Annotated in this window: 105 protein-coding genes, 1 other RNA gene and 1 pseudogene; 60 read left to right on the forward strand and 47 right to left on the reverse strand. The window is 65.0% G+C overall.

Features of this window, described 5'->3' with window-relative positions; translation table 11 throughout:
- Positions 1-415 precede the first annotated feature (415 nt).
- From alaS to LQV39_RS17830, 7 genes are all read left to right on the forward strand, one after another.
- Positions 416-3,025 (forward strand): alanine--tRNA ligase, encoded by a 2,610-nt coding sequence (alaS, locus tag LQV39_RS17800; protein ID WP_230027480.1) that lies wholly within the window; start codon positions 416-418, stop codon positions 3,023-3,025.
- 192 nt (positions 3,026-3,217) lie between these two features.
- Complete coding sequence (locus tag LQV39_RS17805; protein ID WP_230027481.1) at positions 3,218-3,709, forward strand: hypothetical protein; 492 nt, start codon at positions 3,218-3,220, stop codon at positions 3,707-3,709.
- A 172-nt stretch (positions 3,710-3,881) separates the two neighbouring features.
- Positions 3,882-4,109, forward strand: coding sequence for a sulfurtransferase TusA family protein (locus LQV39_RS17810; RefSeq protein ID WP_230027656.1), 228 nt, complete (start codon positions 3,882-3,884; stop codon positions 4,107-4,109).
- 199 nt (positions 4,110-4,308) lie between these two features.
- On the forward strand, positions 4,309-5,058 hold the full coding sequence (locus LQV39_RS17815) for an electron transfer flavoprotein subunit beta/FixA family protein (protein ID WP_230027482.1): 750 nt from the start codon (positions 4,309-4,311) through the stop codon (positions 5,056-5,058).
- 25 nt (positions 5,059-5,083) lie between these two features.
- The gene (locus LQV39_RS17820; protein ID WP_230027483.1) at positions 5,084-6,016 is read left to right on the forward strand and encodes an electron transfer flavoprotein subunit alpha/FixB family protein; all 933 of its coding nucleotides are present in this window, start codon (positions 5,084-5,086) and stop codon (positions 6,014-6,016) included.
- A gap of 152 nt (positions 6,017-6,168) precedes the next feature.
- On the forward strand, positions 6,169-7,959 hold the full coding sequence (locus tag LQV39_RS17825) for an acyl-CoA dehydrogenase (RefSeq protein ID WP_230027484.1): 1,791 nt from the start codon (positions 6,169-6,171) through the stop codon (positions 7,957-7,959).
- A gap of 163 nt (positions 7,960-8,122) precedes the next feature.
- A complete protein-coding gene (locus LQV39_RS17830) occupies positions 8,123-8,818 on the forward strand; it encodes a hypothetical protein (RefSeq protein WP_230027485.1) in 696 nt (231 codons plus the stop codon).
- 1 nt (position 8,819) lies between these two features.
- Here the strand turns inward: LQV39_RS17830 and LQV39_RS17835 are convergent, their stop codons facing one another.
- On the reverse strand, positions 8,820-9,233 hold the full coding sequence (locus LQV39_RS17835; RefSeq protein WP_230027486.1) for an NINE protein: 414 nt from the start codon (positions 9,231-9,233) through the stop codon (positions 8,820-8,822).
- A 273-nt stretch (positions 9,234-9,506) separates the two neighbouring features.
- On the opposite strand from LQV39_RS17835, the gene rpsP reads away from it, so the two are divergent.
- From rpsP to LQV39_RS17885, 10 genes are all read left to right on the forward strand, one after another.
- Entirely contained in the window at positions 9,507-9,755 is a 249-nt protein-coding gene (gene rpsP / locus LQV39_RS17840; RefSeq protein ID WP_230027487.1) for a 30S ribosomal protein S16, read from the forward strand.
- Positions 9,756-9,778: 23 nt separating this feature from the next.
- Positions 9,779-10,324 carry a ribosome maturation factor RimM gene (gene rimM / locus LQV39_RS17845; protein ID WP_230027488.1) on the forward strand — a complete coding sequence of 182 codons (546 nt, stop codon included), beginning with the start codon at positions 9,779-9,781 and terminating at the stop codon, positions 10,322-10,324.
- Positions 10,325-10,328: 4 nt separating this feature from the next.
- Entirely contained in the window at positions 10,329-11,090 is a 762-nt protein-coding gene (gene trmD / locus LQV39_RS17850; protein WP_230027489.1) for a tRNA (guanosine(37)-N1)-methyltransferase TrmD, read from the forward strand.
- Between the two features lie 124 nt (positions 11,091-11,214).
- On the forward strand, positions 11,215-11,595 hold the full coding sequence (gene rplS / locus LQV39_RS17855) for a 50S ribosomal protein L19 (protein ID WP_230027490.1): 381 nt from the start codon (positions 11,215-11,217) through the stop codon (positions 11,593-11,595).
- Positions 11,596-11,655: 60 nt separating this feature from the next.
- The gene (locus LQV39_RS17860; protein WP_230027491.1) at positions 11,656-12,321 is read left to right on the forward strand and encodes a CoA pyrophosphatase; all 666 of its coding nucleotides are present in this window, start codon (positions 11,656-11,658) and stop codon (positions 12,319-12,321) included.
- Between the two features lie 69 nt (positions 12,322-12,390).
- A complete protein-coding gene (locus LQV39_RS17865) occupies positions 12,391-13,350 on the forward strand; it encodes a CobD/CbiB family protein (protein ID WP_230027492.1) in 960 nt (319 codons plus the stop codon).
- Positions 13,351-13,559: 209 nt separating this feature from the next.
- Complete coding sequence (locus LQV39_RS17870) at positions 13,560-13,910, forward strand: DUF3579 domain-containing protein (RefSeq protein WP_230027493.1); 351 nt, start codon at positions 13,560-13,562, stop codon at positions 13,908-13,910.
- 81 nt (positions 13,911-13,991) lie between these two features.
- A complete protein-coding gene (locus LQV39_RS17875) occupies positions 13,992-14,441 on the forward strand; it encodes a CBS domain-containing protein (protein ID WP_230027494.1) in 450 nt (149 codons plus the stop codon).
- Positions 14,442-14,600: 159 nt separating this feature from the next.
- Positions 14,601-17,360 carry a pitrilysin family protein gene (locus LQV39_RS17880; protein WP_230027495.1) on the forward strand — a complete coding sequence of 920 codons (2,760 nt, stop codon included), beginning with the start codon at positions 14,601-14,603 and terminating at the stop codon, positions 17,358-17,360.
- A gap of 162 nt (positions 17,361-17,522) precedes the next feature.
- A complete protein-coding gene (locus LQV39_RS17885) occupies positions 17,523-18,305 on the forward strand; it encodes an SDR family oxidoreductase (RefSeq protein WP_230027496.1) in 783 nt (260 codons plus the stop codon).
- A 35-nt stretch (positions 18,306-18,340) separates the two neighbouring features.
- Here the strand turns inward: LQV39_RS17885 and LQV39_RS17890 are convergent, their stop codons facing one another.
- The 7 genes from LQV39_RS17890 to LQV39_RS17920 all read right to left on the reverse strand — a co-directional run bounded on the left by LQV39_RS17890 (position 18,341) and on the right by LQV39_RS17920 (position 26,394).
- Positions 18,341-19,081, reverse strand: coding sequence for a GntR family transcriptional regulator (locus tag LQV39_RS17890; RefSeq protein WP_230027497.1), 741 nt, complete (start codon positions 19,079-19,081; stop codon positions 18,341-18,343).
- Positions 19,082-19,240: 159 nt separating this feature from the next.
- Positions 19,241-20,308, reverse strand: a complete 1,068-nt coding sequence (locus LQV39_RS17895; protein WP_230027498.1) for a flavodoxin family protein — start codon at positions 20,306-20,308, stop codon at positions 19,241-19,243.
- Between the two features lie 142 nt (positions 20,309-20,450).
- Positions 20,451-21,758 (reverse strand): tetratricopeptide repeat protein, encoded by a 1,308-nt coding sequence (locus LQV39_RS17900; protein WP_230027499.1) that lies wholly within the window; start codon positions 21,756-21,758, stop codon positions 20,451-20,453.
- 140 nt (positions 21,759-21,898) lie between these two features.
- Positions 21,899-23,380, reverse strand: a complete 1,482-nt coding sequence (locus LQV39_RS17905) for a glycoside hydrolase family 3 protein (RefSeq protein ID WP_230027500.1) — start codon at positions 23,378-23,380, stop codon at positions 21,899-21,901.
- Positions 23,381-23,385: 5 nt separating this feature from the next.
- Complete coding sequence (locus LQV39_RS17910; RefSeq protein WP_230027657.1) at positions 23,386-24,396, reverse strand: SIS domain-containing protein; 1,011 nt, start codon at positions 24,394-24,396, stop codon at positions 23,386-23,388.
- Between the two features lie 13 nt (positions 24,397-24,409).
- Positions 24,410-25,513 carry an N-acetylglucosamine-6-phosphate deacetylase gene (gene nagA, locus LQV39_RS17915; RefSeq protein WP_230027501.1) on the reverse strand — a complete coding sequence of 368 codons (1,104 nt, stop codon included), beginning with the start codon at positions 25,511-25,513 and terminating at the stop codon, positions 24,410-24,412.
- Positions 25,510-26,394: a BadF/BadG/BcrA/BcrD ATPase family protein gene (locus LQV39_RS17920; protein WP_230027502.1), complete on the reverse strand. Its 885-nt coding sequence runs from the start codon at positions 26,392-26,394 to the stop codon at positions 25,510-25,512. The genes nagA and LQV39_RS17920 overlap by 4 nt, the downstream gene beginning before the upstream one ends.
- A 646-nt stretch (positions 26,395-27,040) precedes the next feature.
- Here LQV39_RS17920 and LQV39_RS17925 point away from each other — a divergent pair.
- Positions 27,041-28,303: a hypothetical protein gene (locus LQV39_RS17925; protein ID WP_230027503.1), complete on the forward strand. Its 1,263-nt coding sequence runs from the start codon at positions 27,041-27,043 to the stop codon at positions 28,301-28,303.
- A gap of 28 nt (positions 28,304-28,331) precedes the next feature.
- A complete protein-coding gene (locus LQV39_RS17930) occupies positions 28,332-29,177 on the forward strand; it encodes a GIY-YIG nuclease family protein (RefSeq protein ID WP_230027504.1) in 846 nt (281 codons plus the stop codon).
- 171 nt (positions 29,178-29,348) lie between these two features.
- Here LQV39_RS17930 and LQV39_RS17935 read toward each other — a convergent pair whose 3' ends face one another.
- Together LQV39_RS17935 and htpX are read right to left on the reverse strand one after the other, a co-directional pair.
- Positions 29,349-30,431, reverse strand: coding sequence for an AI-2E family transporter (locus LQV39_RS17935; RefSeq protein WP_230027505.1), 1,083 nt, complete (start codon positions 30,429-30,431; stop codon positions 29,349-29,351).
- A gap of 30 nt (positions 30,432-30,461) precedes the next feature.
- On the reverse strand, positions 30,462-31,331 hold the full coding sequence (gene htpX / locus LQV39_RS17940) for a protease HtpX (RefSeq protein WP_230027506.1): 870 nt from the start codon (positions 31,329-31,331) through the stop codon (positions 30,462-30,464).
- 165 nt (positions 31,332-31,496) lie between these two features.
- Between htpX and LQV39_RS17945 the strand changes: the two genes are divergently transcribed.
- The gene (locus LQV39_RS17945; protein WP_230027507.1) at positions 31,497-31,913 is read left to right on the forward strand and encodes a hypothetical protein; all 417 of its coding nucleotides are present in this window, start codon (positions 31,497-31,499) and stop codon (positions 31,911-31,913) included.
- Here LQV39_RS17945 and LQV39_RS17950 read toward each other — a convergent pair whose 3' ends face one another.
- Together LQV39_RS17950 and LQV39_RS17955 are read right to left on the reverse strand one after the other, a co-directional pair.
- Positions 31,914-32,405 (reverse strand): phage regulatory CII family protein, encoded by a 492-nt coding sequence (locus LQV39_RS17950; protein WP_230027508.1) that lies wholly within the window; start codon positions 32,403-32,405, stop codon positions 31,914-31,916. It lies immediately after the preceding gene.
- 57 nt (positions 32,406-32,462) lie between these two features.
- Entirely contained in the window at positions 32,463-32,825 is a 363-nt protein-coding gene (locus LQV39_RS17955; protein WP_230027509.1) for a hypothetical protein, read from the reverse strand.
- On the opposite strand from LQV39_RS17955, the gene LQV39_RS17960 reads away from it, so the two are divergent.
- The 3 genes from LQV39_RS17960 to LQV39_RS17970 are packed head-to-tail and all read left to right on the forward strand — an operon-like array spanning position 32,824 to position 34,947.
- Positions 32,824-33,369, forward strand: coding sequence for a hypothetical protein (locus LQV39_RS17960; protein ID WP_230027510.1), 546 nt, complete (start codon positions 32,824-32,826; stop codon positions 33,367-33,369). The genes LQV39_RS17955 and LQV39_RS17960 overlap by 2 nt on opposite strands.
- Positions 33,370-33,373: 4 nt before the next feature.
- On the forward strand, positions 33,374-34,156 hold the full coding sequence (locus LQV39_RS17965) for a DUF2491 family protein (RefSeq protein WP_230027511.1): 783 nt from the start codon (positions 33,374-33,376) through the stop codon (positions 34,154-34,156).
- A gap of 26 nt (positions 34,157-34,182) precedes the next feature.
- Positions 34,183-34,947: a hypothetical protein gene (locus LQV39_RS17970; RefSeq protein ID WP_230027512.1), complete on the forward strand. Its 765-nt coding sequence runs from the start codon at positions 34,183-34,185 to the stop codon at positions 34,945-34,947.
- A gap of 3 nt (positions 34,948-34,950) precedes the next feature.
- Here LQV39_RS17970 and LQV39_RS17975 read toward each other — a convergent pair whose 3' ends face one another.
- Both LQV39_RS17975 and LQV39_RS17980 read right to left on the reverse strand, forming a co-directional pair.
- A complete protein-coding gene (locus tag LQV39_RS17975) occupies positions 34,951-35,265 on the reverse strand; it encodes a hypothetical protein (RefSeq protein ID WP_230027513.1) in 315 nt (104 codons plus the stop codon).
- Between the two features lie 89 nt (positions 35,266-35,354).
- The gene (locus tag LQV39_RS17980) at positions 35,355-35,675 is read right to left on the reverse strand and encodes a Dabb family protein (protein WP_230027514.1); all 321 of its coding nucleotides are present in this window, start codon (positions 35,673-35,675) and stop codon (positions 35,355-35,357) included.
- A 41-nt stretch (positions 35,676-35,716) separates the two neighbouring features.
- On the opposite strand from LQV39_RS17980, the gene LQV39_RS17985 reads away from it, so the two are divergent.
- Positions 35,717-36,553, forward strand: a complete 837-nt coding sequence (locus LQV39_RS17985) for a sugar phosphate isomerase/epimerase (protein WP_230027515.1) — start codon at positions 35,717-35,719, stop codon at positions 36,551-36,553.
- A 98-nt stretch (positions 36,554-36,651) separates the two neighbouring features.
- A complete protein-coding gene (locus LQV39_RS17990; RefSeq protein WP_230027516.1) occupies positions 36,652-38,679 on the forward strand; it encodes an acyltransferase family protein in 2,028 nt (675 codons plus the stop codon).
- Here the strand turns inward: LQV39_RS17990 and LQV39_RS17995 are convergent, their stop codons facing one another.
- The 3 genes from LQV39_RS17995 to LQV39_RS18005 form a co-directional block, all read right to left on the reverse strand.
- Complete coding sequence (locus LQV39_RS17995; RefSeq protein WP_230027517.1) at positions 38,680-40,620, reverse strand: CocE/NonD family hydrolase; 1,941 nt, start codon at positions 40,618-40,620, stop codon at positions 38,680-38,682.
- A gap of 71 nt (positions 40,621-40,691) precedes the next feature.
- Positions 40,692-41,090, reverse strand: coding sequence for a hypothetical protein (locus LQV39_RS18000; protein ID WP_230027518.1), 399 nt, complete (start codon positions 41,088-41,090; stop codon positions 40,692-40,694).
- Between the two features lie 2 nt (positions 41,091-41,092).
- Complete coding sequence (locus tag LQV39_RS18005; RefSeq protein ID WP_230027519.1) at positions 41,093-42,460, reverse strand: GIN domain-containing protein; 1,368 nt, start codon at positions 42,458-42,460, stop codon at positions 41,093-41,095.
- Between the two features lie 150 nt (positions 42,461-42,610).
- Here LQV39_RS18005 and LQV39_RS18010 point away from each other — a divergent pair, with 150 nt between their 5' ends.
- The 9 genes from LQV39_RS18010 to LQV39_RS18050 all read left to right on the forward strand — a co-directional run bounded on the left by LQV39_RS18010 (position 42,611) and on the right by LQV39_RS18050 (position 49,564).
- Positions 42,611-43,435: a metal-dependent hydrolase gene (locus tag LQV39_RS18010; RefSeq protein ID WP_230027520.1), complete on the forward strand. Its 825-nt coding sequence runs from the start codon at positions 42,611-42,613 to the stop codon at positions 43,433-43,435.
- Between the two features lie 76 nt (positions 43,436-43,511).
- Positions 43,512-43,697, forward strand: coding sequence for a hypothetical protein (locus LQV39_RS18015; protein WP_230027521.1), 186 nt, complete (start codon positions 43,512-43,514; stop codon positions 43,695-43,697).
- Positions 43,679-44,176, forward strand: coding sequence for a hypothetical protein (locus LQV39_RS18020; RefSeq protein ID WP_230027522.1), 498 nt, complete (start codon positions 43,679-43,681; stop codon positions 44,174-44,176). Before LQV39_RS18015 ends, LQV39_RS18020 begins: the two co-directional genes overlap by 19 nt.
- A gap of 13 nt (positions 44,177-44,189) precedes the next feature.
- A complete protein-coding gene (locus tag LQV39_RS18025; protein ID WP_230027523.1) occupies positions 44,190-45,821 on the forward strand; it encodes an ExeA family protein in 1,632 nt (543 codons plus the stop codon).
- Position 45,822: 1 nt separating this feature from the next.
- The gene (locus LQV39_RS18030; protein ID WP_230027524.1) at positions 45,823-46,596 is read left to right on the forward strand and encodes a general secretion pathway protein GspB; all 774 of its coding nucleotides are present in this window, start codon (positions 45,823-45,825) and stop codon (positions 46,594-46,596) included.
- Positions 46,583-47,125 (forward strand): molybdopterin-guanine dinucleotide biosynthesis protein B, encoded by a 543-nt coding sequence (gene mobB, locus LQV39_RS18035; RefSeq protein ID WP_230027525.1) that lies wholly within the window; start codon positions 46,583-46,585, stop codon positions 47,123-47,125. Before LQV39_RS18030 ends, mobB begins: the two co-directional genes overlap by 14 nt.
- 75 nt (positions 47,126-47,200) lie before the next feature.
- Positions 47,201-47,401 carry a YjfB family protein gene (locus tag LQV39_RS18040; protein WP_230027526.1) on the forward strand — a complete coding sequence of 67 codons (201 nt, stop codon included), beginning with the start codon at positions 47,201-47,203 and terminating at the stop codon, positions 47,399-47,401.
- Between the two features lie 185 nt (positions 47,402-47,586).
- Positions 47,587-47,874 carry a DUF2282 domain-containing protein gene (locus tag LQV39_RS18045; RefSeq protein ID WP_230027527.1) on the forward strand — a complete coding sequence of 96 codons (288 nt, stop codon included), beginning with the start codon at positions 47,587-47,589 and terminating at the stop codon, positions 47,872-47,874.
- A 7-nt stretch (positions 47,875-47,881) separates the two neighbouring features.
- Positions 47,882-49,564 carry a DUF692 family multinuclear iron-containing protein gene (locus tag LQV39_RS18050; protein ID WP_230027528.1) on the forward strand — a complete coding sequence of 561 codons (1,683 nt, stop codon included), beginning with the start codon at positions 47,882-47,884 and terminating at the stop codon, positions 49,562-49,564.
- 42 nt (positions 49,565-49,606) lie between these two features.
- On the opposite strand, the gene LQV39_RS18055 is transcribed toward LQV39_RS18050, so the two are convergent.
- The 3 genes from LQV39_RS18055 to fumC all read right to left on the reverse strand — a co-directional run bounded on the left by LQV39_RS18055 (position 49,607) and on the right by fumC (position 51,851).
- Positions 49,607-49,897 carry a DUF883 domain-containing protein gene (locus LQV39_RS18055; RefSeq protein ID WP_230027529.1) on the reverse strand — a complete coding sequence of 97 codons (291 nt, stop codon included), beginning with the start codon at positions 49,895-49,897 and terminating at the stop codon, positions 49,607-49,609.
- Positions 49,898-50,063: 166 nt separating this feature from the next.
- Complete coding sequence (locus LQV39_RS18060) at positions 50,064-50,276, reverse strand: RNA-binding S4 domain-containing protein (RefSeq protein WP_230027530.1); 213 nt, start codon at positions 50,274-50,276, stop codon at positions 50,064-50,066.
- A 180-nt stretch (positions 50,277-50,456) separates the two neighbouring features.
- A complete protein-coding gene (gene fumC / locus LQV39_RS18065; protein WP_230027531.1) occupies positions 50,457-51,851 on the reverse strand; it encodes a class II fumarate hydratase in 1,395 nt (464 codons plus the stop codon).
- 79 nt (positions 51,852-51,930) lie between these two features.
- Between fumC and LQV39_RS18070 the strand changes: the two are divergent.
- From LQV39_RS18070 to LQV39_RS18085, 4 genes and pseudogenes are all read left to right on the forward strand, one after another.
- Positions 51,931-52,553 (forward strand): annotated as a pseudogene (locus tag LQV39_RS18070) (IS607 family transposase).
- Positions 52,547-53,746: a transposase gene (locus tag LQV39_RS18075; RefSeq protein ID WP_230027532.1), complete on the forward strand. Its 1,200-nt coding sequence runs from the start codon at positions 52,547-52,549 to the stop codon at positions 53,744-53,746. Before LQV39_RS18070 ends, LQV39_RS18075 begins: the two are co-directional and overlap by 7 nt.
- A 91-nt stretch (positions 53,747-53,837) precedes the next feature.
- Positions 53,838-55,052, forward strand: coding sequence for a FimV family protein (locus LQV39_RS18080; RefSeq protein WP_230027533.1), 1,215 nt, complete (start codon positions 53,838-53,840; stop codon positions 55,050-55,052).
- Positions 55,053-55,425: 373 nt separating this feature from the next.
- The gene (locus LQV39_RS18085) at positions 55,426-55,818 is read left to right on the forward strand and encodes a helix-turn-helix domain-containing protein (RefSeq protein ID WP_230027534.1); all 393 of its coding nucleotides are present in this window, start codon (positions 55,426-55,428) and stop codon (positions 55,816-55,818) included.
- On the opposite strand, the gene LQV39_RS18090 is transcribed toward LQV39_RS18085, so the two are convergent.
- Genes LQV39_RS18090 through LQV39_RS18100 form a run of 3 tightly spaced genes read right to left on the reverse strand, consistent with a single transcriptional unit; the run spans position 55,813 to position 59,329 of the window.
- Positions 55,813-56,442 carry a FadR/GntR family transcriptional regulator gene (locus tag LQV39_RS18090; protein ID WP_230027535.1) on the reverse strand — a complete coding sequence of 210 codons (630 nt, stop codon included), beginning with the start codon at positions 56,440-56,442 and terminating at the stop codon, positions 55,813-55,815. The genes LQV39_RS18085 and LQV39_RS18090 overlap by 6 nt on opposite strands.
- Positions 56,443-56,449: 7 nt before the next feature.
- On the reverse strand, positions 56,450-57,421 hold the full coding sequence (locus LQV39_RS18095; protein ID WP_230027536.1) for an alginate lyase family protein: 972 nt from the start codon (positions 57,419-57,421) through the stop codon (positions 56,450-56,452).
- 12 nt (positions 57,422-57,433) lie between these two features.
- The gene (locus LQV39_RS18100; protein ID WP_230027537.1) at positions 57,434-59,329 is read right to left on the reverse strand and encodes a hypothetical protein; all 1,896 of its coding nucleotides are present in this window, start codon (positions 59,327-59,329) and stop codon (positions 57,434-57,436) included.
- A gap of 139 nt (positions 59,330-59,468) precedes the next feature.
- Between LQV39_RS18100 and LQV39_RS18105 the strand changes: the two genes are divergently transcribed.
- Positions 59,469-61,712: a glycoside hydrolase family 3 N-terminal domain-containing protein gene (locus tag LQV39_RS18105; protein WP_230027538.1), complete on the forward strand. Its 2,244-nt coding sequence runs from the start codon at positions 59,469-59,471 to the stop codon at positions 61,710-61,712.
- A 119-nt stretch (positions 61,713-61,831) separates the two neighbouring features.
- Here LQV39_RS18105 and LQV39_RS18110 read toward each other — a convergent pair whose 3' ends face one another.
- From LQV39_RS18110 to LQV39_RS18130, 5 genes are all read right to left on the reverse strand, one after another.
- Positions 61,832-62,644 carry an NAD(P)-dependent oxidoreductase gene (locus LQV39_RS18110; protein WP_230027539.1) on the reverse strand — a complete coding sequence of 271 codons (813 nt, stop codon included), beginning with the start codon at positions 62,642-62,644 and terminating at the stop codon, positions 61,832-61,834.
- A gap of 27 nt (positions 62,645-62,671) precedes the next feature.
- Positions 62,672-63,574 (reverse strand): SMP-30/gluconolactonase/LRE family protein, encoded by a 903-nt coding sequence (locus tag LQV39_RS18115; RefSeq protein WP_230027540.1) that lies wholly within the window; start codon positions 63,572-63,574, stop codon positions 62,672-62,674.
- Complete coding sequence (locus tag LQV39_RS18120; protein WP_230027541.1) at positions 63,567-64,964, reverse strand: MFS transporter; 1,398 nt, start codon at positions 64,962-64,964, stop codon at positions 63,567-63,569. Before LQV39_RS18120 ends, LQV39_RS18115 begins: the two co-directional genes overlap by 8 nt.
- A 52-nt stretch (positions 64,965-65,016) precedes the next feature.
- On the reverse strand, positions 65,017-67,161 hold the full coding sequence (locus LQV39_RS18125; RefSeq protein ID WP_230027542.1) for a glycoside hydrolase family 88 protein: 2,145 nt from the start codon (positions 67,159-67,161) through the stop codon (positions 65,017-65,019).
- Between the two features lie 136 nt (positions 67,162-67,297).
- Complete coding sequence (locus LQV39_RS18130; RefSeq protein WP_230027543.1) at positions 67,298-68,290, reverse strand: LacI family DNA-binding transcriptional regulator; 993 nt, start codon at positions 68,288-68,290, stop codon at positions 67,298-67,300.
- Positions 68,291-68,409: 119 nt separating this feature from the next.
- Here LQV39_RS18130 and LQV39_RS18135 point away from each other — a divergent pair, with 119 nt between their 5' ends.
- The gene (locus LQV39_RS18135; protein WP_230027544.1) at positions 68,410-69,234 is read left to right on the forward strand and encodes an NAD(P)-dependent oxidoreductase; all 825 of its coding nucleotides are present in this window, start codon (positions 68,410-68,412) and stop codon (positions 69,232-69,234) included.
- On the opposite strand, the gene LQV39_RS18140 is transcribed toward LQV39_RS18135, so the two are convergent.
- Genes LQV39_RS18140 through LQV39_RS18155 form a run of 4 tightly spaced genes read right to left on the reverse strand, consistent with a single transcriptional unit; the run spans position 69,235 to position 72,541 of the window.
- Entirely contained in the window at positions 69,235-69,882 is a 648-nt protein-coding gene (locus tag LQV39_RS18140) for a dihydrofolate reductase family protein (protein ID WP_230027545.1), read from the reverse strand. It abuts the gene before it with no gap.
- Positions 69,879-70,514, reverse strand: coding sequence for a hypothetical protein (locus LQV39_RS18145; RefSeq protein WP_230027546.1), 636 nt, complete (start codon positions 70,512-70,514; stop codon positions 69,879-69,881). Before LQV39_RS18145 ends, LQV39_RS18140 begins: the two co-directional genes overlap by 4 nt.
- Positions 70,511-71,905, reverse strand: coding sequence for an amino acid permease (locus tag LQV39_RS18150; protein WP_230027547.1), 1,395 nt, complete (start codon positions 71,903-71,905; stop codon positions 70,511-70,513). The genes LQV39_RS18145 and LQV39_RS18150 overlap by 4 nt, the downstream gene beginning before the upstream one ends.
- A gap of 21 nt (positions 71,906-71,926) precedes the next feature.
- The gene (locus tag LQV39_RS18155) at positions 71,927-72,541 is read right to left on the reverse strand and encodes a tetratricopeptide repeat protein (RefSeq protein WP_230027548.1); all 615 of its coding nucleotides are present in this window, start codon (positions 72,539-72,541) and stop codon (positions 71,927-71,929) included.
- Between the two features lie 138 nt (positions 72,542-72,679).
- Between LQV39_RS18155 and LQV39_RS18160 the strand changes: the two genes are divergently transcribed.
- Positions 72,680-74,140 (forward strand): PLP-dependent aminotransferase family protein, encoded by a 1,461-nt coding sequence (locus tag LQV39_RS18160; protein WP_230027549.1) that lies wholly within the window; start codon positions 72,680-72,682, stop codon positions 74,138-74,140.
- Here LQV39_RS18160 and LQV39_RS18165 read toward each other — a convergent pair.
- The 4 genes from LQV39_RS18165 to LQV39_RS18180 all read right to left on the reverse strand — a co-directional run bounded on the left by LQV39_RS18165 (position 74,128) and on the right by LQV39_RS18180 (position 80,415).
- Entirely contained in the window at positions 74,128-75,999 is a 1,872-nt protein-coding gene (locus LQV39_RS18165; RefSeq protein ID WP_230027550.1) for a glycoside hydrolase family 2 protein, read from the reverse strand. The genes LQV39_RS18160 and LQV39_RS18165 overlap by 13 nt on opposite strands.
- 89 nt (positions 76,000-76,088) lie before the next feature.
- The gene (locus tag LQV39_RS18170; protein WP_230027551.1) at positions 76,089-78,614 is read right to left on the reverse strand and encodes a TonB-dependent receptor; all 2,526 of its coding nucleotides are present in this window, start codon (positions 78,612-78,614) and stop codon (positions 76,089-76,091) included.
- A gap of 20 nt (positions 78,615-78,634) precedes the next feature.
- Positions 78,635-79,855 (reverse strand): glycoside hydrolase family 88 protein, encoded by a 1,221-nt coding sequence (locus LQV39_RS18175; RefSeq protein WP_230027552.1) that lies wholly within the window; start codon positions 79,853-79,855, stop codon positions 78,635-78,637.
- A gap of 278 nt (positions 79,856-80,133) precedes the next feature.
- Entirely contained in the window at positions 80,134-80,415 is a 282-nt protein-coding gene (locus LQV39_RS18180; RefSeq protein ID WP_230027553.1) for a flagellar protein FliT, read from the reverse strand.
- Positions 80,416-80,854: 439 nt separating this feature from the next.
- On the opposite strand from LQV39_RS18180, the gene LQV39_RS18185 reads away from it, so the two are divergent.
- The 5 genes from LQV39_RS18185 (at position 80,855) to LQV39_RS18205 (ending at position 87,333) form a co-directional block, all read left to right on the forward strand.
- Entirely contained in the window at positions 80,855-83,470 is a 2,616-nt protein-coding gene (locus LQV39_RS18185; protein WP_230027554.1) for a M1 family metallopeptidase, read from the forward strand.
- Between the two features lie 47 nt (positions 83,471-83,517).
- Complete coding sequence (locus tag LQV39_RS18190) at positions 83,518-85,578, forward strand: M13 family metallopeptidase (RefSeq protein ID WP_230027555.1); 2,061 nt, start codon at positions 83,518-83,520, stop codon at positions 85,576-85,578.
- A 138-nt stretch (positions 85,579-85,716) separates the two neighbouring features.
- On the forward strand, positions 85,717-86,343 hold the full coding sequence (locus LQV39_RS18195) for a bifunctional 2-polyprenyl-6-hydroxyphenol methylase/3-demethylubiquinol 3-O-methyltransferase UbiG (protein ID WP_230027658.1): 627 nt from the start codon (positions 85,717-85,719) through the stop codon (positions 86,341-86,343).
- Between the two features lie 199 nt (positions 86,344-86,542).
- The gene (locus LQV39_RS18200) at positions 86,543-86,722 is read left to right on the forward strand and encodes a CsbD family protein (RefSeq protein ID WP_047825672.1); all 180 of its coding nucleotides are present in this window, start codon (positions 86,543-86,545) and stop codon (positions 86,720-86,722) included.
- Between the two features lie 71 nt (positions 86,723-86,793).
- Positions 86,794-87,333 carry a DUF2939 domain-containing protein gene (locus tag LQV39_RS18205; protein ID WP_230027556.1) on the forward strand — a complete coding sequence of 180 codons (540 nt, stop codon included), beginning with the start codon at positions 86,794-86,796 and terminating at the stop codon, positions 87,331-87,333.
- Here LQV39_RS18205 and LQV39_RS18210 read toward each other — a convergent pair.
- Together LQV39_RS18210 and LQV39_RS18215 are read right to left on the reverse strand one after the other, a co-directional pair.
- On the reverse strand, positions 87,330-87,800 hold the full coding sequence (locus LQV39_RS18210) for a hypothetical protein (RefSeq protein ID WP_230027557.1): 471 nt from the start codon (positions 87,798-87,800) through the stop codon (positions 87,330-87,332). The genes LQV39_RS18205 and LQV39_RS18210 overlap by 4 nt on opposite strands.
- Positions 87,801-87,845: 45 nt before the next feature.
- A complete protein-coding gene (locus LQV39_RS18215; RefSeq protein ID WP_230027558.1) occupies positions 87,846-88,925 on the reverse strand; it encodes an AI-2E family transporter in 1,080 nt (359 codons plus the stop codon).
- 121 nt (positions 88,926-89,046) lie between these two features.
- Here LQV39_RS18215 and LQV39_RS18220 point away from each other — a divergent pair, with 121 nt between their 5' ends.
- The gene (locus LQV39_RS18220) at positions 89,047-89,226 is read left to right on the forward strand and encodes a CsbD family protein (protein WP_230027559.1); all 180 of its coding nucleotides are present in this window, start codon (positions 89,047-89,049) and stop codon (positions 89,224-89,226) included.
- A gap of 142 nt (positions 89,227-89,368) precedes the next feature.
- Here LQV39_RS18220 and LQV39_RS18225 read toward each other — a convergent pair whose 3' ends face one another.
- The 4 genes from LQV39_RS18225 to LQV39_RS18240 form a co-directional block, all read right to left on the reverse strand.
- Positions 89,369-91,579, reverse strand: a complete 2,211-nt coding sequence (locus LQV39_RS18225; RefSeq protein WP_230027560.1) for a S9 family peptidase — start codon at positions 91,577-91,579, stop codon at positions 89,369-89,371.
- A gap of 104 nt (positions 91,580-91,683) precedes the next feature.
- Positions 91,684-91,935, reverse strand: coding sequence for a hypothetical protein (locus tag LQV39_RS18230; protein ID WP_230027561.1), 252 nt, complete (start codon positions 91,933-91,935; stop codon positions 91,684-91,686).
- Between the two features lie 79 nt (positions 91,936-92,014).
- Entirely contained in the window at positions 92,015-93,421 is a 1,407-nt protein-coding gene (locus LQV39_RS18235; RefSeq protein ID WP_230027562.1) for an MATE family efflux transporter, read from the reverse strand.
- A 40-nt stretch (positions 93,422-93,461) separates the two neighbouring features.
- A complete protein-coding gene (locus tag LQV39_RS18240) occupies positions 93,462-94,361 on the reverse strand; it encodes a c-type cytochrome (RefSeq protein ID WP_230027563.1) in 900 nt (299 codons plus the stop codon).
- Between the two features lie 225 nt (positions 94,362-94,586).
- On the opposite strand from LQV39_RS18240, the gene LQV39_RS18245 reads away from it, so the two are divergent.
- The 4 genes from LQV39_RS18245 (at position 94,587) to LQV39_RS18260 (ending at position 97,065) form a co-directional block, all read left to right on the forward strand.
- Positions 94,587-95,513: a DnaJ C-terminal domain-containing protein gene (locus LQV39_RS18245; protein WP_230027564.1), complete on the forward strand. Its 927-nt coding sequence runs from the start codon at positions 94,587-94,589 to the stop codon at positions 95,511-95,513.
- Between the two features lie 3 nt (positions 95,514-95,516).
- Positions 95,517-95,828, forward strand: a complete 312-nt coding sequence (locus LQV39_RS18250; protein ID WP_230027565.1) for a chaperone modulator CbpM — start codon at positions 95,517-95,519, stop codon at positions 95,826-95,828.
- Between the two features lie 74 nt (positions 95,829-95,902).
- The gene (locus tag LQV39_RS18255; protein WP_230027566.1) at positions 95,903-96,478 is read left to right on the forward strand and encodes a type 1 glutamine amidotransferase domain-containing protein; all 576 of its coding nucleotides are present in this window, start codon (positions 95,903-95,905) and stop codon (positions 96,476-96,478) included.
- Entirely contained in the window at positions 96,475-97,065 is a 591-nt protein-coding gene (locus LQV39_RS18260) for a type 1 glutamine amidotransferase domain-containing protein (RefSeq protein WP_230027567.1), read from the forward strand. Before LQV39_RS18255 ends, LQV39_RS18260 begins: the two co-directional genes overlap by 4 nt.
- A gap of 232 nt (positions 97,066-97,297) precedes the next feature.
- Here the strand turns inward: LQV39_RS18260 and ssrA are convergent.
- Positions 97,298-97,656, reverse strand: a transfer-messenger RNA (tmRNA) gene (gene ssrA, locus LQV39_RS18265).
- A gap of 249 nt (positions 97,657-97,905) precedes the next feature.
- Between ssrA and LQV39_RS18270 the strand changes: the two genes are divergently transcribed.
- Positions 97,906-98,667: a class I SAM-dependent methyltransferase gene (locus LQV39_RS18270; RefSeq protein WP_230027568.1), complete on the forward strand. Its 762-nt coding sequence runs from the start codon at positions 97,906-97,908 to the stop codon at positions 98,665-98,667.
- A 50-nt stretch (positions 98,668-98,717) separates the two neighbouring features.
- On the opposite strand, the gene LQV39_RS18275 is transcribed toward LQV39_RS18270, so the two are convergent.
- From LQV39_RS18275 to ompA, 4 genes are all read right to left on the reverse strand, one after another.
- Positions 98,718-99,341: a glycine zipper 2TM domain-containing protein gene (locus LQV39_RS18275; protein ID WP_230027569.1), complete on the reverse strand. Its 624-nt coding sequence runs from the start codon at positions 99,339-99,341 to the stop codon at positions 98,718-98,720.
- A gap of 100 nt (positions 99,342-99,441) precedes the next feature.
- On the reverse strand, positions 99,442-100,137 hold the full coding sequence (locus LQV39_RS18280; RefSeq protein ID WP_230027570.1) for an HAD family hydrolase: 696 nt from the start codon (positions 100,135-100,137) through the stop codon (positions 99,442-99,444).
- Positions 100,138-100,161: 24 nt separating this feature from the next.
- Positions 100,162-100,881, reverse strand: coding sequence for a bifunctional 2-polyprenyl-6-hydroxyphenol methylase/3-demethylubiquinol 3-O-methyltransferase UbiG (gene ubiG, locus LQV39_RS18285; RefSeq protein WP_374199442.1), 720 nt, complete (start codon positions 100,879-100,881; stop codon positions 100,162-100,164).
- A gap of 97 nt (positions 100,882-100,978) precedes the next feature.
- A complete protein-coding gene (ompA, locus tag LQV39_RS18290) occupies positions 100,979-101,695 on the reverse strand; it encodes an outer membrane protein OmpA (RefSeq protein WP_290368604.1) in 717 nt (238 codons plus the stop codon).
- A 407-nt stretch (positions 101,696-102,102) separates the two neighbouring features.
- Between ompA and gyrA the strand changes: the two genes are divergently transcribed.
- From gyrA to cmk, 8 genes are all read left to right on the forward strand, one after another.
- Entirely contained in the window at positions 102,103-104,718 is a 2,616-nt protein-coding gene (gene gyrA / locus LQV39_RS18295) for a DNA gyrase subunit A (protein ID WP_230027571.1), read from the forward strand.
- A gap of 152 nt (positions 104,719-104,870) precedes the next feature.
- A complete protein-coding gene (locus tag LQV39_RS18300) occupies positions 104,871-105,419 on the forward strand; it encodes a DUF2059 domain-containing protein (protein WP_230027572.1) in 549 nt (182 codons plus the stop codon).
- Between the two features lie 10 nt (positions 105,420-105,429).
- Positions 105,430-106,518, forward strand: coding sequence for a 3-phosphoserine/phosphohydroxythreonine transaminase (gene serC / locus LQV39_RS18305; RefSeq protein WP_230027573.1), 1,089 nt, complete (start codon positions 105,430-105,432; stop codon positions 106,516-106,518).
- A 126-nt stretch (positions 106,519-106,644) separates the two neighbouring features.
- Complete coding sequence (gene pheA / locus LQV39_RS18310) at positions 106,645-107,715, forward strand: prephenate dehydratase (RefSeq protein ID WP_230027574.1); 1,071 nt, start codon at positions 106,645-106,647, stop codon at positions 107,713-107,715.
- Between the two features lie 32 nt (positions 107,716-107,747).
- Entirely contained in the window at positions 107,748-108,851 is a 1,104-nt protein-coding gene (hisC, locus tag LQV39_RS18315) for a histidinol-phosphate transaminase (protein WP_230027575.1), read from the forward strand.
- Complete coding sequence (locus LQV39_RS18320; RefSeq protein WP_230027576.1) at positions 108,852-109,757, forward strand: prephenate dehydrogenase/arogenate dehydrogenase family protein; 906 nt, start codon at positions 108,852-108,854, stop codon at positions 109,755-109,757. It abuts the gene before it with no gap.
- A complete protein-coding gene (aroA, locus tag LQV39_RS18325) occupies positions 109,754-111,085 on the forward strand; it encodes a 3-phosphoshikimate 1-carboxyvinyltransferase (RefSeq protein ID WP_230027577.1) in 1,332 nt (443 codons plus the stop codon). Before LQV39_RS18320 ends, aroA begins: the two co-directional genes overlap by 4 nt.
- Before the next feature lie 4 nt (positions 111,086-111,089).
- Positions 111,090-111,752: a (d)CMP kinase gene (cmk, locus tag LQV39_RS18330; protein WP_230027578.1), complete on the forward strand. Its 663-nt coding sequence runs from the start codon at positions 111,090-111,092 to the stop codon at positions 111,750-111,752.
- Positions 111,753-111,803: the final 51 nt, after the last annotated feature.

The raw sequence follows: 111,803 nt of genomic DNA on the forward strand, positions 1-111,803 counted from the left end.
AAGCGCTTGCACCCCTTGTCCGCGTTGTGTCGCTCGACACAACGATTGAACACAGCGCGTGGAAGACCCTTTAAAAGCGCCTGGAAAGTGGTTATCGTAGACATGGTTGCAGGTTTAGGTTGTGAGCATGAGAACTCAGGGTTTTAGTACCCTTAACCTTTACCTGCAACTCCTTTCCGATGGTCTACTACCAGCTCAACTGTCAATTATCTTGGACAGCAGTGCGCGCAGGCGGGAACCCAAGTTTGGTGGAGCTAAGGTAACGCACGCAGAACTTGGATTCCCGCCTGCGCGGGAATGACGAGGTATGTTGCATTTAGTGCAACGGCTCCAATCACCGCCTGCAATTCCCCCCAACAGCTACGCTATAATCATTTTCTTTATATAGCATGCTGCCCTCACACGCCCCTACGACATGAAATCCACCGAAATACGCGAAAAGTTCCTCAAATTCTTCGAGTCCAAAGGTCATACCATTGTCCGCTCGAGCCCGCTCGTGCCGGGCAACGACCCGACGATGTTGTTGACCAACAGCGGCATGGTGCAGTTCAAGGACGTGTTCTTGGGCCTGGATTCGCGTCCGTACAAGCGCGCCACCACCGTGCAGCGCTGCGTGCGCGCCGGCGGCAAGCACAACGACCTGGAAAACGTCGGCTACACCGCGCGCCACCACACCTTCTTCGAAATGCTGGGTAACTTCAGCTTCGGCGACTACTTCAAGCGCGACGCCATCAACTTCGCCTGGGAGCTGCTGACCAAGGTCTACGCGCTGCCGGCCGAGAAGCTGACCATCACCGTCTACTTCGAAGACGACGAAGCCTACGACATCTGGGCCAACGAAATCGGGGTGCCGAAAGAGCGCATCATCCGCATCGGCGACAACAAGGGCGCGCGCTACGCCTCCGACAACTTCTGGCAGATGGCCGACACCGGCCCCTGCGGTCCGTGCACCGAGATCTTCTACGACCACGGCGCCGACATCTGGGGCGGCCCTCCGGGCTCGCCGGAAGAAGACGGCGACCGCTTCATCGAGATCTGGAACTTAGTGTTCATGCAGTTCAACCGCGATGAATCCGGCGTCCTGACCCCGCTGCCGAAGCCTTCGATCGACACCGGCATGGGCCTCGAGCGCCTGGCCGCGGTGCTGCAGCACGTCCACTCGAACTACGAGATCGACCTGTTCCAGGCCCTGATCCGCGCTGCCGCCCGCGAAACCGGCACGACCGACCTCGAGTCGAAGTCGCTGCGCGTGATCGCGGACCACATCCGCGCCGCGTCCTTCCTGATCGTCGACGGCATCATCCCGAGCAGCGAAGGCCACGGCTACGTCCTGCGCCGCATCATCCGCCGCGCGCTGCGCCACGGCCACAAGCTGGGCCAGACGAAACCCTTCTTCTTCAAGCTGGTCGAAGACCTCGACATCGAAATGGGCGGCGCCTATCCGGAACTGCGCGAAGCGAAGGCCCGCGTGATGCAGGTGCTGAAGGCCGAGGAAGAGCGCTTTGGCGAGACCCTGGAAAACGGCATGAAGATCCTGGAAGCGCAACTCGCCAGGGATCCGCAGAACCTAGACGGCGCCACCGCCTTCACCCTGTACGACACCTATGGCTTCCCGCTGGACCTGACCGCCGACATCTGCCGCGAGCGCAACGTCACGCTGGACGAGGCAGGCTTTGCCGCCGCCATGGAGCAGCAGAAGAAGACCGCGCGCGCCGCCGGCAAGTTCAAGATGGCCGCCAACGTCGAGTACGCGGGCGAGAAGAACAAGTTCGTCGGCTATGACTCGCTGGTGCACAACAGCCACGTCGTCGCGCTGTACGCCGACGGCGTGAAGGTGGAGGAGCTGAAGGCCGGCCAGGACGGCATCGTGGTGCTGGACACCACCCCGTTCTACGCCGAATCCGGCGGCCAGGTCGGCGACAAGGGCCTGATCAAGGCCGGTAACGGTACCTTCGAAGTCGAAGACACCCTGAAGATCCAGGCTGACGTCTTCGGCCACCACGGCGTGCTGCAGTCGGGCTCCCTGAAAGTGGGCGACACGGTCGATGCGCAGGTCGATGAAGCCAAGCGCGCGCGCACCATCCGCAACCACTCGGCCACCCACCTGATGCACAAGGCGCTGCGCGAAGTGCTCGGCTCCCACGTCCAGCAGAAAGGCTCGCTGGTCGATCCGGACAAGACCCGCTTCGACTTCGCCCACAACGCCCCGCTGACCGCTGAAGAGATCGCGAAGGTCGAGCAGATCGTCAACGCCGAGATCCTGCAGAACCACCCGACCCAGTCGCACCACATGTCGATGGACGACGCCATCAAGCACGGCGCGATGGCCCTGTTCGGCGAGAAGTACGGCGACACCGTGCGCGTGCTGGACATCGGCTCCTCGAAAGAGCTGTGCGGCGGCGTGCACGTCACCCGCACCGGCGACATCGGCCTCTTCAAGATCGTCTCGGAAGGCGGCGTCGCCGCCGGCATCCGCCGCGTCGAGGCGGTGACGGGCGAGGGCGCACTGGCATGGGTGCAGGCGACCAGCCGCAAGCTCCAGGAAGCCGCGGCCAGCCTGAAGACCGGCCCGGACGAACTGCCGTCGCGCATCAACCAGGTGCAGGACCAGGTCAAGGCGCTGGAGAAGGAAGTCAACGCGCTGAAGTCGAAGCTGGCAGCGGGCCAGGGCGACGAGCTGGCCGGCCAGGCCGTCGAGATCAACGGCGTCAAGGTGCTGGCCGCGACCATGGAAGGCGCGGACGTCAACGCCCTGCGCGAGACCATGGACAAGCTGAAGGACAAACTGAAGACCGCCGCCATCGTGCTGGCCTCGGTGGCCGACGGAAAGGTCAGCCTGATCGCCGGCGTCACCAAGGACGCCACCGGCAAGGTCAAGGCCGGCGAGCTGGTCAACTTTGTCGCCCAGCAGGTGGGCGGCAAGGGCGGCGGCCGCCCGGACATGGCCCAGGCCGGCGGCACCGACGCTGCTGCGCTGCCGCAGGCGCTGGCCGGGGTGGCTGGCTGGGTGGGTGAGCGGGTTTAAATAGTTCGACCTACGTCGTCCCCGCGCAGGCGGGGACCCAAGTTTGCTTGCGCTAACGTAACGCAAACAGAACTTGGGTCCCCGCCTCCGCGGGGACGACGTTTATTGGGAACTTTCAGGCCAGTTCAAAGGAATACAGGAGAGCGTCGCGCGCACTCCCCCAATCCTTGAACCCTCACCTGGGAGACCCCCATGAAACGCCTGTCCCTTCTCGGCGCGGCGCTGCTCGCCTGCGCCCCCATCCACGCCGCCGACTTCAGCGGCAACTGGTCCCTCGACCGCACCCGCAGCACCAATCTCCCGCCTTACTACAGCCAGGTCACCACGCACCGCCTCAGCACGGCGCAGGACGGCAAACAACTCACGGTCGAGGTCGCCATCGAAGGCGCCAGGCCGGAGCCGGAGCAGGGCCGCTTCGTCTACCGCTTCGACGGCACGCCGACCACCGCCGTGACGCTGGTGCGCACGCCCGAAGGCCGCCAGGAGGCGCCGACCACCATGAAGGCCAGCATGGACGGCGCGGGACGGCTGCATGTCGATATCGTGCGCGAGTTCGGCCTGACCGGCGGCATTGTGCGGGGCCGCAGCAGCGAGGACTGGAGCCTGAGCCCGGACGGCCGGACGCTCACGGTTCGCCAGGCGCGGCCGAACATGGTGTCAAACCTGGTCTTCGTGAGGATGTAAAGTTCCTGTTCCTCGGATGTTCCATGAACTATAATAGTCGTTGTTAAAATGCAACGACAGGATGCGTCTTTTGGTGCGGTGCGTCATAATCCCGCAATTGGAGTACTATGCGGGAATCTGCCCCACTTACGCAGGCATATCGATGAGCGAAACCATACTTGATACCGGCACCATCGAGGTCCAGAAAGACCTCGATGCGCGTGGCTTGAACTGCCCGCTGCCTATCCTGAAGGCCAAGAAGGCCCTCGCCGAACTGACGAGCGGCGAAGTCCTGCGCATCGTCGCGACCGACACCGGTTCCGTGCGCGACTTCCAGGCCTTTGCCAAGCAGACCGGCAACGCGCTGCTGGCCCACACCCACATCAACGGCGAATTCACCTTCTGGCTGCGCCGCAAGTAAGCGCGCCTTACCGGACGGGGCAGGGCGGCAGCGGCCCCGTATGACATCAGATTGAACAGACAAGCTTCCCGTAAAATTAGGGGATTTCTTCTACCTGAAAAACGCACGATCGTGCTTTAATTCTGTGTTGAAGCAGTTTTGCTCTTATAATTCGGATCATTTTTAGTCAGTCACTCATTCCATTTTTCAAAGGCCCACTATGAAAGTCCTGGTACCCGTCAAACGCGTGGTCGACTACAACGTCAAGGTCCGCGTCAAGTCCGACGGCAGCGGCGTCGATATCGCCAACGTCAAAATGTCGATGAACCCGTTCGACGAGATCGCGCTGGAAGAGGCGACTCGCCTGAAGGAAGCCGGCAAGGTCACCGAGATCGTGGCCGTGACCTGCGGCGTGACCCAGGCCCAGGAAACCCTGCGTACCGGCATGGCCATCGGCGCCGACCGTGGCATCCTGGTCGAGACCGGCGCCGAGATCGAGCCACTGGGCGTGGCCAAGGTGCTGAAGGCCCTGGCCGACAAGGAACAGCCGCAGCTGATCATCCTGGGCAAGCAGGCAATCGACGACGACTCGAACCAGACCGGCCAGATGCTGGCGGCGCTGCTGGGCTGGCCGCAAGCGACTTTCGCCTCGAAAGTCGTGCTGGAAGACGGCAAAGTGACCGTGACCCGCGAAGTGGACGGCGGCCTGGAAACCGTGGCACTGACCCTGCCGGCCATCGTCACCACCGACCTGCGCCTGAACGAGCCGCGCTACGTGACGCTGCCGAACATCATGAAGGCCAAGAAGAAGCCGCTCGAGACCATCAAGCCGGAAGACCTGGGCGTCGACGTGACCCCGCGCCTGAAGACGCTGAAAGTGTCGGAGCCGGCCAAGCGCTCGGCCGGCATCAAGGTCCCGGACGTGGCGACCCTGGTGGCCAAGCTGCGTACCGAAGCCAAAGTCATCTAATACAGAATCGAGAATAGGGAACATCATGGTCGCACTCGTTATTGCTGAACACGACAACGCCTCGCTGAAGGGCGCCACCCTGAACACCGTGACCGCTGCCGCCCAGTGCGGCGGCGAGGTGCACGTGCTGGTCGCCGGCGCCGGCTGCTCGCTTGTGGCCGAGCAGGCCGCGAAGATCGCAGGCGTTAGCAAAGTGCTGGTCGCCGATGCGCCGCACTTCGCCGACGGCCTGGCCGAAAACGTCGCCGAGCAGATCCTGGCGGTTGCAGGTTCGTACTCGCACATCCTGGCCCCGGCCACCGCCTACGGCAAGAACATCCTGCCGCGCGTCGCCGCCAAGCTGGACGTGGCCCAGATCTCGGAAATCACCAAGGTCGATTCGCCCGACACCTTCGAGCGTCCGATCTATGCCGGTAACGCCATCGCCATCGTGCAGTCGGGCGACAAGGTCAAGGTCATCACCGTGCGCAGCACCGGCTTCGACGCCGCCGCAAGCGAAGGCGGTTCCGCTGCCGTGGAAGCCGTGTCGGCCGTCGCCGATTCGGGCAAGTCGTCCTTCGTGGGCCGCGAACTGGCCAAGTCGGACCGTCCGGAACTGACCGGCGCCAAGATCGTCGTCTCCGGCGGCCGCGGCATGGGCTCGGGCGACAACTTCAAGCTGCTCGAACCGCTGGCCGACAAGCTGGGCGCCGCCATGGGCGCCTCGCGCGCCGCCGTCGACGCCGGCTACGTGCCGAACGACTGGCAGGTCGGCCAGACCGGCAAGATCGTCGCCCCGACCCTGTACATCGCAGTCGGCATCTCGGGCGCCATCCAGCACCTGGCCGGCATGAAGGACTCGAAGACCATCGTCGCCATCAACAAGGACCCGGAAGCGCCGATCTTCTCGGTGGCCGACTACGGCATCGTGGGCGATTTGTTCGAGGTCGTGCCGGCGCTGGTCAAGGAACTGGGCTGATAGTTATACCGTCGTTCCCGCGAAGGCGGGAACCCAAGTTTGCCAGCATACTGACAGCTTCAATCGCTAGTAGTAAGCGCCGGACCTGGGTTCCCGCCTTTTTTGCAAGCGACGATTGACGTATACGTAAACGAAAGAACTAGGAGACCACGGTGAGCTACAACGCCCCCCTGAAAGACATGCTGTTCGTCGTGAACGAACTGGCCAACCTGGCCGAGATCAACCAGCTCCCCGGCTGCGAAGACGCGACCCCGGACACCGTCGAAGCGGTGCTGGAAGAGAGCGCGAAATTCTGCGGCGGCGTGGTCGCCCCGCTGAACCATGCCGGTGACAAGGAGCCGAGCTTCTGGCACGACGGCCAGGTCACCACCACCAAGGGCTTCAAGGAAGCCTTCCGCGGCTTCGCCGAAGCCGGCTGGCAGGGTGTGCAGCACCCGGCCGAATTCGGCGGCCAGGGCCTGCCGAAGCTGGTCGCGACCCCGTGCGTCGAGATGCTGCACGGCGCCAACCTGGCGTTCGCGCTCGTGGCCCTCCTGACCGACGGCGCCATCGAAGCGCTGCTGACCGCCGGCACCGAAGAACAGAAAGCCCGCTTCATCGAGCCGCTCATCTCCGGCAAGTGGACCGGCACCATGAACCTGACCGAGCCGCAGGCGGGCTCCGACCTGGCCGCCGTGCGCACCCGCGCCGTGCCGCAGGGCGACGGCACCTACAAGATCTTCGGCACCAAGATCTTCATCACCTACGGCGAGCATGACATGGCCGAGAACATCATTCACCTGGTCCTGGCGCGCACGCCGGACGCGCCCCCGGGCGTGAAGGGGATCTCGCTGTTCATCGTGCCGAAGTTCATGGTCAACGAAGACGGCTCGCTGGGCGAGCGCAACGACGCCCACTGCGTCTCGATCGAACACAAGCTGGGCATCAAGGCCAGCCCGACCGCGGTCCTGCAGTTCGGCGACAACGGCGGCGCCATCGGCACCCTGGTCGGCGAAGAGAACCGCGGCCTCGAGTACATGTTCATCATGATGAACGCGGCCCGCTTCGGCGTCGGCATGCAGGGCGTCGGCCTGGCGGAACACGCCTACCAGCAGGCGGTGGCTTTCGCCAAGGAGCGCGTGCAGTCGCGCGCCGTCGAAGGTTCGAGCGGCCCGGTCGCCATCATCAACCACCCGGACGTGCGCCGCATGCTGATGTCGATGCGTTCGCAGACGGAAGCTGCGCGCGCGCTGGCCTACGTGGGCGCGGCCTACAGCGACCTGGCCCACAGCCACCCGGATGAAGCGACCCGCAAGGCCAACCTGGCGATCTACGAATACCTGGTCCCGGTCATCAAGGGCTGGTCGACCGAGATGTCCGAGAACGTCGCGCGCGACGGCGTGCAGGTGCACGGCGGCATGGGCTTCATCGAAGAGACCGGCGCGGCCCAGCACTACCGCGACGCCAAGATCCTGACCATCTACGAAGGCACCACCGCGATCCAGGCCAACGACCTGGTCGGCCGCAAGACGGCGCGCGACGGCGGTGCGGTGGCGAAATCGGTCATTGCTCAAGTGCGCGCTACGGAAGCTCAATTGAGCGAGCAGCAGGGCGCGGATTTTGCCGCGATCCGCGAGCAGCTGGCGGCCGGCAGCGCCGCACTCGAGCAGGTGGTCGACTTCGTGGTGGCCAACACCAAATTGGACCCGCGCGCCGTGTTCGCCGGCAGCGTGCTCTACCTGAAGCTGGCCGGCATCGTGCTGGGCGGCTGGCAGATGGCGCGCGCGGCGCTGGTGGCGCAGCAGAAGCTGGAAGCGGGCGAGGGCGATGCCGCCTTCTACCGCGCCAAGATCGGTACTGCGCGCTTCTTCGCCGACCACGTGCTGTCCGGCGCGGCCGGCCTGCGCCATGCGATCGTCGACGGCAGCGCCGGTGTGCTGGCGCTGGAGGTCGAGCAGTTCTGATTGAGCTGGCAGCGTAGGCGCTGCATTCTCGATACAAGGGCAGCCTGCGGGCTGCCTTTTTTCATTGCGTCGCCGCGCACTTGAGCTTTCTTAAACTTGAGCTCAACCCGTGCCGCATAGAATCAGCTCATCCGCATTCACCTGAGGAGCGAGCATGATTTCCATGAAGCCGAGACGTGTGTTGCAGATGACGATGACCCTGGCGGTGCTGTCCGCGCTTGCCGCCTGCGGCGGTGGCGGCGATGATTCCTCCTATACGCCTGTCCCCGATCCGCAGACCCCGACCTCGCCGACGGGGCCGACGGGGCCGACCACCCCGACCAATCCGCCGACCGACCCGGCGCCGCCCGACGAGATCGTCGTGAGCCTCGCCGATGCCTGGTCGGACATCGGGCTCACCATCAGCACCAGCGTGCGGACCTGGCCCGACTGGGTCGGCACCGGCCAGCCCGTCGACGGCGTCGGCTGCGCAAAGAACGAGAACTACCACATCCACACGCTGCTCACGATCTACCGCGACCGCGCCCGCCTGGCGATGCCGGACATGGTAGGCCGCAGCGGCTGCACCTACGAGCTGCACACCCACGATGCCTCGGGCGTCATCCACATCGAGACCGACGTGCCGAAGAAGTTCATGCTGAGCCAGTACTTCTCGCTATGGCGCCAGCCCTATACCGGCAGCAATATCGCCGGGCTGAGCGGACCTTTCCGCTTCTATCTGATCGAGGGCGGCAAGCTCACGCGCTACGTCGGCGACCCGATGGCGATCGAGCTGAAGGCCTACCGCGAAATCGTGATCCTGAGCGGAAAGAATCCGCCACCGGTGCTGCCGAAATATCGGTGGACACCAGGATTATGAATCAGCCGTAAGCGCCGCCTGTCCACAATAAGTCGAACAGGCGCGACAGCATCGCAATGACGCTGGTCGCGCCCACCAGCATGGTCAGCACCAGCAGCACCGCCAGGATCCAGTGCGAGTGCGATTTGCGGCTGGATGCCGGGTTGAATTTTGCATCCCATTTCTCGTCCGGCGTCAGGCCGATGACCAGCGCCTCGATGAAGCCGACGATGCAGGAGATGAAGATCGGCAGCAGGGTCCAGAAGGGATTCGGCGCGTGGCCGATGCCGTAGATCATGCCGGCCACCGGCAGGCTGCAGATGTGCAGCAGGCCGAGGCGGTCGACGCAGCCCCTGAGGTAGAAGCGGTGGACGCCGAGGCCGCCGACGGCGAAGGCGAGGGCGGTGGCGAGGGTCTTGTTCTTGTGGTTCGACATCGACTGCTGAGCTCGGCTGGCTGTTGTGAAAAGGAAAGATCGCAGTATGGTCGAAATCGGCCGGCGGGGCAGCATTTTTCGTGGTTTTCGGCGGCATTCCCGGGGCGGGGAAGCGCCTTCACTGTGGCGTTGTTGGGAAAAATAGGCGATAATGCTGGATTCGGCCGGTCTGCGCGCCGGGTTTTTGGTTTTTTGACAAATGCTTGCTGAGGCACGGCGCGGCGCGCTATAATCGTCGGCTTTCTCCGTCCAGCACAATTTTTTGGAAATATTATGGTCGTTATTCGTTTAGCTCGTGGTGGTGCCAAGAAGCGCCCGTTCTACAACATCGTTGCAACCGATTCGCGCAACCGTCGCGATGGCCGTTTCATCGAGCGCATCGGCTTCTACAACCCGATGGCATCGGGCAAGGAAGTTGGCCTGAACATCACCGCTGACCGTCTGGCCTACTGGCAAGGCGTTGGCGCACAACTGTCGCCGACCGTTGCTCGCCTGGTCGCTGGTCAGAAAGCCGCTGCTTAATAAGCACAAAAGGTTTTACTGGTTTGACCGATTCAGCAGCAATTCCTGACGACCTGGTACAGGTCGGACACATCACCGGCGCCTACGGGCTCCGGGGCGGCATCCGCGTCACGCCCTACTCGGCCGACGCCGATGCGCTGCTGAACGTGAAAACCTGGTGGCTCGACAAGCCGGCGCTGCATCCCGTCAAGGTACGCAGCGCGAAGTACCATAGTGGCGATGTTACTGCCACCCTGGTCGATGTCACCGACCGCAACGTGGCCGAGGCGCTCAAGGGCGCAACGGTGCAGGTGTCGCGGGCGGAATTTCCGGCGCTGCCGGAAGATGAATACTACTGGTCCGACCTGATCGGACTGGATGCCGTGAACCTGCAGGGCGAAGCCCTCGGCAAGGTCGCCGACATGATGAGCAACGGTCCGCAATCGATCCTGCGCATCGTGCCTGTTCCCGAGGCCGATGCACCCGAGGCGAAGCTTGAAGAGCGCCTGGTGCCGTTCGTGGACCAGTTCGTCAAGACCGTCGACCTCAAGGCAAAGCTGATCACCCTGGACTGGGGCCTGGATTTTTAACGCGATGCAGTTCGACGTCGTGAGCTTGTTTCCGGAGATGTTCGCCGCACTGACGCAGTCGGGCGTGACCCGCCGCGCGCACGAACAGGGCCTGTGGAAGCTGTCGATCTGGAATCCGCGCGATTTCACCCAGGACCGCCACCGCACCGTGGACGATCGCCCGTATGGCGGCGGCCCCGGCATGGTGATGCTGGCCAAGCCGCTGGAAGCGACGATTGCCGCGGCCAGGCAGCGCCAGGTCGACATGGGTTTGCCGCCGCCGCGCGTCGTGTTCATGTCGCCGCAAGGCAAGCCGCTGACGCATGAGCGCGTGATGGCGCTGAAGGACGAGCCCGGCCTGGTCCTGCTGTGCGGACGCTACGAAGCGGTCGACCAGCGCCTGCTGGACCGCTGCGTCGACGAGGAGATTTCCCTCGGCGACTTCGTGCTGTCCGGCGGCGAACTGCCGGCGATGGCGCTGATGGACGCCGTGGTGCGGAACCTGCCTGGCGCGCTGGGCGACGAAGCCTCCGCAGTCGAGGACAGCTTCGTCAACGGACTGCTGGATTCGCCGCATTACACGCGTCCGGAAGTCTACGAAGACGTGGCCGTGCCCTCCGTGCTGATGGGTGGCAACCACGCAGAGATCATGAAGTGGCGCCGCCGGCAGCAGCTGGAAGCGACCGCGAAGAAACGGCCCGATCTGCTGGACAAGGCGCGCAGCGCCGGTCAGCTGAGCAAGGCCGACGAGAAGTTTCTGGCAGAGCTGGACAAGCCTGTCGAATAGAATTCGCACCGTGTTGGTGTGAAAACGGGCGTAAAACCCCGTATGTTTTAATCCCATCCTCTACTGGGCAACGCATCAAAAGCTATATTTGCAGCGCCAGCAAGATGGTCATTGGAGTCACAAAATGAATCTGATTCAGCAACTCGAGCAAGAAGAGATTGCGCGCCTCGGCCGCAACATCCCTGATTTCGCACCGGGCGACACCGTTGTCGTCAGCGTCAACGTCGTCGAAGGCAACCGCAAGCGCGCCCAGGCATACGAAGGCGTGGTCATCTCGCGTCGTAACCGCGGCCTGAACTCGAACTTCATCGTTCGTAAGATCTCGTCGGGCGAAGGCGTCGAGCGTACCTTCCAGCTGTACTCGCCGCTGATCGCTTCGATCGAAGTGAAGCGTCGTGGTGATGTGCGCCGTGCGAAGCTGTACTACCTGCGTGAGCGTTCGGGCAAATCGGCACGTATCAAAGAGAAACTGCCGACCCGCAAGACCGCCGCTGCCGCTCAGTAATTGCGCCAGTAGCATGGAAAAGGCATCCGAACGGATGCCTTTTTCTTTTTGGAGCCCTTTTTGGCAAAACTGCATCTCGATCCCCAGCGTCTCCCCATCGACGCGATCGCCGGCGAAGCCGCGCTGCCGCCCGAGCGCCTGCAGGCGGCCTGGCTGCGCGAGCGCCTGGCGCGCCCCAGTGCGTGGGAACCCGAGCTGCCGGAAGACATGCGCGAGCGCTTTCCCAAGCTGCGCCGCGCCGCCGTGCTGGTGCCCATCGTCCAGCGCCCTGAGGGCCTGACGGTCCTGCTGACCCAGCGCACCGCCCACCTGAACAATCACGCCGGCCAGATCAGCTTCCCCGGCGGCAGCGCCGAAGAACTGGATTCCTCGTCCATCGAGACCGCGCTGCGTGAAACCGAGGAAGAGATCGGCCTGGCGCGCCGCCACGTCGAAATCATCGGCGTGCTGCCCGAACACCTGACCGCTTCCGCCTACCTGGTGACGCCGGTGGTCGGCCTGGTCACGCCGCCCTTCGAGCTCATCGCGGAATCGAACGAGGTGGCCGAGATCTTCGAAGTGCCGCTGGCCTTCCTGATGAACGGCATGAACCACCAGCGCATGTCCTTCGAACTGCCGGAAGGGGCAGGGCGCCGCAGCTTCTACGCCATGCCCTACGAGCGCTTCTTCATCTGGGGCGCGACGGCGGGCATGCTGCGCAACCTGTTCCACCTCCTGCGAGCCTGACGTTGCTTCAAACGGTCCTCTGCGCTATCGTAGCGGGCAAATGAAGTAAAGCAACAACAAAGGAACGCAATGACCTTCTTTTCCATCCTGTGCGCGCTGCTCATCGAGCAGCTGAAGCCCCTGCGCGCAGATAACCAGATCTACGCCGAGATCAAGCGCTTCGCCATGCGCATCGAAGCCTGGTTCAACGCGGGCCAGGTGAGCCACGGCCGCCTTGGCTGGTTCCTGATGATGGGCTGCCTGATGGTCCCGACCGCCGTCATCTACTGGGTGCTGATGTACTACGGCTGGGTGTTCGCGGCCTTCGCCTGGAACATCCTGATCGTCTACCTGACCCTGGGCTTCCGCCATTACAGCCACTACTTCACCTCGATCCAGTTCGCGCTGAACGCCGGCGACGAGGCCACCGCGCGCACGCTACTGGCCGAGTGGACCCGGATCGACACGGTCGGCATGGACGGCACCGAGATCGCCCGCCTGGCCGTCGAAAAGTCCCTGATCACCACGCACCGCAATGTGTTCGGCGTGTTCTTCTGGTTCCTGATGCCGCTGGGCCCGGCCTGCGCGGTGATGTACCGCGTCTCCGAATACCTGGCGCGCGCCTGGAACGAACCCGACCACATGCGCAACGAAGCCTTCGGCCAGTTCGCCGCCCGCGCCTTTTACTGGATCGACTGGATCCCGGTGCGCCTGACGGCGATCGCCTTTGCCGTGGTCGGCAATTTCGAGGACGCCATCTACGCCTGGCGCAATTTCGCCGGCCGCTGGGCCGACGAGTCCAGGGGCATCATCCTCGCAGCCGGCGGCGGCGCCATGGGCGTGCGGCTGGGCTCGCCGATCGAGACCGCGCCGCGCATCGTGCCGATGGACGCGGCCACGGTCGACCTCTCCGATAGCGAAGCCGATGTGCTGCCGGGCGAGGAACCGAACGTGCGCGCACTCCAGAGCACCGTCGGCCTGGTCTGGCGCGCGCTGTTATTATGGATGCTGCTCCTGCTCCTGCTTTCCGGCGCGGTTTTGCTTGGTTGAGCTTCCCCCGGATAAGGACGGTTTTAAGCGCGTTCGACAAACGTTCAGGGCAAGGCGCACGGTCGAAGACAGTACGCAAGTACGGCGAGACCGTGCAACGCCGCCATGGACGTTTGTCGAGCGCGCTGTAAAGCTTCGTCCCAGGTCTTCTATAAGATATAATACTGGGGTTGTTCTCATCCACGCCTCATGTTTCAGTAAGCAGCACTATGGCCGATTTACCGCAAACCGGGAAAGAACACGCCGACGAATTCTTCATTCTCGGCGTTACAAGCAAGGGTCGGCAGTTCCGTCCGAGTGACTGGGCCGAGCGCCTGTGCGGTGTCATGTCGTGCTTCCGTCCGGAGGGCAGCGGCGGCCGCAATGCCCACCTGCAGTTTTCGCCTTACGTGCACCCGACCGTCGTCAACGGCGTCAAGTCTGTCGTGGTCAACAATGCCCTCAAGCGCGTCGAACCCCTGGCTTACCACTTCGTGGTGAATTTCGCCAAGGACAACGACTTGCAGGTGGTGGATGCCTGCTACGTTCCCCCTCCAGGCGAAACGAAGCCGTCCGCCTGATCGCTCCCACGGCTTTGATTCATGTCAAAGCCGTTTTGCCTTCCAGCGTTAGCGTAACTCCTTGACCACGGGGAGGCGGCCATGGAAGTCGGCAAGCTCAGCACCACAGATACCATCTGCTGCTCGCGCGACGAAAGCGTGCAGGGCGCAGCCTTCCTCATGCGCAAGCACCATGTCGGCGACCTCGTCGTGGTCGAGGAGCCGGACGGCGAGCGCATTCCTATCGGCATCGTCACCGACCGTGACATTGTCGTGTCCGTCATCGCCCTCGGCCTCGATCCGCTCGGCCTGCAGGTGGGCGACATCATGACCGACGACCTGCTGACGGCCGGCGAGAACGACGACGTCTACGCCACCATCGAACGCATGCGCCTGCGCGGCATCCGGCGCGTGCCGGTCGTGACCGACAGCGGGGCGCTGGCCGGCATCGTCAGCGCCGACGACCTGCTGACCTTCCTGGCCGAGGAGATGGAAGAGCTGTCGCGCATCAGTCCCTACCAGCAGCAGCACGAGAAGCGGGCGCGGCAGTAGTCGCGGATTGCATCGTGCCGGCCTCATAGAATTGCAACTAACCGACAAGGAAGGCGACGGAAAGCAGAAACCCGGTAAGCCAGCCCTAAGCCGGCCTCTGTTACCATGCTGTGCCGCCACGCAACGCCTGCGTGGCATCACACAGACACACGGGGTGACATGAGCACGAGCTTCCTGCAGCGCGGCGCGGCCGCATACGTAATCGCCGGCGGCCTGGCCCTGGTGGCCAGCGGCCCGGCCTGGTCCCAGAAAGCGCCGGCGCAGACCGCTGCCGCCTTGCCCTCAGGGGTAGTGCAGGGCCCGTCGGCCGAAGGCATCACCGAATACCGCTTGCCGAACGGCCTGAAAGTGCTGCTGTTCCCGGACTCCTCGCGCCCGACGGTGACCGTCAACGTGACTTACCTGGTCGGCTCGCGTCACGAGAACTACGGCGAGACCGGCATGGCGCACCTGCTCGAACACCTGATGTTCAAGGGCGCGGCGAAACACCGCGACATCGTGACCCAGTTTTCAAGCCGCGGCATGCAGTATAACGGCACCACCTCGCTGGACCGCACCAATTACTACGAGGTGTTCCAGGCTTCGCCGGAGAATCTGCAGTGGGCGCTGGAGATGGAAGCCGACCGCATGACCCATTCCTTCATCGCCAAAAAGGACCTGGATTCCGAGATGACGGTCGTGCGCAACGAGTACGAGAACGGCGAGAACTCGCCCGGTTCCGTGCTGATGAAACGCATGCAGAGTGTCGCCTACGACTGGCACGCCTATGGCCGCTCGACCATCGGCAACAAGAGCGACATCGAGAACGTCCGGATCAAGAACCTGCAGGACTTTTATCACACCTATTACCAGCCGGATAACGCCGTGCTGCTGGTGGCCGGCAAGTTCGACCCGAACCAGACCCTGCGCTCGATCAGCAAGCTGTTCGGCGCGATTCCCAAGCCCAAGCGCACGCTGCCGGAGTTCTGGACCGTCGAGCCGACCCAGGATGGCGAGCGCAGCTTCACGGTGCGGCGCCAGGGCGACGTCCAGATCGTGGCGGTGGCCTATCACGTGCCGTCCGGCCTGCACGACGACAGCGACGTGCTGAGCTTCTCCTCGAGCATCCTCGGCGACGTGCCGACCGGCCGCCTGCACAAGCTACTGGTCGACACCGGCAAGGCCAGCCAGGTGTTCGCCTTCGGCCAGACCGGCTACGCGCCCGGCCTGCAATTCTTCGGCGCCGTGGTCAAGAAGGGCGAGCCGCTCGAACCCGTGCGCGCCGCGCTGACCGAGGCGGTCGAAAGCTTCGCCCAGCACCCGCCCAGCGCGGAAGAGATGGAGCGGACCAAGCGCAGCTACCTGAACAGCTTCGAGCGCAGCCTGAACGATCCGCAGCAGGTGGGCGTGGCGCTGTCGGAGACGATTGCGCTGGGCGACTGGCGCCTGTTCTTCGTCGGCCGCGACAAGGTCGAGAAGATCACGGCGCAGCAGGTCGCAGAAGCCTCAGGCCGCTACTTCAGGCGCGACAACCGCATTACCGGCAGCTTCCTGCCCGAGGACAATCCGCAGCGCGCCGTGGTGCCGCCGGCGCCGAGCGTGGAAAGCCTGTTGAAGGACTTCAAGCCGCAAGCCTCGAACCTGAGCGCCGAGGACTTCGAGCCCAGCCAGGCCAACATCATGAAGCGCACCACGCTCACCACGGCCGGCGGGGTCAAGCTGGCCCTGCTGCCAAAGAAGAACCGCGGCCAGACCGTCACGGTGGACCTGCGCCAGCACTTTGGCGACGAACAGAACCTGTTCGGCAAGGGCGCGGTGCCGGGCCTGAGCTCGGCCATGCTGATGCGCGGCACCACCAGGTACGACCGCGTGCAGTTGGCCGACGCCTTCGAGAAGCTGAAGGTGGCGGGCGGCCTGACCCACTTCCAAACCACGCGCGAGAACCTGCCCGCGGCGCTGAAGCTGGTGGCCCATGTGCTGAAGGAACCGAGCTTCCCGGCGGCCGAATTCGAGCAGCTGCGCCAGCAGTCGCTGGTGGCCCTGGAAGCCAGCCGCGCCGAGCCGTCCAGCCTCGCCTCGCGCGCGCTGAACGAACACTTCGACATCTATCCGAAGGGCGATATCCGTCACGAAACCACGCTGGACGAGGACATCGCCGACCTGAAGGGCGCAACCCTGGACCAGGTCAAGGCCTTCCACCGCGACTTCTACGGCACCAATCCGGCCGAGCTGGCCATCGTCGGCGACTTCGACGCCAGGGAGATCGTCCCCCTGGTCGACCAGCTGTTCGGGCAGTGGAAGGCGCCCATGCACGTGGCGCCTGTGCTACGCAAGAACGGCGACATCAAGCCCATACATCAAACGTTGAACACGCCGGATAAAGAGAACGGGTTCTACGCGGCGCGTATGAATCTCGACCTGAACGTCGACGATCCCGACTATCCGGCGCTGATGCTGGCCGACTATATTTTCGGCGGTGGCGGCGGCTTGAAATCGCGCCTGATGGACCGCATCCGGCAGAAGGAGGGCCTGTCCTATGGCGGCGGCACCCAGCTGTCGGCGGGTGAGATGGACCGTGCCGGCATGTTCGGCATCAGCGCCATCGCCGCGCCGCAGAACCTGGCCAAGGTCGATGTCGTCGTACGCGAGGAACTGGCGCGCGCGCTCAAGGAAGGCTTCACGGCGGCGGAACTCGCCGGCGCCAAATCCGGTCTCATGCAGCAGAGGGTGCAGAACCGCGCCGATGACGGCACGCTGGCGGCCGGCTGGACCTCCTACATGTACCGCGACAAGACCTACGAATGGTCGGCCGATTTCGAGAAACGCATGATGGCGGTCACGCTGCCGCAGCTGAACGCTGCCTTCCGCAAGGCCATCGACCCGGCCAAACTGTCGGTCGTGATGGCAGGCGACCAGGCGAAAGCGAAGCCGGCGCGCTGAAAAACGCACGAATGCAACACTCAGCCGTTCAATATTTCAAGAAAACGGCTGAGAAAATTGGACGATGCCCGGCGCGGGCGCTATGATGTTGCCTGCTGGAAGTGTTTCTGGCAGGCAGCAAACATTGCGTCGAGATATTGCAAAGGAAGCATCATGAAGGGCATGACCAAACAACCGCCGAGCGGGATTTCATATGCCGGCAAGGTTGTGCTGGTGACGGGCGCCGCAAGCGGCATCGGACGCGCGGTGGCGCTGGCATTCGGGCGCGCGGGCGCCTGCGTCGTCGTTGCCGACAATTCGGTTGACGGCGGCCACATGACGGCAGCGTTGATCGTCGAAGCCGGCGGCAAGGCGCTGTTTGTTAAAACAAATGTAACTGCCGTCGCCGAGGTCGAAGCACTGGTCGACAAGGCGGTGTCGCATTACGGCCGCATCGACGTCGCCGTCAACGGCGCCGGCACCGAGGAAGAATCGCTGCCGCTGGCCGAAGGCGAGGACGAACAGTTCGACCGCATCATGAACGTCAACGTCAAGGGTGTCTGGCTGTGCATGAAGAGCCAACTGCGCCAGATGCTGAAGCAGGAAGGCGGCGGCGTGATTTGCAACGTGGCCGATGCCGGCGGCCTGGTGGCGGCGCCGAACCGCGCCATCTATTCCGCTTCCAAGCATGCCGTGGTGGGCCTGACCAAGACGGCGGCGGTCGAATACGCCAAGTCGGGCATCCGCGTGAACAGCCTGTGCCCCGGCGCCGTGAAGACGCCGATGCTGGCGCGCATGCTCGAACGCGAGCCGGGCCGCGACAAGAAACTGAAGGCGGCGCACCCGATGGGCCGCATTGCCGAGCCGGCGGAAGTGGCCAGCGCGGCGCTGTGGCTGTGCTCGGAGCAGGCGTCCTTCGTGACCGGCCACCAGCTGGCCATCGATGGCGGTTTGACCGCGATGTAATTGCAGCCGGGACGCGGGCGCCCCGTGCCCGCGCACTACACGGCGCTCAACTCCGCCACGAAATCGTACATGTCGCCGCGGAAGTAAGACCGGCAAAACTCCACCGCCTGCCCATCCGGCAAAAAGCCCAGCCGCTCCACGCATAGCCCGGCATCGCCTTCCTTCGACTGCAGCAGCTTCGCCTGCTCGGCATTCAGCAGCAGCGCCGACAGCCGCTGCAGCGCGCGTACCGGGCGCTTGCCGGCCGCTTCCAGCGCTTCGTACATCGAGGTGCCGACGGCGTCCAGCGAGGGCAGGGCGGAGGCGGCGATGGTCGCGTATTCCAGGCACATCGGCATGTCGTCGGCGTAGCGGATGCGGTTGAAGCGGTAGACGGCGGCGCCCGGCGACAGGTTCAGGCGCATGGCCTCGTCCGGCGTCACCAGTCCCTCCGAGCGCTTGAGCCAGACGCTGCGCGGCGTGCGTCCGCGCGAGCGCATGTCCTCCGAGAAGGAGGTCAGCTTGGCGAAGTTCTTTTCGATGCGCGTGTTGATGAAGTTGCCCGAGCCCGGGCGGCGTACCAGCAGGCCTTCTTCCACCAGCCCGTCGATCGCTTTGCGCACCGTGATGCGCGAAATGTCCAGCTCGGACGCCAGCTGGCGCTCGGCCGGCAGGGCTTCGGCCGGGCCGTAGACGCCGCGGTCGATCGCTTCGCGCAGGGCGCGCTGCAGCTGCTGGTACAGCGGCAGGTTGCTGGTGGCGGAGAGGTGGTGCATCAACTGCGACAAAGAGGACATGCGGCGGAGCGCCTAACAAAGCCGCCATGGCGGCGTTGCACCGTCTCGCCGTACTAGCGTACTGTCTTCGACGGTGCGCCTTGCCCTGGAGGCTTTGTTAGACGCTCTAAAGTTTAATGAGACGCTGATAATACCAAAAACGGACCGCCTCAGACCCCGCTATTTCGGCCGCGGATTCTCCAGTCCCCGGTTTGGCTGGATCAGCTTGCCCGAGCGGATATCGCGCACGGCCGCGCCCACCGCGCGCGCCACGTTGCGCACTTCTTCCTGGAAGGCGGTGTCCTTGTCCAGGGTTTCGTGGCTGTCGGCATAGGATTCGTAATAGCCGACGAAGCGGTCGAGCTGGGAGGTCGGGCTGCTCGAAATCAGTCCCATCCAGTCCAGCCAGTCCGAGAGCGAACGGCGCGTGCCCTCGATGCCGGCGACGTCGCCGTGCACCACCAGGCCATAGGCGCGGCCGGCCAGGTGCTTCGGATAGTCCCAGGTCTTTTCGAGTTCCTTGGCTTCTTCCGCTTCCTTGCCGTGGGTCGAGCTGGGATCCGGGTTGCCGCCGTCGGCGCAGACCAGGCGGTCGATCATCAGCTTGAGCACGGACGGCGACTGGTACCAGTAGACCGGGGTCAGGATGATGACGCCGTGCGCCGCGACCCATTTCTCGTAGATCTCGTTCATCCAGTCGTTGTTCTGGTGCAGCGAGTGGTTCGGGTAGCAGCTGCAGGGCCAGTGGCACAGCGGCATCGCGGTCGAGACGCATGCCTTGCAGGGGTGGATGTGGCGGTCGAAGTCGGAGATGATGCGCGACAGGTCGAGCAGGTCGGTATCGAAGCCCTCGGCCAGCAGCAGCTCTTCGCACATCTTCGCCAGGCGCCAGGTCTTCGAGATCTCGCTGGGGCAGCTGCCGTCGTTGCGCGCCGCGCCATTGATCAGGAGGATGCGGCTGAGCGTGCCGGGGGCCTTCTGCTTCGCTTCGGCGGCGAGCAGGCGGTCGTGCGCTTCCTTCCACTCGACCGAGAGGTCGTAGTCGGGGTCGGCATAACCCGGTCCCGCCTTGACCGTCACCGGCGCCTTGTGCGAGCCGATATAGGCTTGCCAGGCAATTTCCTCGACGGCTGCGAGTTCGTGGCCGACGTTTTCGTAGAGGGGATCGAAGAAGTTGCGCGAGAAGCGCAGGCGGAATTCGTCACGGTTGAGCTTGGCGGGCGCCTGGCCCTTGCGTACGGTGGTCATGACTGGCCTTATGGATGATGTGCCGTCCGATTATGGAACGGCGGCATCACACAAGCCGGTACGCCAGTTAACATAGACATGAAAAAGGCGGTGCAGCCCCGGGGACCGCACCGCCTCGCGCCGATTGAATCCGGCGTATCGCTTACTTGTTGTTGCCGCCCGGGTTAGGGTGGTTTGCCAGGATGATGCCGTACTTGGCGATGTCGGACAGGCCGCCGCCCGCTTTCACGGACTGGAAGGTCGAAATTGCCTTGTCCTTCTGGCCGGCGCGCAGGTAGGCCATGCCCAGGCGCACCTTGGCTTCGTCAGGCGCCTTCAGGCTGCCCTTGGCGATACCCTGCTCGATGAAGCCGATGCCTTTGTCGAACTCGTCCATGGTCACATAGGCCCAGCCCAGGTTGACCAGGCCGGCGCCGGTCTTGGCCTTGGCGGCCGAGGCTTCGCCGGCGGCGATGTTCTTGGCGTCGTTGGCGGCTTCCTTGGTGGCGCGGTCGCGCAGCTTGCGGTGCTGGGCGGCCGAACCGCCGGTGCCCAGGACGCCGGCCGCGAAGCCCGCATCCATGACCTTCTTGGCTTCGGTCGGGAAGCCGTCCTTCAGGGCCAGCTCGGCCAGCTCGGTGTACATCTCCGGGGTCAGGACCTTGACGGCGGCAAATTCAAGGCGCAGGACGTCCGGATAGTTGGTTTCCGAGAAGCCCGGCTTGCGCACGACGCCGCGGTAGATCGAATCCATCCAGACGTCGTCGTTCGGATAGTAGGTGATCATCTGCTCGAGGCCGTACAGGTAGGCGGCATCGTCCTTGACCTTGTTGGCGGCCGACGCGTACAGGCGCAGGTCTTCCGAGGACGGGGTCTTGCCGGCCTTTTCGGCGGCTTCCAGTTGCGGACGCAGCAGTTTCATCGCGTTCGCGTAGTCGTTGCTCAGGTAGTAGGCGCGGACCAGCGGTGCGTTCGCCGCATCCGAGTTCGGGTTTTCAGCCTGGAAGCGCTTGAACCACTCGATTGCCTTCGAATAATTCTTGGCGTTGTAGTACATGCCGGCCAGGGCTTGCGTGAACTGCGGCTTGTCGGTTGCCGGCAGCTTGCCCGAGGCAAGGATGGCTTCCAGCGCGGCGATCGAGGCCTGGTCGTTGCTGGTGGCGGAGGCGTGCGACAGCTTGATGCGGTTCAGCACATATTCTTCGTATGGCGTCTTGTTCGGAAAAGCTTCGGCCTGGGCGATGCGGTTCTGGACTTCGGTGTAGTTCTTCGCGTCCATCAGCGGCTTGATCTGTGCCGAGTCGAGGAGCTTGAACAATTCCGGGCGGACCGTGTCCGGCTTCGGTTGCGCCGCGGCATCGGCCGGAGCGGTCTTGTCTTGCGCGGAGGCGCTGTGCATGAGAGCCGGTGCAGCGTTCAGGCCGATAGCGGCCAGCATCAGGGCAAGGCGGGCAAAACGGAATTGGGACATGAATAATCCTTCTCTTTGATTAACTCGGACAAAGCGTGCATTGTCCCACAAACGGCTTTGCGGGGCCGGACAATTGTGCCGCAGTCCAGGCCGCGGCAAACGCGTCGTTACAATGGGTTACGCTACCTGCATAAAGGAAATTATTCGAAGCCCGGCACAGGGCACACACCCTCGGCTTCGATTTCGCCGGCGAGCCAGGCATTGACCGCTTCCAGCGCCGGCGGCGCGAAGCCGTAGGTCATCAGGGCAGGGGCGCCGAAGTCCAGCGCCTGATACGGATTCCACAGGGCGATATGCAGGTCGGGCCGCCAGCTGTCGCGGGCGTGCGGGCCGTAGCGGCGGCGCGAGGTGGAGGCCAGCATGGTAAAACGACCGTCCTGCGGCAGGGCGTTCCAGTCGAAGGCTTCGGGATCGGCAAAGGTCACCAGTTCCACGTCGTAGAGCTTGCCCAGCGAGGCCGCGATGCTCGCTGCCGGCACGCCGGCTTCCGAGACGCCGTCGCTGACCACGTCCTGGCGCGCCACCAGGCGGACCTTGCTGCCCGGTGCGGGACGCTGCGGCTTGCCGCGCGCGGTGAGGGCGCGGCGCCAGGCGCGCGCCATCAGGGCGCGGTCCTCGAACTCGCTTTCGTAGGGGACGCTGCCGGCCGGATGGGCCTGCGCCAGTTTGTCCAGGCGGGCCAGGCGACGCTGCACCGACGCCATCGGCAAGGTGCCGTCTTCGATCGCGGCGGCAATCGCATCCAGCGTCGCCTCCTGGGTCTCGCGGCTGCCGATCGCCATCACCATGTCGGCGCCCGCCACCAGCGCGTTGACGGCGGCCTCGCCGGCGCCGTAGCGGTGCGCGATCGCATGCATGTCCATGCCGTCGGTGATGATCACACCTTCATAGCCCATCTTCACGCGCAGCAGATCGGTCAGGATGGCGCGCGACATGGTCGCCGGATTGTGCGGATCGAGGGCCGGATAGACAATGTGGGCGGTCATCACGGCCGGCGCGTGCGGGGCGGCGGCGCGGAAGGGCGCGAACTCGAAGCGTTCCAGCTCGGCGAGTTCCTTGTCCACCTGCGGCAGGTCGCGGTGCGAGTCGACGTGGGTGTCGCCATGGCCGGGGAAGTGCTTGACGCAGCAGGCCACGCCCTCGGCATCGCTGCCGTTCATCCAGGCCATCGCCAGTTCGGCCGCGCGCACCGGGTCGGCGCCGAAGGAGCGCTCGGCGATCACGGGATTCAGCGGATTGTTGTTCAGGTCCAGCACCGGCGCGAAGTTCCAGTTGAAGCCCATCGACTTCACGGCGCGCGCGACGGCGGCGCCGACTTCCTTCGCGAGTATCGTGTCGTTGGCGGCCCCCAGCGCCATCGCCGACGGCGGCGGCGGCACCCATAGCGAGCGCACCACGGCGCCGCCTTCCTGGTCGAGCGCGATCAGGGCGTTCTCACCCATGGCGTCAGCCAGGTCGCCGTTGAAGCGGGTCAGCTGGGCCGCGTCAAGCATGTTCTGGCGGAACAGGCAGGCGCCGCGGATCTTGTTTGCGCGGATGAAGGCGGCGGTCTCTGGATCGAGTTCGGTGCCGAACAGCCGGATCATGATCAGCCGGCCAGCGAGTGTCCTGGATTCGTTCATACGATTTAGTTTGTTTTGGTGACTTTGCTGAGGTGGCGCGGCTGGTCGGGGTTCATGCCGCGTGCCTTGGACAGATGCGCCGCCATCACATAGAAGGCCTGGATTGCGACGATCGGGTCGAGGTCCGGCGTACTTGCCACCGGCAGGTCGAGGTCGCGGCCGGCCACGTCCTGCGGCGCCGCCAGCAGCACGCGCGCGCCGCGGCCGCGCATCTCTTCGGCCAGCGCCACCAGGCCGGCCTGGGCCGGGCCGCGGGTCGCGAAGATCAGCAGCGGATAGCCTTCCTCGATCAGCGCCATCGGGCCGTGCTTGATCTCGGCGCCGGAGAAGGCTTCCGCCTGCAGGGCCGAGGTCTCCTTGAATTTCAGGGCCGATTCCAGCGCCACCGGGAAGCTGATGCCGCGGCCGACCACCATGATGTTCTGCGCCGGGGCCAGCACCTCGATCGCTTGCGACCAGTCGGCGTCAAGAGCGCGCTGGAGATCGTCGGGCAGGGCGCGCAGGCCGTCTTTCAGTTCGCTGTCGCCCTGCCATTCTGCGACCAGGCGTGCGCCGGCCGTGAGGCTGGTGATGAAGCTCTTGGTGGCGGCCACGCTCTTCTCCTTGCCGGCGTGCAGCGGCATCGCCCATTCCGCGGCCTTGGCAAGCGGCGAATCGATGTCGTTGACCAGCGCGACCGTGGTGGCGCCGCCGTCGCGGAAGTAGCGGATCGGCTCGACCACGTCCGGGCTCTGGCCGGACTGCGAGATCGACACCGCCAGCGTGCCCTGGGTCTGCAGCGGCGATTTGTACAGGGTCACCAGCGACATCGGCAGCGACGTCACCAGGCGGCCCAGGCGCGCCATGGTCAGGTAGGCGAAGTAGCTGGAGGCGTGGTCCGAGCTGCCGCGCGCCACCGTCACCACGTTGTTGAAGCTGGCCGCGCGCAGTTGGCGGCCGAGGTCCGCGTAGCGCTCGACGTCGTTCGACAGTTGCAGGGCGACGCAATGGGCGGCGGACTTGGCTTCTTCCAGCATCAGCGAGGTGGCTTCAAGGCTCACAGACTTCTCCTTCGATATAGACGGCTTTGAGATTCAGGTTGCGGTCGAGGACGACCAGGTCGGCAAAGCAGCCCGGCGCGAGGCGTCCGCGGCGGCTTTCGCCCAGGTAGTCAGCGGCATTCGTGGACACGCGGCGCGAGGCGTCTTCGATGGACAGGCCGATCGAGACGAGATTGCGCAACGCCTGGTCCATGGTCAGCGTGCTGCCGGCCAGGGTGCCGTCGGCCAGGCGCACGCCGCCCATGCACTTATGTACTACCTGACGCCCCAGCATGTACTCGCCGTCCGGCATGCCGGCGGCGGCGGTCGAATCGGTCACGCAGTACAGCTTCGGGATGGCGCGCAGCGCGGCCTTGATTGCGCCCGGATGCACGTGCAGCAGGTCGGGGATGATCTCGGCGTACTGCGCATGCGCCAGCGCGGCGCCGGCCATGCCGGGCTCGCGGTGGTGCAGGCCGGGCATCGCATTGAACAGGTGGGTAAAACTGGTGGCGCCGTGTTCCAGGGCCTGGACGCCGTCTTCGTAGGAGCCGGTGGTATGGCCGATTTGCACGCGCATGCCGGCATCGGCCATCTGCCGCAGCAGGGCCAAATGACCAGCAATCTCCGGCGCCACGGTAATCGCCCGCATCGGCGCCTGGGCGTTGAAGCGGTTCACCTCGTCCATCGACGCTTCGCGCGCGAACGGCGGCTGGGCGCCCAGCTTGCCCGAGTTGATGTAGGGGCCTTCCAGGTGCACGCCGAGGATGCGGGCTTCGTTCCTGCCGCGTTCCTTGCAGGCGCCGCCAATGGCGTCCAGCGCGCGCTCGATGTCGTCCACCGGCGCGGTCATGGTGGTGGCCAGCAAACTGGTGGTGCCGTGCTTCGCGTGCAGGCGCGCGATCACGTGCGGGGCGTCGCCGCCTTCCATCATGTCGCGGCCGGCGCCGCCGTGCACGTGCAGGTCGATGAAGCCGGGGAGGATGTAGTCGTCGGTATTGTCCGCGGGGTCGCAGGCCTGGCCGTCGATGGCGGCGATGGTGTTCGGTTCGCCGCCGGCCAGGCGGATCTCGCCGCGGATCCAGCCGTCGGGGGTGAGGATGTTGCCTCTCATTTGCTGTCCTTGAGTTGAAGCGCAATCATTTGCAGGGCGCCGGCCGCGGAGTCGCCTCGCGGCGGCGTGGTGCGCGCCAGCAGGCCGGCCGGCAGGAAGTCGCGCAGGGCGGCGCCCAGGCCGCCGCACAGGGCCAGCGGCAGTTTGCCGTCCGGGTCGAGGGCATGGGCGATGGTCGCCACTTCCTGGCCGGCGTCCAGCAGGATGGCGCGTGCTACCGGGTGGTCCGCGTGGCGCAGCACTAGCGGGGCCAGGCTGGCGTAGGCGGTCTGGGTGGCCTTGCCGAGCCAGACCTGGATCGCGTCGCGCCTATTGCTGCCGATCGCGCCGCAGGCCTCGATGACCGCATCGGCGAAGGCGCTGTGTTCGCGGCGGCCATCCAGCACCTGTTCGATGTGGCCGATGGCGCGCAGGCCGATCCAGCCGCCGCTGGCTTCGTCGCCGGCCGGGAAGCCCCAGCCGCCGACTTCGTGACGCGAGCCGTCTTCGCGCAGCACTTCGCCGACACTGCCGGTGCCGATCGCGACGATGGCGCCGGCCGCGCCGCCGTGGGCGCCCATCAGGGTGGTGAAGGCGTCGGTTTCGAGGCGGATGGCCGCGTAGCCGGGATTGGCGGCCACGAATTCGGCCGCCCACTGCTTGTTGTGCACGCCGGCCAGGCCGAGGCCGATGGCGATGTGTTCGAGCGAGGGCTGTTCGACGCCGGCTGCGGCGAAGGCCTGGCTTGCCGCCTGCTGGACCGAGGACCAGGCGCGGGCGATGCCCAGGCCGAGGCCGGAAGGGCCGCTGGCGCCTTGGGCGATTTCAGTGCCGTCGGCGCGCGCGAGCCGCACGCGGGTGCCGGTGCCGCCGCCGTCGACGCCGAGGAGAAAGTCGATCATCTTGTGCTTTGTGCCGGGAAAGTCAGGGCACTATAGGAGCGGCTGATAAGCTTGTCAACAGGTATTTAATTGGTATTGTAAAATAACGGCATGAAGTAGACCAGAAACGGAATAGTTTGTGTTAAGGGGCTGATCTGTAAGGGAATTAATGTATTGCTACTGGTATTGTTTTCTTAACGCTTCGCAGCTTCTGGTGACGTCCTTGTGAAGGTTGGAAGTCTAGTAAAACACTGTCTTGTCTGTAGGAATTCAGTCCATTTTGTGACTACCAGTTGTGAACAAGGTCCTTTCCAAATTGAATCTAGGTTGCTACTATCTCAACAACTAATTTTTAACTCGGGGGACCCTTGAAAGCAGCTGATATCTATGCGTACTTAGCGAAAGAATTTTGCGACGAGTTGATTGTAGAAGACATCACAAAAGGGAAGGCCTTTTACTGGAGGGAGCTAAAACGAGCTCCATCGTCAACTCGTGTTCTTCGAATCCATGAGGACTTATTAGGAACGGTAGTCGAAATTAAGCTCCCTGTTACTTCTCTCAGTGGCGCCTCACAAACCATCTTGCGCCTCCCAGTATCATTCGATGACGTTGGGAGAGCCGTGCGACATGAAGTTGGTCTCTTATCAAAAAGGCCAGCGACGCTACCATGAATATGGTTCTTCTCATATTTCTTAGTGTTATATTACTTGTCTTGCTGTTGGTATTTCTGTTGCGCCGGCCAATAAAGGAGCAGCCTCCATCAGAGATCGTTCTTACGGGAGACAATGGGCCGCTCCTTCAACTTTCACTTGACGACGATCAAACAGAGGAAATCGAGCCCCTGCAGCTATCCCCGGGGTTGAGTTCCAAACTCGGCATGATTGTTGCCCCAGGCGTTGGTGTTCTTTCGAGTCTTTATACTGGGGTTACCGCATTCAAGGTTGTGTTTAAACCTGAGGTCGCAGAAGGGCTGGCCAACGGCAGTTTAACCCTGATGCAGGGCGACAAAGGGAGCTATCTCACTGCCGTCCAACGATTACCTGACGGTACTCGTCCAGTAGGCCAGATTGCCGGCAACGGGCAAGTTGTCGCTGACACTGCGGCACGGGCTGCGGCGCTTGCTGCGGCGGCTTTTCAGGTGGCGTCAATAATTACTGCCCAAAAGTTCCTTGCCGATATCGATAAGAAATTAGGTTCGATCGCAGCCACCGTTGACGAAATCCAACGCTGGAATGAAGCTGCGGTATTTAATGCACTAAGGGCTAACTACCGTTATTTAAGTGAGATTGCAGATTCCTTGCACGAAGGTAAACTTGGAACAGCAGAGCAATCGGCTTATATAAACCAAATCGATTTCATTGAGCGAGAGTCTGTTACGACGGCGGGCATTTGTCGGGACAAACTTTCTGATTATGTCATGCCACCTTTGTCCACCTCTTGGACAGAGTCTGGCATCGATGAAGATATTTCGGAGTTGAAAAAGGTCGAGAATGCTATAACGCGCTTCGTCCGGGGATATTTCGCCGCACAGCAAGTTCGGATGCTAGCGGCGCAGCTCCGCGGAGCACTACCAATCGATCGCGCCATTTCGCTAAAGCGCCTCTCATCAATCGAAAACGACCTGCTTGACGCGCAATCGGTGTGGGAAGATATGGTGGGGCGGCTCAAGCGGCATGCTGAGAGCGTTAAGTACTCATACTTAGCTGGTCTTGTAAAAACAGAGAAAGACAAGACAGAACGCGAAAAATTTAATACAAACGTTGATCGAGCTAGTTGTGATTTGCTCAAGGCGAGGGATGAAATCATTAGCGGGTGTTGTCAGCTCAAGACACTAGTGATGGCAATGGATGTTGAAAAACGGGCCGGCATCAAACTGCGTGTGACCCTCGATGAGACGGGGAAAGTCGTAACAGCTGCTAGATGTCTTTAAACCTACTTTCACTTAGGTGAATTCGACCATGCCAAGCGCAACAATAAAAATTTACCTGCCACATGGAGACCCCAAGCGTTTGCGGACAGGGGAGATTTCAAATTGGTCTGGAAAGGCTGTAGCTGGGCCGCGTACGGAGCTTGATCAACTTCTGCAGCGTGAGGAGGCGGCGAATGTCGGTATATATCTTCTTACTGGGATTGATCCCCTATCTGGCAGTCCAGCTGTGTATATTGGTGAAGCTGAATCTATTCAAATTCGGCTTAAACAACATGTCGAAAAGGACTTTTGGAATCAAGCCGTTTTCTTCACCAGCAAAGATGAAAATCTGACGAAATCTCACATTCGCTATCTTGAAGGGCGGGTGATTGAGCTTGCAAAGCTAGCTGGGCGGGCAAATTTAACGAATTCTCAAGCTACTACCTCCAAGCTGCCTGAATCTGATCGAGCATATATGGAGATATTTTTGGAAAAGATCGAGCAACTGCTGCCCGCCTTAGGGGTAGAAGTATTAGTCCCTATTGCCACGCCGCCAAAATCTGAGGAAGAAGCCCGACTTCTTTTCTGCGAAATTAATGGTCTGAAAGCGACTGGCCACCTTACGCCAAATGGGATTGTCGTCCTTGCTAAGTCGCAGGCAGCCTTAAAGCTGCGTCCGTCTGCCAACGACTACCCATGGGTAGTTAACGCACGTGAACAGCTTATCAAGGACGAAGCACTCGTCAAAGCAGATGGATGTTTAGTGTTTGTAAAAGATCACGAATTTTCAAGTCCAAGTGCTGCAGCTGCTGTCATTCATGGCGGCACTGCAAATGGTAGGACCGCCTGGAAGGACGCCAGTGGGAAAACGCTGAAGCACCTTGAATCCAATTAGCATTCAATCAAGCAAGCCGCTTCAGGCTACGACCTCAATGACATCTCGTTTTCTTACTTTTGGACATTCTTATACCGTCGATAGCGAACGCACATGCCCTGGTCTATGCCCCCATATTTTGAAGCTATCCTAAGGGGGTTGCTAGATGTTTAAATAATGCTGAAATACCGCTCAGTTCGCTTCGGTCTTGTCGACCACGCCGGCACGCTCCGGCGCCTTGATGGACGCCGCATGCTCACCCCCGCGCAGCCAGCCGAACAGGATCGCCATCATGAAGGGACCCACGAAGAGGCCGATCACGCCCAGGGTCGAGACGCCGCCGAGCAGGCCGAACAGCACGGCCAGGAAGGGCAGATTCACGCGCTGGCCGATCAGCTTGGGACGGATGAATTTATCCACCATGAACAGCTCGACGGCGCCCCAGCTGAACAGGCCCAGTGCCGCGCCCGAATGGCCCTGGCCCAGCAGCAGCAGCGAGACCATGGTGAAGGACAGCGGCGCGCCGCCCGGCACCAGGGCCAGGTAGCCGGTGATCACGCCCAGCAGGGCCGGCGCAGGCGCCCCGGCCAGGGCATAGGCGATGCCGAGCACGATGCCTTCGAGGATGGCGACCGAGCACAGGCCGAGCGCCGTGCCGCGCACCGACAGCGGGAAGATCCGGCGCAGGGTGGCGTAGTGGACCGGCAGCAGGCGGTCGCCGGCGCGGTCCATCAGGCGCACGACGGCGGGGCCGTGCAGGTAGAGCATGAAGAGGGTGAGCAGGGCCAGGAACAGGTACAGGGCATTGGCCAGGATGATCGAGCCCCAGGTGCGGGCGGCGCCGGTCAGCTGCGGCATCATGTCGCCGACGATGCTGCGCACCAGGCTGCTGATGCCGCCCGGCTGGGCCAGGTGCTCGTTCCACCACTTGACGGCCGGCTCGGCCACCATCGGCAGCCTGGTCAGCCAGGCCGGCACGGGCACGCCGGCTTCGTTGAGGTGGGCCAGCAGGCGCTGCACGCCGGCCAGTTCGCTGCTCAGCGCATTCACCAGCACGAAACCGGGGCCGGCAAAGGCGGCCACCAGCAGCAGTACGAGGAACACGGCGCTGAGCGGCCGCGGCCAGCCGCGCCGGACCAGGCGCTCATGCAGCGGCCAGGTGATCACCGCCAGCAGGCCGGCCCAGGCAAGGGAGCCCACGAAGTGCTGCAGCACGAACGCGAGTCCGATCGCAAATAAAACGGGCAGCGCGGACTGCGCGAATGAATACCGCATGTGTTCCCTGGTCTCCTGGCTGGGCCTGTCTTACGCGCGCTGCAGGGCTGCGATGCGCTCTTCGCAGGACGGGTGGGTGCTGAACAGGGACAGCATACCACCGCCGGCGATGCCGGAGGCCGCCATGTTCTTCGGCAGGTCGCCCGCCTCCATGCCGCCGAGGCGGCGCAGCGCGGCGATCATCGGACGCGGGGTGCCCATGATCTGGGCCGAGCCGCGGTCGGCGCGGAACTCGCGCTGGCGCGAGAACCAGGCCACGATGATGCTGGCCAGCAGGCCGAACAGCAGGTCGCAGACGATCGAGGTGACGTAGAAGGCGATGCCCGGGCCGCTGGATTCTTCGTCCTTGCGGAGGAAGCTGTCGACGGCATAGGCGACCACGCGCGCCAGGAACACCACGAAGGTATTCACCACGCCCTGGATCAGGGTCAGGGTGACCATGTCGCCGTTGGCGATGTGGGCCACCTCGTGCGCCAGCACGCCCTCGATTTCCTCGTGCGTCATCGATTGCAGCAGGCCGGTCGACACCGCCACCAGTGAAGCGTTTTTGGTGGCGCCGGTGGCGAAGGCGTTCGGCGCGCCCTCGTAGACCGCCACTTCCGGCATCGCGATGCCGGCGCGCTGGGCCTGATTGGCGACGGTGTTCATCAGCCATGCTTCGGTGGCGTTGGACGGCTGCTGGATCACGCGGGCGCCGGTCGACCACTTGGCGATCGGTTTCGACATCCACAGCGAGATGAAGGCGCCGCCGAAGCCCATCAGGGCCGCGAAACCGAGCAGGGCGCCCAGGTTCAGGCCGTTCGCCGTCAGGTAACGGTTGACGCCCAGCAGGCTGGCCGAGACGCCCAGCACCAGCATGATGGCCACGTTGGTGGCGAGGAAGAGAAAGATGCGTTTCATGATTGCTTACCCCATGGAGGTTATATTTCCAAGGTGGAAGCATACGGCAGTGTGGCCTCTTGAAAAAGCGCAGTTTTCGGAAGATTGTCTTCGGAAAAATCTGAATGTGTGGACGATATCGTTTTGCTATAGTTGCAGCGACTTTCCCCAATCATGGAGGCGGCAATGCGCGGAGCAGGCGGAACCAGCGGCGGTACGGGCCAGTTTTTCCTCGGCCTGATGATGATGTGCGGCGGCTTTTATCTCTTGCTCAACAGCGTGGTGGTCAGCTCGGCCTTCGGCTGGAGCACGCGCCTGTTCGGCTTCGGCAGTGTCGGTATTACGGGCGGCATCGTCCTGATCCCGCTGATCATCGGCGTGGCGATGATCTTCTATAACGCCCGCAGCGCGCTCGGCTGGCTGCTGGCGCTCGGCGCGCTGGCCGGCCTCCTGTTCGGCGTGATCGCTTCGCTCAGCATGAGCCTGCGCACCATGTCGGCCTTCGAACTCATCTGCATCCTGGTGCTGGCCTTCGGCGGGCTGGGGTTGTTCCTGCGGTCCTTGCGCAGCCAGGCGCGGGAAGAGGCCGCCGAAGCGGTCTGATTAATGGATGCCGGCGTCCGACTCGTTGCGAAGCCGGGCGCGCCAGGCGCCCAGCGCCGACAGGGCCGAATGGAATTTGCGCTCGATCAGATCGGCCTCGGCCTCGGTGACCCTACCATCGATCAATGCGCTCGACACGGCCTCCGCCACCGCGCCCACTTCGCTCATGACACGGCACACGGTCTGCGACAGGTCGTCCTGGCGCGCGCTTTCCGGCTGTGGGACCAGGAAGGCGGCCATCCCGTGGCGCACCAGCAGGGCATGCAGCGGCAGGTGGGCGTCGGGCACGCCGGCCGCGTGGCAGCGCTCGACGATCAACGAGACTTCTTCGAACGAGGGGTAATGCGAGGCAATCGTCGGCGCCAGCTTGTTGCGCAGGACGTTCACCGACATATCGAGCTCGCGCGCCAGCGCATCCAGTCCTCCGGGATACTTGCGCGCCACCGTGTAGAGGGCATCGTGCTGGTTCATGTCGAGGTAGCGTCGCGTCATGGTAATCCTTTGATATTTTTACCGGTGCATGTCAACATGCCCTTCGTTATCCTGATTTTAACTTTCGACGGCCCTCCTGACCATGCTGAAGACCTTTACGAAGTATGCACATGTCGCACTGGCGCTAAGCCTCGCGCTGTCCGTGGCCTCCGTGCCGGCGGAGGCCAAGCCTTCGAGCCACTCGTCCTTCAAGAGCGGGTTCTCGTCGCAGCGTTCGTCGTCGTCATCGTCGTCGAAAGGCGGCTTCGGCTCCTTCAGCAGCCGCTCGGCCTCGAAGTCGTCCAGCAGCGACAGCGGCGCGGCCAGGAAATCGGGCGGCGGCTTCGGCTCCTTCAGTTCGGGATCGTCGTCGGCCTCGCGCAAGTCGGATTCGGCGCTGTCGCGCAAGCTGGATAGGGAAAGCGCGGAAGCGAACGCCATGCGCACGCTGGACGAACGGCGTGCGGCGCAGGCGGCGCGCAACAATCCGCGTCCGGCGCCGACGTATGAGCAGCGCGACGCGCGCACGCCGCCGCCGTCGCAGGGCTATGGCTACGGCTACGGCAATGCGCCGGCGCCCGCGCAGCCGCCGGTCATCGTCAACCCGGGCGGTGGCGGCGGACTCGGACACGTGATCGCCGGCGCCGTCCTCGCCAATTCGGTCGCGAATGCGCATGCGCGCAACAACAACAGCAACGCGAACAACAACAATGGCGGCGGCTACTACCCGGCGCCCAGCGGCTCCGCCGGCGACCTGGCCAACCAGGCCGGCGCCGGCAGCGTCGGCGGCAGCGCCGGCGCACCGGCTACCGGATCGCCGGCCGCACCGGCCCCCGCGGCGCCGGCAAAAAGCGGCTCGGTATTCGGCACCATCATGTGGCTGGGCGTGCTGGCGCTGCTGGGCTGGGGTGTCTACCGCCTGTGGAAGCGCGCGAAGGCCCGCCGCGCCGCTGACAAACCGAATTATTCGTTCGAAAGGAATTGAGCAGATGGCCTGGAAGGATGTATTCAGCTACGTGCGCGGCATCGCAGAAAAGAAGGGCGTGGCCGAAGGCGAAGCGCGGATGGACGAAGGCGTGCCGCTGGACGCGCGCATCGGCAGTGTGGTGCAGATGCAGCACTCGCCCATCATCCGCGCGCAGGCCAACGGTTCGCTGATCGCCATGCCGGAGGCCGGCGACACGCGCATCCTGGCCGTCTCGCAGATGCGCCTGCAGCCGGAGACCGAGCTGTATCGCCTCTACCTGGACAAGGGCGACGAGGACGCGAAGGAGAAATTCCTGCAGGTGTTCTGCGGCGACGACGGCAAGGTGGCGGAGATCCTCTACTGCACCCAGCTGGCGCGCGTGATCCCGGAAACCGCCGACGACCAGGACGCCTACACCGGCCAGGCCGGCTACGGCCTCGGCGACCAGGGCTACACGCTGTGGCGCGAGCAGCTGGCCGATACGCTCGATGAGGCGACCCTGGCCACGGCCTTCGGCGACGGCGAGCGCCTCGACTACCAGCGCGACGCCGGCGGCGCGGCCAGCTTCATCAAGCCCTTCACGGGCCGCGAGATCCGCATCGACGATGCGAAGGGCGTGCACGGCCTGCGCCAGGAAATGTACTTCATGCCCTATGTGCGCGAACTGGCGGGCGGCGGGCGCGAATATCTACTGATCACCACGGAGATCATCGAAAGCGTCGATGGCGATACTTCGAAGCGCGGCATCCATGTCGACTTCGTGATCGGCATCCCGATGGAGCAGGAACGTATCGTCATTCAATGACATCTTCACCCACGAAAGGAAAGACAATGAGCAACGCAAGCGGATGGGGCCTGACTGCACGACTGGTGTCGAAACACTTCGGCGCACTGGGCGACCGGATTTCGGAGGCGATCGCCAACTTCGATCCGGAGACCGCGACCGAGGCCGACCGCGACCGCCTGGTCGACACCCTGCGCGACACTGCGCAACTGCTGGCGACCGCCCGCGCGTCCTTCGACAAGGAGCACAAGGACGTGGCCAACCTGCAGACCCTGATCGCCAGCGACGAGCGCGCCGCCGAGAAGCTGGCCGAGCGCCTGGCCGCCGGCACCATCTCGGAAGCGACCGTGACCCTGTTCTGCGACGAGCTGGAAGCGAACAAGGCGCGCCTGCCGCAGGAAATCCAGGAAGAGGCGGACGCGAAGGCCTACATGGACGAATTGCAGAAGATCGTCGACGCGCTGTCGAAGCAGCTGGCCGAGTTCGACGCCCAGGCCCGTAAAGCGATCCAGCAGCTGGCCGCCGCCAAGGCCCAGAAGGAACTGCAGGAACTGCGCATGGAGCGCCAGAGCCAGCTGGCCGGCCTCACCAGCATGAAGGGCAATTCGACCGCGCTGAACGCGCTGACGAAGCGCGCGCAAGCCGTGAGCAACGAAGCGGCCGGCCTGCGCATCGTCGCCGACATCGGCCAGAAGCCGCTTGATCAGCAGGCGGAACTCGATGCGATCCGCAAGTCGGTGAGCCAGCCTGAGACGGCCGGGGAGAGCGCGCTGGAGCGCCTGAAGCGCCTGTCGGGCAAGACCGCAGCCTGATCTTTATTCGGAATCGCGCAGCCAGGACTTGCTGCTCGGCTTGGCGGGGACGGGAACGGCGGGCGCCGCCGTGGACCGGACCCGCTGGTCGAACCTGGGGGCGGCCTTGGGCTGTCTCGCCTTGGCCAGATAGGACTTGACCCCCATCGTGCAGCGGAAAATCAGGACGCCGACGCCCAGGATCAGCGCGCTGACGGTGATCGCCAACCCATCGGGACGGTTGGCGATGACGAAAATGCAGACGAAAACGATGAGGTCGAGGCAGGCGAGATAGTTGAATCGCGCCTTGATGTTGGAGGCGACTTCGGTGATCGACATGCTGGTTTCCAGGTAAATCTTGCGGCAATGGTGCATTCTACCATTTCCACATGGAAATATTGCATGACGAAACGCAAAGCCAGACGCTCTTATTGCGCCCAGTAGTCGACCACCAGCGATTTTTCCAGACACGCGCCCAGCGTATCGACGAAGGCCTGGTGCGCCGCATGCAGCAAATAGATGTTGCGATCCTCTTCGCTGGCGAAACTGAGCGTGAAGCAATGGGTAAAGCCCTGGTTCAGGCCTTCCGGGCTCACGTTCGTGCCCCATTCGTAGGCGGTGATGCCGGAGATGAGGTCCTTCAATCGGCCGAAGCCGGCGACGACGGCATCGATCTGTTCATTGCTGGCGCCGTCCTTGAACGCAAACAGGACGACGTGGCGGAGTGAGGTGTGGGTTTCCGGGTTCATGGTTTATCTTACACATTCTAAAAAAAACCGGAGACACACGCATGACCCTTCCGCGCATCCTGCTTGCCCTTTTCTTGTTCGCGCCGCTGGCCCAGGCTGCGGAACCCGCGCCGCGCGTCGGCGTCCAGCTCTGGTCCGTGAAGGACGATTTGAAGCAGGACTTCGAAGGCACGCTGGGCAAGCTGGCGGCGATGGGCTTCCAGGGCGTGGAATTCGCCGGTGAATTCGGCCGCTACGCAAACGATCCCGCCGGCCTGCGCGCCTTCCTCGGCAAGCAGAAGCTGGCATGCGCCGGCGCCCACCTCGATTTCGCTGCCCTGTCGGATGCGCGCTTTGCCCGGACCACCGCCTTCTACCGCGAGGTCGGCTGCCGCAACCTGGTCATCGCCTGGGACAAGCGTGGCGCGTCGCTCGATGGCGCGGCCGCGATCGCACGCGAACTGGCGGCGCTGTCGGCGAAACTGCAGCCGCTCGGCATGCGGATCGGCTACCACAACCATGCGCAGGAGATGACGGGGCCGGACGGCAGGACGCCCTGGGACGCGATCGCCGCCGGCACGCCGCAGCAATCGATCCTGCAGCAGGACATCGGCTGGACCGTCTTCGCCGGCAAGGACCCGGTGGCGCTGATGCGGCGCTATCCTGGCCGCACTATCTCCTCCCACTTCAAGGCCAAGCTGGCGGAGGGCAAAGGCGGCCAGGGCAAGCCGCTCATCGGCCAGGACCAGACCGACTGGCCTGCTGTCTACGCGGCGGCGCGCGGGCAGGGCGGGGCCGAGTGGATCGTGCTCGAGCAGGAGGAGTACCCGGACGGGATGCGGCCGCTGGAAGCGGTGGCGGCCTCGATGCGCGGGCTGCAGGGCGTGATCCGGCGATAGGCATAAGCAAAAGCCTTGATGCGCACGATAGACAGCCTGTTTGACACCGAATAATCGTTGAGCAAGACTGCGATGACGCGTCACGTGGAGGTTGCTACATGGATATTCGTCGAGACAGCACCGACGTTCTCAAGGCAAGCGCAGCACATACGATCACCTACCGCCCCGACATCGACGGCCTGCGCGCCGTGGCCGTCGGCCTTGTCGTTCTCTTCCATGCCTGGCCCAAGTGGCTGCGTTCCGGCTTCATCGGCGTCGACGTCTTCTTCGTCATCTCCGGTTTCCTGATCACCTCGATCATCCTGAAGGACCTGAAGCAGCGGTCCTTCACCATCCGCGGTTTCTACGTGCGCCGCATCCGGCGTATCTTCCCGGCATTGATTACCGTCGTGCTGGCGGTGCTGGCCTTCGGCTGGTACGTTCTGCTGCAGCAGGAGTTCGCCCAACTGGGCAAGCACGTCGCCGCGGCGGCGGCCTTCGTGTCCAACCTGGTGCTGTGGAGCGAGGCCGGCTACTGGGACAACGAATCCGTCACCAAGCCGCTGCTGCATCTGTGGTCGCTGGGCGTGGAGGAGCAGTTCTACCTGGTGTGGCCGATTGCGATGGCGCTGTGCTTCCGCGTCCGCTTCGGCATCCTCGCCTTCCTCGCGCTGACCCTGGCGGGCTCCTTCCTGTACGGCCTGTACGCCACCTTCAACCATCCGGCCGAAGCCTATTTTTCGCCCGTCACCCGCTTCTGGGAACTGGCGTCCGGCGGCCTGGTGGCCTATGCAATGACCAAGCGCAGCCCGCTGCTGCCGGCGCCGCTGCTGATATCGTCCTTAGGCTTGCTGCTGCTGGTACTGGGTGCGGTGCTGATCAAGGGGCAGGCGGATTTCCCCGGCGCCTGGGCGCTGCTGCCGGTGCTCGGCACCTGCGCGCTGATCGCCGCCGGCAACGTCTCCTTCATCAACCGGCGCCTGCTCGGCAATCCGCTGATGGTGAAGGTCGGCCTGGTCAGCTATCCCTTCTACCTGTGGCACTGGCCGCTGCTGTCCTTCGGCTACATCATCGAAGGCGAGAAGCCGGAGCCGCTCGTGAAAGCCGCGCTGGTGCTGGCGGCGCTGGCGCTGGCCTTCCTGACTTACCACCTGATCGAGCGCCCGGTGCAGAAGTCGCCGAACAAGCGCCGCGCGATCCAGGGCCTGGTGGCGGCAATGGCCTGCTTCGGCGTGCTCGGGGTGATGGTCAAGGCTGGGCTGCTGCAGGAGCGCATGCCCTCGACCGCGGTCGCGCGCTACATGGGCGCGCTGAACGATCTCGGCTTTCCGGATCCGGCGATGAAGCCGCTGCGCTACAACGGCTCGCTGTTCCAGCAACTCGATGGACGCGGGCAGGGCACCACGGTGCTGATCGGCGATTCGGTGATGGAGCAATATGCGCCGCTGGTCGCGCAAGGCCTGCGCGAAGGCCGCTTCGACCGCAGCAAGGTGATCTTCGCCACCCAGGGCGGCTGCATGCCGGTCGAGGGATCGGTACGCCTGCCGCGCCTGCGCTACCCGACCTGCACCACGACCGTCACCGACGCCTGGCGGCTGGCGGCATCGCCGGAGGTCGATACCGTGGTGGTCGCGGCCTCCTGGTACGGCTATTTCGCGAACTGGCAGCAGGACGTGCAGATGCCGGTGGACGGCCAGTTGCAAACCTTCCCGGCCGCGTCCGCGCACGAGGCGGCGTATGCGACGCTGCAGCAGTCGATCGCGCGCCTGCGCGCAGCCGGCAAGCGCGTCTACCTGATCCTGCAGCCGCCCTCGGGCAACCAGTTCGACCCGCGCTCGATGATCACCGGCTCGCGCTTCGGCGAAATGAAACCGCGCACCGATATGGAACCCTACCGCGTCGAGCGCTTCTACGGCGACAACGCGGCGCCGCGCCAGCGGCTGCTCCAGATCGCGCAGGCGACCGGCACGCTGCCCATCGACCCGGTGGACACCGTCTGCAAGGACGGCATTTGCCCCACCGTGAACGCGCAAGGAGAGCCGATCTACACCGACCCGGTGCACATGCGCCCCTTCTATGTGAAAAGCAGGGTGCACTACCTCGACCCGGCCCTGAACGGGACCGGGAAGAGCGTGGCGCTGCACTGATCAGGGACGCGGCGTTTCCATGACAGGCAGCTCGATGAAGCTGCTGTGGTAGATCCGCTGCGTCGCCTTTTTATAATCCTCCGGCTTGGCGTTGAAGATGTTCTCCACCCAGGTCTGCGGATTGCGGTCGTACAGCGGGAACCAGCTCGACTGCACCTGCACCATGATGCGGTGGCCCGGCAGGAAGACGTGGTTGGCGGTCGGCAGGCCGAAGCGGTAGGACAGGGGCTTGTTGGCAGCCAGTGGCTTGGGCTTGTCGTAGCCTTCGCGGTAGCGGCCGCGGAAGATGTCGCCGGAGATCATCAGCTGGTAGCCGCCCATGCCCGGGTTGCTGCCCACCTGGTCCGGGTAGACGTCGATCAGCTTGACCACCCAGTCCGAATCGGTGCCGCTGGTCGAGGCGACCAGGTTGGCGACCGGCTCGCCGCTGATCTTCACCGGCGCGCTCAAGACGTCGGAGACGAAGACGGCGACGTCGGTGCGGCCCGAGGCTTCGCGCTGGTCGTCGACCATCCAGCGCGGCCACGACTGCCCTTTGGCTTCGTCGTAGCCGTAGGGTGGGATCGGACGCTGGCGGAAGGGCACCGGTTTAGAAGGGTCGGAGACGTATTCGTCGTAGGCCCTGGCATCGGCGGCGGCGCCCAGCACCGCTTTTTGACCGGCCGCCAGGCGCAGCGCCACCGGCTTCGAGGCGCTCGGCCAGGCTCCCAGATTGCGCCACTGGTTGGTGCCGGTCTCGAAGGCCGTCACGGTCGGGATATCCGGCGTGGCCTCGTTCCCTTTGAGATTCCGGTCGAGGAAAGGCCGCAGCACCGCCTGGCGCCAGTACAGCGCGGTATCGCTGCCGAACTTGATCGCGCCGAGGCTGCTGCCGTCGCCGATCGCACCGCCGTGGTTCCAGGGCCCCAGCGACAGGTGGACCAGGTTGTTCTTGTCGTTCGGCTTGATCGCCTTGTAGACGGCGACCGGGCCGTAGATGTCCTCTGCGTCCCACAGGCTGTGCACCAGCAGGGTCGGCACCGTCACCGGCTGCTTGGCCAGGATCTTGTCCATGGCCTGCTGCTGCCAGAAGCTGTCATAGCTCGGGTGCTGCACCAGCTTGCGCCAGAAGCCGCTCTGCTCCAGGCCGCGCTGGCGGGCCAGCGCGCCGGCCGATCCGGCGCGCATGTACATGTCGTAGTCGTCGTAGTTCGAGGTGTACCACTTGGCCGTGTTCCCGCGCGTGACCACCTGCTCCATGATGTAGGAAAGGTTAATCTGGCGGAAGGCGCCGTGGTGGAACCAGTCGTCGCCCATCCAGCCGTCGACCATCGGGTTCATCGGCACCGCGGCCTTCAGCGCCGGGTGCGGGTTCACCAGCGCCATCAGGGGCAGGAAGCCGTCGTAGGAGATGCCGATGATGCCGACGCGGCCATTGGTCTCGAGGATGTTCTTGACCAGCCAGTCGATGGTGTCATACGTGTCGGTCGAGTGGTCGACCGGCGTCGGGTTCAGCGGGCCGGACAAGGGCCGGTTCATCACGTAGTCGCCTTCCGAGCCGTACTTGCCGCGCACGTCCTGCACCACGCGGATGTAGCCGCCCTGGACGATCACGTCGGCGGCGTTGTCGTAGCCGCTCAGGATGGATTCCAGGTCCGAGCTCTCGGCGTGGCTGGTCAAACTTGAAGCGTCGTAGGGCGTGCGGGTCAGCAGGATGGGCGCGTTCTGCGCGCCCTTGGGCACGATGATGACGGTGTTCAGGCGGGTGCCGTCGCGCATGGGGATCATCACGCTGCGCTTGGTGTAATTGAAGCCCACGGTCGGGGCGTTGAATTCCGCCGGGGTCTCCGAGGGCAGGGCGGGGTATTGCGGGGCCGGCGTCTGCTGCGCGTTCTGCGCGTGGGCCAGGCTGGCGAAGGCCATCGCGCAGGCCAGCGCGATGCGGGTGCTTGGTGACTTCATGAGCTTCCTTGTGTATTTTTAGTGGAGGCGAAGTGTTGCCACCAGCACATTAGCACAAGGTGCAGCCCGGATCAGCCGTGCGTGAAGCGCTCGAACAGGGTGACGCCCTGGCGCCGCGTGCCCGGTCCGCCGAGGTGGTCCCACCAGCCGAGCGGAAAGGTCATCTTGCGGTCGGCCATGGCGACGAAATCGTCGAAGCCGCGCTGGGCTTCGCTGAGGGTGATGATGCGGGCGTCGACGTCGGCGCCGATGTCCAGGCAGATGTCGCCGTGCAGGTCGCGCCAGGGCTGGGCGCCGCCGGATGGGTCGCCGCGCCAGGCCCTGATGCGGCTGACCGCCTCCCAGGGCACGGCCAGGCCGCGCACCGTGAAGCCGCTGTCGGAGACGAGAATCGAAGGCGCGTACGGCATCCGCAGCCAGCCCGGCCGCCGCAGCAGCCGGGTTTCAAGCACGTTGAGGATGGTTTTCATCGTTATTGATGCCGAGAGCCGCTGCGGTCGACCAGCAGCAGCTGGCCGAGGCCGCGGGCGTCGGCCTTGCCGCTGGCGTCCTTGCCGACCACGTTGACCGAGGCGCTGCCCGGGCCGCGCACCGAGATGTCGGTCTGGCCCACGTTCAGGCGCCGGCCTTCGAGGCTGCCGGAGCCGTTGATCTGGACGCTCACCTGGGCCACGCTGCCGTCGATGCGGGCGTCGCCGGGGCCGTCCATCTTCAGCAGCAGGCGCTTGCCGGACATGCTGGCTTCCAGCTCGCCGGAGCCGTGCATTTCGGCGTCCAGAGTGTCGGAGACGTTCTGCAGCCTGACGCCGCCGGGACCGCGGCTGCGCACGATGGCCTTGGCCACCTTGAGGCTTTCGCCATTCAGGTCGCCCGAGCCGCTCGCTTCGAGCGTCAGGTTGCCGATGCTGCCGCTGAGCTCCGCGTTGCCGGGGCCGCCCAGGCGCAGCTGGCCGGCGGCCGCCTGCAGGCCGCGCGCCTCCAGCTCGCCCGAGCCCTGGACTTCGGCCTCGAACTTGCGGATGTTCCCGGCGATGCAGGCATTGCCCGGGCCGCGCTGCACGCTGCGCACGCCTTCGACGGCCAGGTCGCAGCCTTCGAAGTCGCCCGAGCCGCTGCTCTCCAGACTCAGTTCACGGCTGCTGCCGGACAGTTTCAGGTCGCCCGGACCACGCATGCGGGCCGTCACGCGGGAAGCGCGCAGGCCCTCGGCTTCGAGATCGCCCGAGCCGCTCATCTGGGCCGCCAGTTCGTTGGCGATGCCGGCCAGGTGGACGTCGCCGGGGCCGCGCATGGTGACGTCGGCGTCGCCGGTCTTCATGCGGCGCAGGTCGAGGTCGCCGCTGCCGCTGCTTTCCACCACCAGCTGGCGCACCGCGCCGCTGGCGTGCAGGTCGCCGGGGCCGGTGCTGGCCAGCGTGAAGCGCTCGCTGCTGACCTGGCTCAGTTCTACGTCGCCGCTGCCGTTCATGCGCAGGCTTTTCAGGCCGGCGGCGCCGATGGTGACCGTCGTCATCTCGCGGCGCTTGCCGAAGCTGAAGGAGAAGCCGTTGCGCGCGACCGGGCGGACCACCAGGGTGTCGCCGCGCACCAGGACTTCCATCTCGTCGATTTCTTTCCGCAGACCCGAGACCGTGACAGCCTGGCGCGCCTGGGCGTCGATGATCACGCGGTAGGGACCACCCAGCTCGATCGCGCTGAAGGCGCCGACCTGGCGCTGCTCGGTGACAGTGCCTGCGTTCTGGACTTGCTGCTGTTCCGCCTGGGCGAAGCTGGCGTGGCTGGCGATGGTGGCGCAGGCGAGGGCGGCGGCGATGGCGGTCAGTTTGATGGCGGTCTTCATGATCTCGTTCTTATGTGATGAAAGGTGGGGTGGTACCGGGAGCCTGAACGATAGGGCAAGCTTGCCTTGTCTGCATGCGGAAAACGACAGACGTGCAAAAACGCGGCGCGAAGTGCAAAAGAACGGTGCTGAGCGGTGTATATTTATTGGATGTCCTCGCTGACCGTCCGCAAGCTGAACGTCGACCTGTCCCAGGGCTTCCCGCGCCACTGGATGGGCGGCGACGTCTATCGCACCGCCTTCCTGAATGCGCTGTCGATGAGCTTCCCGCTCGGCGAGCAGATGTTCATCGACAGCGTGCGCGCGGCGCCCCCGGAAGCCATCCTCGACCCCGTCCTGCGCGCCGAGGTGAAGGATTTCGTCGGCCAGGAAGCCAGCCACCGCTTCGTCCATCAGCAGTACAACGCCGAGCTGGCGCGCCAGGGCTTCGACTACACGATGGAGCCGAAGCTGCAGGTGCGCGTGGAGCGCATCCGCAGGTTGCCCGTGCAGGACCGCCTGGCCATCACCTGCGCGCTCGAGCACTACACGGCCATGCTGGCCGACTTCGTGCTGCGCAATCCGGCCTGGCTGGACGGCGCCGATCCACAGCTGCGCACCCTGTGGAACTGGCACGCCGCCGAGGAGCTGGAACACAAGGCGGTCGCCTTCGACGTCTACCGCGCGGCCGGCGGCGGCTACCTGAAGCGGGTGCTGTGGTACCTGCACGTGAGCCTGGTGTTCTGGCTGGACACCACCACCCAGACCTTTCATAATCTGCGGCGCGACGGCGCTTCCTGGCGCCTGAAAACCTGGACCAGCGCGGTGCGTATGTGGTTCGGGCGCCGCGGCCTGGTCTGGAGCCTGTTCAAGCCCAGCATCGGCTACCTGTCGCCGCGCTTCCACCCCTGGCGGCACGACAATCGCGCCCTGCTGCAGATGTGGCTGGAGAGCAACGACGACGCCTACCGAGAGATCGGCAGCACATCGGCCTGAAAGCGGCTTGCGCGCCGCGCGTGGCTGGAACGGGGCGCGGATGTCATAATGGATGGCTCGTGCAAGGAGACCCATCGTGATTCGCTATCTTGGCACCCGCAAGAATGCGGAAGGTGCTGCCGTCTATATATTCCTGGTCAATGGCATGGAGAAGGAAGTGCGCGAGCACGCCCTCAAGCAGCATCCCGGCTGCTATGACGCCCTGCCGGCGTCGGTGAAGGCGAAGATCGCCGCCAACCGCGCATGGCTGTCCAAGCTGTGACCGGCTTGCGGCTGCTGCCGCTGGTTTTGGCGATCCTTGCCGGAGCGGCCTCCGCCCAGACCCAGGACAAGCAGCCCTCCACCTTCGGCCCCGTGATCGGCGGCGCACTGCTGTGCCGGGACCAGATCGACAATAAATACTTCTATTCCTGGCTGAGCAGCCATTTCGGCGCCCCCTACAAGCACGAGGGCGGCGCCTTCTGGTTCCGCACCGGCGAGGCGACGCTCTGGGGCGCGCCCGTCACCGAAGTGATGGTCAGCGACGATACCAGCGAGCTGGTGTTCCTGGCCGCAGTGGCCGAGGTGCCGCCGGACCAGCTGGAGCAGTCGGTCCGCAGCGCGGCAGGCGTGCGCTACCCGGCGGCGGATAGTTCCCAATATCCTTTGCGGGTTTCCGCCACCGGCAGCAAGATTGCTTACTACAATAGCAAAAGCAAAATATACTGCGCGAAGTTCAAACCGCTGCCGCCGGGCCGCTAGGGCATTCCTTGGTATGTACACCAATTACTTCAATCTGAAGCAACAGCCGTTCTCGATCGCGCCCGATCCGCGCTACCTCTTCATGAGCGAGCGCCACCGCGAGGCGCTCGCGCATCTGCTGTACGGCATCGGGAGCGGCGGCGGCTTCGTCCTGCTGACGGGCGAGATCGGCGCCGGCAAGACCACGGTGTGCCGCTGCTTCATCGAGCAGATCCCCGACAACTGCCGCCTGGCCTATATCTTCAACCCCAAGCTGACGGTCGAGGAACTGCTGCTGACCATCTGCGACGAGTTCCGCATCGAGCTGCCGCCCGCATCGGCCGGCGCGCTGGGCGTGAAGAGTTATGTGGACGCGATCAACGGCTACCTGCTGGACAGCCACGCCCAGGGCAACAACAACGTGCTCGTGATCGACGAGGCGCAGAACCTGTCGCCCCAGGTACTGGAACAGCTGCGCCTGCTGACCAACCTCGAGACCAGCGAGCGCAAGCTGTTGCAGATCATCCTGATCGGCCAGCCCGAGCTGCGCACCATGCTGGCCCAGCCCGAGCTGGAGCAGCTGGCCCAGCGCGTGATCGCGCGCTACCACCTCGGGCCGCTGTCCGAAGCCGAGACAGGCGCCTACGTCACGCACCGCCTGACGGTGGCGGGCGCCCATCCGGGCAACCCGATTCCCGGCTCGCTGGCGCCGCTGATCCACCGCCTCACGCACGGCGTGCCGCGCCGCATCAACCTGCTGTGCGACCGCGCGCTGCTCGGCGCCTACGTCGAGAACAGCAGCGTGGTGACGCCGAAGATCCTGCGCCGCGCGGCCCAGGAAGTGTTTGCCGGCGAAGCGCCCACCGCACGTCCGCCGCTGCGCTGGCCGCTGGTGGCGGGCGGGGTGCTGGCCGGGGCGGCGATCAGCGCGGCGGCGTGGCAGGCGGTGCCGCGTGCTGCGGCGCCTTCCGCGCCGGTTGCTGCTACGGCGCCAGTGCCTCAGCTTGCGAAAAAGGACGTGCAGCCGGTCAAGGGCGCGGGTTCGAATCCTGTCGGAGGAAGCGCGGTCAAGCCGCTGTTATTGGCAACCCAGACCGAAGCCCTGCGCGAGCTCGGCGCCCTGTGGGGCCAGCAACTACCCACCGACGAACCCTGCCAGGGCGCGCCGAAGCTGAACCTGCGCTGCTACCAGGGCCGCGGCGGCCTGTACGAATTGCGCCTGCTCGACCGTCCGGCCATCGTCGCCCTGCACGACGGCCAGAAGCTCGGCTACGCGGTGCTGTCCTCGATGGACGCCGACAGCGCGGTGCTGAGCGTGAACGGCCAGCGCCAGAAGGTCAGCCTGGGTGCGCTGGCGACCCGCTTCGACGGCGAATTCACGACCCTGTGGAAGCAGCCGCGCGCCTTCCGCGACGAAATCCACCCCGGCGACACCGGCCCGGACGTGGACTGGATCGCCGGCCGCCTGGCGGAACTGAACAAGCTCGAAGCGCCGCGCACCGACCGGCCGCTGGACGAGCCCACGCGCCGCCTGCTGCGCACTTTCCAGGCCAGGCAGAACCTGAAAGCGGACGGCGTGGCCGGGCCGCGGACCTTCATGCGCCTGAACCAGCTGAGCGGGGTCGACGAACCTCACCTGCTGGCGTCGAACGGGACGGGAAAATAATATGTCATACATCCTCGAAGCCCTGAAGAAGGCCCAGGCCGAACGCCAGCTCGGCAATGCGCCGACCATTCACGCGCCGCAAACGGCGCAGGCCACCCAGCCTGGCATCGCCGCCAGCCGCAAGCCGCTGTTCGTCGGCCTGGGAGCGGGTGCGCTGGTCGTGCTGCTGGGCGGGCTGTTCATGTGGCAGCGGACGCCGGCGCCGGCTGGGGCGACCGCTGCGCCGGCGGCGCTGGCGGCAAATTCGACGGCCACGCCGGCTGCTTCGACAGCCCTGCCGCCCGCCGCTGCGCCCGCAGCGTCGGCAGCACCCGAGCGCGCGCCCGCAGCGCCCGCGACTGCCGTGAACGCCGCCTCGAACACGCTGGAAGTGAGCGCGCCGCCTGCGCCGCCGCCGCGTCCCGCCCATGCGGCCGAGCCGCCCGCGCGCCCGGCGCCGTCACCGGCCGCCCGCAGTCCGGCCACTGCGCCTGTGGTTCCGCCCGCGCCTGCCGCCGCAGCGCCGCGCCCAAGCGCCGCACCGGCGACGGCGCCATCGCCCGAAGACAGCCTGCCTTACCTGCACCAGCTGCCCGACAACATGCAGCGCGACGTCCCGCGCGTGGCCTTCGGCGGCTACATGTATTCGGCCAACCCGGCCGACCGCCTGCTGCTGGTCGACAAGACCCTGCGCCACGAAGGCGAGGAGGTCGCGCCTGGACTGGTGCTGGAGAAGCTGCTGCCGAAGGCGGCGGTGATGAATTATCGCGGCGTCCGCTACCGTGTCGCCTACTGAGGCGGGCGGGGCTGCCCGCGGCCAGGTGCTGGGTGTAGTCGGCTGGTCCGGCAGCGGCAAGACCACGCTGCTGGAATACCTGGTCGGCCAGCTGGCGGCCGAGGGTCTGCGCGTCAACGTCATCAAGCACAGCCACCACGACATCGTGCTCGAGCCGCCGCACAAGGACAGTGCGCGCCTGCGCATGGCCGGCGCCGGCGAGGTCATGATCGCCTCTCCCTACCGCTTCGCGATCCAGCACGAGCTGCGCGGCGCGCCCGAGCCCACGCTCGAGGAGCACCTGGCGCGCCTGGCGCCGGCGGACCTGACCCTGGTCGAGGGCTACAAATGGGCGGCCATCCCCAAGCTCGAGGTATTCCGGCCCGAGCTCGGGCGCGCGGCCATGTATCCGGAAGACGTGAACGTAGTCGCCGTGGCATCCAATGCGCCGGCGCCGGCCGGGCTGGAGCGGGACCTCGCCTGGCTCGACCTCGACCAGCCTGCCGCGATATTGCGCTGGCTCAGACGGCGCCTGGCTGCCGCATCCTAAAGTTCTGCCCGAAGCTGACGTTAACACAGGATGACCCGCATTGGGCCGTAGTTCGCCCTCACACAGGAGACCGTCATGGACGTCATGAGTATTGCCAAACTCGCCACCAGTATCGCCGACACCGGCACCCGCCAGGATGTGGGCATTGCCATGCTCAAGAAGGCGCAGGATGTCCAGGCTTCGACCGCCACCCAGCTGCTGGACGCCGTCCAGGCTGCGTCGCCGGCGCCGAACCTGCCGGCGCATCTGGGCAAGAACGTCAATACGACCGCCTGAGCGCGCCCCGAAAAAAAATCAACCGGGCGCGTCAACAGGACCGCCTCCCGGTGCGTTAAACCGTCCACGTACCCGGCGCGAGGCAGGCCGCACAACAGTCCCGCTCTTGCCGCCACCATCGCTGCCGACGCGCAGCCACACAAGGCCGACCCCGCCGGTGTACGCATTCCGAAGGAGACTCCCCCATGAATAAACGTCAAGCACTCGTTGCTGCCGCCCTTGCGAGCGTGTGCGCTACCAATGCGTCCGCCACCGGGCAGATGGACATGCAGCCGAAGGGCGAGCAGGAAAAATGCTACGGCGTGGCCAAGGCCGGCCAGAACGATTGCGGCACCGCCACTCACGGCTGCGCCGGCCAGGCGGCGGTCGACAATGACCCGGCGGAATGGCGCACCGTCCCCAAGGGCAGCTGCGAGAAATCCGGCGGCAAGCTGAATCCACCCCAGCAGGCCAGGCAGGGCAAAGCCGGGTAAGCAAGCCGTGGTCAAGCTGCAGGGGGCGCGCGGTGTCGGCATCGGCCTGCGCGCACCGCACTACCGCCAGCTGATGGAAGAGCGTCCATCGCTCGCCTGGCTGGAAGTTCATACGGAAAATTACCTGGCCCGCTCGGGCTGGGACTGGCATGTGCTGCAGTCGCTGCGGCGCGACTATCCGGTCAGCCTGCACGGCGTCGGGCTCGGCCTCGGATCCACGCACGGCTTTTCCAAAGACCATCTGGAGCGCGTGCGCCAGCTTGCCAATGCCATCGAGCCGGCCCTCGTCTCCGAGCACCTGAGCTGGGGCGCGCTGCGCGATCGGCAACTGAACGACCTGCTGCCGCTGCGCCTGGATGCCGCGGCCCTGGACCTGGTCGCCGCCCGCGTCGAGCGGGTGCAGGACGTGCTGAAGCGGCGCATCCTCGTCGAAAACGTCTCCACCTATCTGCGCTTTGCCGGCGATGCGATGAGCGAAGCCGCGTTCCTGGCCGCGCTGGCGCAGCGCACCGGCTGCGGCATCCTGCTCGACGTGAACAATCTCTACGTCAACCAGTGCAACCACGGCGAGGATGCCCTGGCCGCGCTGGATGCGCTCGCCGGCCTCGCGCCAGGGACTGTCGGCGAGCTGCACCTGGGCGGCCACCTGGTCACCGACCTTGCCGTCATCGACCACCATGGCGACCGCATCGCGCCGCCCGTGTGGGCGCTGTACCGCGAGGCTTCAAGGCGTTTCGGCGATGTGCCGGCGCTGGTCGAGTGGGATACCGACGTGCCGGCGCTCGCGGTGCTGCTGGACGAGGTTCGCATTGCGCAGCGCATCGCCGCCGAGACAGCGCCGGCTTTCTCGCCCGCAGAGGCGGCGACGCTGACCTTATCTCCGCCCAACGTGCCGCCAGGCGGCGGCGCTGAACTGGCCGGCCTGCAGCAAGCCTTCGGCGCCGCCCTGGCCGACCCCAGCCAGTTGTCCCTGCTGGCGCCCGAATTGAAGGGTAACCTGGCCCGCCTCGGCATCTACCGCGGCAACCTCACGAGCGCCTGGCGCCGTGCACTGGCCAATGCCTATCCGGTGCTGCGCAGGCGGCTGGGCGGCGATGCCTTCGACGCCCTCGCGCGCGCCTACGGCCGCGCCCACCCGGCGCAGGACCCGGACCTGAACCGCTTCGGCGCCCGGCTGGCTGCTTTCATCGACGCCGCCGCTTGTCCCTGGCTGCCCGACCTGGCGCGGCTCGAATGGGCCGTCCACGAATCCTGGTATGCGCCCGATGTACCGGCGGCTGGCGGCGATGGGCCGCTGGACGTCCTGGCGACTCTAAGCCCGCAGCAGTTCGAAGCCAGCCGCGCCATCCTGCACCCCTCGCTGCGCTTGCACGCCTCGCGCTGGGCCACGGCCGCGATCTGGCTGGCCGAGCAGCCCGAGGGGCCGGACGCGCCGATTGACACCGGGCGGCCCGGCCACGCGCTGATCCTGCGCGCACGCTGGCAGGTGGCCGTGCGCGAGATCGACGCGGCCGAATTCGCGGCATTGGCGCGGCTGGCGGAAGGGGAGAGCTTTGGCGCGGCCTTCGATGCGGCCTTCGACCTGGATGAGGAGGCGCCGATCGCGGCCTGGCTGGATGGCTGGCTGAAGAACGGGGTGCTGACGGGAATCGTGAAGGAAGTCCGGGAAGCCGACCCGCCCGCGGTGTAAGGCGAGGCCGGCACGGGCGCGGTGGCCCGGTGAGCTGCAGTGTCAGTGATACTGGAAGGCGCGCAGGATGCGTTCTTCGCCGGTCTTGTCGTGGTGCAGTTCGTTGGCTGCCCGGGTGGCTTCGATCATCCTGGACAGCTGTTCCTCCTCGAAACGGACCAGTTCTTCATTGGCCGCATTCAAGGCCATGGCCAGCTTGGCGCGCGCACTCTGATACACCAGACCGGTGTAATGGTCGGTATTCTTGAGCAGTTCTTCCGCGTTTTCGATGACGAGACGCAGGTCGCCGATCAGCCGCTGCTGCGTCATGGAGCTTGGGTCTGGGGTTTCCATCTTCCTCACCTTTAGCCGAAATACGTCTTCAATATAGAGAAGGAGGACTGCCCAAGTTTGTCAGCGCGCAAACGTCACCCCTACAGCCGGGGACGGCTACTCCGGTGCGACCGGCAGGTGCATCCGGCAGGACGCACCGTTTTTTTATAAGCGGCAGGGAACTTTTCTAGCGGACAGTGATCCGCATATCGCCTACGCTTACGACCTGGCCGGCACGGATCTTGGCAGTCTTGCGCAGTTCCTTCTTGCCGTCGACCGACACCACGCCGCTGGCCACCATGTTCTTGCCGGCGCCACCGCTGTCGACGTAGCCGACGAGCTTGAGCAGCTGGTTGAGTTCGATGAACTCCGATGTCAGTTCAAAAGTTGTTGTTTGCATTCTATCCTCGGTTAAAAATGGACGGCGTACCGTTGAGTCCGCTCCCTCGAAACGTTACCACCGCCCTCAAGTACGTCGTCCCCGCGAAGGCGGGGATCCCAGTTTGCTGGCGCTACCGTAACGCATGCAGAACTTGGATCCCCGCCTTCGCGGGGACGACGAGTACTAATCTGGAGCCCTTCAGCCCGGATCCGGCCGCGTCATCTCGATCGGCACGATCCACTGATCGAACTGCTGCTCGTCGACAAAGCCGGACCGCAGCGCCGCCTGGCGCAGGGTGAGTCCCTCGTGCTGGGCGGTCTTGGCGATCTGCGCGGCGCGATCATACCCGATATGCGGGGCCAGGGCGGTCACCAGCATCAGCGATTGCTCCATCAGCTCGCCGATGCGCTTGCGGTTGGGCTCAATGCCGCGGGCGCAGTGCTCGTCGAAGGAGCGCATACCGTCGGCCAGCAGGCGCGCGCTTTGCAGGAAATTGTGCGCGATCATCGGCTTGAACACGTTCAGCTCGAAATTGCCCATCGCCCCGCCGACGCTGAGGGCGACGTCGTTGCCGAGCACCTGGCAGCACAGCATGGTCATCGACTCGCACTGGGTCGGGTTGACCTTGCCCGGCATGATCGAGCTGCCCGGCTCATTTTCGGGGATGGTGATTTCGCCCAGGCCGGAGCGCGGGCCGGAGGCCATCCAGCGCACGTCGTTGGCGATCTTCATCAGCGCCGTGGCGAGGGTCTTGAAGGCGCCATGCGCCTGCACCATCGCGTCGTGGCCGGCAAGGGCCATGAACTTGTTCGGTGCGCTCTTGAATTGCAGGCCGGTGCGCGAGGAAATCTCGGCCGCGATGCGGTTGGCGAATTCCGGATGCGCGTTCAGGCCGGTGCCGACCGCGGTGCCGCCGGCCGCCAGCTGCAGCAGGCCGGGCAGGGTGGACTTGACGGCCTGCTCGGCGAACTCGAGCTGGGCGACGTAGCCTGAAAATTCCTGGCCCAGGGTCAATGGCGTGGCGTCCTGCAGGTGGGTGCGGCCGATCTTGACGATGTCGGCGAAGTCGCGCGCCTTGACGTGCAGCGTCCCGCGCAGCTGGGCCAGCGCCGGCAGCACGTCCTTGGCGACGGCGGCTGCGGCGGCCACGTGCATCGCCGTCGGGAACATGTCGTTCGAAGACTGGCCCATGTTCACGTGGTCGTTCGGGTGCAGCAGGCGCGCCTCGCCGCGTTCCCCGCCCATCAGCTCGGAGCCGCGGTTGGCCAGCACCTCGTTCATGTTCATGTTGCTCTGGGTGCCGGAACCGGTCTGCCAGACCGACAGCGGGAACTCGGCCGGATGGCGGCCTTCCAGCACTTCGTCGGCGGCGGCGATGATGGCGTTGGCCTTGTCGGCCGGCAGCTTGCCGAGCGAGCGGTTGACGGCGGCGGCGGCGCGCTTGACCTGTGCCAGCGCAGCGACCAGTTCCGGCGCCATCTTTTCGCTCGAAATGTGGAAGTGATGCAGCGAGCGCTGGGTCTGCGCGCCCCACAGTTGTCCGCTTGGCACTTCGATCGGGCCGAAGCTGTCCTTCTCGATCCTGTTATCCATAGACTGGTCCTGACTTTTTGTTAGTAGGGTTTTTACAGTTATCTCGAAACTTGCTTAAATCTGCGCAGTCTTAAGTATTATGAACAAACTTCTTCCCATCGGTGCTGCCGCCCAAGCGCTCGGGATCTCGACCAGTACGCTGCGGCGCTGGGAGGCCAGCGGCAGGCTGACGCCAGCCAGGACCGAGGGCGGACAGCGCCGCTACGATCTCGGAGCTCTGCTCCCCGGACGATTCTACAGCGCACAGGCGCCGCGACGGACCATCGCTTACGCGCGCGTGTCCAGTCACGATCAGCGGGCGGACCAGGAGCGGCAACAGCAGGTGCTGGAATTGTACTGTGCCAGCCAGGGTGGCGCGTCGATCTGATCGCCGATCTCGGATCCTGCATGAATTACCCGAAAAACGGATTGAAGCGCCTGCTGGAAGCGATCCTGGCGGGTGACATCGGCCGCCTGGTACTGACCGACAAAGACCGGTTGCTGCGCTTTGACGCCGAACTGGTGTTTGCCGTCTGCGAAGCGAAGAACGTCGAAGTCGTGATCATCAATCAGGACGCCGACACGGCTTTCGAGGAAGACCTGGCCAGCGACGTATTGGAGATCATTACTGTCTTCTCCGCCAGGCTGTACGGTAGCCGCAGCCATAAAAGCCAGAAGCTTCTCGATGGCGTGCGCCAGCCCGTGAAGGAAGCGCAATGCTGACCGCCCATCAGATCGCGCTCGATCCGAACGATCGACAGGCGACCTATCTGGCGCGGGCGGCGGGCACCGCCCGCTTCGCCCACAACTGGGGGCTGGCCGAGTGGCAGCGCCAGTATGCGGCGCACGAGGCCGACCCGTCGCAACCGCGGCCATCGCAGCTGTCATTGCGGCGCCAACTCAACGCCATCAAGCGCGAAGCGTTCCCCTGGATGCTCGAGGTGACGAAGAACGCACCGCAGATGGCGATCATCCAGCTGGGTGAGGCCTTCAAGAATTTTTTCGCTCATCGCGCGTGTTATCCAAGGTTTCGCAAGAAAGGCCGCGACGACCGTTTTAGTTTGACCAACGACCAGTTCCGCGTCGAAGGCAAGCGCATTCACATCCCGAAGCTGGGATGGGTGAAGATGCGTGAGCAATTGCGTTTTTCCGGCCGCATCGTCTCGGCCACCGTCTCGCGCAGGGCCGGACGATGGCATGCCAGCATCACTGTCGACGCTGCCGATCCAATATTGCCGCTAGCCGAAAACCAGGGCGCGGTGGGCGTGGATCTCGGGGTGTCGAGGCTGGCGACCCTGTCGACTGGCGAAACGTGGACGGGGCCGAAGGCTTTGCGCTCCCTGCTGGATCGGCTGCGCCGCCTGTCACGCGCGCTATCCCGCAAGGTGAAAGGCTCGCGCAACTGGGCAAAGGCGAAAGCGCGGCTGGCGAAGCTGCACGCGAGGATCGGGGACATGCGCCGCGACAGCCTGCACCAGCTGAGCTTGAGCCTCACGCGGCGCTTTCACACGATCGGCATCGAGGACCTGAACGTCAAGGGCATGCTGGGTAATCGCCGCCTGGCACGCGCCGTCGCCGACATGGGCTTTCATGAGCTGCGCCGCCAGCTCGAATACAAGGCCGCCTGGCGTGGCGCCGAGGTGGTCGTGGCCGACCGGTGGTACCCAAGCAGCAAGACCTGCTCCTGCTGTGGATACCGGCTGGAGACACTGACGCTGGGAGTGCGCCGGTGGCGTTGTCCGGGCTGCGACAATGAGCATGACCGCGACCTCAACGCGGCCATCAACCTTAAGAATCTGGCGGTCAGTTCGACCGCGACATCCTGTGGAGGGGAAGGCGCTGGCCCGCTGCGCAAGCATCGGGCGAAACCGGCCCCGGCGAAGCAGGAATCCAGCGGCGAAGTTAACGACGGTTAGCTTTGCGTAAGTCTAGAAGAACGGAAGCATGCTCTAAAGAGTGTACCGCAACGGCCGTTAATGACGCTGAGGCTTCAAATTCGTGAAATATATGCTCCGCTGCTCCCGCCATTTCCTGTCCACGCTCGTCCTTGCCAGCGCCCTGGGTTCCGCTCATGCGGCCGAACTCGGCGATGCGCGGGTGTCCTCCCACATCGGGCAAGCCCTGGTGGCCGACATCGAACTGGCCATGGTCGACGACCCCGCGCAGGCGGTGTCCGTGCGCCTGGCCAGCCCCGAGGTCTACAACGGCGCCGGCATCGCACTGCCGCCGGTGCTGGCCAGCCTGAACCTGTCGGTGATGCGGCGCGACGGCCGCCAGTTCCTGCACGTGACTTCGCTACGGCCGGTCGACAGCGATCACCTGCACCTCTACCTGGAACTGGTCGACAAGGGGCAGCGCACGGTGCGCCTGGCCACGCTGTGGCTGACGCCGGATCCGAATCCGGCGCCGGTTCCTGCCCCGGTGCCCGCTGTGGTCCCGGCGCCGGTGGCGCATGCGGCACCCGCGCCCAAGGCCGCGCCGATGCCCGCGCCGGCACGCAGGACCGCCGCCGTGCGCAGGCCCGAACCGCTTGTAGCGCCGGCGGAAGAGGAGGGCGCGAAGCAGCCGGCGCCGGTCAAGACGCGTCTGCACGCCAGAAAGCTCGCCGGGACCGCCCATGCGGAAGCGAAAGCGGCGGCGGTGCTGCCGCTGCCCCTCCACGCCCAGCAGTCCGCGGCCCCGGCAGCCTGCGTCCAGCAAGCCGAGGCGGCCAAGGTCTGCGCCGCCCTCGACGGCAAGAATGCGGCCCTCCAGGCCAAGCTCGGTGCGCTGGAGGGGAAAGTGAAATCGCTGCAGGCCACGCTGGGCGCCGCGTCCGCCGCCGCGCCCGCAGCGGCCGCGGCGCATGGCTCTGCGCCTGCGCCCGCTCCCGAAGCGCCTCATGTATCCGCGCCCGAACCGGAGGCCGCCAAGGAACCGCCAGGCCCGAAACCCATCAGCACCATCAAGCCGCTGGTGCCGCGCAAGCCCAAGGCGCCGCCGCCCGAGCCCGAATCCAGCCTGCCCTGGGGCTGGATCGGCGGTGCCGCGGCCCTGCTGCTGGCGCTGGGCAGTGCGGCGATGTTGCTGCGCCGCCGCGTCCGCACCGTGCAGAACGTCGCCATCCCGGCCGAGCCGCGCCTGCTGGAACGCCTGCGCCAGCGCTTCGCTTCCCGCACCAAACCGGCCCCGGCAGCGGCGCCGGCAGCGGTCGAGGAAGCGGTCGAGCCGACATTCGAATAGGCGCGCACAAACTCGTCTACACAAGCTAAAAATTTGCGTTATACTAATTCCCATGTGATCTGAATGACCACAAAAACGGCTCAGGATCTGGCGCAGCCACCACCGATAGCGTGGCGCGGAAACCGGATGATCGTTGAAGAAACGCCTGTACCCGGAAGCGGTTCGCCTGACTACAGTGGCAGGTGGACGCCGGATGCAACCGGCAAGAGGCGACGCCAGGAGATACCTGGTGCTCGCACTCCCCCCATTCCCGAAAACCCGCGCTGGCCAGTCCACCGCGGGTTTTTTCTTGCCCGCGCACGGCTGATGCCAACGCGACGGCTGGGTTCGGCCGCTTGGCTTAGGATATCGACATCGACGGAGGAACCTTCAGATGAGCGACACAGATCCAGCCCAGGCGCCGCGCGGCGACCTGTTTTCCGAAAGCTGCCCTTCGCGCGAAGTGCTCAAGCACGTGACCAGCCGCTGGGGCGTCCTGCTGCTGGTGGCCCTCGGCGACGGGGCGCAGCGCTTCGGCGAATTGCGCCGCAAGGTTGGCGGGATCAGCGAAAAGATGCTGGCCCAGACCCTGGTCTGGCTGGAGCAGGACGGCTTCGTGCAGCGCATCGTCCAGTCGGCCGCGCCGCCGCGTGTCGAGTACCGCCTCACACCGCTGGGCGAGGAAATCAGCGGCAAAATGGGCGAGCTGGCGGAGTGGATCGAGACGAACATGGGCGCCATGCTGGCCGCCCAGCGCAAGACGGCGGGCGCCGTCCACGCTTCATAAGGAAGGCTTGCGCATCCTTTCGCCGCTGTTCGACAGGTGGGTGCGCATCGCGGCGCGCGCGCCGTCCACGTCCTGGCGCGCGATGGCCTCGACGATGTCCTCGTGTTCGTGATGCATGCGCGCGAAGCTGCCCGCCGGCCGCTCGCGCAGGGACAGCAGCTTGCCGAGCTGGCCCTGGAGTTCGATGAAATAAGGATTGGCGCTGGACTCGGCGAGGATCCGGTGGAAGCGCACGTCGGCCTCCACCGTCGGCTCGCCGGCCGCCTGCGCACGGCGCATGTCTTCGAGCGCTGCGCGCAGCGCCGCCAGCTGGGCCTCTGTACGGCGCGCGGCCGCCAGCGCCGCCGCCTCGGTTTCCATCCCCATGCGCAGTTCCAGGATCGCCAGCGCGGTCTGCTGCGGCGGCTCGAGCACGAAGGTGCCGATGCCGTGGCGCGTCTCCACCAATCCCGCCGCCTGCAGGTGCGAGATCGCTTCTCTCACCACGGAGCGGCTGACGCCATGCTCGGCCACGATCGCGGCCTCGGTCGGCAGCCGGTCGCCCGGCTTCAGATCACCCTGGCGGATACGCGCCGCGATGCCCTCGACGACACCGTGGGCGAGGCTGGGCCGTCCCTTGTTCATCGCGCGCTCATTTTGCAGGATGCTCCAGCGGATTGGCGAGGGCGATGTCGCCGCCCATGCGCGATTCCCACAGCGCGGATGGCGCCGGCGTGCCCTTGACTGCGGCGCCCGCATGGCGGTCGTACACGATCTTCCAGCCCGGCGTGCCCTTGATGCGCTCCTGCGCGACGCCGGTGGCTTTCTCGATGGCCGATGGATCGGCGGCGCCCTGCAGCGTGAAGCGCACCAGCTGGTCGAGCTTGGGCGACTGCACATCCAGGATCGAAGCCAGCATCACCAGCGGCTGCGCCGCGAAGGAGTGGTAGTGCAGGGCCTTGGCGGCGCGCGCCATCTCCAGCGGCAGCGAGCCGTCCGGCGCGACCTGCGACATCGCGTGCTCGAACACCTTGCGGCCCCAGGCCAGCAGGCGCTCGTCGCCAGTGACGGCGCCGGTCGCGGCCACCGCCAGGCCTTCCCAGTAATAATGGTTGTTGCGCACGCCCTTGCCGGCATCCGCGTGGACCAGGGTCGCATCGGCCAGGGTCTTCAGCCACGCGTCGATGGCCTGGCGCTCGGCCTCGCCGGCGGCGGGGCGCAGCCTGGCGTAGCTGAGTGCCAGGCCGCTCAGCGCCCATTTGCGCGTGTAGTAGGACTGGTTGGTCGTCATTTTGCCCATCATCGCGTTCTGCTGCGCCCAGGACGACAGCCATTGCAGGCCGCACTGCGCTTCCTCGCGCTTCGCCGGCGCCGCCTGGTAGGCGCTGGCATGGCGCGCCACCGCATACAGGAATTCGTCGACCGGCCTGGTGGCGGCCTCGTTGCGCGCCTTGCGCACGGGGTCGATGATGGAATGGTTCTTGTCGCTGTAGTAGCTGTTGGCGTCGATGTCGTGGACGGCCGGCGGCGGTGCGTCGCAAGCCTGCGCGGCCTGCTGGCCGAGCGCCAGCAGCAGGGGTGTCAGCAAATTCGCCAGCAGGGCGGTGCGGATGGTCTTGGGCATGGCGTCCTTCCTTCAACGATAACGCAGGGTCCACTTGATCGTCAGCGGACGCTCGAAGCGGAAGCCGGTGCTGGCGCAGCTGACGTGGCTGGCCATCGGCCCTTCCGGCGCGCGGTACGGGTCCGCGCCGTGCGTCGCCTCGACCGTGCAGGCATCCAGGCCGCTTACTTCGAAGGCGCTGACATCGCCCTGACCGAAGCGCACCGTCTTGCCCTGCAGCGCGGGCGCATCCGACCAGGACGCGAACTCCAGGCTGGCGCGCGTCACCTGCAGCGGTGCGCTAGGGGTGTAGGTGTCGGTGCGGGTGATGATACCCGGTTCGAAGGTATAGGTGGTCTCCAGCTTGATGCGCTCGTCCTTCACCGGTCCCTTCTTGCCGAGCTTTGCCAGCGCGTCCTGGCGGTAGCTGACGCGGGCGGTGCTTCCGCGGCTGTCGCTGCGGATATCCTTGATGTAGGAGACCGGCAGCAGCTGGCTGCCATCGGCCAGCGTGAACTTCGGCAGCAGCTGGGCGTGTTCGGCGCCGCTGTCCGGCGTGCCGGCGACAATGCCCGATGCGAAGGGCAGTGGATAGTAGGGGCTGTTGTCGAACTGGCTGTCGCCGCCGTTGATCATCGCCAGGCTGAAGACGTGGTTCCTGTCGCGGTAGATGGCCAATGCGCGGTCGTAGTCGCCGCGCGCGAACCAGGTGGTGCTGAAACGCGGGCGCGTCTTGTCCAGCCAGGCCTGCAAGTCCGCTTTCGGCTTGGCGTCCTTCATGCCGGACCGGTTCCAGAAGTCGTTCGTGAAGATCAGCTGGTGCGACAGCGAGAAGTTCTCCCCCAGGATGCGGTGCTTGGCGCGGTAGGTGTCGGTGCGGCGGCCCTGGTTCCACATGTCGACCGAGTGCATGCCTGGATTGGTCCAGAAGTCCATGTACTTGGCGACGATGCGGTTGGCGTAGGCATAGGCGTACTGCTTTTCCTCGGGCGTGAGCACGCCCAGGTAGCTCGACACCGACACGATCTCCAGCGCCGCCGTCTCGCCGTAGGGACCGAGGCTGCGGCCCCAGGTGAAGCCTTCGCCGGCGGGGTTCGCGAAGTTCAGCACGACGTCGGCCGACTTGCGCAGCAGGGCCTTCAGTTCCGGCGTGACTTCCAGGCCGGTCTCGATGAAGCGCTCGCAGATCTCGGCCACCAGCAGCACGCTGTAGCGGTCGAAGCGGCCTTCGCCGGGCGTTTCGTCGGAGAAGCCGAACTTGCCGGAGTAGGTGGCATAGTGCGTCATCATCTTCTCGAGCAGGACCTTGCTGGCGCTGTCGTCTTCCCAGCCGAGCAGCATGCGCAGGCGCGCCACGCTGAATGCCACGCCATAGTAGTTGGTCGGCAGCCTGATGAGGTCCCAGTGCGGCGTGACGAAGGTATGCCAGTCGAGCGTAGTCTTCAGGCGCGCCAGCGTGGCCGGGCTGATAGCTTGTTCGAGCAGGCCGGCCTGCTTCAGTTGATACAGCGCTTCGAGGTAGTAGTAGATGCCCCAGGTATGGTTGTCCATCCCCGCCGTCATGTCGGTGATGTCGCGGAACTGGCGCAGGCGCTCCTGCAAACGTGGATCGTCCTTGCGCATGTTGAGCAGCACGTGGGCCAGGCCGCTGGCGATTTTCCCTTGCAAGAACTTGTCGTTGCTCTTCAGCGCCTCCACGCCGTCAATGGTGACGTGCTCCTTTTCGGCTACCATCTGGTCGAACAAATACTCGAGCTGCGGATACAGCTGCTGCTGGACGATCCGGTTCATCGGCGTCGCGGCCAGCGGCGGGACGTAGCGCGAGGAGGGCGGGCGCGCAGGATCGGCGGACTGCGCCGCGGCGCCGAAAGCGGGTGGAAGAAGGGCGCTTGCGAGCAGCGCCGCCAGAGTCGACTTCGCGATCTTCATGTGTCTCCTGATCCTGGTTATGAGAGGTTGGGAGGCCTCTGCGTGCCTTGTAAAACGTTTAACTGAAGTATATAGTAATCCTTCCAATCGTCAACATAAGAAAACGTTATCCTAATTTAGCTTTGGAGGCAGCGGGAAGATGAAGAAAAACTGGAAAGCGCGGGCGGCCGTGAGCATGGCGCTGGCGGCCTTCGCCGGCGCGGCATACGCCGGCGGCGAAGCCGGCATTGCGCAGCGGGTCGAGGCGCTGCTGCGCCAGATGACGATCGAGGAAAAGGCCGGCCAGCTGAACCAGCTGTCGGGCAAGGCGTTCAGCACGGGCCCGAACAGCGAGGCGGTGCGCAACGTCGAGCGCGACATCCGCAGCGGCAAGGTCGGCTCCATGCTGAACATCAAAGGGGTGGCCGACACCCGCCGCGTGCAGGCGCTGGCCCTGCAGTCGCGCCTCCATATTCCGCTGCTGTTCGGCCTCGACGTCATCCACGGCTACCAGACCGTGTTCCCGGTGCCGCTGGGCGAGGCCGCGTCCTGGGATCTGGAGGCGATCGAGGAATCGGCCCGCATCGCCGCGCGCGAAGCCGCGGCATCCGGCATCCACTGGACCTTCGCGCCCATGGTCGACATCGGCCGCGATCCGCGCTGGGGCCGGGTGATGGAAGGCGCCGGCGAAGATACTTACCTCGGCGCGCGCATCGCCGTCGCCCGCGTGCGCGGCTTCCAGGGCGCGCAGTTGGGCGGCACGGCCTCGGTGATGGCGACCGCCAAGCACTTCGCCGGCTATGGCGCGGCCATCGCGGGACGCGACTACAACGCCGTCGACATGAGCGAACACCAGCTGTACGAGACCTATCTGCCGCCCTTCAAGGCCGCGCTGGATGCCGGCGCCGCGACCTTCATGAACGCCTTCAATACGCTGAACGGCGTGCCGGCCACCGGCAACGCCATGCTCCAGCGCGAGATCCTGAAAGGGAAGTGGGGCTTCAAGGGCTTCGTCGTCAGCGACTGGGGCTCGGTGCGCGAGATGGTGGTGCACGGCTATGCGAACGACCTGACGGACGCCGCCGCCAAGGCCATCACCGCCGGCAGCGACATGGACATGGAGAGCAATGCCTATGCGTCCTCGCTGCCGGCGCTGGTGAAGAGCGGGAAGGTCGACATCGCCGTGGTCGACGATGCCGTGCGGCGCGTGCTGACCAAGAAGTTCGAGCTGGGCCTGTTCGAGGATCCCTACCGCTTCTCAAGCGCCGCGCGCGAACGGGAAGCGCTGAACGACCCGCGCCACCGCCAGGCCGCGCGCCGCATCGCCGCCGAGTCGATGGTGCTGCTGAAGAACGAGGGTGGGGCATTGCCCTTGCGACGCGGCCTGCATTCGATCGCCGTGATCGGACCGCTGGCCGATGCGCGCCGCGACCTCGAAGGCGGCTGGATCGTGCAGTCGAACGCAGCGAAGATGGCCAGCCTGGTCGACGCCGTGCGCGAGCGCGCGGGGCAGGGCGTGCGCGTCGATTATGCGGCCGGCTGCGACGTCGCCTGCCGCGGCAACGAGGGCTTCGACGCCGCGCTGAAAGCTGCTTCAGCGGCGGACGTGGTGGTGCTGGCGGTCGGCGAAAGCTGGGATATGTCGGGCGAAGCCAAGTCGCGCGCCCACCTCGGCCTGCCGGGCCGCCAGGGCGAGCTGTTCGAAGCCCTGCGCGCGGCCGGCAAGACACCGGTGGTCGTGATCATGGCGGGCCGTCCGCTGATCTTCGAGAACGTGGCCGAGCAGGCGAAAGCCATCCTCTACGCCTGGCACCCGGGCAGCGAGGGCGGGCATGCGATCGCGGACGTGCTGTTCGGCGACGTGAACCCATCCGCCAAGCTGCCGATGACCTTCCCGCGGAATATGGGGCAGATCCCGATCACCTACCAGCAGTACAACACCGGACGGCCGGTCCAGGATGAGAAGAACGTGGTCTACAAATCGGCCTACATCGACTCGCCGAACACGCCGCGCTATGCCTTCGGACATGGGCTGAGCTATACCACCTTTGCTTATAAAGACCTGCGGGTCTCGAATCCCAGCATGGGGCCGGATGGGAAGATCACGCTGTCGTTCACGCTGGCGAACAGCGGGCCTGTGGCCGGGGCCGAGGTGGTGCAGCTTTATTTGCGGGACCCGGTGGCGTCCGTGGTGCGGCCGCTGAAGGAGTTGAAGGGTTTCCAGCGGGTGGTTTTGCAGCCGGGGCAGGTGCGGACGGTCAGTTTTACTGTCGATCGCGAGATGCTGGCGTTTTATGACCGGCAGCTGCAGTGGGGGGCGGAGGCGGGAAAGTTCGAGGTGATGGTGGGGAGTGCTTCGGATGATATCCGGTTGCGGCAGACGATTGAGCTGACGGAACCTTGAATATTACCGCGAGCGTGTAAACGTCATTCCCGCGCAGGCGGGAATCCAAGTTTTGCGATCTGCCTGCAACTTGGATTCCCGCCTTCGCGGGAATGACGGTTTTTAGGGTAACAACGGGCTCAAGCCTTCGGATACTTCGGCCCATTATTGAGGAACCCACCCCCCTGAAACTTGAGCGTAATATCCTCGTTGTTCGAATGATCCACCCGCCCCTCATACAGATGGGTGAACCCGCGCGAACTCTCCTTCGCCTCATACCCCAGATGCCGCGCCTCGCGGTTGTCCCACCACTGTCCCGGATTGTCCGAGGTACAGAAGGCGATCGTGTGGCCGACGGCCGGGGTGATCAGCGCGCGCCGCAGCATCTCGACCAGGTCGTCCAGCGCCAGCCATAGCACCGCCTGGCGGTGATTCGAGGGCTCGGGGAAGCAGTAGCCGATGCGGATGCACACGGTCTCGACGCCGAAACGGTCCCAGTAATAGCGCGACAGCGATTCGCCGAACACCTTCGACACGCCGTAGTAGCCGTCCGGGCGCGTCGCCATCGAAGCGTCGACCAGGTCGGTGGTCTTGTACATGCCCACCGTGTGATTCGAGCTGGCGAACACCACGCGCTTGATGCCGAGGGTATGCACGGCTTCATACAGGTTGACCATGCCGTGGATGTTGGCGTTCATGATGGGCGCCCATTCTTCCTCGGTCGAGACGCCGCCGAAGTGGACGACGGCATCGACGCCTTCGCAGATGCGGAAGACGTCCTCGCGCTTGCCGAGGTCACCGAGGACGACTTCCTCGCCCTCGCCGGCGGGGCCGAAATCGTTCAGGTCCGACAGCCGCACGATGTCGGCGAAGGCGTGCAGGTGCTCGCGCAGGCGGCGGCCCAGGCCACCGGCGGCGCCGGTGAACAGTATGCGTTTGAATGGTTTGCTCATTGCTTTGTTTTAGTCATAGTTGAAACGTCAGGCAGGGAAGGGCGCTTCCGGGACGCCCTGTACTCCCGGCCGCAGCAGCAGCACGGCGCCCGCCATCGGGCCACCGGCGCCCTTACCTGGATCGATCGAAGTCACCAGCATGGTGTCCATGCCGGGGCCGCCAAAGCTGCACATCGCCGGCTTGGCCATCGGCAGTGCGATCGTGCGGTCGAGCTCACCCTGCGGCGTGAAGCGCAGCAGGCAGCCGCCGTCATTGCCGGCCACCCAATAGCAGCCGTCGCTGTCGATGGCCGCGCCATCCGGCCGGCCGGTGTAGCCGGCCATGTCGACGAACAGGCGGCGGTTGTGCGGCACGCCCTCCAGCGTATCGTAATCGAAGGCCCACACGCGGCGGCGCGTGGGGTGCGAATCCGACAGGTACATCGTGCGGCCGTCGGGCGAGAAGGCGAGGCCGTTCTGGGTCACCAGTTCCGACACCACGGCGCCCGACAGGCCTTGGGTATCGTAGCGGTACAGGCGGCCGTCGGGGCGGGCCGCCGCCATGTCGCGGAACATGGTGCCGGCCCAGAAGCGGCCCTGGCGGTCGCAGCGGCCGTCGTTGAAGCGCATCCCGGGCGTCAGCTCCCCGTGCGCCGGCGATGCCAGCAAAGCTGCATCCACGCTGCCATCGTCGCCGAGCGCCAGGCTGAAGATGCCGGTCTCCATGCCGGCGATCAGGCCGCCGTCGCGTTTGACGGCGATGCAGGCCGCCATCTCCGGCGTGGCCCAGCTGCTCAGCGCGCCGCTGGCGGCGTCCAGGCGCCAGATGGCTTTCGCCGGGATGTCGACCCAGTACCAAGCCTGTTCCTGCGCGTGCCAGGCGGGGCTTTCGCCTACCGTGCAGCGCAAGTCGCCGACGCGCTCGATGGCGACCGCTTGGGTATCAGGCATTCTGCAATCCTTTCGGCAGCTCGGCCATCTTGTGCACCGGGACCAGCAGCTTCATCACGACCCACGCGGCCAGGTAGGCGGTGGCGCAGATCGCAAACATGATCAGGTAGCCGGTCTGGATTTCACCCAAGGCGCCGTAATGGTCGAACAGGGCGCCGCCCAGTTTGGTGACCAGCACGCCGCCGATGCCGCCGGCCAGGCCGCCGATGCCGACCACCGAGCCGACCGCGTTCTTGGGGAACCAGTCCGACGCGGTCGTGAACAGATTCGCCGACCAGGCCTGGTGGGCCGAGGCGCCGATGCCGATCAGGATCACGGGAATCCAGTAGCCCATGGAGCCCAGCGGCTCGGCCAGCAGCACCACCAGCGGGCAGAAGGCGATCAGGAGCATGGCCTTCATGCGTGCATCGTAGACGCTGCGGCCGCGCGCGATGAAGTACTTGGGCAGCCAGCCGCCGCCGATGCTGCCGACCATGGTCATGCTGTACAGGACCGTCAGCGGGAACGACAGCGCGGTGCCGGTCATGCCATAGGCCGAGGACAGGTACTTGGGCAGCCAGAACAGGAAGAACCACCAGATCCCGTCGGTCATGAATTTGCCGAAGGCGAAGGCCCAGGTCTGGCGGCAGCGCAGCAGCTCGCCCCAGGTGGCCTTGCGGGCTTGCGGATCGACGCAGGCTTCGTCCGGCACCTCGGCATCGTGGTTGATGTAGGCCAGTTCGGCCTTGCCCAGGCGGTGGCCCTTGCCCGGTTCTTCGTAATAGCCGCCCCAGAAGGCCATCCACAGGAAGCCGATCGCGCCGATCCACATGAAGGCCGCTTCCCAGCCCCAGATGCTGGCGATCACGGGCACCGAGATGGGCGCCAGGATCGCGCCGATGTTGGCGCCGGAATTGAAGATGCCGGTGGCGAAGGAGCGCTCGGTCTTCGGGAAGAATTCGGCGGTGGCCTTGATCGCGGCCGGGAAGTTGCCGGCCTCGCCGATCGCCAGGATGGCGCGCGAGACGATGAAGCCGGCCACCGAGGCCGGCACCGCGGCCAGGCCGATGGCCGCGAACACGCTGTTGACGGCATTGCCGATGGCGAGCGAATAGGCATGGGCGATTGCGCCCAGCGACCAGATGAAGATCGCCAGGTGATAGGCGCGGCGGGTGCCGATGCGGTCGACGACGCGGCCGGCGAACAGCAGCGCCACCGCGTACACGAGCTGGAAGGCCGCGGCGATGTTCGCGTAGTCGGTGTTCGACCAGCCGAATTCCTTCGACAGCGAAGGCGCCAGCAGGCTCAGGACCTGACGGTCGAGATAGTTGATGGTGGTGGCAAAGAACAGCAGGCCGCAGATGGTCCACCTGTAATTGCCGATGTTGGTGCCGCTTGCATTGTGTCTCATGGTCAGTTCGCGTGTTTGTTGTGGGGCTGACTTCTCAATGAACGGTGGCTGGCTATTGCGGTCCTGTCACCTCCAGAGGTGTCGACAGGCGTGCCGCTACATTGCGCACCGTGGCTTCCCACGAGGCCGGGGTCGGGAAATCGCCGCTCTTGCTCCAGCCGGCGCCGAGGTAGTAGACGAAGGGTTTCGCCGGCGTGGCGCGGCCGAGCAGCAGCGCATTGCCGTCGAGTTCCAGGCTGCGTACCTGCTGGCCTGGCACGATCAACGCGCAGGCCGTGTGGCCGTGCGGCGGCGCTTCCGGTTCCCAGTAGCTGATCCAGCCTTCGGCTTCGTTCCTGATCAGCTGGCCCTCGCCCTTGCGCAGCGAGATGCCGGGGCCGGCCTCGATCGCGCCCGGGCGGTCGCTCTCGAAGGTACTCACGACGCGGCTGAAGTTCGAACCGGCGTCGATCGAGATGCGCCTGGTTTCCGCGATGCGGCGGCCATTTGCGGACCAAGCGTCGTAGCGCAGCTCGAACACGGCGCGCAGGGGCCCATCGGCGATGATCCTGTGGCTGGCGTAGACGTTCGAATCCCAGGCGCGGCCGCCGTCGACCACACTCAGGCCGCCGCAGCCGCGCGCGGTGCCGACGTGGTAGTTGTCGACGCCTTCGCCATGGTCGAGATGATATTTGCCCTGTTTGTACCACTTGTCCTGGACCGGATAGCGCACCGACTTCACCCACACGTCGATGCCGCTGCTGACGTGCTCCTTCGGCTCCTTCAGGATCGCCGGGCCGTAGGTGCGGTGGGCGATGCGATCGCTCTCCCATGCGAAATCGTCGAGGCGCTCGGGCACGAAGCGGGCGTGGGCCTTGACGTCGGGCCTGGGCAGCGGCGGCATGGCAGAAGTTGGAACCAACAGGAAGCGGCGCTTCTCGCCGGGCGCGAAATTCGCCTGGAACAGCAGGGTGCCGCCGAGGCGCTGCGAGGGCAGGATGCGCGAAGTCGCGGCCTCGATCACGGCCACCGATGCTGCCGGCGCCTTGACCTCGATGCTCTCGTCGGCGCGGTAGAAATCGCCGGGGTTGGCGGCGCTGACCGCCTGCGCCGGCGCGCGCTGCAGCAGCGCCATGCGGTAGATCTCGTTGCCCGCCATCAGGAAGGCGCCGATGCCGTAGGCTTCGCTGGCATCTTCGGCAAAGGCGCCGGGCGCCCGCCCGATCGGCTGCACGTGGGTCAGCTTGCCGTCCGGCTGGACCTTGGTGTTCAAGGCCTGCCAGGCCCGCAGCACGGCCGGCTCGAAGGACGCACGGTCCAGCAGGCCCTGGTTCACGCCCCAGGCCAGCGCATAGGCGAACAGGCCGGTGCCGCTGGTCTCCTGCATCGGATAGCTGGCCGGGTCGAGCAGGCTGGCGCGCCACAAGCCGTCCCTGGCCTGCAGGCTCACGACCCTGGCTGCTATCTCCCTGAACTGCTGCTCGAAGCGCGCGCGTGACGGGTGGTTCGCCGGCAGGTATTGCAGGGTGCGCGCCAGGCCTGCCATCACCCAGCCGTTGCCGCGCGCCCAGAAGACCTTGGCGCCGTTGGCTTCGCGCTGCTTGAAGTAATTGCTGTCGCGGTAGTAGAGGTGTTCCGCCTTGTCGTACAGGTAATCCGACGTCTTCCACCATTGCGCAACTGCGTGCTCGAGATAGCGCCCGTCGCCGGTGGCCGCGTACAGGCGCATCCAGGCCGGCGGTCCCATGAACAGGGCGTCGCACCAGGACCAGCGGTCCTGGTTGCCGGGTTCCGTGAACAGCAGCGTGCCTTCGTGCGGATGCGCGAGGATGTCGTCGAACTGCGCGCGCAAGGACGCCAGCATCTCCGGCTGGCGCAGCTGCAGGTAGAGCTCCGCATAGGTCTGGCCGACCGCCTGGTCGTCCGCGTGATAGGTGCGCGGGCCCAGCTTCCAGCCATTCTTCACGCCCATCTCGACCATCGCGTCGCGGTAGCGCGGCCTGGCGGACAGGTTGGCCAGGGCCATGAGGCCGGCGTCGCCAACCGCCTGCGCCCAGTGGGTCGGTTCGTGAAAGGCGGGGTGATCGAGCTGCCAGTCGGCGACGCGCTCCATGGCGCTCAGTACATTGGCGGGAGTGGGCGCCTGCGCCTGTGCGAAGGCAGGGGCGATGGCGATGATGGCAGGCAGGCCTACCAGGGCAAACCTCAGGTTGCGCATGTCGTGTCTCGTCGTTATCGCAGCGTGGGCGCTGCTGTTTGTTAAACGTTTTCCAAAGAATATGGCAAGTTCTTCAGAAAGTAAAGCGTCGAGACAGGGGAATGCGCGGCCCGTTCAAGGCCGCGATGGGGAGAACTCAGGTGCGGGATTGCGTGGAAGAGCGCAGAACCAGTTGCGGCGCAATCTTGGTCAGCTTCTCGACCTCTTCGCCGCGGATCACGGCCAGCAGCTTCTCCATGGCCGAAGCGCCCATGCGTTCGCTCTGCAGGTCGACCGTGGTCAGGGCCGGCGTGACGTATTTGCCGTAGGGGATATTGTCGAAGCCGACCACCGAGATATCGCGCGGCACCGACACGCCCAGGTTCGCCGCTTCCTTCATGAAGCCGAGCGCCATCAGGTCGTTGTAGCAGATCAGGGCATCCGGCGCATTGCTGCCCAGGACGATGCTCGAGCACAGGCGCTCGCCTTCGGCCAGCGAAGGGCTGTCGCCGTTGAACACGGTCAGGGACATACCCGCCGCGTCCAGGCATTCGCGAATGCCGCCCAGGCGCTCCTCGTCGCGGCGCGACTTCGAGAAACTGAGGTAGGCGATGCGCTTGTGGCCGAGCATTTTCAGGTGCTGGGTCAGCATGAAGGCGCCGCCGTGGTCGTCGCTGGCGACGGTGGGCAAGGGCAGTTCGGCCAGGCTGCCGAAGAATACCAGCGGCTTGTCGATGTCGGCCATCCAGCCCATGTCCTTTTCGCGCAGGCGCGAGGCGACGATCATGCCGTCCACGCGCCGGCTCAGGTCTTCCAGCACGCGCTGTTCGCGGCCCGGGTTTTCCTCGGTGTCGACCACCAGCACCGACAGGCCGTGGTCGTTGGCGACCCGCTGCGCGCCCTTGAGGATGCTGCTGAAGTGGGGGTTGGTGATGTCCAGTACCGACAGGCCGATGGTGTCGGTGCGCCCCGTGATCATCGACTTGGCCAGCGGATTCGACTTGTAGCCCAGGCCCGCGATGGCGGCGTCCATCGCCGCTTCGACCTTGGCCGAGAAACGCTGCGTGCCATTGATGTATTTCGATACCGTGGCAATGGATACGTTGGAGGCGGCGGCAACGTCGCGGAGGGTCGGGGCAGTCTTTTTCATGGCGGATAGTGTTACTTAGGCAAGCATCTTAGCATGCGGCCCCGCCACGTCGGCAAGTTGACGCTGGGACAATTTGGAGATAATCTAGTTAAACGTTTACCAAAATCGGAGTCGGTCTCATGAATCAAGCGGTTTCACCCAAGCCTTTCCAGCGTCTCCTGTTGACCGGCGCCGGCGGCGGACTCGGCGTCATGCTGCGCGAGCGCATCAAGCCGTGGGCGGAAACCGTCCGCGTCAGCGACCTCAAAGAGATCGCGCCGGCCGGCCCCGGCGAGGAAGTCGTGCAGTGCGACCTGGCCAACCGCGAGGCGGTGATGGCGCTGACGGAAGGGGTGGACGCGGTGCTGCATTTCGGCGGCGTCTCGGTCGAGGACACGTTCGAGAACATCATGAACGCCAACATCCTCGGCCTGCACCACCTGTACGAGGCGGTGCACAAGCGCGGCATCCGGCGCGTGATCTACGCCAGCTCCAGCCACGTGGTGGGCTACTACCCGACCACGCAAGTCGTCGACGCCACCGTGCCGCTGCGCCCGGACGGCATCTACGGGGTCTCGAAGTGCTTCGGCGAGGCGCTGTCGCGCTACTACTACGACCGCTTCGGCATCGAGACCGTCTGCCTGCGCATCGGCTCGTCCTTCGACGCGCCGCGCAACGCGCGCATGATGACGACCTTCCTGGCCTTCGACGACCTGGTGGAGCTGGTGCGCTGCGCCCTGTTCACGCCGCGCGTCGGCCACACCATCACCTACGGCGTGTCCGACAATCCGGTCAAGTGGTGGGATAACCGTGAGGCGGCGCACCTGGGCTTCGTGCCGCAAAAGAGTTCGCGCGAATTTGCCGAGCGCTTCCCGCAGACCTGCGCCTGGCCGCCGGCGGATGACATCGCGGCGACTTACCAGGGCGGGCCCTTCCTGCTGGCGGGGCCGATCTACAAGGATTGATCAGTCCTTGCGCAGCACCACATGGGTCGCGGCTGCCGTGGGCACATGCTCGGTGCAGCGGAATCCCATTGCCTTGAGGTCCAGCCCGGCGAACAGGGATTCGCCGGACCCCAGCAGCACCGGCGAGATCGCCAGATGCATCTCGTCGACCAGGCCGGCCTGCAGGAACTCGCGCACGGTCGCCACGCCGCCGCCCAGGCGTATGTCCTTGCCGTTCGCGGCGGCGCGGGCCTGCTCGTAGGCGGACTGGATGCCGTCGGTGACGAAGTAAAAGGTAGTGCCGCCTTTCATCTCCAGCGGCGCACGGGGGTACTGGGTCAGCACGAACACCGGCACGTGGTAGGGCGGCTCATCGCCCCACCAACCCTTCCAGCTGTCGTCCGGCCAGGGGCCGCGGACCGGCCCGAACATGTTACGGCCGAGGATCCAGGCGCCCACATTCTCGAAGCCGCGCGCGGCAAAGTCTTCGTCCGGGCCGTCGATGCCTTTGCCTGCGTTGCCGATCATGCTCTGGAAGGTGCGGGTGCCGCGGAACCACTGGTGCAGGCCGCCGGCGCCTTCACCCATCGGATTCTCCAGGCTCTGGTTCGGACCGGCGCCGTAGCCGTCGAGGGAAATGGAAAAGCATCGTACTTTTAGTTCGGTCATTCTGTCTCCATGATGAAAGGCTGAAGGCCAACGATGCAGAAGCCGTGGCCAAACGGGTCGCTGCAAAATGCTACAGGTGACGCATCTGTTGGCGCGCCTCCGCGACGGGTATCGATGGCGATCCAGTTGGTCTCCCAATGCTGGCCACCGTCCGCCGAATACGCCTGCTCGAAGCGCCAGCGGCGTGCATCCATCGGCAGGATCAGGAAGCGCACCAGGATCGTGCGTCCATTCAAGGTGTCCTGGCCATAAAAGCTGCCCTCGCCATCCTGGAAGACGCCATGCATGCGCTCCGTCATCAGGCCGTTGGCCAGGTTCGCGAAATGCAGGGTCCACTGTCCGCTCGCCGGCTGGTACAGGCGCAGCGACACGCCCGGGATCCGGCCGGCGCTGCCGCGCACATCGAGCTCCACGAGGTTGGCGCGCCCGCCCATCACGGGTTTGACGACTGTGGTGCCCGCGTACTCGACCCAGTCGCTCTTGCCGCTGAGCGGCTCGCGCAGGCGTTTCAACTGCGTGTCCCAGGCGCCGATCTCCCAGTCGAAATCGTGCTGGCCGTCGCGTGGCGCCGGTGTGCCGCCGATAGCTGCATTCGACAGCAGCAGGAGCGTCAATGCGATCAGCTTTTTCATGGCCGGTTCAGCAGGGAACGCTGCCGCGCATAGGCAAAATAGACCACCAGGCCCAGCGCCAGCCAGGCCAGGAAAGCCATCCAGGTGGTCTTGCTGAGGAAGGCCATCAGCACGGCGCAGAAGGCGATCGCGAGCAGGGGCACGAAGGGGACGCCGGGGCAGCGGAAGGCGCGGTGCAGGTCGGGGCGCTTCTTGCGCAGCACGATGACGGCCACCGAAACCAGGCAGAAGGCGGCCAGCGTTCCCATGTTGACCAGTTCGCCGAGCACGCCGAGCGGCACCACGGCGCTCAGCAGGCCGAAGATGATGCCGACGATCCAGGTGGCGAAGAAGGGCGTGCCGTAGCGCGGATGGACCGTCGACAGCCTTGGTGGCAGCAGGCCGTCGCGCGACATGGCGAACAGGATGCGCGTCTGGCCGTAGGCCATCACCAGGATCACGGTGGTCATGCCGAGGATGGCGCCGAGGTCGACGAAGGCCGCGAACCAGGTTTCATGCGCATACTGCAGCGCCAGCGACACCGGGTGGTCGATGCCGAGGAACTGCGCATACGGCACGATGCCGGTCATGATGGCGGTGACGATGATGTACATGACCGTGCAGGTCGCCAGCGTGCCGATCAGGCCGATGGGGAGGTCGCGCTCCGGGCGCTTCACTTCCTCGGCCGCGGAGGTGACGGAATCGAAGCCGATGAAGGCGAAGAACATGAGGGCGGCGGCGCTCAGCGTGCCGCTTGCGCCGTGCGGCATGAAGGGCTGCCAGTTGGCCGGCTGGACGTGGCGCGCGCCCACCAGGATGAACAGCAGGACGACGCCGAGCTTGATGACCACCATGATGTTGTTCACGCGCGCCGATTCGCGTACGCCCAGCGACAGCATCGCCGTCAGCACCATCATGATGCAGAAGGCGGGCAGGTTGAACCAGGTGTGCTGTCCCGGCAGCGCACCGGGCGCCGCCCGCAGCGCTTCCGGCAAGCTCAGGCCGAAACTCGCCATCAGCGACTGGAAATAGCCGGACCAGCCCACCGCCACCGCGGACGTCGCCAGGCCGTATTCGAGCAGCAGGTCCCAGCCGATGATCCAGGCCACCAGCTCGCCCATCGTCACATAGCTGTAGGTGTAGATGGAGCCGGCCACCGGCACGGTGGACGCGAACTCCGCGTAGCACAGGGCCGCCAGGCCGCAGCACACGCCGGCGATGACGAAGGACAGCGTCAGGGCCGGGCCGGCGGTGACGGCGCCGGTCCCGGTCAGGACGAAGATGCCGGTGCCGATTACCGCGCCTATGCCCATCAATATCAGGTCGAACGGACCCAGGACTTTTTTCAGGCCGCCGGGCTTGCGGCTCGTAGCCATCATGTGGTCGAGATTTTTTGTTCTGAATAGGCTCATGTGCGCTCTAAGGTGAGTGGGTCAGGACGTGCTGCTGCTCTTGTGCGGCCGGGACGGCAAGGGCATGCCCGGCTGCCAGTTGCGGGACAGGCGTTGCGCCTCTTCGATCTGCGCCTCCGTCATCCGGCGCGCGATGTCGGCTCGCTGCTCGCCGGCGTTGCGGTGGCCCCTGGCTGCCGCCAGATCCCACAGCATGTAAGCGAGCACCGCATCCTCGGGCAGGCCGGCCACGTGGTAGCGGTACATCAGGCCGAGGGCGTACTGCGCGTCCGGATGGCCCTGGCCGGCCGCCTTGCGGAACCAGGAGACGGCCAGCGCCTGGTCCTGGGGCACCGCATTGCCCGTGTAATACATGGCGCCGACCACGTACTCGGCGGCCGGCAGGCCCTGCAGCGCCGCCTTGCGGTGCCAGCGGAAAGCCTGCTTGTAGTCGCGCGGCAGGCCATGGCCCATGTAGTACATCAGGCCGAGCAGGTGCTCCGCATCGGCATTGCCGGCCCTGGCCAGCGGCGCGATTTCCTTCAGCGCGGCTGCGTAATGTTGTTCCTTGTAGGCCAGGACGCCTTCGGCCAGGCCCGCAAGCGAAGAGGCGTGCAGGCCAAGCCAGAGCATCGTTGCGGCGATCTGCTTTTTCATTGTCTCCTCACGTTTCCTGATCGACGAATGAAAAGGAGCGAATTCGACATATCCAGAAAAAGATATTTATTGGCAAACTATATGCAGTCGACTGGTACCATGTAAGGGCCACCCGGCGCCTGTTTGATGGGACTACAGATGGACTATGGACTCCTGCTCGCGGACTTCGAGCGCCACCACGATGTGAGCGGCTGGCCGCGCCAGCGCACGGTGCACGCCTGCCTGCGCGCGGCCATACTCGGCGGGCGCCTGGCTGCCGGGCACCGCCTGCTGTCGACGCGGACGCTGGCGCGCGAGCTGGGCATTGCGCGCAACACGGTCCTGTATGCCTACGAACAGCTGATGGCGGAAGGGCTCCTGCTCACCTCCCGGCGCGGCACGGCGGTGGCGCAGGTGGCGACCGCCGCGCCCGCAGGCGACAGCGCGGCGCCCGCGCCCTCGACCCTGTCGCGGCGGGCGCAGGCGCTGGCCGGCATGGCCACGCCCGGCTTCCTGAGCGGCGCCTTCGCGCTCGGCGTTCCCGCGCTCGACGCCTTTCCCATGGCGGCCTGGCGCCGCCTGCTGGACCGGGCCTGGCGCGAGACCGGGCCCTTCGAGTTCGATTACTGCGACCCGACCGGCCTGCCGGTCCTGCGCAAGACGATCGCGGATTACCTGCAGGCCGCGCGCGGCGTGCGCTGCGACCCGGCGCAGGTGGTGGTCACCAACGGCACCCAGGCCAGCCTGGAGCTGTGCGTCCAGCTGTTCGCCGACGCCGGCGACACGGCCTGGATCGAGAGCCCCGGCTATCTGGGCGCGCTGTCGGCCTTCCGCGGCGGCCAGTTGCGCACGGTCGGCATCCCGGTGGATGAGGAGGGCATCGCCCCGGCAGACGAGGACTGGCGCCGCACGCCGCCGCGCCTGATCTATGCCAGCCCCTCGCACCAGTATCCGAGCGGCGGCGTGCTGGACATGCGGCGCCGCCTCGAGCTGCTGGAAAACGCGGGCCGCGCCGGTGCGCTGATCATCGAAGACGATTACGACAGCGAGTTCCGGCACGACGGCCCGCCGCTGCCGGCGATGCAGGGCCTGGCGCCGTCCGCGCCGGTGATTTATCTGGGCACCTTCAGCAAGACCATGTTCCCGGCCATGCGCACCGGCTTCATGGTGCTGCCGGCGGGGCTGGCCGAGGCCGCGCGTCCAGCGCTGGCGCGCCTGCCCATGCACGGGCGCGTGCCGGAGCAGCGGGCGCTGGCGGCATTTTTGAACAGCGGGCAGTTCGTACAGCACCTGCGGCGCATGCGGCGCCTGTACCGCGAGCGGCGCGACGCCTTGCTCGAGGCACTGCACCAACATTTTGGCGACACGGCGCTGGTCCATGGCGCCGGCACCGGCATGCACCTGTCGCTGCGCTTTGCCGATCCAGGCTGGCGCGACGACCGGATCAGCGACGCCGCACTCGCCGCCGGCATCGCCGCGCACTGCATGACGCGGCACGAAACCGGCTTGCGCAAGACCGCGTGGAACGGCCTGCTGCTGGGCTACAGCCAGGTGCCGGCCACGGATATCGGCGATGCGGTCAAAAGGCTGGCGGAGGTCGCCCGGCCTCATTCGTACTGACGCTGCTTGTCCTCGTAATAGCGCTTCAGGGTGAAGTAAGCCTGCTTCTTCTTGCCGTCGTCCGAAATCAGGCCCTTGCGGTTCCAGAAGTCCTGGAAGTAGGGATGGGTGCGGCGCGGTGAGCGAAAATCGACCAGCACCCACGGCGTCATTCCGCGCAGGCCCGGGATCCCGTCCAGCATCCGGAACTGGTTGCGGTAGAGCGCATCCTGGTACTCCTCGCTCCAGCGCGTGTCGGCATCCGCGTGGTAGCCGCCCAGCGCGTCGGCGCCGAATTCCGTGACCACCACCGGCTTGTTCAGGCGGATGTCGAACTTAAAGTCCAGCATCTCCGCATTGCTGGCCCAGTACCAGCCGGCGTACTCGTTGAAGCTGGCCAGGTCGAGGAGGCTTGATAAGGGATCCTCGATCGTGATCGTCTTGCCCTTGCGGTGGATTTCCAGCGCCGCCGCGACCAGGCGGGTGTCGTCGAGCGCGCGCGCCGTCCTGGCCAGCCCGCCCATGAACGCATTGCGCGGCGCGGAAATCGGCGTCTCGTTCCCGATCGACCACACGACCACGCTGGCGCGGTTCTTGTCGCGCACGATCAGGTCCGTCAGTTGGGCCTGGGCGTTGGCCCAGGTCTCCGGCTTGTCCCAGGAGATGGTCCAGTAGACCGGCACCTCGGCCCAGACCATCAGGCCCATCTCGTCGGCCAGGCGGATCATCTCTTCGCTGTGCGGGTAGTGGGCCAGGCGCACGTAATTGCAGTTCATCTCCCTGGCCCACTGCAGCAGCATGCGCATGTCGCCGCTGCCGCGCAGGCGGCCCGGGATCAGCGGGTTTTCGTCGTGCAGCGAAATCCCGCGCAGGAACACACGCTTGCCATTCAGGAGAATGTCCTCGCCGCGCGTTTCGATGGTGCGGAAGCCGATGCGGTCGTCGACCTTGTCGCCGGCGCCGCTGAGCGTCACCGCATACAGCTTCGGATGCTCGGGCGACCAAAGGTCCAGTTTGTTCACGGGAATGCTGACCAGGGCGCGGCCCTGCGCATCGGTCTGCACGCTGGCCTGGATGCGGGCTTCAGGAATCGACACCGTCACCTTCTGTGGCCCCGATGCCCCGGCCATCTGCACGTAGCCCTCGATGCGGTGGGCGTCGCCCTTCGCCAGCTGCAGCTTGTAGTCGGCGATGTGCGTGGCCGGCACTTCGGCCAGCAGCACGTCGCGGGTGATGCCGCCGTAGTTCCACCAGTCCGTGTTCAGGGTCGGGATGGCGTCCTGGTGGCGCGTGTTGTCGGCCTTGACCACCACGACGTTGCGGCCCTTGACCAGTTGATCGGTGACGTCGAACTGGAAGGGCGTGAAGCCGCCGCGGTGCATGCCGAGCTTCTTGCCGTTCAGGTAGACGTGCGCTTCGTAGTTCACCGCGCCAAAGTAGAGCATGTAGCGCTTGCCCTGCACCGGCTGCGCCTCGAAGACCTGGCGCAGCCACAGCGTGCCCTCGTACAGCTGCAGCTTCTCGGCCTGCGAGTTCCAGTCGCCGGGGATCTTCATGGTCGGCGCGCGGTCGAAATCGTATTCGACCCAGTCGCCCTTGTCCTTCGGCTTGCGGTCGTCATAGAAGCCGCCCTTGCCGCTGCTGGAGGCATCGAAGGGCACGTGCCGGTAATCGTAGTAGCCGGTCTCGTAGGGATCGATGATGTAGCTCCAGCGGCCGTTCAGGCTGAGGTGGCTGCGGCCGTAGATGTTCTGCAGCGGCGCCGCCAGGCTGTCGGCGCGCCTGGTGACCGGCGTGCCGGCCAGCTGGACATCCACCGGGTCGGCCGCGTGGGCAAGGGCCGCACAGGCGGCCAGCATCATGGCAAATAAAAGCTTCATTCGGCCTCCATGTAACGACAATGCCGTCCGGCGTAAAACCGGACGGCATGCAAGGCTCAACGATGATCAATATAGCCTGATGCGCAGGCTCAGAACTTCACATCCAGCTTCACGCTGAAGTAGCGGAAGACATCGCGCGGCGGCACCCAGCTGTTGACCGTGATGGCCGGCGAGCTCGCGGTCGGGCCGGCGCGGTAGGATGGCCCGCTGGCGTTCGCGTTGCCGATGTAGAAGCGGTCGAACAGGTTATTCACGCGGAAGCTCAGGCGGTAGCGGTCGTGGTTGTCGCGGATGCCGAAACCGAGGTCGGCGATCGTGTAGGCGTTGTTGACCGAGCGCGGGTCGTTGTTGATGTTGGTCTGGTAGTCGCTCTGGTAGCGCACGTTGCCGTTGACGAAGGCCGAGAAGGGCAGGCTGGCGAACTTCCAGTCGTAGTTGCTGCCGATGTTGACCTTGATCTTCGGGGTGCCCGGGAAGATGCCGCCCGACAGGTCCTGCACGCCGGTCTTCGAGCCGGGAACGATCGCGAAGCAGCTGCGGTTCCAGCCGCCCAGCGAACCGCCTTCGCCGAGGCCGGTGGTGCCGATCGCCGGGTTGGTGTTGTCCTGGTAGCAGGGGCCGTTCTTCCAGTCGACGATGGTCGGACGGGTGTAGGCCACCGAGGCCTTGACCGTCAGGCCGGTGGTGACGATGAAGCTGGTGTCCAGTTCGAAGCCCTTGGTGCGCACTTTCGGGATCGAGTTCAGCTGGGTGTAGATGGTCGGGTCGTTCGGCAGCACGAAGGAGGTGTTCTGCTGGTAGCCCTTGAAGTCGGTTTTGTAAGCCACGGCGGCCACCGCCATGCGGCCGTGGAACAGGTTGGCCTTGGCGCCGAGTTCATAGGTGCGGCTGGTTTCCGGATCGACAGGGAAGGCCGCCGAGGCCTTCAGGCCGCTGGTCACGTCGTAGGCCTTTCCCTTGTGGCCGGTGGCGGTCATCGCGTAGACCATCAGGTCCGGCGTGACCTGCTTCTGCACGCTCAGCTTGCCGGTGTTGGCCACGTCCATGTTGCCGCTGCTGGAGAACTGGTCGATGCCCACCGGGCCGGGCTTGAAGGTCGCGCGGTCCAGCTGGTCGGTGTAGAAGTTGCGGATGTAGTTGTAGCCCGATTCCTCGATGTTGTGGCGGGCGCCGGCGACCAGGGTCCAGGTGGGCAGGAAGTCCCAGGTCACCTGGCCGAACACCGCCTTGTTGATGTTGTAGATGTCGGTGTAGTAGTTGGTCGGGCTGGACGGCGAGCTGGCCGTGCAGGTGCTCGGCGCCACGCAGAAGCCGCGGATGAAGTGGCGGTCGATCGTGTTCTTGGCCCACCACAGGCCGGCCACATAGCGGAACTTGCTGGCGTCCGGCGAGACCAGGCGCAGCTCCTGGGTCTTCGAATTGATCTCGTAGGTGCCGAACTGGTTGTTACCGACGCTGAAGGTGGTCTCGCCGGGGCGGGCGATGGTCGGGACGTCGACGAAGTCCTGGTCGCGGTAGTCGTTGGCGGTGTAGTGCTCGTACGAAGAGATCGACATCAGCGTCGCATCGCTCGGCAAGCGGTACGAGAATTTCAGGCCGGTGCCGGCGGTCTTCGAATTGATCCCGGTCGGGAAGTCGCGCCGCACGTAGCGGTTGTTCTTGTCGTAGGGGTTGATGCCGGCCAGCGTGGTTGACGCCGGCAGCTGCGGGTTGCCGTTCATGTAGGCGGTGGCCAGGTCGGCGTCGGTGCGCACCAGGTTGCCGGCGGCGGCCGAGCCGGTGGTGCGGTAGAAGCCGTTCACGGCGGTCACGCCGCGGCTGTTCTGCTGCTTGTTGTAGTGCGGGAGGATGTCGATGTCGAGGTCGCGGATCGGGGTCCAGGTCAGCTTGCCCATGAAGGTGTTGCCCGAGGAGCCGTTGACCTTTTCGCCGGTGGTGAGATTGGTGAAGTTACCCGGCATCTCGTTCTTGTTGGCGGCCAGGCGCATCGCGAAGGTATCCGACAGGCGGCCGCCGGCCGATGCGGCCACGCGCCATTCGCCGTCGTCGGTACGGTAATAGCTGCCGCGGTAGGTCATCGGGCCATTCACCGGCTTGGTCACGATGTTGATGGCGCCGGCCACCGCCGATTTGCCGAACAGGGTGCTCTGCGGGCCTTTCAGGACTTCGATGCGGGACACGTCGGCCAGGTCGCGGAAGGCCTGGAACTGCACGGCGATCGGGATATCGTCGATGATGACGGCGACGTCGGACTCGACGCCGATGCCCACCGAGACGGTGCCGATGCCGCGCATGAACAGCGCGTTGTTCGCGGCCGTGGTACCGGAAGCCTGGGTCAGCGAAGGGGTGAGGGCGATCACGTCCTCGATTTCGCGGATGTTGTTCGCCTGGATCTCCTGCTCGGAGATGACGGAAATCGCCATCGGCACGTTTTCCAGGCGCTCGACGCGCTTGTTGGCGGTGACGACCACCGACTGGATCTTGTTCGGGTCCGGTTGCGCATCCTGCGCGTCCTGTGCCCATACCGGCAGCGTCCACTGGGCGATGGCCAGTGCGACGACGGCGGACAGGGGCTTGAGCGCGATGTGGGTGCGCCCGCTTGCTTGGTTCTGCATGGTTGTCTCCTTTTGATTTTTTATTGAGATTGCATCGCGCGCAGGCGCAGTAAAGCTTCCAGGAAGTAGTAGTCCGCGTAATTCAGCGGCACGTCGATCTCCTTGCCGGCCGGCTTGTGGCCGGTCGCATGCTTGAGCAGGAATCCGTGGTTGGTGCCAGGGGCAGCCAGGTAGTCGCCCGACGACAGGCTGCGCAGCTGGCGCTCGGCGAAGGCGCGGTAGCGCGCGGCATGCGGGGCGTCGACGAAGCCGGCCAGTTCCAGCAGCGCCGAGCTGGTGATGGCGGCGGCCGAGGCATCGCGCGGGGCGTTCGGGATGGCGGTATCGTCGAAGTCCCAGTAAGGGATGGCGTCTGCCGGCAGGCGCGGGTGGTTCATGAAGAAGTCGGCGATGCGGCGCGCCTGGGCCAGGTACTCGGGCTTTTTCGTTTCGCGGTACATCATGGTGTAGCCGTACAGGCCCCAGGCCTGGCCGCGCGCCCACGATGATTCGTTGGCGAAGCCCTGCACCGTCTGTTTGCCGCGCACGGCGCCGCTCGAGGGGTCGTAGTCGACCAGGTGGTAGCTGGAGGCATCCGGGCGGAAGTGGTTGCGCAGGGTGGTGTCGGCGTGGGCGATGGCGATCTCGCGGTAGCGCGGCTCGTTCGCGGCCCTGGCTGCCCACATGAGGAGTTCCAGGTTCATCATGTTGTCGACGATGACCGGGAATTTCCAGGTACTGTCCTTCCAAAGGTCCCAGGACTGGATGGCGCCCACTTTCGGGTTGTAGCGGGTGATCAGGGTGGTGGCGCCGGCCAGCAGGGCGTCGCGGTAGGCCGGGTCCCTGGTCAGGCGGTAGCCGTTGCCGTAGCTTGCACCCAGCATGAAGCCGAGGTCGTGCTGGCTCTTGTCGAACTTGGCCGGGGCCGTGTCAGCGGTGTAGCCGATGGCCGCCGTTTTCCAGGTCTGGTCGCCGGTGGCTTCGAACAAATACCACAGCGAGCCGGGAAAGAAACCGGAAGTCCAGTCCTTCGGCCCGACCGTTACCAGGGCGGCGCCGTCGACGGTGCGCGGGAAGCCCGGCTTGGCCTGGGCTTCGGACAAGAGGGTGCGGTACTGGGCGGCCGCAGCCTGGAAATCCCGCTTGATCAGATCGCCGATGGGCTCGGCGGCCAGCGCCTGGCTGCCGGCGGCGGCAAGGGCGAGCCCGCAGGCAAACGTTTTCGCAGCGCGGCTGAGGGCCCGGCGGCTTGCGTGCAACATGGTTCGTCTCCTTGTGCCTGTAATTATTGTGAGAATCGTAATCACAAGAATTGGCCATGTCAACAACTTTAGGAAAACGATTAACTTGATTCTTTTTGAATTGGTCGGGCCAGTTTCATAGGGGGATTCGAAAATGTATTTCCTGTTTCGGTGAAATCAGGCGGGATGAGAGAAAACGTTTTGCTTGCTGTTGTGCAGCAAAATGGGAGAGGGGAGAAAAGTAACAAAAAACCCCTGGGACGCGAGTCGCAGGGGTTGATTGGAAGAGAGGAGAACGCTTAGTGGGCGCTCATCGCACGCTCGATCTGTGCATGCCACGGCTCGGTCACGTCGCGCACGGCGCGGTCATTGGCCATGATCTGCTTGAGCAGGTCGATCTTGCGCAGGCGCTGGGTACCTTCCAGCGGCGGCACGCCCGATTTGGTGGCGCTCACCTGCACGGACACCTGGGTTTCCAGCCGTGCCAGACCATCGAAGTCGCCATCCTGGGCAGCAACTGCCATGCGGCCGCTGAGGGCGGCGATGTTTTCGTACATGGCGAGGACTTCGTTGGACGTCATGATGCACCAGGAGCAAGTTTTCCGGCCGGATTGCCGGGTATCTAGGGTCGTTAACGGCCCCGATTTTTGGAACTTTAGGGTTTTCGAAAGATTTTTTTTAAAAAATTTTCGCAAACTCGAGTATTGAGATTTTGCACGTTTCTGAGTTGATCCAGCGCAAGGAAGAGATGGACATAAAGCGTCCTGCTCCCGGGTTTGTGCAATCCAGCCCGGCTTTCTGCAGTCTGTCGCAAAGCTGTCATCCTTGCTATTTGGCTTGCTTATAGTGCAAGCTGGATCGGTGCGCCATAGAGCGCCTAACAAAACCTCCATGGCGGCGTTGCAGCGTCTCGCCGTACTAGCGTACTGTCTTCGACGCTGCGCCTTGCCCTGAAGGTTTTGTTAGGCGCTCTAAGCAGCGCCGACGAAAAACAAGATGAGAGAGAAAGGGAGAATGTCCATGAGACAGTTCCAGGCGATCGGCGCTACCGCGCTCGCCCTTGCCGCCTTTGGCGCCCATGCCGAGGCACCATATTCTTTTGATAAGACGCCGGGCAAGCTGCCCAAGGACGTCATCCCGGTCGAATACCGGGCTCACCTGGCGCCGGACATTGCCGCCAATACCTTCAGCGGCACGGAAACGGTCGAGATCGAAGTGCTTAAAGCCACCTCGACCATCATGCTGAACGCCGCCGCGCTGGAGGTCGACAGCGCCGCGCTTTCCGGCAAGGGCTTGAAAGAGCTCAAACTGACGCCGGTGCTGGACGAGAAGCAGGAAACCCTGAGCTTCACCCTGCCGCAGCCGCTGGCGCCGGGCCGCTACCGCCTGGAACTGGCCTTCCGCGGCAAGATCAACCGCGAAGGGCGCGGTCTGTTCTACGTCAACTACCAGGCCGGGAAGGCGGACAAGAAGCTGATCGCCACCACGATGGAGCCGACCGATGCGCGCCGCATGCTGCCGACCTGGGACGAGCCGGCCTTCCGCGCCAGATTCCGCCTGTCGGTCGACCTGCCGGCCGGCCTCAAGGCCTACTCCAACACCCCGGTCGACAGGCAGACGGGCATTGCCGGCGGCAAGCAGCGCATCAGCTTCAAGCCGACCCCGAAGATGCCGAGCTACCTGGTGGTGCTGGCCGCCGGCGAGTTCGAACGCATCAGCACGAAGCAGGACGGGGTCGAGATCGGCGTCGTCACCACCGAGGGCAAGAAGGAGAAGGGCGCCTTTGCCCTGAGCGCCAGCCGCGACCTGCTGCACTTCTATAACAACTACTTCGGCGTGCCTTATCCGCTGGCGAAGCTGGATCAAATCGCGATCCCGAACGGCTTCAACGGCGCGATGGAGAACTGGGGCGGCATCGTCTACAACGAAAACACCCTGCTCTACGACCCGAAGACCAGCCCGGAACACATCAAGCAGCTGACCTTTTCCGTCAACGCCCACGAGATGGCGCACCAGTGGTTCGGCAACCTGGTGACCATGGCCTGGTGGGACAACCTGTGGCTGAACGAAGGCTTCGCGTCCTGGATGGCCTCCAAGGCGACCGAGCACTTCCACCCGGAGTGGCGGCCCTACCTGGCCAACATCGGTGACCGCGAGCGCGTGATGAACCTGGACGCCCGCAAGACCACCCACCCGATCCAGACCCCGGTCGAGACCGAGGCGCAGGCCGCCGACGCCTTCGACGACATCACCTACGAAAAGGGCCAGGCCTTCCTGCGCATGCTGGAAGCCTACCTGGGCGAAGACGCCTTCCGCAAGGGCATCCGCGCCTATATGCAGAAGCACCAGTACTCGAACACGACCTCCGCCGACTTGTGGACGGCGCTCGAACGTGCCTCGGGCAAGCCGGTCGGCAAGCTGGCCTCGGACTGGACCACCCAGCCGGGCTTCCCGCTCATCAAGGTGGAGCAGGCCTGCGAGGACGGCAAGCGCAAGGTGACCCTCAGCCAGCAGCAGTTCCGCCTGGACGAGCCGGCCACGGATAATCGCCTGTGGAGCGTGCCGCTGCAGGTCGGCACCGTCAACGGCAAGACGACGACGACCCTGCTCGCTGGCGCCAGCGCCAGCGTGATGCTGCCCGGCTGCGAAGGCGCGCTGGTGGTCGATCCGCACAGCGTCGGCTACTTCCGCATCCAGTACGACCGCGCCACCTTCGACGCCCTGGCCGGCCAGGCCGCGCGCCTGCCGGACGCCACCCGCCTCAAGCTGCTGAACGATACCTGGACCCAGGTCACGGCCGGTCTGGTCCCGCTCGACGCCTGGCTGAAGCTGGCCGCGCAGCTGGGCGACGAGCCGCGCCTGGCAGTGTGGGAATCCATCATTGGCAACCTCAACTTCCTGGATAGCCTGGCGCGCGGCGAGCCGGAGCGTCCATTGGTCCGCCGCTTCATCGCCGGCTTCGCCAAGCCCAGGCTGCTCAAGCTGGGCTGGGAAGAGAAGCCCGGCGAGACCGTCGAAGACGCCCAGCTGCGCGCGCTGCTGGCCGGCGCCCTGGCGAGAAGCGGCGACGAGGAAGCGATCGCGCAGGCGCGCAGCCGCTTCAAGCGCTGGCTGGAAGATCCATCTTCGGTCAGCCCGGCGATGATCGGCTTCGTGACCTCGGCCGCCGGCCGCTACGCCGACCAGGCGACCTTCGATGCCATCGCCCAGCGCATGCAGCAGACCCAGAACAACGAAGAGCGCTCGCGCCTGCTGGGCGCGCTGATCCAGGTGCAGGATCCGGCGCTGGCGGACAAGGTGCTGCAGATGGCGCTGTCGCCGAACACGCCGCCGACCCAGGTGGCCGGCATCGTGCAGGGCGTGGGCCGCTCCCATCTGGAGCAGGCCTGGAACTTCGCCGTCGCCAACCGCGAGCAGCTGATGAAGTCCCAGGATTCGGTCGGCCGCAACCGCGCCTTCCCGGGCATCGTCGCCGCCTCGTCGAGCGCCCGGGACGCCCAGCGCATGGAAGACTTCGTTCGCCAGAACTTCGAAGCCGATGCGCAGGTCGAAGCGCAGCGGGTCGCCAGCGGCGTGCGCGTGCGCGCGGCCCAGAAGGCGCGCCTGCTGCCGCAAGTGCGCGAGGCGCTGAAATGAATGCCAGGTACTACAATAAGACGATCACTCACCAGGAAGGGAAATACATGAAGACGAGTTGGACTCCAGTAAAGACGGCCATCGTGCTGGCCCTGTGCGGCGCAGCCGTCGTTTCGATGCCGGGCCAGGCTGCCGGGCAGGCACAGGCCGGCGCGCCGAAGGCTGAAGCCACGCAGGCGAACGCCGCGGTGAAGCCTGGCGACGACTTCTTCGCCTACGCCAACGGCGACTGGCTCGCGAAAACCGAGATCCCGGCCGACCGCAGCTCCTGGAGTTCGATGGGCGCGCTGGCAGAAGAAACCAACCAGCGCATCGTCAAGATGATCGAAGACCTCGCCAACGACAAGAAACTGAGCGGGGAGGCGCGCAAGGTGTCGGACTACTTCCGCGCCTACATGAACGAATCCGCCATCGAAGGCAAGGGCGTGGCGCCGCTGAAGCCGATGCTGGCGAAGATCGACGCGATCAAGGACAAGGCCGGCCTCACGCGCGCGCTGGGCGAATCGATCCGCGCCGACGTCGACCCGCTGAACAACACCGACTTCTTCACCGAGAACGTGTTCGGCCTGTGGGTCGCGCAAGGCCTGCACGACACCAGCCGCCATATGCCCTACATCCTGCAGGGCGGCCTGGGCATGCCGGACCGCGCCTACTACCTGGACAACAGCGAGCGCATGGCCGGGCTGCGCACCAAGTACCAGCAGCACATCGCGGCGATGCTCAAAATGGCCGGCTACAGCGACGCCGAAGCACGCGCCGCCAAGGTGTTTGCGCTCGAAGTCGACATCGCCAATGCGCACGGCACCCGTGCCGATTCGGCCGATGTGCTGAAGGCGGACAATACCTGGACCGTGAAAGACTTCACGTCCAAGGCCCCGGGCATGGACTGGAACGCCTTCTTCAAGGCCGCCAAGCTGGGCGACCAGCAGAAGTTCATCGTGTGGCACCCGTCGGCGGTGGTCGGCGAAGCCGCGCTGGTGAACAAGGTCGACCTGGCCACCTGGAAGGACTACCTGGCCTTCCACCGCGTCAACCAGATGGCCAACGTGCTGCCGAAGGCCTTCGCCGACCAGCGCTTCGATTTCTACGGCAAGTCGCTGAGCGGCACGCCGCAGCAGTCGGTCCGCTGGAAGCGCGCGCTGGGCGCCACCAACGAGGCGATGGACGAGGCGGTCGGCAAGATCTACGTGGCCAAGTACTTCCCGGCCGAGAACAAGGCGCGCCTGCAGCAGATGGTGAGCAATATCGTCGACGCCTTCGGCAAGCGCGTCGACAAGCTGGACTGGATGGCCCCGGCCACCCGCGCCCAGGCCAAGGAAAAGCTGAAGACCCTGTACGTGGGCGTGGGCTACCCGGACAAGTGGAAGTCGTATGAAGGCCTGAAGGTCGTGGCCGACGATGCCTTCGGCAACGCCGTGCGCGCCGACGAATTCCACACCGCGCAGGAGATCGCCAAGCTGCACCGCAAGCCGGACCGCACCGAATGGTCGATGCCGCCGCAACTGGTCAATGCCGTCAACCTGCCGCTGCAGAACGCGCTGAACTTCCCGGCCGCGATCCTGCAGCCGCCGTTCTTCGATCCGAAGGCGTCCGACGCCACCAACTACGGCGCGATCGGCTCCGTCATCGGCCACGAGATCAGCCACAGCTTCGACGACCAGGGCGCGCAGTTCGACGCCCAGGGCCGCCTGCGCGACTGGTGGACCAAGCAGGATGCGGAACACTTCAAGACCGCATCCGGCAAGCTGGTGGAGCAGTACAACGGCTACAAGCCTTTCCCGGACCTGGCCATCAACGGCCAGCTGACCCTGTCGGAAAACCTGGCCGACCTGGCCGGCCTGGCCGCATCCTACGACGCCTACAAGACCGCCGCCGGTGCCAAGGCCACGGTGGAGGGCGACCGCCAGTTCTTCCTCGGCTTTGCGCACAGCTGGCGCACCAAGGCGCGCGAAGCCGCCGAGCGCCGCGGCATCCTGACCGACGGCCACGCGCCGGGCCAGTACCGCGCGGCCACCGTGCGCAACCTGGATGCCTGGTACAAGGCCTTCGACGTGCAGCCGGGCCAGAAGCTCTACCTGGCGCCGGAAGACCGCGTGCGCGTCTGGTAAAAAGTTTGTAGAAGGTAACGGACGCCTGCGGCGGGGATGCCGGGCCTAGAATCAATGGCCTGGTGTTCTCATCGCAGGTGATCCATGAAGCAGCATTATCTCGACCTCAGGCGGCGCATCGTGCGCACGCATCCGAACATGGCCCAGGACGACGACTACCGGGAAATTGCCGAGCGCACCCTGCATCACTACGAGCTCAGCGCGCCGCGCTTCTTCGCCGGCACCATCGATCACGACGTCAGCCAGAACATCGCGGCCCTGCTCGATGCGATCGAGGCCGAGCCACCTTACACCATCCTCGACCTCGGCTGCGGCCCGGGGCGCGACCTCAAGACCTTCCGCAGCATGGGCCACCGCGCCATCGGCCTGGACGGCAGCGCGCGCTTCGTGGAGATGGCGGCGCAATACAGCGGCTGCGAAGTCTGGCTGCAGAATTTCCTCGATCTCGATCTGCCGGACGAACTCTTCGACGGCATCTACGCCAATGCCTCGCTGTTTCACGTCCCGCGCAGCCTCCTGCCGAAGGTGTTAATGGAACTGTTCGCTGCCCTGAAGCCGGGCGGCGTGCTGTTCAGCTCCAACCCGCGCGGCAACAACGAAGAGGGCTGGAACGGCCCGCGCTGGGGCAGCTTCCACGATTATCACGCCTGGGAAGCCTTCGTGACCGAGGCCGGTTTCGACCCCATTCATCACTACTACCGTCCAGCCGGGCTGCCGCGCGACCAGCAGCCATGGCTGGCCTCGGTGTGGCGTAAGCCCCTTTAAGTTTCACCTAACAAAATTGATTCCACTACGTTAACCGGCGAACAGAGTGCGGGCGGCAATGGGCCCAAGATGAACCCATACCGCTCGACAGCCGAACGGTATGAACGGGATCTCGACACCGCCACCAATCTCGGCGGTCCACCGGATGGGATGCGCAGCGGGTCGAGGGTTCGTTAACCAACCGAAAGGAGGTGTCCATATGAATGAGGACCAGATCAAAGGCAAGGCCAAAGACATTGGCGGCAAGATTCAAGAAGGTGTCGGCAAAGCCGTTGGCAGCAGCGAGCAGCAAGCCAAAGGCCTGAACAAACAGGTCGAAGGCAAGGTGCAGGAAAAGGTCGGCGACGCTAAAGATATCGTCGGCAAGGGTAACCGCTGATCTGCATTGCCTAAGCGTGTACCTCCCAAACAGCCGCCTCCGGGCGGCTGTTTCCATTTAGAATCCCGATCATGAACACATTACAGAAGCGGATTCTCTCGATACTTGCGATCCTTTGTGCTGCCGGCGTGGCGGCCTACTGGTACTGGTCGCCTTACCTGGCAATGCGCGAGCTGCGCGATGCCGCGGTGGCTGCCGATGCCCGGCGTTTCAACGAGCGCGTCGATTTTCCGAAGGTGCGCGAGAGTTTGAAAAGCCAGTTCTCGGCGCGCATGCATCAAGACTCGACCGATGCCGGCACTAATTTCGGCAGCATGCTGGCAGGCGTGCTGGTCGACAAACTGATCGACACGGCCGTGCGCCCGGAAACGATCATGTTTGCGATGCGCGAAGGGAAGTTCAAGATCGAGCGTGATGGAGGCCCGGAAGGCAGGCAGGACACCGGCGAGAGTCATAAAACCGTCTGGCGTACCGAACGCCGAGGCTTCAATACCATCCTCTTCCATGGCGAAAGGGAAGGCGAAAGCGACAAGAAAGACACGATGGCGCTGGTCATGCAGCGCCAGGGTTTCGCCGACTGGAAGCTGACCGATATCCGGTTGCCGGACTAAGATTCCGGCCGCGTCGCCAGCGCCACGATCGCGGCGCCCGCGGCAACGATCAGCGCATCTTCGATCAATCCGCTGCGCGTCTGGCCCATCTTCGCCATGGCCTGCTTGCGGGCGGCCAGCGTCAGGTAGGCGAGCGGTACGGCGGTGGCCACCGCGACCGCCGCCCCGGCCTTTTCCTGCCCCTTCGGCGCCAGCGCGGCACCGGCGATCCCAGCGCTCATCACGCGCGCCAGCAGGCCCAGGAAGACGGTGCGGTCGGGCGCCGTCTTCATTTTGTCGCCGAACAGTTCTCCAACGCCCATGGCGAGGGCGCCGTATTTGAACAAGGGGCGGTTCAGCAGGGCGAGTTCGCCCGGCGTATCGCGGTCGGCAAGGCGCGCCGTGGCGATGGTGGCCATGGGCGTCATCGAGCGCGCGCTGGCGACGGCGCCGATCAGGGCGGAAGGGAGCAGGGCGGGCGTGTTCATCGTCGTGTGGTCCTTTGCATGTGTTGGGTAGGACCATGCTAGCCTTTATCCGCTGGGCGGCGCGCCGCCTTGCTCTTCAGGCCGGTCGCCGAGGATGTCCTCCACATACAGCATCTTCACCAGCACCATCAGCGTGGCCGTCATCGGCGTCGCCAGCGCGATCCCGGCAAAGCCGAAGATGGTGCCGAAAATCAGCTGCATCACGATGATCAGGGCCGGCGCAATCTCCACCGCCCAGGAATCGATCAGCGGCTGCACGATATAGCCCTGCACCAGCTGGATGCCGCCGAACAGCATCATCGTGTACAGGGCGAGTTGCGGGTCGACGGACAGGGCGATCAGCACCGCCGGCACGCCCGCCATGATGGGACCGAGGTAGGGAATGAAGTCGAGCAGGCCGGCGATGATGCCGAGGATGAGCGCCAGCGGCACGCCCAGCAGGCTCAGCCCGACCGAGGTCGCGATGCCGGCGATCAGCATCGAGCACGAGGTGCCGAGCAGCCAGCGCGCCAAGGTGCCGCCGATCTCCTCGATGACCTCGCCGGCGCGCTCGCGCTTGCGTGGCGGCACCAGGCGGATGAAGCCGCGCCGGTAGACGCCCGGCGACACCGCGAAATAAATCCCGACAAACAGGATGATGGCGACGTTGCCGATCGCGCCCAGCACGCCGCCGAAGAACAGGCCCGCGTTCGGCACCATTTGCCCAAGGTATTGCATGAGCCGCTTGGGTTGCGGCAGTTCGCTGGCGAGGCGCTTCAGCAGGGAATGCTGCTCGACCATCTGCTGCAGGCGCTGGATCGAGGTGGGGATCGTCTTTGCCAGCTGGTTGGCCTGTTCCGAAATCTGCGGCGCCATCGCCCAGCCGCCCAGGCCGATGACGAGCAGCAGCGTCCCCACGACGATGGCCAGGCTCAGCTTGCGGTTGATGTGGAAGCGGCGGCTAAGGATGGCGCTGAGCTCGAACAGCAGGATGGCGAACAGGACGCAGGCGAATACCAGCAGCAGGGCGTCGGCCGCGAACCAGATGCCGGCGAGCAGGGCCAGGAACAGCGCCGCGATGCCGTCGACGAGGGCGGAGCGGCGCATCAGGCCGCGTTGTTCGGGTGCAGGGGTTTGTTCGCTCATGACAAAATGCTATCAGCGGACCGTATTGACCGTCGCGCGGCTGAGCTATGTGCGTGCGCTAACGGAGCCGTCAGTCAAGCTTTCTTATCATTGAGTCACTGATTAACGAAAGGAGAGCACCATGAACTCGAACCAGGTCGAAGGCAAACTGCAGGACATCGGCGGCAAAATCCAGGAAGAAGCCGGCAAGCTGGTCGGCAGCGACGAGCAGCAAGTGAAAGGCCTGAAGAACCAGGTCGAAGGCAAGACCCAGGAGAAGCTGGGCGATGCGCAGGAGAAGCTGCACGACGCTACCAAGTAATCTGTCGAATCGGCCCCGTCACGGGGGCGTAGGGTGGGCTCTCCGAGCCCACCAATGCAAACAGCCGCTCGAAGCGGCTGTTTTGCGTTAACGGCGGTGGGCTCGTAAATCAGTCCCCCGGACTGATTTACCCCACCCTACATTACTTCGGTTCCAGGTTCTTCTTGAAGAACGCCTCGATCATCCCATACACGTGACGCTGGCCGGCACGCGAAGAAATGCCGTGCTTGGCGCCCGGATAGGTCATCAGTTCGAAGCGCACGTTGCGGTTCACCAGCGCGTCGATCAGACGGGTCGAGTTGGTGAACAGCACGTTGTCGTCGGCCATGCCGTGCACCAGCAGCAGCGGCGACTTCAAACCGTCCAGGTGGGCGAACACGCCGCTCTGCTTGTAGGCTTCCGGATTCGACTTCGGCGTCGCGCCGACGAACTGCTCGGTGTAGTGGGTGTCGTACAGCGACCAGTCGGTCACCGGCGCCACCGACACGCCCATCGCGATCTTGTCCGAACCCGCTTCCAGCAGGCGCAGGGTCATGTAGCCGCCGTAGCTCCAGCCGAACACGCCGACGCGCTTCGGATCGACGAACTTCTGCTTGGCCAGCCAGTCGACGCCGGTCAGCTGGTCTTCGACTTCGTGCTTGCCCAGTTCGCCGTAGATGACGTCGGTGAAGGCGCGCTCGCGGCGCGAGGAGCCGCGGTTATCCAGCGTGAACACGACGAAGCCCTGCTGCGCCATGTACTGCTTGAACAGGCTGCCCCAGCCGCGGGTGACCTGCTGCGAGTGCGGGCCGCCGTAGACGAACAGGAACACCGGATAGCGCTTGGCCGGGTTGAAGTTGGCCGGCTTGATCATCGAGTAGTACAGGGTCTGGCCGTCGTGCGCCTTGATGTTGCCGAATTCGGTCGGCAGGTGGTTGGCCATGTACTTGGCGTACGGGTGGTCCTTGTTCAGCTCGTTATGCTCGAGCCACTCGACCATGGAGCCGTCGGCATTGCGGATCGACACTTGCGGCGGGGTCTTCGGATCGGAGAAGGTGTCCACGAAGATCTTGCCGTTGCGCGCGAATGCAGAGCTGTGCATGCCGTCGGTCTTGGTGATGCGCACCGGCTTGTCGGCATTGCTGCCGTCCAGGTTCAGCGCGTAGGTCTGCTTGTCGATGACGGCATCCTTGTTCGAGCCGATGTAGACCTTGCCTGCGTCTTCGTCGACGGCCAGGATTTCGTCGACGCCCCAGTCGCCCTTGGTGAGCGGGTAGAGCTCTTTACCGTTCAGGTCGAACAGGTAGAGGTGGTTGCGGCCGGTGCGTTCCGAGGCCCAGATGAAGGCCGGACGGTTCTTCAGGAATTTCAGGTCGTCGTGGATGCTGACCCAGGTCTTCGAGGTTTCGGTCAGCAGGGGGCGCTGGGCCAGGCTGGCGGCGTCGACGGCGATCAGGTCGAGGCGCTTCTGGTCGCGCGACTGGCGCTGGTAGACCAGGGTCTTGCCGTCCGCGCTCCAGTCGGCGCGCACCAGGTAGATGTCTTTCTCGGCGCCGAGATCGACCTTCTTCTGCGCGCCCGAGGCCGGGTCGACGATCATCAGGTCGACCAGCACGTTCGGATCGCCGGCGGCCGGGTAGCGCTGGTCGATGACTTCGGTGCGGTCGGCAAAGATCTCGAAGCGGCGCGCAACCGGCACCGGGGCTTCGTCATAGCGCTTGTAGGCGATGGCGGAATCGTCCGGCGCCCAGTAGTAACCGGTGCGCTGGCCCATTTCTTCCTGTGCGACGAATTCGGCTTCGCCGTTGTGGATGGTGCCCTTGCCATCGGTGGTCAGCTGGCGTTCCTTGCCGGTCGACAGATCGATCACGACCAGGTTCTGGTCGCGCACGAAGGAGACGTAGCGGCCCTTCGGCGAGATCTTCGGATCGCCCACGTTGCCCGAGGCAACCTTGCGCGCGTTGTCCGGATTATTCACATCTACCAGGTACAGGTCGCCGGCGATCGGCACCAGGATCTGCTTGCCGCTCGGCGCCCAGCTATAGCTGATGATGCCCGACAGGCTGGCGGTACGCGCGCGTTCGCGGCGCGCTTTTTCTTCCAGCGACAGGTTTTCGGTGGGGACCAGCTTCTTGGAGTCGACCAGGCGGTGCATGGTCTTGTCCTTCATGTTGTATTCCCACAGGTCCAGCTGGAACTGGTTGTCGGCGCGGCCGCGCAGGAAGGTGACGCGTTCGCCGTCGGGCGACACGCGCACGTTACGAACGCCGGGGCCGGACAACGCCGGGTCGGCGTAGATGCGGTCCAGGGTCAGGCGTTCCGCGGATGCGGGAACGGCCGCCAGGGCGGCAACAAGGGCAAGGATGAGGCGCATGGGATTGTCTCGCGGGGAAAGATTAATTATGTGCAACGGGCGAGACGATACCAGAGTCAGGAGCGAAAAGCTGTAATTACTGCGCGCATTGGCTGACCGGATGCTCAGCTGGAGAATGTATTACGGGCGGCATTTCTCCGGGCGAGCAGCACGCCGAGCATGAGCACAGGCACCTTCAGGAGGGAAGCGACCGCCAGCACGCCGATGTCGGGCATCTGCATGCCCCTGAACAGGAGGTTCATGAGGAGCTGGACGATGGGGCTTGCAGGCAGGCAGAGCAGGTAAGGCAGGGCCGAGCGCGGAATGAGGACGCCCAGGGCATAGCCGGTCAGGATCGCAGCCAGAATTGGTAACATCGAGGTTCTCCTTGCTTGAAAAGCCGAGGATAACGCCTGTATTTACCCGACTATGCGCGGTGCATCAAATGGATGGGATTCAGCGCGCCGCCGCTTCGTGCACGCGCTGCTTCGACAGATTATTCAACGACCACGCCAGCAGCACCGCCGCCACGGTCAGCCCGAGAATCAGCCCGATCCAGAAGCCGGTCGCCTGCATCGGCGCGCTCGGGCCCCACGGGAACCAGGCCGGGGCCCAGCCCAGGATCCAGCCGACCGGCAGGGCCACGCCCCAGAACGCGATCATCTGGATCACCATCGGCGAGCGCGTGACCTTGTAGCCGCGGATTGCGGAGGCGGCTGCGACCTGGGTCGAATCGGACAGCTGGAAGATGGCGGCCAGCAGCAGCAGGGTCGCGCAGGTGGATTGCACCGCCGGATCCGAGCTGTACATGGCGGCGATCTGCCAGCGGAACAGGGCGATGCCCAGCGCCGACAGGGCGCCGAAGGACACGCACATGCCGGTACCGATCCAGGCCACGGAGCGCGCCTTGACGGCATTGCCTTCGCCCATCGATTGGCCGACACGGGTCAGCGCGCCGATCGAAAAGCTCAGCGGCACCATGAACACCAGCGAGATGAAATTCAGCGCCACCTGGTGGGCCGACACCTGCACCACGCCGAAGCGCGCCACCAGCAGGCTGACCACGCCGAAGGCGCTGACCTCGGCAAAGTGGGTCACGCCGATCGGCAGGCCGAGGCGCAGCATGCTGCCGATCTCGTTCCAGTTCGGGCCTTCCCAGCGCGTGAACGGATAAGTCGTGCGATAGACGCTCGACACCTTGATCCAGCCGACCATCGCCGCCAGCATCAGCCACAGGCCGGTGGCGGTCGACACCGCGCAGCCCAGCGCGCCCAGCCTGGGAAAGCCGAAGCTGCCGAAGATGAACAGAGAGTTGACGACGATGTTGTACAGCAGGCCGAGGATGGCGATGACCATGATCGGCTTGGTCTGGTTGATGCTGGTGGTGTAGCCGTACAGCGCGCGGTAGCAGGCGAAGGCCGGCATGCCGAGGCTGATGATGTGCAGGAAGGCCTTGGCGCGGTCGGCCACGGCCTGCTCGAGGCCGATGTGGTCGAACAGCAGCGCGCACAGGTTGGCGGCGATGCAGCCGGCAACGCCGACGAGCGCGCCCATCCACAGCGATTCGCGCACCGAGTGCGAGATCTTGTCGAAGCGGCCGGCGCCCATCTCGTGCGCGACCACCGAATTCACCGCCATCATGATGCCCATCACGGTGACGAGGATGATGGACCAGACCGAGGTCCCGAGCGACACGGCGGCCAGCTCGGCGGCGCTGACGTGGCCGGTCATCGCCACGTCCGCCACGCCCATGCCGACGGTGGCGAGCTGGCCCACCAGCATCGGCCAGGACAGGCGCCACAGGGTCGCGATCTCGGTGCGGATGGGAGGAGCTGAATGCGTGGCGGTAATAGTCGAAGTCATGGCGCGGGTACCGGATGGGAACCCGCCATTTTACCCGGACTCAACGCAGTCCCGTCTCCTTTGCCGGCACCGTTTTCAGGAAGGCGTACAGGGCGCGCGCATCGGTATCGTTGATCTGCTTCAGGGAGGCAAAAGGCATGACGGCGATCGGCTTGCCGTCGGGCCGATGCCCGGAGCGCAGCATGGCGATAAAGGCGTCCGGCGTCGGATAGCGCGCCATCGCGCTGCCCTTGCCCGGCGTGAGGTTGGCGGCGGCGGGCCAGGCAGGTGGGCTGCCAGGGATCCTGCCGCCGCTCAGGGTGGCGCCGTGGCAGCCGATGCAGGCATTGGCCATGTAGGCGCCATGTTCGACGGTGACGGCGGCGACCACCGGGCGGGCCGGCGCCAGCGTGTGGTCGATCTTCTCGGAGGCGTCTTTGATGAGGCCGAAGGCGTACATGGCCTTGACCGGCGCCGGCAGCTCGACCACGGCCTGCTTGCCGGCCACCGGCGGCAACTGCTGTACGTAGGCGATCAGGGCCGCGGTGTCCTCGTCGGTGAGGCGGGCGTAGTCTTCGCTGGGCATGACCATGACCGGCCGGCCGTCGGGCTTGATGCCGTGGCGGATGGTGCGCACCCAGTCGATGACCTGGTAATTGGCCGTCGTGCCCCTGGGGCCGGCTGTGATGTTGGGCGCGATGACCAGCATGCCGCCATCCTGGATGACGGTCTTGCCGGCGCCGTCGGCACCGTGGCACTCCGCGCAGCCGCGCGTGCTGTACAGGTAGCGGCCATGCTCGACGCGGCCTGTATCGGGCGCAACAGCGAGCGCCGGCACCTGGATGGCGACGGTGCGCACCATTTTCTTTTCACCGATCGACTTGCCGAGTACGGCCGCCGCGACACCGCACAATGCCAGTGCGCCGAGCGCGATGCTGGTCCGTTTGACCCATTTGTTCATTATCGTCTCCCGTAAAGACATCCCATTGCCAATTTAGCATTGCTCAGCAGTTATGCCTAGCTGGTCGGATGTCGGGACCCATGCCTTATCCATTCTGGGCAAAACGATGAGGTCGGGGATGTGCGGGATCAGGATTTGTACGCGTTGTGCATGGGTAGTTGAACTATCAACTTCTGTCCACACATAAGGGAGTATTCATCCCACCCCTCATCGGGAGCTACGCTCGTGGAATACAAGGACTACTACCAGATCCTCGGTGTCGAACGGACCGCGTCCGCCGACGACATCAAGAAGGCCTACCGCAAGCTGGTCCGGCAATACCACCCGGACGTCAGCAAGCACAAGGACGCGACCGAGAAGACCAAGGAACTCAACGAGGCCTACGACGTGCTGGGCGACGCCGAGAAACGCGCCGCCTACGACGGACTCGGCCAGGGACGGCGTCACGGCCAGGACTTCCAGCCGCCGCCCGACTGGGGCCAGCAGTACGATTTCGGCGGCGGCGGTGGCGGCAGCGCCGAAGACATCTTCGCGGACCTGTTCGCCCACATGGGTCGTGGCCGCGGCCAGCGTGCCGGCGGCATGGGCGGCATGGGCGGCGGCGCCTTCCAGATGCGCGGTGAGGACATCCACGCGGCAATCTCCATCGACCTGCGCGACGCCTACCAGGGCGCTACGCGTACCATCAGCCTGCGCGCGGGGCAGCAGGAAAAGACGCTGAGCGTAAACATCCCGAAGGGCGTCACGCCGGGCCAGCAGCTGCGCCTGGCGGGCCAGGGCCATCCGGGCATGGGCGGCGCCGGGGCGGGGGACCTGTACCTGGAGATCCAGTTCAACCCGGATGCGCGCTTCCGCGTCGAGGGCGCCAGCGTCTACCAGAACGTGCCGGTGGCGCCGTGGGAAGCGGCGCTGGGCGCCAGCATTTCGGTGCCGACGCCGTCCGGGGCGGTCGAGGTGACGGTGCCGCCAGGCTCGCAGAGCGGCCGCAAGCTGCGCCTGAAGGGCAGGGGGATTCCGTCCTCGCAGCCCGGCGACCTCTACCTGATCCTGGACGTGGTGCTGCCGCCGGCCACCAGCGAGCGGGCGCGCGAACTCTATGAGCAGATGGCGCGCGATCTCGCCTTCAACCCACGCGAACGCATAGGAGCCTGAACGATGCAAGAGATGACGATCGTGAGCGGCGTGCTGCTGGATGACGCCGCGCTGACCCTCGAGGAACTGGCGCGCGCCTGCGGCGTGGAACAGGATTGGGTGGTGCGGCGGGTGCAGGCGGGCATCCTCGGCGGCCAGCCGGCGGTGCAGGTGACGTCCTGGCGCTTCCGCAGCGGCGACCTGCTGCGCGCCCGCAGCCTGCTGCGCGTGGAGCGCGACTTCGACGCCAACGAGGACGTGGCCGCGCTGGTGGTCGACCTCGGCGACGAGGTGCGCCGCCTGCGCGCGCGCCTGCACGCGCTGGGCATCGAATAGCTGCCCGCAGGCACGCGCGCGCCGCCCTGTAGCGGGCAAAACTAGAATCGATCCTCCGACCACAAGGAGGTGCTATGCAACAGAATTCGCAACAGAGCGCGGGCCGCGCCTTGCAGGGCAAGCGCGTGGCCATCCTGATGACGGATGGCGTCGAGCAGGTCGAGTACACGGGGCCGCGCGGCTTCCTCGAGGAGCAGGGCGCGCAGGTGACCCTGGTCTCGCCCAAACCGGCTGGGGAGGAAATCCAGGGCTTCAACCACATGGACCTCGGCGACAAGTTCAAGGTCGAGATGAACGTGCGCGATGCGCGCCCGGCCGACTTCGATGCGCTGGTGCTGCCGGGCGGCGTGGCCAATCCGGACCAGCTGCGCCTGTCGCTTGATGCCATCGGCTTCATCCGCGAATTCGGCATGCAAAGCAAGCCCATCGCCGCGATCTGCCACGGCCCCTGGACCCTGATCGATGCCGAGCTCGTCACCGGCAGGCGCGTGACCAGCTGGCCGACCCTGCAGATCGATTTGCAGAACGCCGGCGCCAAGTGGAGCGACGAGCAGGTGGTGGTGGATGGCAAGCTCGTTACCAGCCGCAAACCGGACGACATCCCGGCCTTCAACCAGGCCATCCTGCAGGAACTGGGAGCAATGCAATGATCGAACAGGTTTCAAGCAAACCCTTGCAGGGCAAACGCGTGGCCATGCTGATGACGGACGGCGTCGAGCAGATCGAATACACCAGCCCGCGGTCTTATCTGGAAGAGCGCGGCGCCACCGTGGTGCTGCTGTCGCCCAAGGACGCCGGCGAGGAAGTGCAGGGCTTCAATCATATGCAGCCGGGCGACAGGTTCCGGGTCGAGATGAACGTACGCGATGCGAATCCGACCGATTTCGATGCCTTGGTGCTGCCGGGCGGCGTGGCGAACCCGGATAACCTGCGCATGAGTCGCGAGGCGATCGATTTCATCCGCGGGTTTGATGTCGAGGACAAGCCGGTTGGGGCGATTTGTCATGGGCCATGGACCTTGATCGATGCGGGTATTGCTACTGCCAAGCATTTGACCAGCTGGCCTAGTTTGAAACGGGATCTGGTGAATGCCGGGGCTGAGTGGACCGATGATGAGGTTGTTGTCGATGCGCGGCTTGTTACCAGTCGCAAGCCGGATGATTTGCCGGCTTTTAATGATGCGCTGGTGAAGGAGTTGATGATGGCGGTGGGGACGGATCCTGGGCCGACTTCTTGAGGTTGTTGACGCTCTACTGCACAGCCGCTGCGCGACTGCTTAGTCAGGCGAATCGGGGGGATTGGCGCCTGCCGGCGCCAATCCGCTCCGCCGGCTCGCCGCGTTGCGGCGAGAATTCCCGGCTCCGCCCCTCGTCCGTGCCGGACGCGGATTCGATTCCCGCCGCCGGAACGACAGTATTCAAAAACAAAGCCCCGCCGGCGCAAGCCGGCGGGGCTTTGTTTTTGAATACTGGTGGAGGCGGCGGGAATCGAACCCGCGTCCGCAAGCACTCTACAGACAGTTCTACATACTTAGCACTATCATTTAATTTAACCAGCACAACGGGGATGTGCACCCTGTGTACTAGCGAGTCACCTTAAATTTCGGAAGCACCCAAGTGACCCGAGTGATTCCTAGCCTCTCTAAATGACTCTACTTGCCTTGCGGCCCACCCGAGAGGCGAGGTGGTGTAGAGCTAGCAGCGATTAAGCTGCGAGTGCGTACGAGTTATCGTTTGCAGTTATTGATTTCTGGATGTATTTACGAGGTAACCAGTCCTCGGTATGCCCTGCGCTGCTTTGCAACCCACGTCGAAACCAGGTCGCCCCCCAACGAAGAACCTCCATTGTATCGCAAACAGAGGCGGTGTGCAGTGATGCGGGTCTCATGAATCGTCTGTGAAAGTTAACTTTCGATAGACTTTTGTTGTCAAACACGGACTATCATCTCAGCTGCAGGAGATTCCGAATGATCAACAATGAGGTTCGAATGACTTGTATCGTCTGCGGCACCCCACAAGCTGCCGGTTTGACCGGGTGGCATGCGTCCTGCCACGAATGTGGGTACGAAAGCGCCGCCTTGCAAGGTGCGATTAACGAGAAGACGGAAGGTAGCCCGGTCGACGAGGATGAGCGTGAGCTGGGCCTGAAGGCGCTGCGCCAGGAGAATTTCCGGGATATCGTCGCTCTCGCACGGCGCCTGGCCCAGCCGGGCGCGGGCAACCTGCTCGACGTCGGCTGCGCCCATGGCTGGTTCCTGGAGACGGCGCGCGAGCGCTTCGAGGTGCTCGGCATCGAGCCGGATGCCGTGGTCGGCGGGCGCACCGCTGCGCGTGGCCTGCCTGTGCGCCAGGGCTATTTTCCGGATGCGCTGCAGCCCGGCGAAACCTTCGACGTCATCGTCTTCAACGACGTCATCGAACACATTCCGGACATCCGTGCAGCCCTCGACGCCTGCCATGCGCGCCTGAATGAGGGCGGCCTCTTGATCTTGAACCTGCCCAACAGCGCGGGTTTCTTCTACCGCCTGTCGAAGGCGTTTGCGAAGTTCGGCTGGCGCAGTCCCTTCGAGCGCCTGTGGCAGAAGGACCTGCCGTCGCCGCACGTCCATTACTTCCGTCCCGCCAACCTCGAGCGCCTGGTGGCCAAGCATGGCTTCGAGCGGCTCCATTCCGGCGAGCTGCCTGCGCTGCGCGCCAAGGGCTTGCTGGAGCGCATCCGCTGCGCCGGCAATATCTCTGGGCCTTCGCTCTACCTGCAGTACCTTGCGGCGCTGTGCGCGATTCCCGTGCTGGGCCTGTTCCCGAGCGACATCATCGTCAGCGTGTTCCGCAAGACGTAAAAAAACCGCGGGGCTTGCGCACCCGCGGCTTTCTACAAACTGGCCGATGATTAGCGGTTGATCATCTGGTTGCCGATCATGCCGCCGCCGATGATGCCGGCCACGGTTGCCAGTTTCTTGCCGTTGCCGCCGCCCACCTGGTTGCCGATCAGGCCGCCGATCACGGCGCCGGTACCGATGCCGATGTAGTTCGGTTGCGGCGCCGGACGCGGGGCCGGGGCGTAGGAATCGTTGCGGGCATAGGTGTGGTGCACCACCGTACGCTGACGCGGTGCGGCCTTGGCCGGCACTTCCTTGATGATGGTTTCCTTGATCACCACCGGGGCCGGCTGCGCGGCTGCGGCAACGGGCTGGGCGTACATGGCGGCGGCCGGCTGCGCATAGGCGCCCTGCACAGGCTGGGCGTAAGCGGACGGCAGCGCCTGGGCCTGGATCGGGGTCATCTGGACCGCAGCAGCAGGCAGCGGAGCCGGGGCGCCGGCATAAGCCACAGCCGGACCATAGCCGTTCTGCGAGCTCAGCAGTGCCGCAGCTTGCGGCGACGGTGCGCTATTCGAGCTCGGCAGGACGCCGGTGATTGCAGCGGTGCCGACCAGGCTGACGACGATGACCGACGCGGCAGCTGCTGCCATCAGCGGGTGGATACGGTTGGTGGTGGTCTTGATCGCTTCCATTTGTCTACTCCCGAGACGTTGCGTTGTTCGATGGGAGTAGATTACTGGGGACAATCGTCAGGAGCTAGACAGCAGCCTGTATCAATCGTAAAGATATGTATCAGGCGGCCCGAGCAGCGCTGATCACCTCATGCAAAACCTGCAGCAGGTGCAGCGGCGTGTCGAGCAGGTAATCGGCGCCCCAGGTGGCGGGCGGGATCTCGCCGCAGTAGCCCCAGCCGCAGGCCACCGTCACCATGCCGGCGGCGCGGCCGGCTTCGACGTCGCGCAGGTCGTCGCCGACGTACCAGCAGGCTTCCGGCGGCAGGTCCAGCAGGCGCGCGCCTTCGAGCAGCGGGGCAGGGTGGGGCTTGGCGAAACCGGTGGTGTCGCCGGACACCACGCAGCCTGCGTGCGCCAGGCCGATCTGCGGGATCAGCGGGTCCGTGAAGCGCATCGGCTTGTTGGTGACCACGCCCCAGGCCATGCCGGCGTCCTCGATGCCCTTCAGCAGTTCCGGCACGCCGTCGAACAGCGTGCTCTCCACCGCCATCGCGGACTGGTAGCGGTCGAACCATTGCAGGCGCAGCTCTTCGTAGCCCTCGTCGCCTGGCTGCAGGCCGAAGGCGGCGCCGATCATGCCGCGGGCGCCGGCCGAGGCGGTCGGGCGCAGCACCTCGTAGGGCGTCGGCGCGAGGCCGCGCTCGGTGCGCAGCCAGTTGACGGCGGCGGCGAGGTCGGGCGCGGTATCGGCCAGCGTGCCGTCGAGGTCGAACAGGACGGCGCGCGGGGCGGGCAGGCGGGAAGGAAAGGTCATGAACTGCGCTTTATCGGTGCGGGATTACAGAGGCTTGGTGCAGGCGACCATGTAGTTCACGTCGGTGTCCTGGTTCAGCGAATAGATCTTGGTCAGCGGGTTGTAGCTCAGGCCCTTCAGGCCGTCGACCTGCAGGCCGGCGGCGCGGATGAAGCTCGAGAGCTCGGCCGGTGTGATGAACTTGGCGTAGTCGTGGGTGCCGCGCGGCAGCATGCGCAGCACGTACTCGGCGCCGATCACCGCGAACAGGTAGGACTTGGGGTTGCGGTTCAGGGTCGAGAAGAACACGTGGCCGCCCGGTTTCACGAGGGTAGCCGCGGCGCGCACGATGGCGGCCGGATCGGGCACGTGCTCGAGCATTTCCATGCAGGTGACGACGTCGAACTGGCCCGGTTCCTCGGCGGCCATGTCTTCGGCGGCGATCAGCTTGTAGCGCACCTCGACGCCCGATTCCAGGCTGTGCAGGTCGGCCACTTTCAGCGCCTTCTTCGACAGGTCGATGCCGGTCACTTTGGCGCCCTTGCGCGCCATCGATTCGGACAGCACGCCGCCGCCGCAGCCGATGTCGATCACGTTCTTGCCGCTAAGGGGCACGCGCGCGTTGATCCACTCCAGGCGCAGCGGATTGATCTCGTGCAGCGGGCGGAACTCGGACGTCGGGTCCCACCAGCGGTGGGCCAGTTCGCTGAATTTCTGGATTTCCAGGGGGTCGGCGTTGGCCGTCATCGGTGCTTGTGTCGTCATAGGTCGGAATAATAGCGGAAATGCCGCGGCGCTACGGTTGGGATGGCGAAAAAAAACCCCGCCGAAGCGGGGTTCATGTGGCGGTCAGGCCAGCCGATTACTGCTGGGTGCTGCGGGTACCGACCACTTCGATTTCCACGCGGCGGTTCTTGGCGCGGCCGGCGGCGGTCTTGTTGTCGGCCACAGGCTGCTTCTCGCCCTTGCCTTCGGTGTAGATGCGGGTCGATTCCACGCCCTTGCTCTGCAGATAGGCCTTGACGGCTTCAGCGCGGCGGACCGACAGCTTCTGGTTGTAGGCATCGGTACCGATCGAGTCGGTGTGGCCGACGGCGATGATGACTTCCAGGTTGATGTCCTTCAGCTTCGAGGTCAGGTCGTCCAGCGATGCCTTGCCGGCCGGCTTCAGCACAGCCTTGTCGAAGTCGAAGAAGGCGTCAGCCGAGTAGCTCACTTTTTCCGAGGTCGGGACCGGAGCCGGTGCCGGGGCCGGAGCCGGGGCAGGCGCCGGTGCTTCAACCGGTGCCGGCGGCGGCGGCGGGGCGACGCACTTGCCGTTTTCCAGTTTCTCAGGCGGGACGCACAGCGGCGCGTCGCAGCCCGGGACCGCGTCGGCCGGGGTCCAGTAGCCGGTACGCCAGCACAGGCCGAAAGGATTGCGCGCGATCACGCCGCGGGCATCCTGCACGTAGGCGCTGTACGGCTTCGGCGCCATGATGTCGGTCGTCAGCGGTGCGTAGGGCGGTGCGCTTTGCGCGAAAGCGCTGCCTGCGATCGCTGCCGAAGCTGCGAGCATGAGGGTTGCAATTTTCTTCATATTTTTTCTTCCTTTCGGTAAATTCTTTCCCGCTGCGAAACATTGCGAAGCAGCGCTTGGAGCGAGCACATGGGCAGAATCATAACATTCTGCACAGACGTGCCTGTTTCGCATTGTGAAACATGCAATTAACTTCTCGGCCATTTTGCCACATACGCCACATCCGCACGACCGCAGCCAGCTCAATTGCGGCGCATGGGATTTGTCGCGTTGTTTCTGCGCAACAACGTGTTGTGAACAGTTCGCAAGCTTGACGAAAGTTTATGACAGGCATGTGTCAACTTGGCAATTGTGCACACTCTTGCCGTGCTGATCTTGCTTTCAAAATCGGCTGCTGATATATGGCGCGCGTGGTAAAATCATGAGCTTAGGAATTCAAATTTACTGCTGAAAAAGCCGACCCGCCAATGGATCAATTCGCAAAAGAAACAATTCCAATTTCGCTGGAAGAAGAGATGCGCAAGAGCTACCTCGATTACGCGATGAGCGTGATCGTGGGCCGTGCTCTGCCGGATGCGCGCGACGGTCTCAAGCCGGTGCATCGCCGTGTGCTGTTCGCGATGCACGAGATGAACAACGTGTGGAACCGCCCTTACCTGAAGTGCGCCCGCGTGGTCGGCGAGACCATGGGTAAATTCCACCCGCACGGCGATGCCTCGATCTACGACACCCTGGTCCGTATGGCGCAGGATTTCTCGCTGCGTTACACGCTGGTGGACGGGCAGGGCAACTTCGGTTCGATCGACGGCGACAGCGCCGCGGCGATGCGTTACACCGAGTGCCGCCTGGACAAGATCTCCCAGGAGCTGCTGGCCGATATCGACAAGGACACCGTCGACTTCCAGCCGAACTACGACGGCAAGGAAAAGGAACCGACGGTCCTGCCGACCCGCATCCCGAACCTGCTGGTGAACGGCTCCTCGGGCATCGCGGTCGGCATGGCCACCAACATCCCGCCGCACAACCTGTCCGAAGTCCTGAACGGCGCGCTGCACGTGCTGAAGAACCCGGACTGCACGATCGACGAGCTGATCGAGCTGATCCCGGCGCCGGACTTCCCGACCGCCGGCATCATCTACGGCGTGTCCGGTGTTCGTGACGGCTACCGCACCGGCCGTGGCCGCGTGGTGATGCGCGCCAAGACCCACTTCGAGGAATACGGCAAGGACGGCGGCCGCATCGCCATCATCGTCGACGAGCTGCCGTATCAGGTAAACAAGAAGTCGCTGCTCGAGCGCATCGCCGAGAACGTGCGCGACAAGAAGCTGGAAGGCATCTCCGACATCCGCGACGAGTCCGACAAGTCGGGCATGCGCGTGGTGATCGAGCTGAAGCGCGGCGAAGTGCCGGAAGTGGTGCTGAACAACCTGTACAAGCAGACCCAGCTCCAGGACACCTTCGGCATGAACATGGTGGCCCTGGTCAACGGCCAGCCGAAGCTGCTGAACCTCAAGCAGATGCTCGAGAGCTTCCTGTCGCACCGCCGCGAAGTGGTCACCCGCCGCACCGTGTTCGAGCTGCGCAAGGCGCGCGAGCGCGGGCACATGCTGGAAGGCCTGGCGGTTGCGCTGGCGAACATCGACGAGTTCATCGCCATCATCAAGGCCGCGCCGACGCCGCCGGTCGCCAAGGTCGAGCTGATGCAGCGCACCTGGGATTCGTCCCTGGTGCGCGAGATGCTGAGCCGCACCGAAACCGGCGCCGCCGGCGGCATCGAAGCCTTCCGTCCGGAGCACCTGCCGAAGCACTACGGCATGCAGGCCGACGGCATGTACCGCCTGTCCGACGAGCAGACCCAGGAAATCCTGCAGATGCGCCTGCAGCGCCTGACCGGCCTGGAGCAGGACAAGATCGTCAACGAGTACAAGGAAGTGATGGCCCACATCGCCGACCTGCTCGACATCCTGGCCAAGCCGGAACGCGTGACCGCGATCATCGTCGACGAAATGGCGCAGATCCGTGCCGACTACACCGAGAACGGCAAGGACCAGCGCCGCTCGGCCATCGAGCACAACGCCAGCGACCTCGAAACCGAAGACCTGATCACCCCGCAGGACATGGTGGTGACCCTGTCGCACACCGGTTACATGAAGTCGCAGCCGATCTCGGAATACCGCGCCCAGAAGCGCGGCGGCCGCGGCAAGCAGGCGATGGCGACCAAGGACGAGGACTGGATCGACCAGCTGTTCATCGCCAATACCCACGACTACATGCTGTGCTTCAGCAACCGCGGCCGGATGTACTGGCTGAAGGTGTGGGAAGTGCCGCAGGGCTCGCGCAATTCGCGCGGCAAGCCGATCGTGAACATGTTCCCGCTGCAGGACGGCGAGAAGATCACCGTGATCCTGCCGCTGTCGGGCGAGAACTCGAGCTTCCCTGAAGACCACTACGTCTTCATGTCCACCAGCCTGGGCACGGTCAAGAAGACCCCGCTGCGCGACTTCAGCAACCCGCGCAAGGCCGGCATCATCGCGGTCGACCTGGACGAGGGCGACTTCCTGATCGGCGCCGCGCTCACCGACGGCAAGCACGACGTGATGCTGTTCTCGGACGCCGGCAAGGCCGTGCGCTTCGACGAGAACGACGTGCGCCCGATGGGCCGTACCGCGCGCGGCGTGCGCGGCATGAACCTGGAAGAAGGCCAGAACGTGATCGCGCTGCTGGTGGCCGAGAACGAGCAGCAATCGGTCCTCACCGCCACCGAGAACGGCTTCGGCAAGCGTACCCCGATCACGGAGTACACCCGCCACGGCCGCGGCACCAAGGGCATGATTGCGATCCAGACCTCCGAGCGCAACGGTAAAGTCGTGGCCGCGACCCTGGTGGACACCAGCGACGAGATCATGCTGATCACGACCGGCGGCGTGCTGATCCGCACCCGCGTGTCCGAGATCCGCGAAATGGGCCGCGCGACCCAGGGCGTGACCCTGATCGCGGTGGAAGACGGCACCAAGCTGTCCGGCCTGCAGCGCGTGGTCGAGAGCGACGTCGACGAAGTGGAACTGGAGCCGGCGCCGGAGTAATCCTGCCAGCTTCCCATCAAGACGGCCCCTGCAGCGATGCACGGGCCGTTTTTATTTGGCCGCGTTTGCTGCAATGCGGCGAAAAATCGGCTGGGGTGAGGATTTTTTGCAAGTTTCGTGCGAAAATCGAGTTCCCGTCATTGAGGACTTCCATGAAAAAGCATCTCGCTGCCATCGTTTCCGCTTTTGCCTTCGCGACCGTTCCAGCCTTTGCGCAGACAAAGCCGGCACTCGATCCCGCCGCGGTGCAGGCGACCCGCCAGATGATGGAGGCGATGAAGATCCGCGAAGTGATGATCCAGTCGCTGAAGCAGGCCGAGCAGGCCATGCCGGCGCAGATCCGTAGCTCGCTGACAAGCCTGGTCCAGAGCGACAAGAATATGAGTGCGCAGCAAAAGCAGGCCGCGCTGGCAGATCTCGAGAAGAAGCTGCCCGCCCTCCTGGCGGCGAACCACGCGCTGTTTTCGGATGCGTCGCTGGTGGATGAAATGCTGCAGGAAATGGTGCCGCTCTACGCCGAGACCTACACGGTGGACGAGATCCACCAGCTGAGTGCCTTCTACGGTTCGCCGGTGGGCCAGAAAATGCTGGCGAACATGCCCAAGCTGATGACCCAGAGTATGGCGATCAGCAACCGCATCATGATGCCGCGGATTCAGAAAATGATGGAGCAGACCGCCCAAGCTGTCATGGCCAAGTAAAGGAGACGTGGTGACCCAGGTATTCAATTTCTCCGCCGGCCCGGCCGTTCTGCCGAAAGAAGTGCTGCAGCAGGCAGCAAGCGAGATGCTCGACTGGCACGGCAGCGGCATGTCCGTGATGGAGATGAGCCACCGCGGCCCCGAATTCATTTCGATCTACCGGCAGGCCGAAGCCGACCTGCGCGAACTGCTGGCCGTCCCCGCCAACTATCGCGTCCTGTTCATGCAGGGCGGGGGACTGGGCCAGAACTCGCTGATTCCGCTGAACCTTGCTGGCCGTAAGCCACAGCCGGCGACCATCGACTTCGTGCAGACCGGTTCCTGGTCCAGCAAGTCGATCAAGGAAGCGCGCCGTTACGCCAACGTGAACGTCGCCGCCTCCGGTGAAGCGAGCGGCTTCACCACCGTGCCGCCGCAGGACACGTGGAAGCTGAGCGACGATGCCGCCTATCTGCACGTCTGCACCAACGAGACCATCGACGGCGTCGAATTCAATTTCGTGCCGACCGTGCAGGGTGACACGCCCATCGTGGCCGACATGTCCTCGCACATCCTGTCGCGCACTATCGACGTCTCGAAGTACGGCGTGATCTTTGCCGGCGCGCAGAAGAACATCGGCCCGGCCGGCCTGACCCTGGTGATCGTGCGCGAGGACCTGCTGGACAGCGCGCTGGCTATCTGCCCGGGCGTCTTCAACTGGCGCGCGGTGGCCGATGCCGAATCCATGCTGAACACGCCGCCGACCTACGCGATCTACATCGCCGGCCTGGTGTTCGCCCACCTGAAGCGGCTGGGCGGCGTGGCGGCGATGGAGCAGCGCAACATAGAAAAAGCGCGCCTGCTGTACGAGGCGCTGGACGCCGACGATTTCTACCGGAACCGCGTGGCGCTAGACGTCCGTTCGCGCATGAACATACCGTTCTACCTGCGCGACGAATCCCTGAACGACCAATTCCTGGCCGGCGCCAAGGCGCGCGGGCTGCTGCAACTGAAGGGCCACAAGTCCGTCGGCGGTATGCGGGCATCGATCTACAACGCGATGCCGATCGAGGGCGTGCATGCCCTGGTCGATTATTTGAACGAGTTTGCGGGCCGCTGATTCGCCCGCTGCTCGTCGTCCCCGCGAAGGCGGGGATCCAAGTGTTGTTTGCATCTCGACTGCTCAACGAACTTGGGTTCCCGCCTTCGCGGGAACGACGAGTGAACGCATAATCACGAGCAAACAATGACAGACAAACTACAACCCCTGCGCGAACAGATCGATGCCATCGACGCGCAAATCCTCGAGCTCCTCAGCCGCCGCGGCAAGGTGGCCCAGGAAGTCGGCCACGTGAAGGCCGAGACCAACGCCCCGGTGTTCCGTCCCGAGCGCGAAGCCCAGGTCCTGCGCAAGGTCGCCGACAACAACCCGGGCCCGCTCAAGGACCAGGACGTGCAGACCATCTTCCGCGAGATCATGTCGTCCTGCCGCGCGCTCGAAAAGCGCGTGACGGTTGCCTATCTCGGCCCCACCGGCACGTTCAGCGAGCAGGCCGTGTTCCAGCATTTCGGCAGCGCCGTCGAAGGCATGCCCTGCGTGTCGATCGACGAGGTGTTCCGCGCCACCGAGGCCGGCACCGCCGACTATGGCGTGGTCCCGGTCGAGAACTCGTCGGAAGGCGCGATCAACCGCACCCTCGACCTGCTGCTCGGCACCACCGCCATCATCGGCGGCGAAGTTTCGATCCCGGTCCACCACAGCCTCATGTCCCGCACCGGCAGCATGGATGGCGTGACGGTCGTGTGCGCGCATTCGCAGGCGCTGGCGCAATGCCAGGCCTGGCTGAACCTGCACCATCCGAACATCGAGCGCCGCGCGGTCGCCTCGAACGCGGAAGCCGCCGTGCTGGCCAGCCAGGATCCGAGCATCGCCGCGATCGCCAGCGAGATGGCGGGCGAACAGTACAAGCTGGGCGTGGTCCAGGCCCATATCCAGGACGACCCCCACAACCGCACCCGCTTCGCCGTGATCGGCCGCCAGGCCGCCGGCCCGTCCGGCACCGACCGCACTTCGCTGGTGCTGGCCGTGCCGAACACCGCCGGCGCGGTGTACAAGCTGCTGGCGCCGCTGGCCACGCACGGCGTGTCGATGACGCGTTTCGAATCGCGCCCGGCCCGCATCGGGACCTGGGAGTACTACTTCTATGTCGACGTCGAAGGCCACCAGCAGGATGCGGCGGTCAGGCGCGCGCTCGACGAGCTGAAGGCGAATGCCGCCTTCTTCAAAGTTCTGGGCTCCTACCCGGTCGGCCTGTAAACCATTTATTCAATTAGTCATCGAGAGTCCCCATGTCGCAATTCGGTCCAGAATACGTCCGCGCCATCGCCCCCTACCAGGCAGGCAAACCCATCTCCGAAGTCGCCCGCGAGTTCGGTCTTGATGAGGCCAGTATCGTCAAGCTGGCTTCCAACGAGAACCCCTTCGGCGTGCCCGAATCGGCGAAACAGGCCATGGCGCAGGCCGCTGCGGAACTGGGCCGCTACCCGGACGCCAACGGCTTCGAGCTGAAGGCCGCGCTGGCCAAGCGCTATGACGTGCCGGCCGACTGGATTACCCTCGGCAACGGCTCCAACGACATCCTCGAAATCGCCGCCCATGCCTTCGTGCAGAAGGGCCAGTCCGTGGTCTACGCGCAGTATTCCTTTGCCGTGTACGCGCTGGCCGCGCAAGGCGTGGGCGCGCGCGGCATCGTGGTGCCTGCAAAGGATTACGGCCACGATCTCGATGCGATGGCGGCGGCGATCGACGCCGACACCAAACTGGTCTTCATCGCCAATCCGAACAACCCGACCGGCACCTTCATTGCGGCGCCCGAGATCGAGGCCTTCCTGGCGAAAGTGCCGGCGAACGTCGTGGTGGTCCTGGATGAGGCTTACAACGAATACCTGGAACAGAAGGACCAGTTCGAGTCGACCCAGTGGGTCCGCAAGTTCCCCAACCTGATCGTCTCGCGCACCTTCTCGAAGGCCTATGGCCTGGCCGGCCTGCGCGTCGGCTTCGCGATCGCCCAGCCGGCGGTGACGGACCTGATGAACCGCATCCGCCAGCCTTTCAACGTGAATTCGCTGGCCCAGGCAGCTGCCATCGCCGCGCTGAACGACAAGGACTTCCTGCAGAAGGGCTTCGAAAACAACCGCGCCGGCTACGCCCAGCTGACCGCCGCCTTCGATGAACTGAAGCTGCAGTACGTGCCTTCGCACGGCAACTTCGTGCTGGTGAAGGTCGGCGAGGACGAGGGCGCGGGCGCGCGCGTGAACCTGGCGCTGCTGAAGCAGGGCGTGATCGTGCGCCCGGTCGGCGCCTACGGCCTGCCGCAGTGGCTGCGCATTTCGATCGGCCTGCCGGAAGAGAACGCACGCTTTGTCGAGGCATTGAAGAAGGCGCTCGCCTGAATGTTCGATAAAGTCGTCATCGTCGGCGTCGGCCTGATCGGCGGCTCCTTCGCGCTGGGGCTGAAGGCCGCCGGCGCGGCCGGCACCGTTGTCGGTCTCGAGCGCTCGGGTGAAGCGCTGGCGCGGGCGCTGCAGCTGGGCATCGTCGACCAGGCCTACACCACGCCCGAGCATGCCCTGCGCGGCGCCGACCTGGTGATGATCGCGGCGCCGGTGGCCCAGACCCCGGCCATCCTGCAGGGGCTGCTGCCCTGGCTGGAGCCGCACACCATCGTCACCGACGCCGGCAGCACCAAGTCGGACGTGGTCGCCAATGCGCGCGCCGTGCTGAAGGAGCGCATCTTTCAATTCGTGCCCGGCCATCCGATCGCGGGGCGCGAATCGAACGGCCCGGACGCCGCCATCCCCGATCTCTACCGCGGCAAGAAAGCCGTGCTGACGCCGCTGCCGGAAAATCCGCAGGCCAGCGTCGACAAGGTTGCCGCCGCCTGGCGCCAGTGCGGCGCCATCATCCACGTCCTCTCGCCGGGCGAGCACGACAAGGTGTTCGCCGCCGTCAGTCATCTGCCGCACCTGCTGGCCTATGCGCTGGTCGACGATATCGCCAACAAGGCGCATGCTGATTTGCTTTTCCAGTATGCGGCCAGCGGCTTCCGCGACTTCACGCGCATTGCCGGCTCTTCGCCCGAAATGTGGCGCGACATCAGCCTCGCCAACCGCGACGCGCTGCTCGGTGAGCTGGATGCCTATCTGGCACAATTACAGGGCTTGCGCGCCTGCCTTGCCAACGCCGACGGCCCCGGGCTCGAGGCCGTCTACGGCAACGCCCAGCGTGCGCGGCGCGCATGGATCGATGCGATCGAGGCCGCCGAAAAACCGCCTGCCCAGGAATCAGGAACAGAATGAGTCAAGCCAAACACTACCCCGAACACCTCGATCTCGAGCCCGTGATGCATGTCGAAGGCACGGTGCGCCTGCCTGGCTCGAAGAGCATCTCCAACCGTACGCTGCTGCTGGCGGCGCTGAGCGAGGGCACGACCACCATCCACGACCTGCTGGCCTCGGACGACACCCTGGTCATGCTGGGCGCCCTGCAAAAGCTGGGCATCCAGTGGGAGCAGATCGACGAGCGCACCCACGTCGTGCACGGCGCCGGCGGCGTGCTGCCGAATCACGAGGCCGATCTCTTCATGGGCAATGCCGGCACCGCCATCCGCCCGCTGACGGCGGCCCTGGCCGTGATCGGCGGCGATTACACGCTGCACGGCGTGCAGCGCATGCACGAGCGCCCGATCGGCGACCTGGTCGACGCCCTGAACGCGGTCGGCGCCCAGATCGAGTACACCGGCAATGCCGGCTATCCGCCGCTGCGCATCCGCCGCGGCCACCTCGTTGCGAACCGCATGTCGGTGCGCGGCAATGTGTCGAGCCAGTTCCTGACCGCGCTGCTGATGGCCGCGCCGCTGATGGCGAAAGACCATCCGGTGACCATCGCCGTCGAAGGCGAGCTGATTTCGAAGCCGTACATCGAGATCACCCTGAACCTGATGCGTCGCTTTGGCGTGACGGTGGAGCAGGACGGCTGGAGCAGCTTCACCGTGCAGCCGGGCCAGAAGTACCGCTCCCCGGGCAGCATCCACGTGGAGGGCGACGCTTCCTCGGCGTCCTACTTCCTGGCGGCCGGCGCGATTGCCGGCGGTCCGGTGCGGGTCGAGGGCGTGGGCCGCGACAGCATCCAGGGCGACGTGCGCTTTGCCGACGCGCTGGAGCAGATGGGCGTGAGCATCGTGAAGGGCGATACCTGGATCGAGGCGCGCTCGAACGGGGTCTTGCGCGCGATCGACGCCGACTTCAATCACATTCCGGACGCCGCCATGACCATCGCCGTGGCCGCGCTCTACGCCGACGGCCCCAGCACGCTGCGCAACATCGCCAGCTGGCGCGTGAAGGAAACCGACCGCCTGGCGGCCATGGCGACCGAACTGCGCAAGGTCGGCGCCATCGTGGAGGAGGGCGAGGACTACCTGCGCGTGACCCCGCCCGAGGCGCTGCAGCCGGCCACCATCGACACCTACGACGACCACCGGATGGCGATGTGCTTCTCGCTGGCCTCGCTGGACGGCAAGGCGCGCCGCGGCAACGCCATGCGCATCAACGACCCGAAGTGCGTGGCCAAGACCTTCCCGGATTATTTTGAAACGTTTGCCGGGATCGCCAAGAACGATTTATTCTGAACACATGCCACACTCTACTATCCCCGTCATCACCATCGACGGCCCCACCGCGTCCGGCAAGGGCACGGTGGCCCACCGCGTTGCCGACCATCTCGGCTTCCACCTGCTCGATTCCGGCGCCCTGTACCGCCTGACCGCGCTGTCGGCGCTGCGCCGCGGCACCGACCTGAAAGATGAACACGCCGTGGCCAAGGTGGCCGAGCACCTGCCAGCCCGCTTCAATGGCGGCCACATCTACCTGGGCACGGAAGACGTCAGCAATGCCATCCGCGCCGAGGAAGTCGGCAACACGGCCTCGAAAATCGCGGCCCTGCCGGCGGTGCGCCAGGCCCTGTTCGGACTGCAGCTGGGCTTCCGCGAGACGCCGGGCCTGGTGGCCGACGGGCGCGATATGGGCACCGTGATCTTTCCTGGCGCGAAGTGCAAAGTGTTCCTGACAGCAAGTGTTGAGGCACGTGCGCAACGCCGGTATAAGCAATTGATTGACAAAGGATTTTCTGCTAATATGGACGATCTGCTGGAAGATTTGCAGTCCCGCGATGCGCGCGATACACAGCGCGCCGTGGCGCCGCTGGTCCCGGCAGAGGGTGCGCATATCCTCGATACCTCGGACATGACCGTTGACGAAGCGGTCGCCAAAGTACTCGGCTGGTACGCGCACAGCTAGTGGTGCCTGGGGCTCGCCCCGGGTGTGTTTCAACCTGACCCAGTTCAGAAG

Origin of the sequence: Massilia sp. Bi118 (assembly GCF_918697865.1) — a bacterium.
Taxonomy (GTDB): domain Bacteria; phylum Pseudomonadota; class Gammaproteobacteria; order Burkholderiales; family Burkholderiaceae_D; genus Telluria.

What these genes read in the sequence shown, in the direction of transcription:
- alaS (WP_230027480.1), top strand. Translation starts at nt 416, where the DNA reads ATGAAATCCACCGAAATACGCGAAAAGTTCCTCAAATTCTTCGAGTCC.
- LQV39_RS17805 (WP_230027481.1), top strand. Translation starts at nt 3,218, where the DNA reads ATGAAACGCCTGTCCCTTCTCGGCGCGGCGCTGCTCGCCTGCGCCCCC.
- LQV39_RS17815 (WP_230027482.1), top strand. Translation starts at nt 4,309, where the DNA reads ATGAAAGTCCTGGTACCCGTCAAACGCGTGGTCGACTACAACGTCAAG.
- LQV39_RS17820 (WP_230027483.1), top strand. Translation starts at nt 5,084, where the DNA reads ATGGTCGCACTCGTTATTGCTGAACACGACAACGCCTCGCTGAAGGGC.
- LQV39_RS17830 (WP_230027485.1), top strand. Translation starts at nt 8,123, where the DNA reads ATGAAGCCGAGACGTGTGTTGCAGATGACGATGACCCTGGCGGTGCTG.
- LQV39_RS17835 (WP_230027486.1), bottom strand. Translation starts at nt 9,233, where the DNA reads ATGTCGAACCACAAGAACAAGACCCTCGCCACCGCCCTCGCCTTCGCC.
- rpsP (WP_230027487.1), top strand. Translation starts at nt 9,507, where the DNA reads ATGGTCGTTATTCGTTTAGCTCGTGGTGGTGCCAAGAAGCGCCCGTTC.
- trmD (WP_230027489.1), top strand. Translation starts at nt 10,329, where the DNA reads ATGCAGTTCGACGTCGTGAGCTTGTTTCCGGAGATGTTCGCCGCACTG.
- rplS (WP_230027490.1), top strand. Translation starts at nt 11,215, where the DNA reads ATGAATCTGATTCAGCAACTCGAGCAAGAAGAGATTGCGCGCCTCGGC.
- LQV39_RS17865 (WP_230027492.1), top strand. Translation starts at nt 12,391, where the DNA reads ATGACCTTCTTTTCCATCCTGTGCGCGCTGCTCATCGAGCAGCTGAAG.
- LQV39_RS17870 (WP_230027493.1), top strand. Translation starts at nt 13,560, where the DNA reads ATGGCCGATTTACCGCAAACCGGGAAAGAACACGCCGACGAATTCTTC.
- LQV39_RS17875 (WP_230027494.1), top strand. Translation starts at nt 13,992, where the DNA reads ATGGAAGTCGGCAAGCTCAGCACCACAGATACCATCTGCTGCTCGCGC.
- LQV39_RS17880 (WP_230027495.1), top strand. Translation starts at nt 14,601, where the DNA reads ATGAGCACGAGCTTCCTGCAGCGCGGCGCGGCCGCATACGTAATCGCC.
- LQV39_RS17885 (WP_230027496.1), top strand. Translation starts at nt 17,523, where the DNA reads ATGACCAAACAACCGCCGAGCGGGATTTCATATGCCGGCAAGGTTGTG.
- LQV39_RS17890 (WP_230027497.1), bottom strand. Translation starts at nt 19,081, where the DNA reads ATGTCCTCTTTGTCGCAGTTGATGCACCACCTCTCCGCCACCAGCAAC.
- LQV39_RS17895 (WP_230027498.1), bottom strand. Translation starts at nt 20,308, where the DNA reads ATGACCACCGTACGCAAGGGCCAGGCGCCCGCCAAGCTCAACCGTGAC.
- LQV39_RS17900 (WP_230027499.1), bottom strand. Translation starts at nt 21,758, where the DNA reads ATGTCCCAATTCCGTTTTGCCCGCCTTGCCCTGATGCTGGCCGCTATC.
- LQV39_RS17905 (WP_230027500.1), bottom strand. Translation starts at nt 23,380, where the DNA reads ATGAACGAATCCAGGACACTCGCTGGCCGGCTGATCATGATCCGGCTG.
- LQV39_RS17910 (WP_230027657.1), bottom strand. Translation starts at nt 24,396, where the DNA reads ATGCTGGAAGAAGCCAAGTCCGCCGCCCATTGCGTCGCCCTGCAACTG.
- nagA (WP_230027501.1), bottom strand. Translation starts at nt 25,513, where the DNA reads ATGAGAGGCAACATCCTCACCCCCGACGGCTGGATCCGCGGCGAGATC.
- LQV39_RS17920 (WP_230027502.1), bottom strand. Translation starts at nt 26,394, where the DNA reads ATGATCGACTTTCTCCTCGGCGTCGACGGCGGCGGCACCGGCACCCGC.
- LQV39_RS17925 (WP_230027503.1), top strand. Translation starts at nt 27,041, where the DNA reads ATGAATATGGTTCTTCTCATATTTCTTAGTGTTATATTACTTGTCTTG.
- LQV39_RS17930 (WP_230027504.1), top strand. Translation starts at nt 28,332, where the DNA reads ATGCCAAGCGCAACAATAAAAATTTACCTGCCACATGGAGACCCCAAG.
- LQV39_RS17935 (WP_230027505.1), bottom strand. Translation starts at nt 30,431, where the DNA reads ATGCGGTATTCATTCGCGCAGTCCGCGCTGCCCGTTTTATTTGCGATC.
- htpX (WP_230027506.1), bottom strand. Translation starts at nt 31,331, where the DNA reads ATGAAACGCATCTTTCTCTTCCTCGCCACCAACGTGGCCATCATGCTG.
- LQV39_RS17945 (WP_230027507.1), top strand. Translation starts at nt 31,497, where the DNA reads ATGCGCGGAGCAGGCGGAACCAGCGGCGGTACGGGCCAGTTTTTCCTC.
- LQV39_RS17950 (WP_230027508.1), bottom strand. Translation starts at nt 32,405, where the DNA reads ATGACGCGACGCTACCTCGACATGAACCAGCACGATGCCCTCTACACG.
- LQV39_RS17960 (WP_230027510.1), top strand. Translation starts at nt 32,824, where the DNA reads ATGCGCACGCTGGACGAACGGCGTGCGGCGCAGGCGGCGCGCAACAAT.
- LQV39_RS17955 (WP_230027509.1), bottom strand. Translation starts at nt 32,825, where the DNA reads ATGGCGTTCGCTTCCGCGCTTTCCCTATCCAGCTTGCGCGACAGCGCC.
- LQV39_RS17965 (WP_230027511.1), top strand. Translation starts at nt 33,374, where the DNA reads ATGGCCTGGAAGGATGTATTCAGCTACGTGCGCGGCATCGCAGAAAAG.
- LQV39_RS17970 (WP_230027512.1), top strand. Translation starts at nt 34,183, where the DNA reads ATGAGCAACGCAAGCGGATGGGGCCTGACTGCACGACTGGTGTCGAAA.
- LQV39_RS17975 (WP_230027513.1), bottom strand. Translation starts at nt 35,265, where the DNA reads ATGTCGATCACCGAAGTCGCCTCCAACATCAAGGCGCGATTCAACTAT.
- LQV39_RS17980 (WP_230027514.1), bottom strand. Translation starts at nt 35,675, where the DNA reads ATGAACCCGGAAACCCACACCTCACTCCGCCACGTCGTCCTGTTTGCG.
- LQV39_RS17985 (WP_230027515.1), top strand. Translation starts at nt 35,717, where the DNA reads ATGACCCTTCCGCGCATCCTGCTTGCCCTTTTCTTGTTCGCGCCGCTG.
- LQV39_RS17990 (WP_230027516.1), top strand. Translation starts at nt 36,652, where the DNA reads ATGGATATTCGTCGAGACAGCACCGACGTTCTCAAGGCAAGCGCAGCA.
- LQV39_RS17995 (WP_230027517.1), bottom strand. Translation starts at nt 40,620, where the DNA reads ATGAAGTCACCAAGCACCCGCATCGCGCTGGCCTGCGCGATGGCCTTC.
- LQV39_RS18000 (WP_230027518.1), bottom strand. Translation starts at nt 41,090, where the DNA reads ATGAAAACCATCCTCAACGTGCTTGAAACCCGGCTGCTGCGGCGGCCG.
- LQV39_RS18005 (WP_230027519.1), bottom strand. Translation starts at nt 42,460, where the DNA reads ATGAAGACCGCCATCAAACTGACCGCCATCGCCGCCGCCCTCGCCTGC.
- LQV39_RS18010 (WP_230027520.1), top strand. Translation starts at nt 42,611, where the DNA reads ATGTCCTCGCTGACCGTCCGCAAGCTGAACGTCGACCTGTCCCAGGGC.
- LQV39_RS18020 (WP_230027522.1), top strand. Translation starts at nt 43,679, where the DNA reads ATGGCTGTCCAAGCTGTGACCGGCTTGCGGCTGCTGCCGCTGGTTTTG.
- LQV39_RS18025 (WP_230027523.1), top strand. Translation starts at nt 44,190, where the DNA reads ATGTACACCAATTACTTCAATCTGAAGCAACAGCCGTTCTCGATCGCG.
- LQV39_RS18030 (WP_230027524.1), top strand. Translation starts at nt 45,823, where the DNA reads ATGTCATACATCCTCGAAGCCCTGAAGAAGGCCCAGGCCGAACGCCAG.
- LQV39_RS18040 (WP_230027526.1), top strand. Translation starts at nt 47,201, where the DNA reads ATGGACGTCATGAGTATTGCCAAACTCGCCACCAGTATCGCCGACACC.
- LQV39_RS18045 (WP_230027527.1), top strand. Translation starts at nt 47,587, where the DNA reads ATGAATAAACGTCAAGCACTCGTTGCTGCCGCCCTTGCGAGCGTGTGC.
- LQV39_RS18055 (WP_230027529.1), bottom strand. Translation starts at nt 49,897, where the DNA reads ATGGAAACCCCAGACCCAAGCTCCATGACGCAGCAGCGGCTGATCGGC.
- LQV39_RS18060 (WP_230027530.1), bottom strand. Translation starts at nt 50,276, where the DNA reads ATGCAAACAACAACTTTTGAACTGACATCGGAGTTCATCGAACTCAAC.
- fumC (WP_230027531.1), bottom strand. Translation starts at nt 51,851, where the DNA reads ATGGATAACAGGATCGAGAAGGACAGCTTCGGCCCGATCGAAGTGCCA.
- LQV39_RS18075 (WP_230027532.1), top strand. Translation starts at nt 52,547, where the DNA reads ATGCTGACCGCCCATCAGATCGCGCTCGATCCGAACGATCGACAGGCG.
- LQV39_RS18080 (WP_230027533.1), top strand. Translation starts at nt 53,838, where the DNA reads ATGCTCCGCTGCTCCCGCCATTTCCTGTCCACGCTCGTCCTTGCCAGC.
- LQV39_RS18085 (WP_230027534.1), top strand. Translation starts at nt 55,426, where the DNA reads ATGAGCGACACAGATCCAGCCCAGGCGCCGCGCGGCGACCTGTTTTCC.
- LQV39_RS18090 (WP_230027535.1), bottom strand. Translation starts at nt 56,442, where the DNA reads ATGAACAAGGGACGGCCCAGCCTCGCCCACGGTGTCGTCGAGGGCATC.
- LQV39_RS18095 (WP_230027536.1), bottom strand. Translation starts at nt 57,421, where the DNA reads ATGCCCAAGACCATCCGCACCGCCCTGCTGGCGAATTTGCTGACACCC.
- LQV39_RS18100 (WP_230027537.1), bottom strand. Translation starts at nt 59,329, where the DNA reads ATGAAGATCGCGAAGTCGACTCTGGCGGCGCTGCTCGCAAGCGCCCTT.
- LQV39_RS18105 (WP_230027538.1), top strand. Translation starts at nt 59,469, where the DNA reads ATGAAGAAAAACTGGAAAGCGCGGGCGGCCGTGAGCATGGCGCTGGCG.
- LQV39_RS18110 (WP_230027539.1), bottom strand. Translation starts at nt 62,644, where the DNA reads ATGAGCAAACCATTCAAACGCATACTGTTCACCGGCGCCGCCGGTGGC.
- LQV39_RS18115 (WP_230027540.1), bottom strand. Translation starts at nt 63,574, where the DNA reads ATGCCTGATACCCAAGCGGTCGCCATCGAGCGCGTCGGCGACTTGCGC.
- LQV39_RS18120 (WP_230027541.1), bottom strand. Translation starts at nt 64,964, where the DNA reads ATGAGACACAATGCAAGCGGCACCAACATCGGCAATTACAGGTGGACC.
- LQV39_RS18125 (WP_230027542.1), bottom strand. Translation starts at nt 67,161, where the DNA reads ATGCGCAACCTGAGGTTTGCCCTGGTAGGCCTGCCTGCCATCATCGCC.
- LQV39_RS18130 (WP_230027543.1), bottom strand. Translation starts at nt 68,290, where the DNA reads ATGAAAAAGACTGCCCCGACCCTCCGCGACGTTGCCGCCGCCTCCAAC.
- LQV39_RS18135 (WP_230027544.1), top strand. Translation starts at nt 68,410, where the DNA reads ATGAATCAAGCGGTTTCACCCAAGCCTTTCCAGCGTCTCCTGTTGACC.
- LQV39_RS18140 (WP_230027545.1), bottom strand. Translation starts at nt 69,882, where the DNA reads ATGACCGAACTAAAAGTACGATGCTTTTCCATTTCCCTCGACGGCTAC.
- LQV39_RS18145 (WP_230027546.1), bottom strand. Translation starts at nt 70,514, where the DNA reads ATGAAAAAGCTGATCGCATTGACGCTCCTGCTGCTGTCGAATGCAGCT.
- LQV39_RS18150 (WP_230027547.1), bottom strand. Translation starts at nt 71,905, where the DNA reads ATGAGCCTATTCAGAACAAAAAATCTCGACCACATGATGGCTACGAGC.
- LQV39_RS18155 (WP_230027548.1), bottom strand. Translation starts at nt 72,541, where the DNA reads ATGAAAAAGCAGATCGCCGCAACGATGCTCTGGCTTGGCCTGCACGCC.
- LQV39_RS18160 (WP_230027549.1), top strand. Translation starts at nt 72,680, where the DNA reads ATGGACTATGGACTCCTGCTCGCGGACTTCGAGCGCCACCACGATGTG.
- LQV39_RS18165 (WP_230027550.1), bottom strand. Translation starts at nt 75,999, where the DNA reads ATGAAGCTTTTATTTGCCATGATGCTGGCCGCCTGTGCGGCCCTTGCC.
- LQV39_RS18170 (WP_230027551.1), bottom strand. Translation starts at nt 78,614, where the DNA reads ATGCAGAACCAAGCAAGCGGGCGCACCCACATCGCGCTCAAGCCCCTG.
- LQV39_RS18175 (WP_230027552.1), bottom strand. Translation starts at nt 79,855, where the DNA reads ATGTTGCACGCAAGCCGCCGGGCCCTCAGCCGCGCTGCGAAAACGTTT.
- LQV39_RS18180 (WP_230027553.1), bottom strand. Translation starts at nt 80,415, where the DNA reads ATGACGTCCAACGAAGTCCTCGCCATGTACGAAAACATCGCCGCCCTC.
- LQV39_RS18185 (WP_230027554.1), top strand. Translation starts at nt 80,855, where the DNA reads ATGAGACAGTTCCAGGCGATCGGCGCTACCGCGCTCGCCCTTGCCGCC.
- LQV39_RS18190 (WP_230027555.1), top strand. Translation starts at nt 83,518, where the DNA reads ATGAAGACGAGTTGGACTCCAGTAAAGACGGCCATCGTGCTGGCCCTG.
- LQV39_RS18195 (WP_230027658.1), top strand. Translation starts at nt 85,717, where the DNA reads ATGGCCCAGGACGACGACTACCGGGAAATTGCCGAGCGCACCCTGCAT.
- LQV39_RS18200 (WP_047825672.1), top strand. Translation starts at nt 86,543, where the DNA reads ATGAATGAGGACCAGATCAAAGGCAAGGCCAAAGACATTGGCGGCAAG.
- LQV39_RS18205 (WP_230027556.1), top strand. Translation starts at nt 86,794, where the DNA reads ATGAACACATTACAGAAGCGGATTCTCTCGATACTTGCGATCCTTTGT.
- LQV39_RS18210 (WP_230027557.1), bottom strand. Translation starts at nt 87,800, where the DNA reads ATGAACACGCCCGCCCTGCTCCCTTCCGCCCTGATCGGCGCCGTCGCC.
- LQV39_RS18215 (WP_230027558.1), bottom strand. Translation starts at nt 88,925, where the DNA reads ATGAGCGAACAAACCCCTGCACCCGAACAACGCGGCCTGATGCGCCGC.
- LQV39_RS18220 (WP_230027559.1), top strand. Translation starts at nt 89,047, where the DNA reads ATGAACTCGAACCAGGTCGAAGGCAAACTGCAGGACATCGGCGGCAAA.
- LQV39_RS18225 (WP_230027560.1), bottom strand. Translation starts at nt 91,579, where the DNA reads ATGCGCCTCATCCTTGCCCTTGTTGCCGCCCTGGCGGCCGTTCCCGCA.
- LQV39_RS18230 (WP_230027561.1), bottom strand. Translation starts at nt 91,935, where the DNA reads ATGTTACCAATTCTGGCTGCGATCCTGACCGGCTATGCCCTGGGCGTC.
- LQV39_RS18235 (WP_230027562.1), bottom strand. Translation starts at nt 93,421, where the DNA reads ATGACTTCGACTATTACCGCCACGCATTCAGCTCCTCCCATCCGCACC.
- LQV39_RS18240 (WP_230027563.1), bottom strand. Translation starts at nt 94,361, where the DNA reads ATGAACAAATGGGTCAAACGGACCAGCATCGCGCTCGGCGCACTGGCA.
- LQV39_RS18250 (WP_230027565.1), top strand. Translation starts at nt 95,517, where the DNA reads ATGCAAGAGATGACGATCGTGAGCGGCGTGCTGCTGGATGACGCCGCG.
- LQV39_RS18255 (WP_230027566.1), top strand. Translation starts at nt 95,903, where the DNA reads ATGCAACAGAATTCGCAACAGAGCGCGGGCCGCGCCTTGCAGGGCAAG.
- LQV39_RS18260 (WP_230027567.1), top strand. Translation starts at nt 96,475, where the DNA reads ATGATCGAACAGGTTTCAAGCAAACCCTTGCAGGGCAAACGCGTGGCC.
- LQV39_RS18275 (WP_230027569.1), bottom strand. Translation starts at nt 99,341, where the DNA reads ATGGAAGCGATCAAGACCACCACCAACCGTATCCACCCGCTGATGGCA.
- LQV39_RS18280 (WP_230027570.1), bottom strand. Translation starts at nt 100,137, where the DNA reads ATGACCTTTCCTTCCCGCCTGCCCGCCCCGCGCGCCGTCCTGTTCGAC.
- ubiG (WP_374199442.1), bottom strand. Translation starts at nt 100,881, where the DNA reads ATGACGACACAAGCACCGATGACGGCCAACGCCGACCCCCTGGAAATC.
- ompA (WP_290368604.1), bottom strand. Translation starts at nt 101,695, where the DNA reads ATGAAGAAAATTGCAACCCTCATGCTCGCAGCTTCGGCAGCGATCGCA.
- gyrA (WP_230027571.1), top strand. Translation starts at nt 102,103, where the DNA reads ATGGATCAATTCGCAAAAGAAACAATTCCAATTTCGCTGGAAGAAGAG.
- LQV39_RS18300 (WP_230027572.1), top strand. Translation starts at nt 104,871, where the DNA reads ATGAAAAAGCATCTCGCTGCCATCGTTTCCGCTTTTGCCTTCGCGACC.
- pheA (WP_230027574.1), top strand. Translation starts at nt 106,645, where the DNA reads ATGACAGACAAACTACAACCCCTGCGCGAACAGATCGATGCCATCGAC.
- hisC (WP_230027575.1), top strand. Translation starts at nt 107,748, where the DNA reads ATGTCGCAATTCGGTCCAGAATACGTCCGCGCCATCGCCCCCTACCAG.
- LQV39_RS18320 (WP_230027576.1), top strand. Translation starts at nt 108,852, where the DNA reads ATGTTCGATAAAGTCGTCATCGTCGGCGTCGGCCTGATCGGCGGCTCC.
- aroA (WP_230027577.1), top strand. Translation starts at nt 109,754, where the DNA reads ATGAGTCAAGCCAAACACTACCCCGAACACCTCGATCTCGAGCCCGTG.
- cmk (WP_230027578.1), top strand. Translation starts at nt 111,090, where the DNA reads ATGCCACACTCTACTATCCCCGTCATCACCATCGACGGCCCCACCGCG.